The 113295-nt window shown below is 68.8% G+C and carries 98 protein-coding genes (1 of these 98 running past the window's edge); 45 read left to right on the top strand and 53 right to left on the bottom strand.

The window, feature by feature from the left end; genetic code table 11:
* The 5 genes from BLU08_RS12210 to BLU08_RS12195 form a co-directional block, all read left to right on the top strand.
* On the top strand, window positions 1–783 hold the 3' portion of the coding sequence (locus tag BLU08_RS12210; RefSeq protein ID WP_233995977.1) for an MFS transporter. It extends 516 nt beyond the left edge of the window; 783 of the gene's 1299 nt are visible here — the last part of the coding sequence; the start codon falls outside the window, past its left edge; the stop codon is at window positions 781–783.
* On the top strand, window positions 783–1505 hold the full coding sequence (locus BLU08_RS15520) for an FAD-binding oxidoreductase (protein WP_233995976.1): 723 nt from the start codon (window positions 783–785) through the stop codon (window positions 1503–1505). Before BLU08_RS12210 ends, BLU08_RS15520 begins: the two co-directional genes overlap by 1 nt.
* Window positions 1506–1568: 63 nt before the next feature.
* Window positions 1569–2345, top strand: coding sequence for an FAD-linked oxidase C-terminal domain-containing protein (locus BLU08_RS15515; protein WP_233995975.1), 777 nt, complete (start codon window positions 1569–1571; stop codon window positions 2343–2345).
* Between the two features lie 96 nt (window positions 2346–2441).
* On the top strand, window positions 2442–3503 hold the full coding sequence (locus BLU08_RS12200; protein ID WP_233995974.1) for a nitrilase-related carbon-nitrogen hydrolase: 1062 nt from the start codon (window positions 2442–2444) through the stop codon (window positions 3501–3503).
* Entirely contained in the window at window positions 3500–4225 is a 726-nt protein-coding gene (locus BLU08_RS12195; RefSeq protein ID WP_090199813.1) for a hypothetical protein, read from the top strand. Before BLU08_RS12200 ends, BLU08_RS12195 begins: the two co-directional genes overlap by 4 nt.
* On the opposite strand, the gene BLU08_RS12190 is transcribed toward BLU08_RS12195, so the two are convergent.
* From BLU08_RS12190 to BLU08_RS12150, 9 genes are read right to left on the bottom strand one after another with little or no spacing between them, the layout of a single operon-like run.
* Entirely contained in the window at window positions 4226–5263 is a 1038-nt protein-coding gene (locus BLU08_RS12190; RefSeq protein WP_090199812.1) for an NAD(P)-dependent alcohol dehydrogenase, read from the bottom strand.
* A 4-nt stretch (window positions 5264–5267) separates the two neighbouring features.
* Window positions 5268–5516 carry a hypothetical protein gene (locus BLU08_RS12185; protein WP_090199810.1) on the bottom strand — a complete coding sequence of 83 codons (249 nt, stop codon included), beginning with the start codon at window positions 5514–5516 and terminating at the stop codon, window positions 5268–5270.
* On the bottom strand, window positions 5513–6697 hold the full coding sequence (locus BLU08_RS12180; RefSeq protein ID WP_090199808.1) for a class I SAM-dependent methyltransferase: 1185 nt from the start codon (window positions 6695–6697) through the stop codon (window positions 5513–5515). The genes BLU08_RS12185 and BLU08_RS12180 overlap by 4 nt, the downstream gene beginning before the upstream one ends.
* The gene (locus BLU08_RS12175) at window positions 6694–7209 is read right to left on the bottom strand and encodes a DUF1330 domain-containing protein (protein WP_157674545.1); all 516 of its coding nucleotides are present in this window, start codon (window positions 7207–7209) and stop codon (window positions 6694–6696) included. The genes BLU08_RS12180 and BLU08_RS12175 overlap by 4 nt, the downstream gene beginning before the upstream one ends.
* Window positions 7206–7670, bottom strand: coding sequence for a hypothetical protein (locus tag BLU08_RS12170; RefSeq protein WP_233995973.1), 465 nt, complete (start codon window positions 7668–7670; stop codon window positions 7206–7208). The genes BLU08_RS12175 and BLU08_RS12170 overlap by 4 nt, the downstream gene beginning before the upstream one ends.
* Window positions 7667–9085: an aldehyde dehydrogenase family protein gene (locus BLU08_RS12165; RefSeq protein WP_090199804.1), complete on the bottom strand. Its 1419-nt coding sequence runs from the start codon at window positions 9083–9085 to the stop codon at window positions 7667–7669. Before BLU08_RS12165 ends, BLU08_RS12170 begins: the two co-directional genes overlap by 4 nt.
* On the bottom strand, window positions 9082–9996 hold the full coding sequence (locus tag BLU08_RS12160) for a polysaccharide deacetylase family protein (protein ID WP_090199803.1): 915 nt from the start codon (window positions 9994–9996) through the stop codon (window positions 9082–9084). The genes BLU08_RS12165 and BLU08_RS12160 overlap by 4 nt, the downstream gene beginning before the upstream one ends.
* Window positions 9993–10874: a polysaccharide deacetylase family protein gene (locus tag BLU08_RS12155; protein ID WP_090199801.1), complete on the bottom strand. Its 882-nt coding sequence runs from the start codon at window positions 10872–10874 to the stop codon at window positions 9993–9995. Before BLU08_RS12155 ends, BLU08_RS12160 begins: the two co-directional genes overlap by 4 nt.
* A complete protein-coding gene (locus BLU08_RS12150; RefSeq protein ID WP_090199800.1) occupies window positions 10874–11557 on the bottom strand; it encodes an isochorismatase family protein in 684 nt (227 codons plus the stop codon). Before BLU08_RS12150 ends, BLU08_RS12155 begins: the two co-directional genes overlap by 1 nt.
* 191 nt (window positions 11558–11748) lie before the next feature.
* On the opposite strand from BLU08_RS12150, the gene BLU08_RS12145 reads away from it, so the two are divergent.
* Genes BLU08_RS12145 through BLU08_RS12115 form a run of 7 tightly spaced genes read left to right on the top strand, consistent with a single transcriptional unit; the run spans window position 11749 to window position 18308 of the window.
* Complete coding sequence (locus BLU08_RS12145) at window positions 11749–13122, top strand: alpha/beta fold hydrolase (RefSeq protein ID WP_233995972.1); 1374 nt, start codon at window positions 11749–11751, stop codon at window positions 13120–13122.
* Window positions 13119–13625, top strand: a complete 507-nt coding sequence (locus tag BLU08_RS12140) for a DUF3598 domain-containing protein (protein ID WP_233995971.1) — start codon at window positions 13119–13121, stop codon at window positions 13623–13625. The genes BLU08_RS12145 and BLU08_RS12140 overlap by 4 nt, the downstream gene beginning before the upstream one ends.
* Before the next feature lie 7 nt (window positions 13626–13632).
* Window positions 13633–15012: a 3-isopropylmalate dehydratase large subunit gene (locus BLU08_RS12135; protein WP_090199798.1), complete on the top strand. Its 1380-nt coding sequence runs from the start codon at window positions 13633–13635 to the stop codon at window positions 15010–15012.
* Window positions 15009–15629: a 3-isopropylmalate dehydratase small subunit gene (leuD, locus tag BLU08_RS12130; RefSeq protein ID WP_090199796.1), complete on the top strand. Its 621-nt coding sequence runs from the start codon at window positions 15009–15011 to the stop codon at window positions 15627–15629. Before BLU08_RS12135 ends, leuD begins: the two co-directional genes overlap by 4 nt.
* Window positions 15626–16546, top strand: a complete 921-nt coding sequence (locus BLU08_RS12125; RefSeq protein WP_090199794.1) for a hydroxymethylglutaryl-CoA lyase — start codon at window positions 15626–15628, stop codon at window positions 16544–16546. Before leuD ends, BLU08_RS12125 begins: the two co-directional genes overlap by 4 nt.
* The gene (locus tag BLU08_RS12120; protein WP_090199792.1) at window positions 16543–17724 is read left to right on the top strand and encodes a CaiB/BaiF CoA-transferase family protein; all 1182 of its coding nucleotides are present in this window, start codon (window positions 16543–16545) and stop codon (window positions 17722–17724) included. The genes BLU08_RS12125 and BLU08_RS12120 overlap by 4 nt, the downstream gene beginning before the upstream one ends.
* Complete coding sequence (locus BLU08_RS12115) at window positions 17721–18308, top strand: VOC family protein (RefSeq protein WP_157674544.1); 588 nt, start codon at window positions 17721–17723, stop codon at window positions 18306–18308. Before BLU08_RS12120 ends, BLU08_RS12115 begins: the two co-directional genes overlap by 4 nt.
* Here BLU08_RS12115 and BLU08_RS12110 read toward each other — a convergent pair.
* From BLU08_RS12110 to BLU08_RS12095, 4 genes are read right to left on the bottom strand one after another with little or no spacing between them, the layout of a single operon-like run.
* Window positions 18289–18603 carry a DUF1330 domain-containing protein gene (locus tag BLU08_RS12110; RefSeq protein ID WP_090199788.1) on the bottom strand — a complete coding sequence of 105 codons (315 nt, stop codon included), beginning with the start codon at window positions 18601–18603 and terminating at the stop codon, window positions 18289–18291. The two genes, BLU08_RS12115 and BLU08_RS12110, sit on opposite strands and share 20 nt — an antisense overlap.
* A gap of 13 nt (window positions 18604–18616) precedes the next feature.
* The gene (locus BLU08_RS12105) at window positions 18617–19309 is read right to left on the bottom strand and encodes a hypothetical protein (protein ID WP_090199786.1); all 693 of its coding nucleotides are present in this window, start codon (window positions 19307–19309) and stop codon (window positions 18617–18619) included.
* Window positions 19310–19357: 48 nt separating this feature from the next.
* Window positions 19358–19729, bottom strand: coding sequence for a hypothetical protein (locus BLU08_RS12100; RefSeq protein ID WP_090199784.1), 372 nt, complete (start codon window positions 19727–19729; stop codon window positions 19358–19360).
* Window positions 19726–20940, bottom strand: a complete 1215-nt coding sequence (locus BLU08_RS12095) for a class I SAM-dependent methyltransferase (RefSeq protein WP_090199782.1) — start codon at window positions 20938–20940, stop codon at window positions 19726–19728. The genes BLU08_RS12100 and BLU08_RS12095 overlap by 4 nt, the downstream gene beginning before the upstream one ends.
* A gap of 254 nt (window positions 20941–21194) precedes the next feature.
* Between BLU08_RS12095 and putA the strand changes: the two genes are divergently transcribed.
* Together putA and BLU08_RS12085 are read left to right on the top strand one after the other, a co-directional pair.
* The gene (gene putA / locus BLU08_RS12090; RefSeq protein WP_090201373.1) at window positions 21195–24314 is read left to right on the top strand and encodes a bifunctional proline dehydrogenase/L-glutamate gamma-semialdehyde dehydrogenase PutA; all 3120 of its coding nucleotides are present in this window, start codon (window positions 21195–21197) and stop codon (window positions 24312–24314) included.
* 43 nt (window positions 24315–24357) lie between these two features.
* A complete protein-coding gene (locus BLU08_RS12085) occupies window positions 24358–24912 on the top strand; it encodes a hypothetical protein (protein ID WP_090201369.1) in 555 nt (184 codons plus the stop codon).
* A gap of 16 nt (window positions 24913–24928) precedes the next feature.
* On the opposite strand, the gene BLU08_RS12080 is transcribed toward BLU08_RS12085, so the two are convergent.
* The 4 genes from BLU08_RS12080 to BLU08_RS12065 all read right to left on the bottom strand — a co-directional run bounded on the left by BLU08_RS12080 (window position 24929) and on the right by BLU08_RS12065 (window position 33802).
* Window positions 24929–26365, bottom strand: coding sequence for a glutamate synthase subunit beta (locus BLU08_RS12080; RefSeq protein WP_090199780.1), 1437 nt, complete (start codon window positions 26363–26365; stop codon window positions 24929–24931).
* Between the two features lie 19 nt (window positions 26366–26384).
* The gene (gene gltB, locus BLU08_RS12075; RefSeq protein ID WP_090199778.1) at window positions 26385–31025 is read right to left on the bottom strand and encodes a glutamate synthase large subunit; all 4641 of its coding nucleotides are present in this window, start codon (window positions 31023–31025) and stop codon (window positions 26385–26387) included.
* Window positions 31026–31290: 265 nt separating this feature from the next.
* On the bottom strand, window positions 31291–32484 hold the full coding sequence (locus tag BLU08_RS12070; protein WP_090199777.1) for a hypothetical protein: 1194 nt from the start codon (window positions 32482–32484) through the stop codon (window positions 31291–31293).
* Between the two features lie 40 nt (window positions 32485–32524).
* On the bottom strand, window positions 32525–33802 hold the full coding sequence (locus tag BLU08_RS12065) for a TIGR04063 family PEP-CTERM/XrtA system glycosyltransferase (RefSeq protein ID WP_090199776.1): 1278 nt from the start codon (window positions 33800–33802) through the stop codon (window positions 32525–32527).
* A gap of 88 nt (window positions 33803–33890) precedes the next feature.
* On the opposite strand from BLU08_RS12065, the gene BLU08_RS12060 reads away from it, so the two are divergent.
* The 5 genes from BLU08_RS12060 (at window position 33891) to BLU08_RS12040 (ending at window position 37807) form a co-directional block, all read left to right on the top strand.
* Complete coding sequence (locus tag BLU08_RS12060) at window positions 33891–34106, top strand: hypothetical protein (protein WP_233995969.1); 216 nt, start codon at window positions 33891–33893, stop codon at window positions 34104–34106.
* Window positions 34103–35497, top strand: a complete 1395-nt coding sequence (locus tag BLU08_RS12055) for a DUF5935 domain-containing protein (RefSeq protein ID WP_090199772.1) — start codon at window positions 34103–34105, stop codon at window positions 35495–35497. Before BLU08_RS12060 ends, BLU08_RS12055 begins: the two co-directional genes overlap by 4 nt.
* 93 nt (window positions 35498–35590) lie before the next feature.
* Complete coding sequence (locus tag BLU08_RS12050) at window positions 35591–36040, top strand: MaoC family dehydratase (RefSeq protein ID WP_090199770.1); 450 nt, start codon at window positions 35591–35593, stop codon at window positions 36038–36040.
* A gap of 113 nt (window positions 36041–36153) precedes the next feature.
* Entirely contained in the window at window positions 36154–37335 is a 1182-nt protein-coding gene (locus BLU08_RS12045) for an acetyl-CoA C-acyltransferase (protein WP_090199768.1), read from the top strand.
* Window positions 37336–37348: 13 nt separating this feature from the next.
* Entirely contained in the window at window positions 37349–37807 is a 459-nt protein-coding gene (locus BLU08_RS12040) for a hypothetical protein (RefSeq protein ID WP_090199767.1), read from the top strand.
* Window positions 37808–37918: 111 nt separating this feature from the next.
* On the opposite strand, the gene BLU08_RS12035 is transcribed toward BLU08_RS12040, so the two are convergent.
* Complete coding sequence (locus BLU08_RS12035; RefSeq protein ID WP_090199765.1) at window positions 37919–39166, bottom strand: polyhydroxyalkanoate depolymerase; 1248 nt, start codon at window positions 39164–39166, stop codon at window positions 37919–37921.
* 224 nt (window positions 39167–39390) lie between these two features.
* On the opposite strand from BLU08_RS12035, the gene BLU08_RS12030 reads away from it, so the two are divergent.
* The 3 genes from BLU08_RS12030 to BLU08_RS12020 all read left to right on the top strand — a co-directional run bounded on the left by BLU08_RS12030 (window position 39391) and on the right by BLU08_RS12020 (window position 42916).
* Window positions 39391–41283, top strand: a complete 1893-nt coding sequence (locus tag BLU08_RS12030) for an ABC transporter transmembrane domain-containing protein (RefSeq protein ID WP_090201366.1) — start codon at window positions 39391–39393, stop codon at window positions 41281–41283.
* Between the two features lie 411 nt (window positions 41284–41694).
* The gene (locus BLU08_RS12025; protein WP_090199763.1) at window positions 41695–42540 is read left to right on the top strand and encodes an undecaprenyl-diphosphate phosphatase; all 846 of its coding nucleotides are present in this window, start codon (window positions 41695–41697) and stop codon (window positions 42538–42540) included.
* Between the two features lie 118 nt (window positions 42541–42658).
* On the top strand, window positions 42659–42916 hold the full coding sequence (locus BLU08_RS12020) for a hypothetical protein (RefSeq protein ID WP_090199762.1): 258 nt from the start codon (window positions 42659–42661) through the stop codon (window positions 42914–42916).
* Window positions 42917–42922: 6 nt separating this feature from the next.
* Here BLU08_RS12020 and phhA read toward each other — a convergent pair whose 3' ends face one another.
* Window positions 42923–43861 (bottom strand): phenylalanine 4-monooxygenase, encoded by a 939-nt coding sequence (phhA, locus tag BLU08_RS12015; protein WP_090199760.1) that lies wholly within the window; start codon window positions 43859–43861, stop codon window positions 42923–42925.
* 61 nt (window positions 43862–43922) lie between these two features.
* On the opposite strand from phhA, the gene ppk2 reads away from it, so the two are divergent.
* The gene (gene ppk2, locus BLU08_RS12010; RefSeq protein WP_369816791.1) at window positions 43923–44720 is read left to right on the top strand and encodes a polyphosphate kinase 2; all 798 of its coding nucleotides are present in this window, start codon (window positions 43923–43925) and stop codon (window positions 44718–44720) included.
* A 24-nt stretch (window positions 44721–44744) separates the two neighbouring features.
* Here the strand turns inward: ppk2 and BLU08_RS12005 are convergent, their stop codons facing one another.
* From BLU08_RS12005 to BLU08_RS11980, 6 genes are all read right to left on the bottom strand, one after another.
* Window positions 44745–45605, bottom strand: a complete 861-nt coding sequence (locus BLU08_RS12005) for a MaoC family dehydratase N-terminal domain-containing protein (RefSeq protein WP_090199756.1) — start codon at window positions 45603–45605, stop codon at window positions 44745–44747.
* A complete protein-coding gene (locus tag BLU08_RS12000; protein ID WP_090199754.1) occupies window positions 45602–46828 on the bottom strand; it encodes an acetyl-CoA C-acetyltransferase in 1227 nt (408 codons plus the stop codon). Before BLU08_RS12000 ends, BLU08_RS12005 begins: the two co-directional genes overlap by 4 nt.
* A 9-nt stretch (window positions 46829–46837) precedes the next feature.
* Window positions 46838–48094 (bottom strand): CoA transferase, encoded by a 1257-nt coding sequence (locus BLU08_RS11995; protein WP_090199752.1) that lies wholly within the window; start codon window positions 48092–48094, stop codon window positions 46838–46840.
* A gap of 93 nt (window positions 48095–48187) precedes the next feature.
* Window positions 48188–49393 (bottom strand): acyl-CoA dehydrogenase family protein, encoded by a 1206-nt coding sequence (locus BLU08_RS11990; RefSeq protein ID WP_233995968.1) that lies wholly within the window; start codon window positions 49391–49393, stop codon window positions 48188–48190.
* A gap of 43 nt (window positions 49394–49436) precedes the next feature.
* Window positions 49437–49724 (bottom strand): hypothetical protein, encoded by a 288-nt coding sequence (locus BLU08_RS11985; protein ID WP_090199750.1) that lies wholly within the window; start codon window positions 49722–49724, stop codon window positions 49437–49439.
* The gene (locus BLU08_RS11980; protein WP_090199748.1) at window positions 49675–50010 is read right to left on the bottom strand and encodes a hypothetical protein; all 336 of its coding nucleotides are present in this window, start codon (window positions 50008–50010) and stop codon (window positions 49675–49677) included. Before BLU08_RS11980 ends, BLU08_RS11985 begins: the two co-directional genes overlap by 50 nt.
* Before the next feature lie 167 nt (window positions 50011–50177).
* Here BLU08_RS11980 and BLU08_RS11975 point away from each other — a divergent pair, with 167 nt between their 5' ends.
* A complete protein-coding gene (locus BLU08_RS11975) occupies window positions 50178–51176 on the top strand; it encodes a right-handed parallel beta-helix repeat-containing protein (protein ID WP_090199747.1) in 999 nt (332 codons plus the stop codon).
* Window positions 51177–51270: 94 nt separating this feature from the next.
* Here BLU08_RS11975 and ribA read toward each other — a convergent pair whose 3' ends face one another.
* Together ribA and BLU08_RS11965 are read right to left on the bottom strand one after the other, a co-directional pair.
* Window positions 51271–52362: a GTP cyclohydrolase II gene (ribA, locus tag BLU08_RS11970; protein WP_233995967.1), complete on the bottom strand. Its 1092-nt coding sequence runs from the start codon at window positions 52360–52362 to the stop codon at window positions 51271–51273.
* On the bottom strand, window positions 52359–53147 hold the full coding sequence (locus BLU08_RS11965) for an exodeoxyribonuclease III (protein WP_090199743.1): 789 nt from the start codon (window positions 53145–53147) through the stop codon (window positions 52359–52361). Before BLU08_RS11965 ends, ribA begins: the two co-directional genes overlap by 4 nt.
* A gap of 138 nt (window positions 53148–53285) precedes the next feature.
* On the opposite strand from BLU08_RS11965, the gene BLU08_RS11960 reads away from it, so the two are divergent.
* Window positions 53286–54728, top strand: a complete 1443-nt coding sequence (locus BLU08_RS11960; RefSeq protein WP_090199741.1) for an alkaline phosphatase — start codon at window positions 53286–53288, stop codon at window positions 54726–54728.
* 259 nt (window positions 54729–54987) lie between these two features.
* Here the strand turns inward: BLU08_RS11960 and BLU08_RS11955 are convergent, their stop codons facing one another.
* The 5 genes from BLU08_RS11955 to pabB all read right to left on the bottom strand — a co-directional run bounded on the left by BLU08_RS11955 (window position 54988) and on the right by pabB (window position 58983).
* On the bottom strand, window positions 54988–55662 hold the full coding sequence (locus tag BLU08_RS11955) for an outer membrane lipoprotein carrier protein LolA (RefSeq protein ID WP_090201362.1): 675 nt from the start codon (window positions 55660–55662) through the stop codon (window positions 54988–54990).
* A gap of 71 nt (window positions 55663–55733) precedes the next feature.
* Complete coding sequence (gene rpmG / locus BLU08_RS11950) at window positions 55734–55901, bottom strand: 50S ribosomal protein L33 (protein WP_090199739.1); 168 nt, start codon at window positions 55899–55901, stop codon at window positions 55734–55736.
* A 160-nt stretch (window positions 55902–56061) separates the two neighbouring features.
* Entirely contained in the window at window positions 56062–56478 is a 417-nt protein-coding gene (gene arfB, locus BLU08_RS11945) for an alternative ribosome rescue aminoacyl-tRNA hydrolase ArfB (RefSeq protein ID WP_233995966.1), read from the bottom strand.
* Complete coding sequence (locus BLU08_RS11940) at window positions 56471–57130, bottom strand: RluA family pseudouridine synthase (protein ID WP_090199735.1); 660 nt, start codon at window positions 57128–57130, stop codon at window positions 56471–56473. Before BLU08_RS11940 ends, arfB begins: the two co-directional genes overlap by 8 nt.
* Window positions 57127–58983 carry an aminodeoxychorismate synthase component I gene (gene pabB, locus BLU08_RS11935; RefSeq protein WP_090199733.1) on the bottom strand — a complete coding sequence of 619 codons (1857 nt, stop codon included), beginning with the start codon at window positions 58981–58983 and terminating at the stop codon, window positions 57127–57129. Before pabB ends, BLU08_RS11940 begins: the two co-directional genes overlap by 4 nt.
* 160 nt (window positions 58984–59143) lie before the next feature.
* Between pabB and BLU08_RS11930 the strand changes: the two genes are divergently transcribed.
* Both BLU08_RS11930 and BLU08_RS11925 read left to right on the top strand, forming a co-directional pair.
* Window positions 59144–60718 (top strand): helicase HerA-like domain-containing protein, encoded by a 1575-nt coding sequence (locus tag BLU08_RS11930; RefSeq protein WP_090199732.1) that lies wholly within the window; start codon window positions 59144–59146, stop codon window positions 60716–60718.
* A gap of 5 nt (window positions 60719–60723) precedes the next feature.
* Entirely contained in the window at window positions 60724–61974 is a 1251-nt protein-coding gene (locus tag BLU08_RS11925; protein WP_233995965.1) for a serine hydrolase, read from the top strand.
* 7 nt (window positions 61975–61981) lie between these two features.
* Here the strand turns inward: BLU08_RS11925 and BLU08_RS11920 are convergent, their stop codons facing one another.
* The 6 genes from BLU08_RS11920 to BLU08_RS11895 form a co-directional block, all read right to left on the bottom strand.
* A complete protein-coding gene (locus tag BLU08_RS11920) occupies window positions 61982–63598 on the bottom strand; it encodes a hypothetical protein (RefSeq protein WP_090199729.1) in 1617 nt (538 codons plus the stop codon).
* Between the two features lie 42 nt (window positions 63599–63640).
* Window positions 63641–65143 carry a sensor histidine kinase gene (locus BLU08_RS11915; RefSeq protein ID WP_369816789.1) on the bottom strand — a complete coding sequence of 501 codons (1503 nt, stop codon included), beginning with the start codon at window positions 65141–65143 and terminating at the stop codon, window positions 63641–63643.
* Entirely contained in the window at window positions 65140–65886 is a 747-nt protein-coding gene (locus tag BLU08_RS11910; RefSeq protein WP_090199727.1) for a response regulator, read from the bottom strand. The genes BLU08_RS11915 and BLU08_RS11910 overlap by 4 nt, the downstream gene beginning before the upstream one ends.
* Window positions 65887–65948: 62 nt before the next feature.
* A complete protein-coding gene (locus tag BLU08_RS11905; RefSeq protein WP_090201353.1) occupies window positions 65949–66641 on the bottom strand; it encodes an EF-hand domain-containing protein in 693 nt (230 codons plus the stop codon).
* Between the two features lie 127 nt (window positions 66642–66768).
* Window positions 66769–67152 carry a VOC family protein gene (locus BLU08_RS11900; RefSeq protein ID WP_090199725.1) on the bottom strand — a complete coding sequence of 128 codons (384 nt, stop codon included), beginning with the start codon at window positions 67150–67152 and terminating at the stop codon, window positions 66769–66771.
* A gap of 83 nt (window positions 67153–67235) precedes the next feature.
* Window positions 67236–69047 (bottom strand): aminopeptidase P family protein, encoded by a 1812-nt coding sequence (locus BLU08_RS11895; RefSeq protein ID WP_090199723.1) that lies wholly within the window; start codon window positions 69045–69047, stop codon window positions 67236–67238.
* A 154-nt stretch (window positions 69048–69201) separates the two neighbouring features.
* Here BLU08_RS11895 and BLU08_RS11890 point away from each other — a divergent pair, with 154 nt between their 5' ends.
* Window positions 69202–71436 (top strand): S9 family peptidase, encoded by a 2235-nt coding sequence (locus tag BLU08_RS11890; RefSeq protein WP_090199721.1) that lies wholly within the window; start codon window positions 69202–69204, stop codon window positions 71434–71436.
* Window positions 71433–71843, top strand: a complete 411-nt coding sequence (locus BLU08_RS11885) for a thioesterase family protein (RefSeq protein WP_090199719.1) — start codon at window positions 71433–71435, stop codon at window positions 71841–71843. The genes BLU08_RS11890 and BLU08_RS11885 overlap by 4 nt, the downstream gene beginning before the upstream one ends.
* 63 nt (window positions 71844–71906) lie before the next feature.
* Here the strand turns inward: BLU08_RS11885 and BLU08_RS11880 are convergent, their stop codons facing one another.
* The gene (locus BLU08_RS11880) at window positions 71907–73706 is read right to left on the bottom strand and encodes a diguanylate cyclase (RefSeq protein WP_233995964.1); all 1800 of its coding nucleotides are present in this window, start codon (window positions 73704–73706) and stop codon (window positions 71907–71909) included.
* A 247-nt stretch (window positions 73707–73953) separates the two neighbouring features.
* On the opposite strand from BLU08_RS11880, the gene BLU08_RS11875 reads away from it, so the two are divergent.
* The 4 genes from BLU08_RS11875 to BLU08_RS11860 all read left to right on the top strand — a co-directional run bounded on the left by BLU08_RS11875 (window position 73954) and on the right by BLU08_RS11860 (window position 77972).
* Window positions 73954–75069 (top strand): substrate-binding domain-containing protein, encoded by a 1116-nt coding sequence (locus BLU08_RS11875; RefSeq protein WP_090199716.1) that lies wholly within the window; start codon window positions 73954–73956, stop codon window positions 75067–75069.
* Window positions 75070–75144: 75 nt separating this feature from the next.
* Window positions 75145–76191 carry a PstS family phosphate ABC transporter substrate-binding protein gene (locus BLU08_RS11870; RefSeq protein ID WP_090199714.1) on the top strand — a complete coding sequence of 349 codons (1047 nt, stop codon included), beginning with the start codon at window positions 75145–75147 and terminating at the stop codon, window positions 76189–76191.
* Window positions 76192–76230: 39 nt separating this feature from the next.
* The gene (locus tag BLU08_RS11865; RefSeq protein ID WP_090199713.1) at window positions 76231–77382 is read left to right on the top strand and encodes a DUF2157 domain-containing protein; all 1152 of its coding nucleotides are present in this window, start codon (window positions 76231–76233) and stop codon (window positions 77380–77382) included.
* The gene (locus tag BLU08_RS11860) at window positions 77379–77972 is read left to right on the top strand and encodes a GDYXXLXY domain-containing protein (RefSeq protein WP_157674543.1); all 594 of its coding nucleotides are present in this window, start codon (window positions 77379–77381) and stop codon (window positions 77970–77972) included. The genes BLU08_RS11865 and BLU08_RS11860 overlap by 4 nt, the downstream gene beginning before the upstream one ends.
* A gap of 54 nt (window positions 77973–78026) precedes the next feature.
* Here the strand turns inward: BLU08_RS11860 and BLU08_RS11855 are convergent, their stop codons facing one another.
* The 3 genes from BLU08_RS11855 to BLU08_RS11845 all read right to left on the bottom strand — a co-directional run bounded on the left by BLU08_RS11855 (window position 78027) and on the right by BLU08_RS11845 (window position 83655).
* A complete protein-coding gene (locus BLU08_RS11855; RefSeq protein WP_090199709.1) occupies window positions 78027–80429 on the bottom strand; it encodes a TonB-dependent receptor in 2403 nt (800 codons plus the stop codon).
* A 173-nt stretch (window positions 80430–80602) separates the two neighbouring features.
* On the bottom strand, window positions 80603–83002 hold the full coding sequence (locus tag BLU08_RS11850) for a DNA translocase FtsK 4TM domain-containing protein (protein WP_090201350.1): 2400 nt from the start codon (window positions 83000–83002) through the stop codon (window positions 80603–80605).
* A complete protein-coding gene (locus tag BLU08_RS11845; RefSeq protein ID WP_090199707.1) occupies window positions 82999–83655 on the bottom strand; it encodes a thiamine phosphate synthase in 657 nt (218 codons plus the stop codon). Before BLU08_RS11845 ends, BLU08_RS11850 begins: the two co-directional genes overlap by 4 nt.
* Here BLU08_RS11845 and BLU08_RS11840 point away from each other — a divergent pair.
* Entirely contained in the window at window positions 83654–84322 is a 669-nt protein-coding gene (locus BLU08_RS11840) for a YggS family pyridoxal phosphate-dependent enzyme (RefSeq protein ID WP_090199705.1), read from the top strand. The two genes, BLU08_RS11845 and BLU08_RS11840, sit on opposite strands and share 2 nt — an antisense overlap.
* A 104-nt stretch (window positions 84323–84426) precedes the next feature.
* On the opposite strand, the gene BLU08_RS11835 is transcribed toward BLU08_RS11840, so the two are convergent.
* The 3 genes from BLU08_RS11835 to BLU08_RS11825 form a co-directional block, all read right to left on the bottom strand.
* Window positions 84427–86778, bottom strand: coding sequence for a TonB-dependent receptor (locus BLU08_RS11835; protein ID WP_090199704.1), 2352 nt, complete (start codon window positions 86776–86778; stop codon window positions 84427–84429).
* A gap of 107 nt (window positions 86779–86885) precedes the next feature.
* A complete protein-coding gene (locus tag BLU08_RS11830) occupies window positions 86886–89651 on the bottom strand; it encodes a [protein-PII] uridylyltransferase (RefSeq protein WP_090199702.1) in 2766 nt (921 codons plus the stop codon).
* A gap of 50 nt (window positions 89652–89701) precedes the next feature.
* Window positions 89702–91423, bottom strand: a complete 1722-nt coding sequence (locus BLU08_RS11825) for a class I adenylate-forming enzyme family protein (RefSeq protein WP_090199700.1) — start codon at window positions 91421–91423, stop codon at window positions 89702–89704.
* Window positions 91424–91632: 209 nt separating this feature from the next.
* Here BLU08_RS11825 and lgt point away from each other — a divergent pair, with 209 nt between their 5' ends.
* The 3 genes from lgt to BLU08_RS11810 are packed head-to-tail and all read left to right on the top strand — an operon-like array spanning window position 91633 to window position 94794.
* Complete coding sequence (gene lgt / locus BLU08_RS11820; protein ID WP_172801033.1) at window positions 91633–92541, top strand: prolipoprotein diacylglyceryl transferase; 909 nt, start codon at window positions 91633–91635, stop codon at window positions 92539–92541.
* Window positions 92433–94319: a class I SAM-dependent methyltransferase gene (locus BLU08_RS15655; protein ID WP_369816788.1), complete on the top strand. Its 1887-nt coding sequence runs from the start codon at window positions 92433–92435 to the stop codon at window positions 94317–94319. The genes lgt and BLU08_RS15655 overlap by 109 nt, the downstream gene beginning before the upstream one ends.
* Before the next feature lie 28 nt (window positions 94320–94347).
* Window positions 94348–94794 (top strand): DUF2147 domain-containing protein, encoded by a 447-nt coding sequence (locus tag BLU08_RS11810; protein ID WP_090199696.1) that lies wholly within the window; start codon window positions 94348–94350, stop codon window positions 94792–94794.
* Here BLU08_RS11810 and BLU08_RS11805 read toward each other — a convergent pair.
* From BLU08_RS11805 to BLU08_RS11790, 4 genes are read right to left on the bottom strand one after another with little or no spacing between them, the layout of a single operon-like run.
* Window positions 94791–96329 carry an ABC transporter permease/substrate-binding protein gene (locus tag BLU08_RS11805; RefSeq protein ID WP_233995963.1) on the bottom strand — a complete coding sequence of 513 codons (1539 nt, stop codon included), beginning with the start codon at window positions 96327–96329 and terminating at the stop codon, window positions 94791–94793. The genes BLU08_RS11810 and BLU08_RS11805 overlap by 4 nt on opposite strands.
* Complete coding sequence (locus tag BLU08_RS11800) at window positions 96329–97120, bottom strand: ATP-binding cassette domain-containing protein (protein WP_233995962.1); 792 nt, start codon at window positions 97118–97120, stop codon at window positions 96329–96331. Before BLU08_RS11800 ends, BLU08_RS11805 begins: the two co-directional genes overlap by 1 nt.
* A gap of 10 nt (window positions 97121–97130) precedes the next feature.
* Complete coding sequence (locus tag BLU08_RS11795; RefSeq protein ID WP_090199694.1) at window positions 97131–97667, bottom strand: hypothetical protein; 537 nt, start codon at window positions 97665–97667, stop codon at window positions 97131–97133.
* A 50-nt stretch (window positions 97668–97717) separates the two neighbouring features.
* A complete protein-coding gene (locus tag BLU08_RS11790; protein WP_304456029.1) occupies window positions 97718–99154 on the bottom strand; it encodes a sensor histidine kinase in 1437 nt (478 codons plus the stop codon).
* 278 nt (window positions 99155–99432) lie between these two features.
* On the opposite strand from BLU08_RS11790, the gene BLU08_RS11785 reads away from it, so the two are divergent.
* The 7 genes from BLU08_RS11785 (at window position 99433) to BLU08_RS11755 (ending at window position 105572) form a co-directional block, all read left to right on the top strand.
* Window positions 99433–100599, top strand: coding sequence for an isovaleryl-CoA dehydrogenase (locus BLU08_RS11785; protein ID WP_090199690.1), 1167 nt, complete (start codon window positions 99433–99435; stop codon window positions 100597–100599).
* A complete protein-coding gene (locus BLU08_RS11780; protein WP_090199688.1) occupies window positions 100596–100883 on the top strand; it encodes a hypothetical protein in 288 nt (95 codons plus the stop codon). Before BLU08_RS11785 ends, BLU08_RS11780 begins: the two co-directional genes overlap by 4 nt.
* Before the next feature lie 49 nt (window positions 100884–100932).
* The gene (locus BLU08_RS11775; RefSeq protein ID WP_090199686.1) at window positions 100933–101664 is read left to right on the top strand and encodes a DUF4336 domain-containing protein; all 732 of its coding nucleotides are present in this window, start codon (window positions 100933–100935) and stop codon (window positions 101662–101664) included.
* 3 nt (window positions 101665–101667) lie between these two features.
* Window positions 101668–103275 (top strand): carboxyl transferase domain-containing protein, encoded by a 1608-nt coding sequence (locus tag BLU08_RS11770; protein WP_090199684.1) that lies wholly within the window; start codon window positions 101668–101670, stop codon window positions 103273–103275.
* Between the two features lie 91 nt (window positions 103276–103366).
* Window positions 103367–104014: a lysophospholipid acyltransferase family protein gene (locus tag BLU08_RS11765; protein ID WP_233995961.1), complete on the top strand. Its 648-nt coding sequence runs from the start codon at window positions 103367–103369 to the stop codon at window positions 104012–104014.
* Complete coding sequence (locus BLU08_RS11760) at window positions 104007–104825, top strand: DUF1295 domain-containing protein (RefSeq protein WP_090199682.1); 819 nt, start codon at window positions 104007–104009, stop codon at window positions 104823–104825. The genes BLU08_RS11765 and BLU08_RS11760 overlap by 8 nt, the downstream gene beginning before the upstream one ends.
* A 108-nt stretch (window positions 104826–104933) precedes the next feature.
* On the top strand, window positions 104934–105572 hold the full coding sequence (locus tag BLU08_RS11755; RefSeq protein ID WP_090199680.1) for a hypothetical protein: 639 nt from the start codon (window positions 104934–104936) through the stop codon (window positions 105570–105572).
* Between the two features lie 36 nt (window positions 105573–105608).
* On the opposite strand, the gene BLU08_RS11750 is transcribed toward BLU08_RS11755, so the two are convergent.
* The 4 genes from BLU08_RS11750 to BLU08_RS11735 form a co-directional block, all read right to left on the bottom strand.
* Entirely contained in the window at window positions 105609–106391 is a 783-nt protein-coding gene (locus BLU08_RS11750; protein WP_090199678.1) for a M50 family metallopeptidase, read from the bottom strand.
* 3 nt (window positions 106392–106394) lie between these two features.
* Window positions 106395–107561, bottom strand: a complete 1167-nt coding sequence (locus BLU08_RS11745; protein WP_233995960.1) for an AI-2E family transporter — start codon at window positions 107559–107561, stop codon at window positions 106395–106397.
* Between the two features lie 149 nt (window positions 107562–107710).
* Window positions 107711–110260, bottom strand: a complete 2550-nt coding sequence (gene gyrB / locus BLU08_RS11740; RefSeq protein WP_090199675.1) for a DNA topoisomerase (ATP-hydrolyzing) subunit B — start codon at window positions 110258–110260, stop codon at window positions 107711–107713.
* Window positions 110261–110341: 81 nt separating this feature from the next.
* Window positions 110342–111145, bottom strand: coding sequence for a PIG-L family deacetylase (locus BLU08_RS11735; protein WP_157674542.1), 804 nt, complete (start codon window positions 111143–111145; stop codon window positions 110342–110344).
* Window positions 111146–111275: 130 nt separating this feature from the next.
* Here BLU08_RS11735 and BLU08_RS11730 point away from each other — a divergent pair, with 130 nt between their 5' ends.
* Window positions 111276–112829: a class I adenylate-forming enzyme family protein gene (locus BLU08_RS11730; protein ID WP_090199673.1), complete on the top strand. Its 1554-nt coding sequence runs from the start codon at window positions 111276–111278 to the stop codon at window positions 112827–112829.
* The last annotated feature ends 466 nt before the right edge of the window (window positions 112830–113295 follow it).

Here is a 113295-nt window from a genome sequence, read left to right as displayed (position 1 = left end):
GTCTTCGCGATCGAGAATTACGGCTGGAGATCGATGTTCGCGGCGGTCGCGCTGTTTCCGGCGGCGGCCCTGGTGGTCGCCTTCTTCCTGTTCCGCGAACCGCGGCCCGAGGAACGGCCAAGGGCGATCGAGAGCGCGCGGGGGCGGCTGACCGGGGTCACGCTCGGATCGGCGCTCGCCAATTACCGCTTCTGGGTGATCTGGCTGTCGATCGCGCTGATCGCGGGCGCTTTCGGCGGGGCCTTCATCAACATGCCGACCATGCTGCGCCTGCGCGGAGTCGAGGCGCAGGCCGCCGCGACCGTCATGGGCATTCTCGGCATCGGCATCTTCGTCGGCAGGCTGGCGACGGGCGCGCTGCTCGACCGGTTCTGGCAGGGCTTCGTCGCCTTTCCGCTGCTGTGCCTGCCCGCGATTTCGGCATGGCTGCTGCTGGGCGACAGCCTCGCCTTCCCGGCCGCCGCGCTGGCGGGTTTCCTGCTCGGTTTCGCGGCGGGGGCGGAAAGCGATCTCATCGCCTACCTGACGGGGCGCTATTTCGGGATGGCGAATTACGGCAAGATCTACGGGATGCTCTACATGCCCTTCGGCCTGTTCAGCGCCGCCTCGCCGGTGATCTACGCGCAGGTCTATGACCGCACGGGAAGCTATGATCCGATCCTCGAACTCTCGATCTTCGCCTTCATCATGGGCGGCGCGCTGCTGCTGCTGCTCGGGCGGTACCCGGAAAGCTTCCCCGAAGCCGAAGAAGACACCCCCAAGGCAGAAATGGAGCCCGCCTGATGGCAACGCTCGCATCAGACCATCCCCTCGCCCCGGTCCGCCAGGCGGTCGGCGACGCGCCGCTGCTGACCGATGCCGACAGCCTCGCGCTCTACAGCCATGACGTGCTCGCGAAAGGCGCCGAGCCGCTCGCCGTGTTCCGCCCGGACAGCGTCGAGGCGCTGGCGGCGGGCATCGGCGCGGCGACCGGCGCAGGAATGGCGATCGTCCCGCGCGGGGGCGGCATGAGCTATACCGGCGGCTATCTCTATTCCGGCGGGCCGTTCCTGCTGGTCGACACCGCCGCGCTCGACCGCGTGATCGAGGTGAACGAGACCGACATGACCGTGACGGTCGAGGCCGGGATCAGCTGGGATGCGCTGCGCCGCGCGCTCGCGCCGAAAGGCCTGCGCGTCATGGCATGGGGCACGCTTTCGGGCATCCGCGCCAGCGTGGGCGGGGGGATGAGCCAGAACGGCGTGTTCTGGGGCGCGGCAAGAGGCACCGCGGCGGACAGCGCGATCAGTTTCGACGTGGTGCTGGCCGATGGCACGGTGATGTCCACCGGGTCCGATTTCTTCCGCCCCTACGGCCCAGACCTCACCGGCCTGTTCGCCGCCGATTGCGGGGCCTTCGGGGTCAAGGCGCGGGTGACCCTGAGGCTGGTGCGCGAGGCGAGCGCGTTCGCCTACGGCTCGTTCAGCTTCGGCAGCCACGCCGCGCTTCTGGGCGCGATGAGCTAGATCGCGCGGGCGGAACTCGCGAGCGAGAGCTTCGCCTTCGATCCCTTCCTTCAGGCGCAACGAATGAAGCGCGACACGCTGGTGAAGGATGCGAAACAGCTCGGCAACATGCTGAAGTCGCAGGCGAAGTCGGGCGGGGTGTTCAAGGCGCTGAAGGAAGGCGCGAAGGTCGCGATGGCAGGGCGCTCCTTCCTCGACGGCGTGCCCTTCAGCCTGCACTGCATCGCCGAAGGCCGCCACCAGGGTGCGGTCGATGCCGACATGAAGCGCATCGCCGAAATCGTCCGCGAACAGGGGGGCGAGTCGATCGAGAACTCGATCCCCAAGATCCTGCGCGCCAATCCCTTCCCCCCGCCCAATTCGATGCTCGGTCCCGAGGGCGAGCGCTGGGTCCCGGTCCACGGCTTCCTGCCCCATTCGAAGCTGGTGCCGGCGTGGGAGCGGCTGGAGGCGCTCTGGGCCGCGAACGCAGGCGAGATGGAGCGCCTGAAGGTCGAGACCGGCGCGCTGATCGCCGCGACGGGGCGGACCTCCTGCCTGATCGAGCCGGTGTTCTTCTGGCCGGGCGAACACAATCCGCTGCATCGCCACGCGGTCGAGGCGGACCACCTCGCCAAGCTCACCTCGCGCCCCGACAGCCCGGATGCGAACGCGCTGGTGGACAGGCTCAAGGGCGAGGTCATCGCGATCTTCCGCGAACTGGGCGCGATCCACCTGCAGGTCGCGCGCACCTATCCGCTCAGGCAAAGCCACGATCCGCAGGGCTGGGCGATGCTCGAGGCTCTCAAGCGGCAGGTGGACCCCAAGGGGCTGATGAATCCCGGCTCGCTCGGATTGTAGATGGCAACGGGTCTCGATCGCAGGCGGGCGATGGCCGCCGGCCTGTGCGCGGCGATCGCGGCGCACGCGCCGCTCGGGGCAGCAGAAGGAGGCGAAGTGACGCAGACCGGCACCTATTCGGCCATGGCGATGCAATTGACCGCGCGCTCGCTCGAACGGCTCGGCGCGGACGAGGCACGCGCGGCGATCCTCGATCACATCGCCGAGGTCGAGGGGCAGATCAGGACCAGCGCGATCTTCGTCGCGGGCTATGCCGGAAAGCCGGTGAAGCTGGTCGTGCTGCCCGAATACCTCTTCACCTCCTATCCCGGGCGCATCTCCATTCCCGATTTCGCGGCCAGGGTCGGCTTCGCGGCGGACGGCCCGGAATACGAGGCGCTGGGAGGCGTCGCAGAGCGGCTCGGCATCTTCCTCGCCGGCAACACCTACGAGACCGACGCGGCGTTTCCCGATTTCTATTTCCAGACCTGCTTCATCGTCGCGCCCAGCGGCGACGTGGTGCTGCGCTATCGCCGGCTGCTGTCGATGTTCGCGCCTTCGCCGCATGACGTGTGGGAAGCCTATCTCGACGCTTACGGCCTCGAAGGGGTCTTCCCCGTCGCCCGGACCGAGATCGGCAATCTCGCCGCGATCGCCTCGGAAGAAATCCTCTATCCCGAGATCGCCCGCGCCCTCGCCTTGCGCGGGGCGGAGGTTTTCTGCCACTCGTCGAGCGAGATCGGCTCCCCGCTGGCGACCAACAAGGACATCGCCAAACAGGCCCGCGCCTTCGAGAACCTTGCCTATGTCGTCAGCGCGAACACGGCCGGAATCTCGGGCACGGCGATGCCGCTGTCGAGCGCGGAGGGGAACAGCCAGGTGGTCGACTGGAAGGGCCGCGTCATCGCGCAGTCGGGCGACGGGGAAACCTTCACCGCCTTCGCCCCGCTCGACCTTGGCGGCCTGCGCGATGCCCGGCGCACGCCCGCGATGACGAACTATCTCGCCCGCCAGCGGCCCGCGCTTTTCGCCGAGGCCTATGCCGCGGCGGCCGAGCCCTTCCAGGGGCCGGACGGGATGATGAACGAGGGCAAGGCGGCGATCCCGCAGCGCGACCATTTCGCCCGGGCGCAGGAACGGGTGATCGAGCGGCTGATGAAGGCAGGAGTGATCGGATGAAGCACAGGAACGTCCGGGGGAAGATCAACTACACCTCGACCAAGCCCGAATGGCAGGGCAAGGAGCGCGGGCGCGAATGGTTCAACTTCTCGCACCACGCGGACGGGTCCATCATCATGAGCGCGCAGTGCGAAATCGAGGAACCCGACCCCACGGTCCTGCGCAACATCACCTATCACATCGGCCCCGGCATGGTGCCGCAGAACCTGCTGGTGCACCTGACGCTGGGGGACGAGTTCCTCGGCTCGGGCTGGATGCGGCATGATGCCGAGGCCGGCACGATCTCCTGCGAAAGCTACGGCCCCTCGATCGGGCGCAATTCGCAGCTGCGCGAGGACGTGGGCGAATTCGACGGTTTCGGCACGCATCCGGTGGTGGGCGACGGGTTCCTGACCAGGATCATGGATGTCGCCAAGGGTCCGCACAAGCGCCGCCTGCGCGTCTTCCTGCCCTCTCCCGACCATCGCGGGGCGACCCCGCCGCAGATCTCGGAAGTGTTCATCACCCTCGAATATGTCGGCGAGGAGGAGAAGACCGTCGCCGCCGGGACCTTCCAATGCCGCCATTTCCGCTTCGTCGACGACGCGCCCGAAGGCATGGGCGGCACGACCCACCCCGATTACGACATGTGGGTGACGGCGGACGAGGACAACGTGCTCGTCTACGGATCGATCGACGGCTACATGATGAACCGCTACGAACTGGTCGAGCTGGAGCGTTAGTCAAGCGACGCGCACCATGATCTTGCCCATGTGCGCGCCCGCTTCGAGGTGGCGATAGGCCGAGGGCGCATCGGCGAAGGCGAAGTCCGCATCGACGAGGGTTTCGACCCCACGCTCCGCCATCGCGGCAAGCGCGGCCTCGAACATCGCGCGATGGCCGCTGGTGATGCCCTTGATCGTGATGTTCTTGCCGAGCACGGGGCCTTGCGCGAAATCGGCCCTGTCCTGCGGCGAACCCGCCAGCGCGCCGACGGTCCCGATCCGGCCTTCGATCCCCGTCGCTTCCAGCGTCTGCGCGAATTCGCCGAAACCGAGCGTGTCGACCACGATATCCGCCCCCCGCCCGCCGCTCTGCTCGAGCAGCGCGGTGCCCCAGTCGGGCCGGGTGCGGTAATTGACGGTGTAATCAGCGCCCATTGCGCGCGCGCGGGCGAGCTTGTCGTCGCTCGACGAAGTGATCGCGAATTCGGCCCCCAGCGCCTTGGCCAGCTGCAACGCATGGACCGCGACCCCGCCCGTGCCCTGCGCGAGCACGAGCCTGCCCGAAAGATCGGCGGACCCGCCGTTCCCGAAGGCGATCATGGCGTGCCACACCGTCGCCGCGACCACGGCGAGCGTCGCGGCCGTGCGGTCGGACACGGCATCGGGCAGCGGGATCGCCGCCTTGGCGGGCAGGACGATCTTCTCGGCGAGCCAGCCGTCCATCGTCACGCCGATATCGCGTCCGAAGACGTGGAAGCCGAAGGGGCCTTGCGGGTCCCAGTCGACGAAATGGGCCGCCACCACGCGGTCGCCCGGGGCAAGATGCTCGACGCCCTCGCCCAGCGCCTCGACCACGCCGACCCCGTCGGTCAGGGGAATGCGCGTCTCGGGAAGGTCGGAGCCATAGTGCCCGCGCAGGATCATCAGGTCGCGGTAGTTGAGCCCCGCCCCGGTCACGCGCAACAGCACCTCGCCCGGCCCCGCGACCGGATCGTCGCGTTCCGCCAGGCGCAGGCTGTCGATGCCGCCTCTCGGGCCGATTTCCCAGGCCTTCATGGACCTACGCCCCGCGAATGGGCGCGAAGACGCGGTCGATGAATTCCTTCGCCTTCGCGTCCCGGTCGATCGCCTCGCCCGATTTCGCCTCTTCCAGCGCGAGCAGGCGTTCCTCCTGCACCCAGACCTCCTGCGCGAGGTTCATCACCACCGCGACGAAGCGGTCCATCGCGGGATCGGCGAAGAAGCGCGGATTGCCGTGCTCGTCGTAGAGGCTGGGCGGCGCATCCTCGGGGCGGAGTGGCCCGCTCATTTCCTGAACGCCCCGAAACCGTACCACATCACGCCTTCGGCAAGCCGCCCGGTGGTCTGCTGGCCGACGCCTTCGGCGCGGTCGCCCTTCGCTGCGTCTCTCACCGCCTGCTCGCCATAGATGCCGATGGAGGGCACGACGAATTCGAAGAAGTCCTCTTCGCCGAACCCGGCCCGGGCGCACAGGTCGCGCGGGATCTCGTCGCGGAAGCCCTTGTAGTAGGGCTCGTTGTTGTAATAGCTGTCCCAGTCGAGATAGAACCCCTCGAACGCGCCCATCTGCTCGTTCGGCGGCAGTTCCATGTGGACCATCAGCCCGCCGGGGCGAAGCACGCGATAGGCCTCCTCAAAGCATTTCGCGCGCTGCTTCTTCGAGAGTTCGTGGAGGAACATGCTCGACCACACGACGTCGAAGCTTTCATCCTCGAAGGCGAGATCGTCGGCGCACATCTGCCTGAAATGGACTTCCTGGCCCTGCATCTTCGCCCGCGCCGAAGCATAGGCGAGCGGTCCCGGCGCGGCGTCGATCGCGATGACCTCGGCATCGGGGTAGGCCTGTTTCCACGGCAGCGTGTTGTGGCCAACCGTGCAACCGGTATCGAGGATGCGCCGCGGCGCGAAATCGGGGAAGCGCTGCTTTACATATTGGCTCATCGAAAGGCCGATATCGTCGAGATTGGCCCCCATCAGCCCCATCGAGAACACGGCAAGGCCCCGGTCGTAGACCGCGCCCGCCTCGAGGCTGTCGGCACCGCGCACATAGCTGCCCGGCATCAGGTGGACGTCGATTGCGTGGACGTTCCTCGGCACGTCGAGCGCGGGATCGAGCGTCAGCGAGCCCGGCCCGTCGGCCTTCGCAGCCTCCTGCGCAAGCCGCTCCGCCTCGCGCTCGACGCTGTCGGAAACACTCGCCCAGACCATCTTCTGCGCCTGCACGCGCATGGCGGAATAGATGTTGAAGGCGGGGTCCCCGCGCAGCGCCTCGTGCGCCTCGCGGCTGGTTTCGGGGTCGCGCCCGTGCGCCTTGCGGAAGGCGGGGGCGGCGCGGTTCCGATAGGCTTCGCCCAGATCGGCGGCGAGGTCGTTGAGAATGAGGCTGCGTATCCCCGAGACGAAGCGCCCGCGCGCGCTTTCGTCAGGGGTCGATTGCGGCTTCATGGGGTGCTGGAGTTCGACGGTCATTCGCTGTCTCCTTTCCTGTCCGGCCCGGCCGCCGGCTCATCCACCTGCTCGACCTGCGGGTCCGCGAAATCGGCGGTGAAACGGTTGTCGCCCACCTTTCCTACCATATCCTCGCGCAAGGGCGCCTCGGCATAAATGGTAACGGTGTAATCGCCCGCCGGAGGATCCCGGCGCAGCGGGAGGATCTCCTCGCGATAGGTGCGGCTGTTCCAGAAGGCGCGCGCGTTTGCGATGCAGGGGAAACGCACGGTGAGGTTGACGTAGTCCGCCGGGACCTCGCCCTCGAACACTTCGAGCGGGCGCGGCACGGTGACGTAATAGCCGCCCAGTTCCTCGTAGAGCCTGCTTTCCGCGATCGCGCGGCCATAGGCGATCATCCGCTCGCGGTCGAAGGTGCGACCCTCGACCACCATGTAGACCGGCGCGTCGCAGGTCGACTGCGGCGGAGGCGGGGCGGCGCCTGCCTCGACGCCTGCCGATTGCAGGAAAACAAGGGCGGCGGCGGCGATCATGGGGCGGGGATCCTTTCCTCGTCGCACAAGGTGCGTTTCCATGGCCGCCCGTCCCGGAACCATTGCCAGGTCCGCGCGCGGCTGTTCGCATCGGGCGCGATGTTGATCATCTCGACGTAATAGGCGCCGGGCACGTCGAGCCGGTCGAGTTTCAGCAACAGCGTGTCCTCCGCCGTCTGCCAGCCATGGCCGGAAAAGCGATCGGTTTGCCAGAACAGCCGGTCGCCCCTGAGCGTGCCGCCGAATTCGTAAGCCGCGCTGCGGCCATCCTCCCATGTCAGCCAGTTGTGCTGCACGTAATGCCATTCGCCCGCATCGGGGAATTCGCAATGGGTCCTCACCCGGTGCGCGTCGACCAGCGTGCCGGCCGCATCGTAATGCCGATACCAACCGTCCCACCAGCCTTCGTGGAGGAGCATGGCGGGCATCGCCGCATGAAGTTCGGCGCGGTTGCCGGTCACGGCGCGCCCCGTTCGGCATAGGCGTCGATCGGCAGCGGATCGCCCGTCTGGCGGATCAGCGCCTTCTCCCGGAGGAAGCGCAGCATCCCCGAATCGCCCATGCGCGAAGGGCCGAGGCCGGAACAGCCGCGCGACTGGTTGGTGGCATCGCCGACAAAGCTCGTCATCGCCCCGTCCTGAAGCGAGATCGCCCCGGCATCGAGCCGCACGCCGATCGCCGTCGCCTCGTCGAGCGAGCCTGCCAGCACCGCCGCCGACAGCCCGTATTCGGTGTCGTTCGCCTGCGCGATCGCGTCCTCCAGGTCGTCGAAGACCGTGACCGGGATGACCGGGCCGAAGGTTTCCTCGCGCATGACCTTCATTTCAGGCGTGACGTCGGCAAGCAAGGTCGGGCGGAGGTATTTCCCGCCGCCCAGCGTCTCGACCTCGCCGCCGGTCAGGACGCGCGCGCCGTGGCTGCGGGCATCGTCGATATGGGCCTGCACCTTGTCGGCCTGCGCGGGGAAGATGAACGGGCCGAGATGGCCCTTGGCCGGGTCCGGCCAGGTCAGTTCGACCCGCTCGGCGGCGGCGACGAGCGCTGTCAGGAAAGCCTCGGCGATTTCGCGCGCGACATAGATCCGCTCGATCGACTGGCACGCCTGCCCGGTCGCCACCACGCTCGCGCGCAGGGCCACGCCCGCCGCCCAGTCGGGCTCGGCATTGGCGGTGACGATCATCGGGTCCTTGCCGCCCAGTTCGAGGTTCGCCGGTATGAGCGCGCGCGCGGCGGCCTCGGCCACCTTGCGGCCCGTCGCGGTCGAGCCGGTGAAGCAGACATAGTCCACCTCCTCGATCAAGGCCTGCCCGACCTCCGGCCCGCCCATGACATAGGCGAGCGGCAGTTCGGGAATGTCCGCGAGCACGGTGCGCATCGGCTCGACGAAGCGCGGCGTGACCTCGGACGGCTTCACCATCGCCGCGCAGCCCGCCATCAGGGCAGGAACGGCGTCGATATGGGACAGGATGACGGGAAAGTTCCACGGGGCGATCGCGCCGAACAGCGGGAAGGCTGAATAGGTCGTGACGATCTCGACCCCGGGTGTCGCGGAAGGATGCGCCCCGACATCGAGCCGGTCGAACAATTCGCGCCCGCGCTGCGCCCAGCGGCGGATGTTCGCCGCGCAGCCCTGCACCTCGATCATGGAAACCGTTCCGCGTCCGGTGTCGACCGACAGCGCCTCGACGATCATCGGCGCGTGGGCGTCGATCGCGTCCGCGAAGCGATGGAGGACCACCGCGCGTCCGGCGGGGCCGATATCCTCCCAGCTCGCCTGCGCCGCGCGCAGGGTCGCGGCGGTCGCGGCCACCTCCTCGCGCGAGCTTTCGAGGAAGTCGTAATCCTCCTCGCCGGTGCGGGGGTTGCGGGCCTTCATTGCTGCTGCTCCCAGACGGACACGATATCCTCCCCGCGGGCGAACCAGGCTTCCTCGCGCCGACCGAGCCCGGCGAGCAGCGCCTCGAGCGCGTGGATGCGATAGGGCAGGCCCATGATGTAGGGGGTAAGGTGGATCGGCAGCATCCGCCCGCCGCCCTTACCCTTGGCCTCCCGCGCCAGCCAGTCGAAGGCATCGGTCATGCTTTCGGCCCAGCTGTCGGCGCTTTTCTGCTGGACGGTGACGATCTGGCGGTCGGACAATTCGTGGTTCAAGGGCAGGTCGATCAGGCCATTCGAGAAACGATAGGGCAGTTCGTCGTTCACCCAGTCGCAGCAATAGGCGAGCCCCTCGTCCTTCAGGATGTCGAGCGTCGCAAAGCTCTGCTGGCGCGCGATGGAAAGCCAGCCCTTCGGCCGTTTGCCGGTCGCCTGTTCCAGCCGCGTCATCGCATCGCCGATCAGCGCGCGCTCCGCCGCTTCGCCGAGGCTCGCATCGATGGTACCGTTCATGTCGGTCGAATGGGCGATGATCTCGTGCCCGTCGGCCTCGATCGCCTCGACCAGTTCGGGATAGCGCTCCGCGATCGCGGCATTGGTCGCGAAACTCGCCCTGACCCCGGCCTTCCCGAACGCCTCGAGCATCCGCCACGCGCCCACGCGGTTGCCATAGTCGCGCGCGGTGTAGTGGCGATAATCGGGATAGGGCGTGACCATGTGGCCGGGCGCCTTGAACGGGCCGCCCGGGACGATCGGAAACCATTCGAGACTGACGCAAAGCCACACCGCGACCGATCCTTCCGGCCAGCGAACCGGCGCGCGTTGGTGGAGGTTCGACCACTGGTAGAGGTCGTGATCATAGCCTTTCCGGCGGCGGGGATATTGCGTGTAGCTGTCGGGAAGCGTGTTCATGATACCTGCTCCCGCCACGCATCGACGATCGCACCCGCCGTCGCCAGCCATGCGCGGCCGTCCTTAGCAATGTGTTCGAGCGCCTCCTCGAACGGGCCGATCCGGTGCGGCTGGCCGATCAGGTAGGCGTGCAGGGGTATGCACATCACCGTGCCCGACGCCTCGCCTTCCTCCGCCAGCCGTTCGTACTGCTTCACCAGCGTTTCGGCATATTCGCGCCCGCTCATGTTGTAGACGAAGAAGCCGTAATGGTCGTTCACCTCGAGGCTGTAGGGGATCGAGGCCAGGCGGCCCCTGGCCACCTTCACCTCCTGCACCTGGTCGTCGTGATAGAGGTCGCAGGTGTAGTCGAAGCCGTATTCGGCGAGCAGGTCCAAGGTGCGCGGCGTGTGCGTCAGCGCGGGCGCGAGCCAGCCGCGGATGCGCTGGCGGGTGGCCTCCTCGACCGTGACGATCGAGTCCTCGATGATCGCGCGTTCCTGTTCCTCGCTCATGTCGTAGGAATAGCGCGTGTTGTAGATGCCGTGGCTGAAGAACTCCCAGCCCCGCGCGGCCGCGTCCGCCACCACTTCGGGGTGGTGCTGGCACAGCGCGACCGACAGGCTGACCGATCCGGGAAAGCCGTGGCGGGTCATCACCTCGGCCATGCGCCAGTGGCTCACCCGGTTCGAATGGTCGCGGTGGGAATAGCCCACGACGCTCGGCGCCGGATGCGGCCAGGGATTGCGCTTGGGGTGGATCGGCGGGTCGATCTCGTAATATTCGAGATTGGGGGCGACCCAGACCGCGCAGGTCTTTCCGCCGGGCCACGCGATCTTCGGGCGACCCTTGTAGGGGTGGTAATCGTAGAGGCCCGGATCGGGCGCGCCCTCCTGCATCAGCGCGCCTCCAGCCAGTCGATCACCGCCTTGACCGGCTCGACATCGGCGTATTTCAGTTGCAGGTCGGTGAGATTGGCGAAGTGGTAGCTTTCGTGCTTGTCCGCGCAGGTCTCGATCGGAACGATCGTGCGGTATCCGTGGGAAAGCGCATCCACCGCCGTCGCCCGCACGCAGCCCGAGGTGGAGCCGCCCGTCACGACGACGGTGTCGACCTTGTGCCAGACGAGATAGCTCGCCAGCGGCGTTTCGAAGAAGGCGCTCGGCATACGTTTCGTATATTGCAGGTCGTTCTCGTCGATCTCGCAGCGCGGGTCGAAGGCGTGGCGCTCGCTTTCGTACTTGATGTTCTGGAGGGAATCCTCGGTGTCCGTGCGCGTGCCCCACACGCCCGCATCGCCCGCATCGTCCTTGTAGGCGACGCGGCTCCAGATCACCGGCATCCCCTTTTCGCGCGCCAGCTTGCTGATGGTGTTGATGTATTCGATCTGCCTCGGATCGGTCTCATAGGCGGTCCTGAACAGGTCGGTGCGGGTATAGGCCTGCTGCACGTCGACATTCACGACCGCGAGCTTCTCTCCGAAGCCGAATTTCCTGCGCGCCGGATTGGCCATCACCTCCTCGAAGATCGCCCGCGCCGTGCGCCCGTCCTCGACCATTTTCGTGCCCACGAGATCCGTCATCTGGTTCCCCTTTCCGGCCAGTGTCCGGGCGGCGCGACAGGCGCGTGCCCGGCCCGCGGACGAGGCACGCCCCGTGCGTGTCCGACTGGCGGTTTTTACGCTTTGACAGCGCACAATAAAGCCGCGTAAGGCCATGTCGAGTGAAATTTGTCCGGACAACTTGAGCCCGCGAGCCGCGAAAGGGATCAGTCTTGCCGAGCCAGCCCGACGTCATCACCCGCCACGTCCTCACCATTCCCGCGATGGAAGGCAAACCGGCGCGCAAGGTGCATTACCGCCGCTGCGGGACCGGCCCGGCGCTGCTGATGGTCCACCAGAGCCCGCGCTCCTCTGCCGAATACGCCGCGCTGATGCGCGAATGGGGCGCGCAGTTCACCTGCATCGCGCCCGACACGCCCGGTTTCGGCCAGTCCGATCCGCTTCCCGGCGAACCCGAGATCGACGACTTCGCCGACGCGATCCTCGCATTCGCCGACGCGCTCGGCATCACCCCTTGCGCTGCCTACGGCTTTCATTCTGGCGGCATCATCCTCGTCACGGCGATGAAGCGGCGGCCGGATGCGTTCCGCTGCCTCGCGGTCGGCGGCTATGCGATCTGGACCGAGGAGGAGCGGCGCATCTTCGGCGAGAGCTACCTGCCGGAATTCCGCCCGCAACCCTATGGTGAGCATTTCGCCTGGATCTGGAACCGCATTCTCGAACAGAGCTGGGTCTTCCCGTGGTTCGACACGCGCGAGGAAGCGCGCCTGCCCATTGCCCATGCCGATGTCGCGCACGTGGCGCAGACCGTTTCCGAAATGCTCGATGCGGGCGATGCCTACCGCGCGGGCTATGGCGCGGTGCTGCGCGCGCCGCGCGACATTCCGCCCGCGGATGCCGAAGTCCCGCCCTGCCTCATCAGCGCCTATGACGGCGACCCGCTGCAGGCGCATATCGACCGGCTGGGCGAAATGCCCGCCAACTGGAGCGCGCGGAAGGTCGCGACGCCCGGGGAACATCAGGCCGCAAGCCTCGCCTTCCTCATGGAGCACGCCGGCGCCGACCCCTGCGGCGACCTGCCCGAGGACGGGCAGGAAGGCTGGTTGCAGCTCGAAGGCGGCCTCGTCCACTGGCGGGGGACGCGCGGGGCGCGGCATCTCGTCCTCCACGCTCCTGCCGGCGAACTCGGGGAACCGGGCGAAGGCGAACTGGCGATCGACCTGCCCGGCCACGGCCAGTCGGACGATCCGGGCGACATTCGCGGGACGCTGCGACAGGTCATGGCCCATTTCGACCTTGCCGAAATGAAACTGCCCGCCCTTCCCGCGGGCGATGCCGACCGCCTGTATCCCGACATGGCGCCCGACCGTTTCGGCCTCTACCTCCACCGCGCCTGGCAGGTGGCCCGCGCCGAGGCCTATTTCGCACCGTGGTACGAGGCCGACGCGGCGCACGCGATCCCGCTCGCGCCCGGGCGAATCGCGACCGAAGCGGTCCACGCCCGCGCCCTCGCCCGGATCCGCGCCGGAGCCGCCGCGCGCCGGTGGCACGACACGCTCGCCGAAATCGAAGGAGAGACCGAATGATCGACATGGCCAAGGAAATGCCGCTGCTCGCCCGTCACGAAGGGGTGTGGGACGGGACCTACACCTATTTCAACGCCGACAACGAAAAGGTCGACGAACACGCCAGCCGCCTGCTCTGCCGGATCACGGGCGACGACGAGATTCCCTACCATCAGACGAATCACTACACCTGGCCCGACGGCAGGACCGAAGTGCGCGACTTTCCCGCGACCTTTCGCGACGGGCGCATCTGGTGGGACAACGAACTGATCCAGGGCTGGGCGGCCGAAGTCCCGCTCGACGACAGGAACCGCACGATGATGCTCTACTGGCAGCGCACGGGCGATCCCACGCTCTATCTCTACGAACAGATCCAGATTTCGGACGACGGCAAGAACCGCTGCCGCACCTGGCACTGGATCCGCGACGGCAAGCTGGAAACGCGCACCGCGATCCAGGAGGTCTTCGTGACGAAGGACTGGCGCAAGGTCGACGCGGAAATGAAGGCCCGGCACGGCGCCTGAGGAGCACATGGGACGCACGCTGTTCGAGCGTATCTGGGACGCGCACATGGTCGCCGAAACGGCGGGCGGCGCGGCCCTGGTCGCGATCGACCGGGTGTTCCTGCACGAACGCACCGGCGCCGCCGCCCTCGCGCGGATGGCCGAGATGGGCCGCCGCCTGCGCGATCCCGCGCGGGTCTTCGCCGTGATGGACCACATCGTCGACACGCGGCCGGGCCGGGGCGACGGGACCCTGATGCCGGGCGGAGAGGGCTTCATCACCGAAACCCGCGCCGCCTGCCGCAAGGCCGGGATCACCCTGTTCGACGTCAATGACAGCGCGCAGGGGATCGTCCACGTCATTTCCCCCGAACAGGGCATCGTCCTGCCCGGACTAACCCTCGTCGCGCCCGACAGCCACACCTGCACGCAAGGGGCCTTCGGCGCGCTCGCCTGGGGGATCGGTTCGTCCGAGGCCGAACACGCGATGGTGACGGGAACGCTGCGGCTCGACCGGCCGAAGACGATGCGCGTCACGTTCAAGGGCGCGCTTTCGCCCGGCGTGACGGCGAAGGACATGATCCTCACCCTCATCGCCCGCCACGGCGCGGGCGGGGGCGCGGGGCACGTGGTCGAATTCGCGGGCGAGGCGGTGCGCGCGCTCGACATGGAAGCGCGCATGACCCTGTGCAACATGGCAACCGAATTCAGCGCGATGACCGGCCTGATCGCGCCCGACGAGACGGTGTTCGACTATCTCGCAGGTCGGCCCTATGCGCCCGCGAGCTTCGATGACCCCTACTGGAACAGCCTCCGTTCGGACGAGGACGCCAGGTTCGACCGCGAGATCGTCATCGACGCCGCGGAAATCGCCCCGATGGTGAGCTGGGGGACGAGCCCCGAACACGCCGTTCCCGTCACCGCGGTGGTGCCGCAGGGTCCGGCGCGCGCGCATGACTATATCGGGCTCGATCCTGGCACGCCGCTTGCGGGAACGCCCGTCGATGCCGCCTTCATCGGCAGCTGCACCAATGCGCGCCTGTCCGACCTGCGCCGCGCCGCCGCGATCCTGAAAGGTCGCCGCATCGCGCCGTCGATCCGCAAGGCGCTGGTCGTCCCCGGCTCGCTCTCGGTCAAGCGCGCGGCCGAGGCCGAGGGGCTCGACGCGGTGTTCGCCGCCGCCGGGTTCGAATGGCGCATGAGCGGCTGCTCGCTGTGCTTCTACGCGGGCGGCGAGGGCTTTCCCGAAGGCTCGCGCGTCATATCCAGCACGAACCGCAATTTCGAAGGAAGGCAAGGCCCCGGCATCCGCACCCACATCGCCTCACCCGAAACCGTCGCGGCGAGCGCGATCGCGGGCCGAATCGCCGACCCGCGCGAATATGCGAGGCTGGAGGAGCCGGCATGAACTCCTTTCCCCAACCGCTCGCCGGGATCGCCGCGCCGCTCCATGTCAGCGGGCTCGCCGACAATGTCGATACCGACGCGATCATCCCGAGCCGCGAAATGCGCTCGACCGGACGCACGGGACTGGCCGAGGGCCTGTTCGCGCCGTGGCGCTACAGCGATGCCGATGCGCGCACGCCCGATCCCGATTTCGTCCTCAACCGCCCCGAATACTGCAACGCCGCGATCCTTGTCGCAGGGTCCAATTTCGGCTGCGGGTCGAGCCGCGAACACGCGGTCTGGGCGCTTGCCGAATACGGGTTCCGGGCGGTGCTGGCCGAAAGCTTCGCGCCGATCTTCCGCGGCAATTGCATCCGCAATTTTCTACTCCCCGTCGCCCTTCCGCGCGCGGTGCTGGAACGGATCGCGGGCGAAGCGGTCGAGATCGACCTTGCCGCGCAGGAGGTCCGCTGCCGGGGCGAGGTCCACGCTTTCGAGATCGATCCCGAGGCGAAGCGAATGCTGGCCGAGGGGCTGGACGCGATCGACCTCACGTTGACGCAGGCTGCGGCGATCGAGAAATGGACCGAAGCCGATCGCAGGACGCGGCCCTGGGTCTATCTGGAGACACACGCATGACCGACATCCTCGTATCCGAAGTCGGCCCGCGCGACGGGCTGCAATCGATCGACCGGGTGATGCCTCTCGACGCGAAGAAGCGCTGGATCGCGGCCGAAGCGGCCGCCGGCGTGAAGGAGATCGAGGTCGGCAGCTTCGTGCCGCCGAAACTCCTGCCCCAGATGGCCGACACGGCCGAACTGGTCGCCTTCGCGCGCGGGATCGAGGGGCTGACCGTGGTCGCGCTCGTGCCCAATGCGAAAGGCGCGGAGCGTGCCGCCGAGGCGGGCGTGCACGCCATGTCCATCCCCTTCTCGATGAGCGAGACCCATTCGATCAAGAACGTGCGCAAGGACCATCCCGCCATGATCGCGGAAATCGCGGCGGCCTCCGCCATCGCGCGCGAACACGGCATCCATTTCGCGGTCGGCCTGTCCACCGCCTTCGGCTGCACGATGGAAGGCGCGGTGCCCGAAGATCAGGTCGTGCGCCTTGCCGAAAAGGCGGTCGAGGCGGGGGCCGGGGAACTCTCGCTGTCCGACACGACCGGCTATGCCGACCCGGCGCAGGTCCGCAGGCTCACCCGCAAGGTCCGGGCGGCGGTGGGCGCGGACAAGCTGACGACGCTCCACCTCCACAACACGCGCGGGCTCGGCCTTGCCAATGTCGTCGCGGGGCTGGAGGAGGGGATCAAGACCTTCGATGCCTCGCTAGGCGGGCTGGGCGGCTGCCCCTTCGCACCCGGCGCGAGCGGGAACCTCGTGACCGAGGACCTCGTGCTGATGCTCAATGCGATGGGGCTGAAGACCGGGATCGACCTCGAAAAACTGCTCGAGGTGCGCGCCATCCTGGCCGAGGCACTGCCGGGCGAGCCGCTTTATGGTTTCACCCCCGATGCGGGGCCGATGCTGGATTACAGGCAGAGGGTCGCCGGATGAGCGCGCCCGCTCCGCTCGCCGGGATAAAGGTCGTCGAATTCACCCACATGGTGATGGGGCCGACCGTGGGCCATATCCTTGCCGGGCTCGGCGCGGAAGTCGTGCGGGTCGAGCCGATCGGCGGCGACCGCACGCGCCGGCTCAAGGGGTCGGGCGCGGGCTATTTCCCGATGTACAATCGCGGCAAGGCCTCGATCTGCCTCGATCTGAAAAGCGCCGACGGAATGGCGGTCGCGAGGGACCTGGTCGCGGGCGCGGACGTGCTGGTCGAGAATTTCCGGCCCGGCGCGCTCGACCGGCTCGGGCTCGATTACGAAAGCTGCGCCCGGGCGAACGAGCGGCTGATCTATTGCAGCGAAAAGGGCTTCCTTCCCGGCCCCTACGAACAGCGCACGGCATTGGACGAGGTCGCGCAGATGATGGGCGGGCTCGCCTACATGACCGGCCCTCCGGGAAAACCGCTGCGCGCAGGGGCAAGCGTGATCGACGTGACGGGCGGAATGTTCGGGGTGATCGGCATCCTTGCCGCGCTCGAGGAACGCCACCGCACCGGGCGCGGGCAGAAGGTGACGGCGAGCCTGTTCGAGACCACGATCTACCTCGTCGGGCAGCACATGGCGCAATATGCCGTCACCGGCACCCCTGCGGCGCCCATGCCCGCGCGGGTATCCGCCTGGGCGATCTACGACGTGTTCGAAACGAAGGACGAACCCGTCTTCATCGGCGTCGTCACCGATGCGCTGTGGGAGAAGTTCTGCAAGCTGTTCGGCCTGGACGAATTGTGGGCCGACGAATCCCTGCGCGAAAACAACGCGCGCGTGGAGGCGAGGGACCGCATCCTGCCCGTCATCCGCGAACTCGTCGCCACCATGACGCGCGCGGAGGTGATCGCGAAGCTCGACGGATCCGGCCTGCCCTTCGCGCCGATCGGCAGGCCGGAAGACATGTTCGACGATCCGCATCTGCAGCAGGGCGGGCTGGAGGACGTGACGCTCGACAACGGCACCGAAGTGCGACTGCCGACCATCCCGCTCGAGATGGGCGGCAAGCGGATCGGCGGCCTCCAGCACCTGCCGAAACCGGGCCGCGATGCCCGCGCAGTGCTGGCGGGCCTGGGTTATGACGAGGAGAGGATCGCCGCGCTGATCGCGGGCGGCGCGGTGGGAGAGAGCGCGTGAGGGTGACGGCACTGCTGGCCGCGCTGCTGGCCGGATGCAGCGGGACGATGGCGCAGGAGACCCCGCACGCCGCCTCCGGGCCCAAAGCGGCCGGAGTCGATGCTCCCGCCGAACGCCTGCCGACCGATGTGCGCCGCGCGACGATCATCGTGCGCGACATCGAGAACTCGCTTCGCCTGTATCGCGACGTGATCGGGCTTGCCGTGAACTACGACACCACCGTCGAGACGAGCGGCGTGGCCCTGCCCGCGGGCGAGCCGGGGGCGACCGCGCGGCTGGTCCTGCTCAACGCGAACGATCCGTGGGTGGGCTGGATCGGGCTGATGGAATGGATCGATCCGGCGATCCCGGCTGGCGACTATCCCCGGCGCATGGGGCCGGGCGATGTCGTGCTGGTGCTCAACACCGACGATGTCGAGGGCCGCTGCGCCAGGGCGAAGGAAATCCCCGGCGTCACCTTCACCGCCGAGCCGCGCCTGCAGGTCTATCCCGGCCGCGACGGGGGTGCGGACATTCGGGTGAAGGGGTGCAATTTCTTCGACCCCGACGGGATCCTGATCGAGCTCAACCAGATCCTGGACTGAGATCGGGCCCGTCGATCAGCAGCACCTGCACCTCGGCAAGGCCTTCGCGCAGTTTCTTCGCCTCGGCATATTCGGGGCTGTTCCAGAACCGCCGGGCGGCTTCCCGGTCGGGCCACCTGGAAATCACCATGCTCGCGCCGTCCCCGAAATCGCCCTCGAGGCATTCGGCGCCGGGCCCGCGCAGCAGGTATTCTCCGCCGAACTGCCCGATCAGCTCCGCCGCGCGCGCGCCGTAGCCCGAAACGAAGGCCTCGCGGTCGCGGATCGAGGCGATGACGATCATGTAGGCGGGCATGACAGGCTCCTTCTCAAAAGGGCTTCACCGCACCGAGGAAGCACACCGATGCGATCGTGATCCAGTAGACATAGGCCGACCACCGCGCGAGGCCGATTTCCTTCGCGAGCGCCGCCTCCTGCGCGGCGTCCGGTCCGTGCGCGAGGACGCGGAACCGTTCGGTCCATCGGCGCATGACGAGCCGCAGGAAAAGGCCGATGACGAGCGCGAAGGCATAGAGCGCCATCTTCGCGGGATACCAGTCATTGCCCTCGCCCGACCGGATCGGCCCGGTCCCGGCAAAGGCCATGGCGGCGAGCACGAAGAGCCCGGCGATCAGCGGATAGCGCAGCAATTCCTCGGCCCGGGTGACCTTGATGCCGAGATCGGTCTCGCGCTTGAGGAAGGCGGTCCAGGTCATCGCCAGCCACATCGCGAAGAACAGCCACATCACCCACACGCCCGCCCCCTCGAGCAGCGGCACGAAGCCGTAGATCTTGCCCATGTGCAGCCCCAGCGGAAGCAGCAGGACAATCCCCGTGCGCGCGAGAATGTCGATGCGATAGGCGGTTTCCATGTGCCGCCGCCGCTCCTCCAGCGAAAGCGCGGGATTGGTCACATGGTAGCTCGTCTGGAAGACGCCCCATTCCCCGCCGAGCCAGTAGACCATTGCGAGGATGTGGATCCACCGGAGGATGGACAATTCGTTCAGATACAGGAATTCCATGTCCCCCTCCCCAGGCGAACGATGAAGGTGCGGCAGGCGCGGGGGCGCCTATTCGCGTGAGAGCTTCTCCACGATGTCCATGATCGGAGGATCGGATGCCTCCATCGCCTCGACCTCCTGCTGGAAGCCGCGCATGATCCGCGCGACATAGGCGCGCGTGGCGAGCCCGCGCTCCTCGCCCGCGGCGCGGTCGGGCGCATAGTTTTCGATGTCCGCGCGGCTCAGCGTGCCCTTCTCGTCGAGCAGGCGTTCGACGGTGTCCTGCCGCTCGCGCAGGGCGGAAACCTCGGCGGCGAGCGCGAAGACGGTCGAATAGAGCCGGTCGAGCGCCGGATCGTCGAAATATTCCGGCCGCCTGCCCCTGGCCTTGCGCCCCGAGGCCGCGACCCAGTCGAACGGCTCCCCGCCCGAACCGCTCACGCGGCCGCTTCCCGTGCGAGCGGCTTCCAGGCGCCATAGGCGTTCCAGATCGCGGCGCGGCCGAAATCCTCCTCCCCGTCATCGGGCGCGGGCGGGAATATCTCCGGGTCGACCACCGCGCGCACCCCGGCGGTGAACTGCGCGTCGCGGGGGAAGCCGGCATCGGCCATGACCTGTTTCAGGTCGAGCCCGTGCATCGCCGACCAGAACGGCTCGTTGTTGTTGAACGCGTCCCAGTCGCGCATGAACTGTTCGAACAGCGGCATTTCGTCCGAATATTGCGGCTGCTCGACATGCAGGATCAGCCCGCCCGGCGCGAGCACGCGGTTGGCTTCCGACAGGATGCGCGGCATGGCCTGCGCCGAAAGCTCGTGCAGGAACATGGTCGTCTGCACCCAGTCGAAATGCCCGTCCGCCCAGCGCGACAGGTCCTCGCCCGAGGCCTGCACGAAACGGATGTTCCTCACCCCCAGCGCCGCCGCGCGCGCCGCACCGTAGCGCAGCGAAGCCGCCGCGGTGTCGATCGCGATCACTTCGGCATCCGGGAAGGCCTGCGCGATCGGCACCGCGTTGTGGCCGATCGTGCAGCCGATATCGAGGATGCGGCGCGGCTTCCAGTCGGGCCGTTCGGCCCTGATCCACTCGACCACGGCCTGCCCGCCGCCATCGTTCAACCCGCCCAGCGCGCCGCCGGTCGTGGCGAACAGGCCGACATCGTAATTGGCCCCCACGGTGACATCGTCCGCGCGTTCCCCGCCGTGATAGCCGCCGGGCTGGCAATGGATGTCGACGGCGGTCTGGTATTCGGGCTGCTCCACCGCCGGATCGAGTTCGAGCATCCCCGAATGTTCGTTGTACTGCCGCGCCATCGCGTCCAGTTCGTCGATCTGGCGCAGCACCACCTGCCGCCCGAAATGCTGGCGCATCTCCATCGAATTGCGCTTGAGCGCGGACCACATGCGGTGCCACTGGTCCTTGTTCATCGCGTCGCGGATCTCGTAGCGATGTTCGGGATCGCGCCCGTGTTCGGCGCGGAAGGCGGGAAGGACGCGCCTTTCATAGGCGAGCTTGTTCCCGGCCCCGACGGTCCCCGACAGGTAGCGGTTGAAATGGGTCAGGAAGTTGAACCGGGCCGCCTCGTCGTGAGTCGTGCGCGGCATCATCTCGTGCCGGGTGAGCGCAGTGTAGGGAGGAGGAAGATCGCTGGCCATGGTGTCACCTGTGAAGTTGTCCGGACAAATTTCGCCCGAAGCGACGTCTTTGTCAATGTCCCGCTGTTCAATGCCGCATCAGGATCGCCCGTTCCGGCGCCGGAAACCTTGATCCGGCTCAAACGCTTCCCATCCACAAGGCTTGATCGCGCCCCGGGCGCTGTGCGATTTTGCACCGGCCCCGCGCGACTCCGCGCCAACCACGAAAGCCAGACAGCTTGACCACCCCCGACATCCCGCACCCCGCGACCCACATGCTCGACCGTTCCGACCTGCGCCGCGCCTACCGCGCCGAGGAAGAGGCCTGCATTGCCGAGCGGCTCGAACAGGCCGCGCCGGCGCGGCGGGTCTCGGGCGAGGCGGCGGCGCTGGCGACCCGGCTGATCGAGGGCGCGCGCGCCAAGTCGGCGAGCGGGATCGACGCCTTCCTCCAGCAATACGGGCTCGACACGGAGGAGGGCATCGCGCTGATGTGCCTTGCCGAGGCGCTGCTGCGCGTGCCCGACAGCCGCACCGCCGATGCACTGATCCGCGACAAGATCGCCGAGATCGAATGGGGCGATCATCTCGGCGAAAGCTCGTCCACCTTCGTCAACGCGGCGACCTTCTCGCTGATGCTGACGGGCGAGGTGCTCGAGCGGCCCGAGGAACACCAGAAGGGCATGGGCCGCAAGCTCAAGAGCGCGCTGAACCGCCTGGGCGAACCCGTCATCCGCCGCGCGACCTTGCAGGCGATGCGGATACTCGGCGGGCAATTCGTCTTCGGCCGCACGATCGAGGAAGCGCTGAAGCGCGCCGCACCCGACCGCGCGAAGGGGATCACCCACAGCTTCGACATGCTCGGCGAAGCGGCGATGACCTATGCCGATGCCGAAAGATACCGCGTTGCCTACGAGAAGGCGATCCAGCGCCTCGCTCGGGAGGCATCGGGCCGGGTCGGCACTTCCCCCGGCATTTCGGTGAAGCTCTCCGCTCTCAGCCCCAAATACACGCATTTCCACAAGGAGCAGGCTCGCACCGAGATCACGCCGATCGTCAAGCAGCTCGCGATCCAGGCACGCGATGCGAACATCCATTTCACCGTCGACGCCGAGGAAGCCGAGCGGCTCGAAGTCTCGCTCGACATCATCGAGGCGCTGGTCGGCGACGACGATATTTTCGCCCGTGCGGACGGGAGCCGCTGGGAAGGCTTCGGCCTCGCCATCCAGGCCTACCAGAAGCGCGGCGTGCCGCTGTGCGACTGGATCGCCAAGCTCGCCCGGCGCCATGGCCGCAAGCTGTTCGTGAGGCTGGTCAAGGGCGCCTATTGGGACAGCGAGATCAAGATCAGCCAGGTCGGCGGCTACACCGATTATCCCGTCTTCACCCGCAAGATCGCGACCGACGTGTCCTATCTCGCCTGCGCCGCGCGCCTGTTCGAGCATGACGACGTGATCTACCCCGCCTTCGCCACCCACAACGCCTACACGGTCGCGGTGGTGAAGGAGCTGGCTGCGGGACGCAATTTCGAGTTCCAGCGCCTCCATGGCATGGGCGAGGAGGTGTTCGAGGCGCTTCACGAACTCGAAGGCAATGACAGGACGCCGGTCCGTATCTACGCGCCGGTCGGCGGGCACAAGGAACTGCTGGCCTATCTCGTGCGCCGCCTGCTCGAGAACGGGGCCAATACCAGCTTCGTCAACCGCATGGGCGATGCCCAGATCCCGGCCGAGGAACTGGTGAGCGATCCGGTCGCCGAACTCGCCGCGCTCTCGCTGCGCCGCAACCCGGCGATCCCGCTGCCGAGGGACATTTTCGGCGCCGATCGCGGCGGCAGGCTCAACAGTGCGGGCGTCGATCTTTCCGACCCGCTCGTGCTCGGCCCGTTGCAGGCCGAGCTCGACCGGCTGGCGGACCGGCAATGGTATGCCGGGCCGACCTTCCCCGGTGCCGAGCCGGGCGAGATCGCCCCGATCACCATGCCGCACGACCTCGCCAGCGTGGTCGGCAAGCGCCGCGACGCGACCGCGCAGGAGATCGAGGACGCCTTCGCCCGCGCCAGCGCGATCCAGCCCGGCTGGGACGCGCTCGGCGGCGAAAAGCGCGCGCTCCTGCTGGAAGAGGCCGCCGACCTGTTCGAGGCGCACACGGCCGAATTCCTCAGCCTCGCCACGCGCGAGGCGGGCAAGACCCTGCTCGACGGCGTGCTGGAGGTGCGTGAGGCGGTCGATTTCCTGCGCTACTACGCGTCCGAGGCGCGCCGCCAGTTCGCCGAGCCTGTCCGCCTGCCCGGTCCGACCGGCGAGGAGAACCGGCTTTCGCTCCACGGGCGGGGCGTCTTCGCGACGATCTCGCCGTGGAACTTCCCGCTCGCGATCTTCACCGGCATGGCCTCCGCCGCGCTTGCCGCGGGCAATGCGGTGATCGCCAAGCCGGCCGAACAGACCCCGCTGATCGCCGCCCTCGCGGTGAAGCTGTGCCACGAGGCGGGCATTCCGCCCGAGGCGTTCCAGCTCCTCCCCGGCGCGGGCGAGGTCGGCCAGCTCATCACCGCCGACCCGCGGCTCGCAGGGGTCGCCTTCACCGGCTCGACCGAAACCGCGCGCGCGATCAACCGCACTCTGGCGGGGCGCGAAGGCCCGATCGCAAGCTTCATCGCCGAAACCGGCGGGCAGAACGCGATGATCGTCGATTCCAGCGCGCTTCCCGAACAGGTCGTGCGCGATGTCGTCGCGTCCGCCTTCCAGAGCGCGGGCCAGCGCTGTTCGGCCCTGCGCGTGCTCTACCTGCAGGAAGACGTGGCGGATTCCATGCTCGAAATGATCCGCGGCGGGTTCGAGGCATTGAACGTGGGCGATCCCGCGCGGCTTTCGACCGATGTCGGGCCGGTCATCGATCCCGACGCCAAGGCCGCGCTCGAACGCCATGTCGCGCGCAGCGAGGCGAGCGGGCGCCGCGTCATGCGCTGCGCCATGCCGCAGGAAACCGCGAAGGGCTGCTTCGTCGCGCCGACCATCATCGAGGTCGATTCGATCCTCGACCTCACCCGCGAGAATTTCGGACCCGTGCTCCACGTCGCGCGCTTCAGGGCGCAGGACCTCGGGCAGGTGATCGCCGACATCAACGCGACGGGATACGGCCTCACCCTCGGCCTCCACAGCCGGATCGCGGCGACCCGGCGGTTCGTCGAGGCACGCGCGCGGGTCGGCAATTTCTACGTCAACCGCAACCAGATCGGCGCGGTCGTGGAAAGCCAGCCCTTCGGCGGCGAGGGACTGTCCGGCACCGGACCCAAGGCGGGCGGCCCGCATTACCTCGCCCGGTTCGCGGTCGAGCGCGCGGTCTGCATCGACACCACGGCGGCGGGCGGCAATGCGAGCCTGCTCCAGGCCTGAGGCGGCTTGCCTTCGGTGCGCGGGGGGCGGTATGCCCGGCACCATGCCGCGCATCGCCGCCGTTCGCCTGCCCCGCTTCCTCGCCCGGCTCCTCGCGCTCGTCCTGTTCGCGTGGAGCAGCGCGGCGCTGGCCGAGGTGCGGATCCACTTCCACAGCTTCGACGGATCGGTGCTGTGGGGCCGCTATCCGCACACCTTCATCGTGCTCGAAGGCACGCTCGACCGGACGGGCGAGCCGGTGAACGAGAATTACGGCTTTTCCGCGCGCAAGGTGACGCCCGCGATCCTCTCCGGTCCGGTCGAGCACATGGTGCTGGCCGAAAGCGAGAAGAACGTGAAGAACACCAACCGCCACTTCACCCTGGTCCTGACCGATCGCCAATATCGCCGGATCATCGCCGAGGTGAACGCGTGGCAGAACGCGCCGGGCAAGTATTACGACCTTGAAAAGCGCAACTGCATCCATTTCGTCGGGCGCATGGCGGAGATCCTCGGCCTGAAGGTCGATTACCCCGCGGACATGCTGCGGCGGCCGAAGAAATGGCTCAACCACGTCATGGCGATGAACCCGCAGCTTCAGGCGGAGCCGCTCGACTGAAGGGACCCCGCGCCGTTCAGCGCGGCAGCTGCGACGCGCCCATCAGCGCCTCGTCCACCGCGCGCGCGGCCTGGCGGCCTTCGCGGATCGCCCAGACGACGAGGCTCTGCCCGCGCCGCATGTCGCCGCAGGCCCACACGCCCGGCACGCTGGTGGCGTAGGTTTCGGTGTCGGCCTTGACGCTGCCGCGATCGGTCAGCTCGACCGCCGCCTGTTCGAGCAGGCCGGCCTTCTTCGGCCCCGTGAAGCCCATGGCGAGCAGGATGAGATCGGCGGGTATGGTGAATTCGCTGCCGACGATCTCGCGCATCTCGCCGTTCACCCATTCGACCCGCGCGCATTCGAGCCCGGTGACCTTCTCCCCGTCGCCGATCACGCGCTTGGTCAGCACGGCCCAGTCGCGGTTGGCGCCTTCCTCGTGGCTGGAGGAGGTCCGCAGCTTCAGCGGCCAGTCGGGCCAGGTCAGCGCCTTGTCCTCCTTTTCCGGCGGCCTCGGCATGATTTCGAGCTGCGTGACGCTCTTGGCGCCCTGCCGGTTGGAGGTGCCGACGCAATCCGATCCGGTGTCGCCGCCGCCGATCACGACCACGTCCTTGCCCGTGGCGAGCAGGCTCCCGCGCGGTGCGGCGCGGACCTCGTCGTCGCCCGCCACGCGCTTGTTCTGCTGGGTGAGGAATTCCATCGCGAGCCGCACGCCCGGCATTTCCGCGCCCGGTATCGCAAGCGCGCGCGCATCCTCGGCCCCGCCGGCGAGCACGATGGCGTCGAAGTTCTCGGACAGGGTCTTGAAGGAAATGTCGACGCCGACCTCCTTGTTGGTCCGGAACGTCACCCCTTCCGCCTCCATCTGCACGCAGCGGCGATTGATGAGGTGCTTTTCCATCTTGAAGTCGGGAATGCCGTAGCGCAGCAGCCCACCGACCCGGTCCGACTTCTCGAACACCGTGACGGAGTGCCCCGCGCGCGCAAGCTGCTGCGCGCAGGCGAGCCCGGCGGGGCCGGAACCGACGACGGCGACCGACTTGCCGGTCTTGCGCTCGGGCAGCTGCGGCGTGACCCAGCCTTCCTTCCAGCCGCGGTCGATGATGGCGCATTCGATCGACTTGATGGTGACCGGCTGGTCGACGAGGTTGAGTGTGCAGCTCGCCTCGCACGGGGCGGGGCAGATGCGGCCGGTGAATTCGGGAAAGTTGTTCGTGCTGTGCAGCAGGTCGAGCGCGTTCTTCCAGTCGGATTCGTAGACGAGGTGGTTCCAGTCCGGGATCAGGTTGTTCACCGGACAGCCGTTGTGACAATAGGGAATCCCGCAATCCATGCAGCGCGAAGCCTGCGCCGCGAGCGTCGCATCGTCCGGCGGGACCACGAATTCGCGGTAGTTCTTCACCCGCTCGGCGGGATCGAGATAGTCGCGGTCGCGCCGATCCAGTTCGAGAAATCCGGTTTCCTTGCCCATGTTCCTGCCCTTTTGAGCCTTATTCCGCCGCGACGCTCGCGGCTTCGATCCGCTCGATCTCGAGCGCTTCGAGCGCGCGGCGGTAGTCGCGCGGCATGACCTTGACGAAATTCGCCACCGCCTTGTCCCAGTCGGCGAGCAGTTCGCCCGCGACCGCGCTGCCGGTGTGCAGCTGGTGCCGTTCGACGAGGACGCGCAGCCGCTCCGCATCGTGGCGCAGCATGTCGCCCATGCCGTAATCGTGGACCGAGCGCGCCCGCTGCGACGGGCGCCCGGTGCCTTCCTCGCGGTCGGGTTCGGCGCTGACGGGCACGAGATCGACCTGCGCGTGGTTGACGAGCTTCGCGAACGTGCCTTCGGGGTCGTAGACATAGGCGAGCCCGCCGCTCATGCCGGCGGCGAAATTGCGCCCGGTTTCCCCAAGCACCACGACGACCCCGCCGGTCATGTATTCGCAGGCATGGTCGCCCGTGCCTTCCACGACGGCGATCGCGCCCGAATTCCTGACCGCGAAGCGTTCGCCCGCGACCCCGCCGAAATAGGCCTCGCCCGCGATCGCGCCATACAGCACGGTGTTGCCGACGATGATGTTCGACGAGGCGATGCGCGGCACGCCCTCGGGCTGGCGCACGACGATGCGGCCGCCCGACAGGCCCTTGCCGACATAGTCGTTCGCATCCCCCACGAGGTCCAGCGTCACGCCATGGGCCAGCCACGCGCCGAAGCTCTGCCCGGCGACGCCGGTGAAGTTGATCCGGATCGTGTCGGGCGCGAGGCCCTCGTGGCCGTGACGGCGCGCGATCTCGCCCGAAAGCATCGTGCCGACCGTGCGGTTGACGTTGCGGATCTCGTGGCGCAGTTCGACCGGCGCGCCCCTGGCGATCGCTTCGCGGCATTGCTCGATCAGGACCTTGTCCATCGCGGCGTCGAGCCCGTGGTCCTGCGTGGCGGTGTTGCGCAGGCTCGCATTGTCGGCGAGCGGGACGCGGTGGAGGATGCGGGAAAGATCGATCCCGCGCGCCTTCCAGTGGCCGTCCATCCGGGTGAAATCGAGCCGGTCGACCCGGCCGACCATCTCGTCGAGGGTGCGAAAGCCCATTTCGGCCATGATCTGGCGCAGTTCCTCGGCAACGAAGAACATGTAGTTCACGACGTGTTCGGGCTGGCCCATGAAGCGCGCGCGCAGCACCGGGTCCTGCGTCGCGACGCCGACCGGGCAGGTGTTGAGGTGGCACTTGCGCATCATGATGCAGCCCGCCGCGATGAGCGGCGCGGTGGCGAAGCCGAACTCGTCCGCGCCGAGCAGCGCGCCGATCGCGACGTCGCGGCCCGTGCGAAGGCCCCCGTCGACCTGCACCGCGATGCGGCTCCTGAGATCGTTGAGCAGCAGCGTCTGCTGCGTTTCGGCGAGGCCGATTTCCCACGGGGAACCCGCGTGGGTCAGGCTGGTGAGCGGGGAAGCGCCCGTGCCCCCGTCATAGCCCGAGATCGTGACATGGTCCGCGCGCGCCTTGGATACGCCCGCTGCGACCGTGCCGACGCCGACCTCGGACACGAGCTTGACCGAAATGCGCGCCTCGGGGTTCACGTTCTTCAGGTCGTGGATCAGCTGGGCGAGATCCTCGATCGAATAGATGTCGTGGTGCGGCGGCGGGGAGATGAGGCCCACGCCCGGGGTCGAATAGCGCACCGCGCCGATCCGCTTGTCGACCTTGTGCCCCGGCAGCTGCCCCCCCTCGCCGGGCTTCGCGCCCTGCGCCATCTTGATCTGGATGTCGTCCGAATTGACGAGGTATTCGGTCGTGACGCCGAAGCGGCCCGATGCGACCTGCTTGATCCGGCTGCGCATCGAATCGCCGTTGTCCATCGGCTTGAAGCGGAACGGCTCCTCCCCGCCCTCGCCCGTGTTCGAGCGCCCGCCGATGCGGTTCATCGCGATGGCGAGGGTCGAATGGGCCTCGTGGCTGATCGAGCCGAAGCTCATCGCGCCGGTCGAGAACCGCTTCACGATCTCGCTCGCCGGTTCGACCTCGTCGAGCGGCAGCGGCTCATCCGCCTTCCTGAATTGCAGCAGGCCGCGGATCGTCAGCAGGCGTTCGGACTGCTCGTTGATCGAGCGCGCGAATTCCTCGTAGTCGGCGTGCTTCTTCCCGCGCACCGCGTGCTGCAGCCTGGCGATGTTCTCCGGCGTCCAGGCGTGGCGTTCGCCCCGCAGGCGGAACTGGTAGATGCCGCCGACATCGAGCATCGACTTGTAGAGCGGGTTGTCGCCATAGGCCTGCGCGTGGCGGCGCAGCGCCTCCTCGGCGACTTCGGCAAGGCCGATGCCCTCGATCATGCTCGCCGTGCCGGTAAAATACTTCTCGACGAATTCGCTGCTCAGCCCGACCGCGTCGAAGATCTGCGCGCCGCAATAGGACTGGTAGGTCGATATGCCCATCTTGGACATGACCTTGCGAATGCCCTTGCCGACGCCCTTGATGTAGTTCCTCGCGACCTCCTCGGCGGAAAGCCCGGGGTGCTTCCTCGCGCGCAGGTCCTCCAGCGTCTCAAGCGCGACATAGGGGTTGATCGCCTCCGCCCCGTAGCCCGCGAGCACGCAGAAATGATGCACCTCGCGCGGCTCGCCGCTTTCGAGGACGAGGCCGGTCTGCATCCTGAGGCCCTGCCGCACGAGATGGTGGTGCACCGCCGCCGTGGCCAGCAGCGCGGGCATGGGCACGCGGTCCTCGCCCTGCGCGCGGTCGGACAGGACGAGGATGTTGTGATCCTGCAGCACCGCCTCGGTCGCGGCCCAGCACATTTCCTTGAGCGCCAGCTCGATCCCCTCGGCACCGGCGCTCGCGTCCCAGGTGATGTCGATCGTGGCGCAGCGGAACGCGCCGTCCAGCGCCTCTTCGACCGAACGGATCTTGGCGAGGTCCTCGTTCGTCAGGATCGGCTGGTCGACCTCCAATCGCTTGTGCGTGCCCGCGTCATGGCCGAGCAGGTTCGGGCGCGGGCCGATCATTGAGGTGAGGCTCATCACCAGTTCCTCGCGGATCGGGTCGATCGGCGGATTGGTGACCTGCGCGAAGTTCTGCTTGAAATAGTCGTAGAGCAGGCGCGAACGGTCCGACAGCACGGCCAGCGGGGTGTCGGTCCCCATCGAGCCCACCGGATCATCGCCCCTTGTCCCCATCGGCTCGAGGAAGCGCGCAAGGTCCTCCTGCGTGTAGCCGAAGGCCTGCTGGCGCTGGAGCAGGCTGGTCGGCCCATCCGGCACGGCGGCATGGTGCGGTTCGATATGGTCGATGTCGGCCAGCTTGAACTGCGCCTGCTTGAGCCACTGGGCGAACGGCTCCGCCCTGGCGAGGTCGGCCTTCAGCTCCTCGTCCTCGATGATGCGGCCCTGTTCGAGGTCGATCAGCAGCATCTTGCCCGGCTGGAGCCGCCACTTGCGCACGATTTCCTCCTCGGCGAACGGCAGCACGCCGCTTTCCGAGGCGAGGCAGACGAGGTCGTCCTTCGTCACGCAGTAGCGCGCGGGCCTGAGGCCGTTGCGGTCGAGGGTCGCGCCGATCTGGCGCCCGTCGGTGAAGCACACGGCGGCCGGGCCGTCCCACGGCTCCATCAGCGCGGCGTGGTATTCGTAGAACGCCCGGCGGTCGGGATCCATCAGCTCGTTGCCCGCCCACGCTTCGGGGATGAGCATCATCATCGCGTGCGGCAGCGAATATCCCCCCGCCAGCAGCAGTTCGAGCGCGTTGTCGAGGCAGGCCGTGTCCGATTGCCCGTGCGGGATGATCGGCCACATCTTGTCGAGATCGGGGCCGAGCAGCTCGCTTTCCATCGTCCGGCGGCGCGCGTTCATCCAGTTCACGTTGCCGCGCACCGTGTTGATCTCGCCGTTATGGGCCATGAACCGGTAGGGGTGAGCGAGCCGCCAGCTCGGGAAGGTGTTGGTCGAGAACCGCTGGTGGACCAGGCCCAGCGCCGAGACGCAATCGGGATCGCGCAGGTCGTCGTAGAAGCTGCCCACCTGCGTCGCCAGCAGCAGCCCCTTGTAGACGATGGTCCGGCTCGAGAAGCTCGGCAGGTAGGTTTCGGTGAGGCCGGGAAGCCCCTTCTTCACCTCGAGCTCGGCGAGCGGGTTCTGCACCTGCTTGCGGATCACGATGAGCTTGCGCTCGAACGCGTCCTGATCGGTGCAGCCTTCCCCGCGCGCGACCACCGCCTGACGAATCACCGGCATGGACGCGATCACGGCGTCGCCGAGCCCGTCGAGCGTCACCGGCACGTCGCGCCAGCCGACGAAGCGCTGGCCTTCCTTCTCGGTGAAGGTTTCGAACCTTTCCGCGACATAGTCGCGCGCCGCCGCGTCCTGCGGCATGAAGCACATCGCCACCGCGTAGTCGCCCGGCGGCGGCAGATCGTGGCCATTCTCCCCGGCCCAGCGGCGCAGGAGCGGGTCGGGAATCTGGATCAGCAGCCCCGCGCCGTCGCCCAGCAGCGGGTCGGCCCCCACCGCGCCGCGATGGTCGAGCTTCGCGAGGATCTCGAGCGCCTGTTCGATGATGCCATGGCTTTTCTCGCCCTTGATATGGGCGACCATGCCCACACCGCAGGCGTCATGTTCGTTTCGCGGGTCGTAAAGACCCTGGGAAGCTGGATATCCCATGGCTCAGGTCCACTCTGTCAGATGCCGGCTCGCAGGCCCTTTTCCGTGTCGGTCGGGGCCGGACGCGAGGGGTCTGCCGGCAGGCGTTTCGGCACGGAGGCAGGCGACATGGCCCGCCCCGTGCAGGTCAGCAACCTAATGGCGATGCAAAAGCGATTTTGCAACCGCGAAAGGCGAAGCAATATTTCGCCCGCCCCAAGATCGGCTATCCGTTCGTTTCCCGCGCCTGTTCGTAACCGCGCTTCGTTGCGCGCCATGCGCGATTTCAGGCAGCGCCTCGCATGTCGTGCAACTTGGCCAGGGCGGCGCGCAGTTCGCCGGTTCCGCCCCGCTCGGCCAGCCGGTCCGAATCGTCCCCGGCGCCGTCGGCACCGGCGCTTGCGGTGTCGCCCGCAAGCATCCCGAGCGCCTTCAGCGCCTCGGCCAGCGCGGCGTCGCGATCGCCCGGGCGGGCCGTGGGGGCATCCGGGAACGGATCGGCGCCATGATCGGCCGCCTGGCGTTCGTGCAGCGCCGCGGCGAGGCGTTCGACCATCTGGATCAGGCTGAGCTCCTCCGCCGGCATCTCGCGCAGGCGGAGGGTCGCGGCGGGTTGGTGCCGGATCGGGGCGGGCCGCGGGTCGGGGGCGGCGGGGGCGGGGGCGGGCCGCGCGAGTTCCTCCGGCAGCGCCCCCTCGACCCAGACCGCGTTGCGGCCGGGAAGCGCGCCGAACTGGGCAAGGTCGAGCGCGAGCGGTTCGGCTGCGGGGGAATCTGCGGCGATGCCGTCGGGCTCGGCGGGCACCGGCTCCTCTTCGGGTTCCGGCCGGGGTTCGGGTTCGGGCGCAGGCTCCGCTTGGGTCCCGCTCGGGCGGCGTGCGGCCTCGGCCTCGTCCAGCGCGCGCGAGAGACGGCGCCGGATCGCGGAACCGGGCGCGTCCGGCTGCTCCGCCGCGTCCGCCTTGCCCGCTGCGCCATCACCGGCCAGCCCATCGGCCGGCCCGTCCACCCAGTCTCCCGCCGCCATGCCCAGCGGCATCGTCTCGATCGGCGCGTCGAAGCTCTCGCTGCCGAGATCGCGCACCGGGTGGAGTGGGCGTATCCCGACCTCGGCGGCGATCGGGATCTCGCGCGAGCGGCGCGCCGTGTGCGACAGGGCGCGCGCGATGCCGACAGCGAGCGCGCCGCCGACCAGCGCGGCAAGCGCGGCGAGGATGAAATGCGCGGCGTGTTCGAAGGTGCTCAGGCCGGTCAGCATGGCGATGCGCGCGGTCGCCGCAAAGGGCAGGACGAACACCGCCAGCCCGGCAAGCGCGGCGCCCCACGCTCCCACCAGCGGGACGAAGGCGGGGTGCGCGGCAAGGCCGCGGGCGCCGCTGCGTCCGCCCTTGCGCCGCGGCGTGCCGCGCGGACGCGGCGGCGGCGCGGTCTCCCGCTCCGCTTCGGCCTGCGTTTGCGTCCCTGTCCTGCGAAACCTCATGGCGCCGATATCCTCACGCTCCGCCCGGCGACGACCCGGATCAGGCCCGCAGCCCCGCCCCGGACCCGTGCCCGCCGCGTGCACCGGCCGGGCGCGAATCCCGGGCTAGCAGCGCTTGGTAAACGGCGAGATAACGACGCGCATTGGCCTGCCAGTCGTGCCGGGTGCGGACGTGCTCGGCGGCGCGGCGGCGCATCGTCTCCCACTCCTCGCGCGTGTCCAGCAGCCCGGCGAGCGCGGCGGCGCAGGCGGCGGGATCGCCGGGCGCGAAGAGCGTGCCGGTCTCGCCGTCGCGGATGAGCTCGCGGTGGCCGCCGACATCGCTCGCGGCGACGAGGCGGCGCTGGGCCATCGCCTCGAGCGGTTTGAGCGGCGTGACGAGATCGGTCAGGCGCTGCTTCCTGCGCGGATAGGCGAGCACGTCGATGAGCGAATAATAGCGTTCCACCTCGCCATGCGGCACGCGCCCGGTGAAGATCACCGCGCCCGGTTCGGGCAGGCGGGCGGCGGCCGCGCGCCATTCGCGGTCCATCTCGCCCCCGCCGACCAGCAGCAGGCGTGCGCCGGGATGCCTCGACCGCAGCAGCGGCATGGCGGCGATGAGGTCGTCGACCCCCTCATAGGGGTAGAAGCTGCCGATATAGCCGATCACCGGCGCGCCCGCGGCGATCCCGAGTTCGGCGGCCAGCGCATCGTCGCGCGCGGGCGGTTCGCCGAACAGCGACAGGTCCACGCCGTTCGGCATGACGCCGATGCGGCTTTCGGGGATGCCGCGTGCGGCCATGTCGGCCCTCAGCCCCTCGCAGATGGTGAAAAGCGCATCGGCCCGTTTCGCCACCCGCGTCTCGAGCGCGCGGGTGAGGCGGTACTTGATCGAACCTTCGCTGCCCGAGCGGTTGCCGACCGCCGCGTCCTCCCAGAAGGCGCGGATCTCGTAGACCACCGGAATGCCGAGCGCGCGCCCCGCGACCAGCGCCGCGGCACCGCCGAGGGCGGGCGAATGGGCGTGGAGGATGGCGGGCCGCCAGTCCCGCGCGAGACGGCGGATCGCGTGCGCCAGAGCGCGGATCTCGCCCGCCACGCCGATCCCGGGCCGGCTCGAGGGGAAGCCCGGGGTGCGATGGAAGATGAGGCCGTCCGCGAATTCGGGGCTTTCCTCGCCCCCGCCCGCGCCCGGCTCGATATTGTGGCGCTGCCCGGTGATGCCGCGCACCTCGAGCCCGAGGCGTTCCTGCGCCTTCAGGATCGCGCGGGTGCGGAAGGTGTAGCCGCTGTGCAGCGGCAGCGAGTGGTCGAGGACGTGGAGCACGCGGGTCATGCCGCCGTCCCTAGCGCAGGCGTGCTTAACGCGCCGTCAACTGCCCGCCTGTAGGGCCGTGCGACACGCGGGAAGGCGAGCCCACGCCTTGTCGCAACCGGACCCGACGCTGATGATCGACCAGATCGCCCTTGCCCTAGGCCACGGCCTCCTCGCTCTCGCGCTGCTGCGGCTCGCGCTGAGGGGCGATGTCGATGCCGATCCGCTGGTGGAGGAATTGAAGGACGAGGCCGCGGACAAGCGCCGGGCGGCGAGCCCCGCGGGCCGCAAGGCAGCGCGGCGGGCGGAGCGGGAAGGCCGGTGATCGACCTCGTCTTCCTCGCGTTCATCGCCTATGTCCTGTTGCTCGGGATCAGGCGGCCTTTCGTGTGGGTGCTGCTCTACGTCTACATCGACATCATCGCCCCGCAGCGGATCGGCTATTCGCTGATCACGAGCCTGCCCGTATCGCTGATCGCCTTCGCCGCGGCGTTCGGCGGATGGATCGTGCTCGATCGCAAGGAGGGCGCGCGCCTCACCGTGCGGCAGGCGCTGCTGGTGATGCTGCTCGCCTATTGCTGGTGGACCACCGGCAATGCCGATTTCCCCGAGGAAGCCGCGACCAAATGGGACTGGGTGTGGAAGGCATTGCTGTTCGCGATCTTCCTGCCCTTCACCCTGACGACGCGCGCCCGGATCGAGGGGCTGGCGCTGACCCTCGTCCTGTCGGTCGCGACCATCGTGATCGGGACGGGGATGAAGACCGTGCTGGGCGGCGGGGGTTATGAAAACCTCAATTTCTTCGTCAACGACAACAGCGGGATCTACGAAAGCTCGACGCTGGCCACGGTCGCGATCGCGCTCACCCCGCTGATCTGGTGGTTCACCCGGTTCGGCACCGTGTTCCGCCCGCACTGGACGGTGACGACCTTCGCGGTGCTGCTGATCTTCGCCTGCCTCATGGTGCCGATCGGGACCGAGGCGCGCACCGGGCTCGTCTGCATCGCGGTGCTCGGCGTGCTGCTGCTGCGCTATGTCAAGCGGCGGGTGCTGTATGTCGCCGCCGCGGGGCTCGCCGGGCTGATGGCGCTGCCCTTCCTCCCGCAGAGCTATTACGAGCGCATGGCGACGATCACCGCACCTTCGGGGGACGAGAGCGCCTCGACCCGCGTGGCGGTGTGGGAATGGACCATCGACTACGCCGGGGAAAACCCCTTCGGCGGCGGGTTCGACGCCTATCGCGGCAACTCCTTCACCTACGTCATGCCGGTGCGCGAGGGCGAGGGGAACACCGTCTCGGTCACCTACAAGCAGGTCACCGACGAGGGCCGCGCCTACCATTCCGCGATCTTCGAACTGCTGGGCGAGCAAGGCTGGCCCGGGCTTGCGATCTGGCTCGCCCTGCAGGGGCTCGGCGTGTGGCAGATGGAGCGCATCATCCGGCGCTGGAAGGGCGCCGGGGACGAACGCGAGGCCTGGATCGCGCCGATGGCGGTGGCGCTGCAGCTCGCCAGCCTGGTCTATGTCGTCGGCGCGCTGTTCCAGGGAATCGGCTACCAGCCGGTCATGCTGATGATCATCGGCCTGCAGATCGGGCTCCACACCTATTGCAGGCGGCTCGATTCGGCGCGGGCCGGGCTGGAGCGCAGCGCGCGCGGCGGGGCGGGCCGTGCACGGCGCGCGGCGGCTTCCGGCGGCGCCGTAGCGGCAGGCTGATCCGTCCCGTTCGGGCGATTGCAACCGGCGGCCTCATGCGCCATGAAGCCCGCGCAATTCACCAGGACGTTTCGAGAGGACGAGGAGAGCCCCATGAACCCCGCAGAACTGGCCGCGAAGGTCGGCGAGAACATCGGCACCAGCGAATGGGTCGAAATGACGCAGGAAAAGGTCAACCTGTTCGCGGATGCGACGGGCGACCACCAGTTCATCCATGTCGACGAGGAAAAGGCCAAACTGACGCCGTTCGGCGGCACGATCGTGCACGGCTTCATGACCTTGTCGATGATCCCCTATCTTGGCGCCAACAGCGACATGCCCAGGATCGACAACGTGAAAATGGGCGTGAACTACGGCGGCAACAAGACGCGCTTCATCGCGCCCGTGCGCGTCGGCAAGCGCATTCGCGGCCACTGGAAACTGCTCGAAATGATCGAGAAGCGCCCCGGCCAGTGGCAGCAGACCGCCGAGATCACGATCGAGATCGAGGGCGAGGAAAAGCCCGCGCTGATCTGCGAATGGATCACGCAGTATTTCGTTTGACGCGATGTGACGCATGAGTCCCTGCGAAGGCAGGGACCTCAGGCCCTGAAGCGCACCACCTCACGAGGTCCCCTCCTGCGCGGGGACTCGCACCTGAACAAAGGACCCCTCCCATGACCCGTGAAGCCGTCATCGTCTCCACCGCCCGCACTCCCATCGGCCGCGCCTACAAGGGCGGTTTCAACGCCACCCCCGGCGCCACGCTCGGCGCCTATTCGTTCAAGCCCGCGGTCGAACGCGCCGGCATCGACCCGGCGGAAATCGACGATGTCGTGTGGGGATGCGTGCTCACCCAGGGCACCCAGTCGGGCAATATCGGCCGCCAGGTCGCGCTGCGCGGCGGCGCGCCGGTTACGGTCGCGGCCCAGACGATCGACCGCCAGTGCTCTTCCGGCCTGATGGCGATCGCCACCGCGGCGAAGCAGATCACGGTCGACAACATGGATGTGGTCGTCGGCGGCGGTCAGGATTCGATCTCGATGGTCCAGACGCCGGAAATGCGCGTCGCGCCCGATCCCTCGCTGATCGCGATGCACAAGGACATCTACATGCCGATGCTCGGCACGGCGGAAACGGTCGCCGCGCGCTACGGCATCAGCCGCGAAGCGCAGGACGAATACGCGCTCCAGTCGCAGATGCGCACCGCCGCCGCACAGGAAGCGGGCCGGTTCGACGACGAGATCGTTCCGGTCACCACCACGATGATGGTCAAGGACAAGGAAACCGGCGAAGTCTCCAGCCAGGAAGTCACCATCGCCAAGGACGAGGGCAACCGCCCCTCGACCACGCTCGAAGGCCTCCAGTCGCTCAACCCCGTGATGGGCCCGGACAAGTTCATCACCGCGGGCAACGCCTCGCAGCTTTCGGACGGGTCCTCGGCTGCCGTGCTGATGGAAGCCAAGCTCGCCGAGAAGAAGGGCCTCGAACCGCTCGGCCGCTATGTCGGCATGGCGGTCGCCGGGACGGAGCCCGACGAGATGGGCATCGGCCCGGTCTTCGCGATTCCCAAGCTCCTGAAGGCGACCGGCCTCAAGATGGACGACATCGGGCTGTGGGAACTGAACGAGGCCTTCGCGGTGCAGGTGCTCTACTGCCGCGACCAGCTCGGCATCGACAACGACATCCTCAACGTCAACGGCGGCTCGATCTCGATCGGCCACCCCTACGGCATGACCGGCGCGCGCTGCACCGGCCATGCGCTGATCGAAGGCAAGCGTCGCGGCGCCAAGTATGTCGTCGTGACCATGTGCGTGGGCGGCGGCATGGGCGCTGCCGGGCTGTTCGAGGTCTTCTGAGGCGCGCACGGCGATGACCAGCGAAGCCGGAACCGGTGAGACGCGCGCGAGGGTCTCCCTTCTCGCCTCGCACTGGTTCTGGCTGTTCGCGCTGGTCGCGGTGTCGGCCGCGTTCGATTACTGGGGCGATGTGAGCCGCGAGGGATCGGCGTTTGCCGCGGCGCCGCTTGCATGGCTGGGTTACACGCTGGCGAGCACGGCGACGCTGTGCGCGCTTGCATGGGGCCTTGCATGGCTGCTGGGCAGGCTCCCGATCCCGCAGCTCGCCGCCGACACGGCGGGCGTCGCGCTCGCCATCGCGGCGCACCTGCTGCTGACCGGCCCGCTGTGGGCGAGCCTGCTGTGGGACGAGGCCATGACCTTCGATGCGCCGGGGCTGCCCGTCCTCGCGGGGGCGCTCACCTACCTGTTCTATCGCGGGCTGTTCCTGTTCGCCCGCCAGCTGTTCCGGCCCCCGCCGAGCCGGGCCTGACCGGCGCCGTTCGCGCAAGGGGCGCAGCATCCGGCCTCAAGCAGCGGAGCGATAGGCCAACAAGGGCCTTGCGCGTCTAGCGAGGAGTGCGCCCGGACGGGCGCACACAAATCAGGAATGCGCCGCGACGAATTCCTCGACCACCGGCGCGATCTTCCTGCGCCACCTGCTGCCGTTGAAGATGCCGTAATGCCCGGCACCCTCGGCCATGTAGTAGCGCTTCATGTCGTCGGGCAGTTTCGGGGTCAGTTTCAGGGCCGCCCTGGTCTGGCCGAGGCCCGAGATGTCGTCGCGCTCGCCCTCGATCGCCAGCAGCGCGGTGTCGGTGATCTCGGCGATGTCGACAATCTCGCCCTTGTGTTCGAAGGTGCGATTGGGGATCGAATGCTTCTGGAACACCTCCTCGACCGTCTGGAGGTAGAATTCCGCCGTCATGTCGCAGACGCTGCGATATTCGTCGTAGAAATCCTTGGTCGCCTGCGCGCTTTCCTCGTCGCCCGCGGTCAGGTGTTTGAACATCTCGTAATGGCTCATCATGTGGCTCTGCAGGTTCATGCTCATGAACGCGGAAAGCTGCATGAAACCGGGATAGACCCGGCGGCCCGCGCCGCGATAGTTCATCGGGACCGTGGCGATGACGGTCTGGCGGAACCATTCGATCGGGCGCTTCATCGCGTGGTCATTGACCGAAGTCGGGCTTTCCCGCGTGTCGATCGGCCCGCCCATCATGGTCAGCGTTTTCGGAGTGGCGGGCGACTTGTGGAGGTTCATCAGCGCGGTCGCGGCGAAGGCGGGCACCGATGGCTGGCACACCGCCATCATGTGCGGGCGCTGGCCCGGATTGACCTGCTCGATGTATTCGAGGAACTCGATCAGGTAGTCGATGTAGTCGTCGAGATCGAAGCTGCCTTCGTGCAGCGGGACCATTTTCGCGTCGGCCCAGTCGGTGATGTAGACCTCGTAGCTTTCGAGCATCCGCCGGACCGTGCCGCGCAGCAGCGTCGCGAAATGCCCGCTCATCGGCGCGACGATGAGGAGCTTCTGGCGCGGCTTGCCCTCGGCTTCCTCGATCCCGTCGAGGCGGAACCGCTTGAGATCGCCGAACGGCTTGTTCATGACCGTGGCCTCGATCACCGGCCAGGCCTTGCCGCCGCTTTCGACCTCGGTGATGCCGAAGGCGGGCTTGCCATAGGTCGCGGTCGCGTGGGCGAACACGTCGAGCGCATTGGCGGCGATCCCGGCAAAGGGCGTGTAGCCCACCGGATTGGCGGGGTTGGTCAGCGCCTCCATGCTGATGGTCGCCCACAGGCTCGCGCCGTTGAGCCAGCTGCGCTGGAGTTCGTAGGCCTGGTAAAGCATGTTGTTCCCGTCGCTTGAGATGCCGCGCGGTTCCCCTTCGCGCGGCGCGTGAATCGAATGGGGCGGGACCCCGGCGCCTGCTAATTGCCCCCTCCCCGACCATTGTGCAACGCACAATCCTCGCGAAATGGTCCCGAAAACCTCCGCATCACCCGCGCCCGTGCACTTTTTACACGTGAAATCGCGCGGCTGTGCCATTAGATCGCCCCATTATGCACGGGGACATGACAGCACGGAGCGCGCCCCCGCAGCTCCACGGCGAAGACAGCGCCGGGTCCGACGCGGAAGCCGAGGAAGCGCGCGAGATCGGCGAGGAGGCCGAACTCGACCCGGCGAAGAAGCCGCGCTCGCTCGCCCCGCTGCGGATGGTCTATCGCGAGGCGGCGAAATATCCGCGCCAGGTGCTGCTCGCCCTCGCCGCGCTCACCATCACCGCAGCGGGCACGCTGGCGATACCGGCGGCGCTGCAGCTGATCGTCGATCGCGGCTTCGGCGGCGCCGGTCTGGAAGGAGCGGGCACGCAGGGCGCGGGCGATATCGGGCGCTGGTTCCGCTATCTCATGGTCATCGTCGTCGTCATCGCGCTCGGCACGGCGGCGCGGTTCTATTACGTGAGCTGGATCGGGGAACGGGTCGTCGCCGACATCCGCCGCAAGGTCCACGCGAACCTGATGCGCCTGTCGCCCAGCTTCTACGAGGCGAACAGCCCCAAGGAAATCTCGAGCCGGATGACATCCGACACCGCGATCATCGAAACCGTGGTGGGCACCACGGTGTCGGTCGCGCTGCGCAACATCTTCCTCGGCATCGGCGGGACGGTCTACCTGTTCTGGCTGCTGCCCGAACTCACCATCTGGCTGGCGGTCGGCATCCCGGCGATCATCCTGCCGATCGTCCTGTTCGCCCGGCGCATCCGCTCGATCTCGCGCGACAGCCAGGACCGGGTGGCCGATGTCGGCGCCATGGTGACCGAGGTGCTCGGCGCGATGAAGATCGTGCAGAGCTTCAACCAGCAGGCGCGCGAGGCGGATCGCTTCGGCGCGGCGGCGGAGCGCACCTTCGACACGGCGCGGCGGCGGATCGTGCTGCGCGCGGCGATGACGGCGCTCATCATCCTTGCGATCTTCGGCTCGATCGTGCTGCTGCTGTGGCGCGGGGCGGAAGGCGTCGCCGCGGGAGACATCACCGGCGGCACGATCCTCTCCTTCATCGTCGGTGCGACCATCGTCGCGGGCGCCTTCGGGGCCTTGACCGAGGTCTATGGCGATCTCCTGCGCGGGGCCGGCGCGGCAAGCCGGCTGGCCGAACTGCTCGACGCGAAGCCCGCCATCGCCGCGCCCGAAAAGCCCGAGCAGCTGCCCGAACCGCCGCGCGGCAGTCTTTCGTTCCGCAACGTCACCTTCCGCTATCCCGCCCGGCCCGAGGTCGCGGCGCTCAAGGACTTCACGCTCGAGATCGAGCCGGGCGAAACGGTCGCGATCGTCGGGCCTTCGGGGGCGGGCAAGTCGACGATCTTCCAGCTGGTCGAACGGTTCTACGATCCGCAGGCCGGCACGATCCGGATCGACGGGGTTGCCCTGACCAGGGCCGATCCGGCGGCGATCCGCGACCGGCTGGCGCTGGTGCCGCAGGACGGGGTGCTGTTCAGCGCCGATGCGCGCGACAACCTGCGCTACGGCAAGTGGGACGCGAGCGACGAGGAAATCTGGGAAGCGGCCCGCGCGGCCAATGCCGAAACCTTCCTGCGCGAACTGCCGCACGGGCTCGACACCTATCTCGGCGAAGGCGGCACGCAATTGTCGGGCGGCCAGCAGCAGCGCGTCGCCATCGCCCGCGCGCTGCTGCGCGATGCGCCGATCCTCCTGCTCGACGAGGCGACGAGCGCCCTCGATGCCGAGAGCGAGCGGCTGGTCCAGGACGCGCTCGAGAAGCTGATGGCGGACCGCACGACGCTCGTGATCGCGCACCGGCTGGCAACGGTCCGCGCCGCCGACCGGATCGTGGTGCTCGACAAGGGCGAGGTGGTCGAGCAGGGCAGCCACGTGCAGCTCGCCAGTGCGGGCGGGCTCTACGCAAGGCTCGCCAGCCTGCAATTCGCCGACATCGAAGCCGCCTGAACGCGTCCTTTCCGGCGAATGGCGGTCGCGGCCGGACGAGCGGGCGCGGCTTCACCTGCGGGCGGCCTATCGGGACCGCACATCGCACCGCAAGGCCGGGCAGGCCAGGGTGCGGGCCAGCACGCAAAACGGGGCTTCGCACCATGATCCGCCGCACCGCCCTTGCCGGGGCCAGCGCCCGCGCGCTCGCCCTTTCCCTCGCCCTGCCCGCTTGGGCCCGCGCACTTGCCATCGGAAGGGGCGCCCGCGGGGATGCTCGGCGAACTCATCGGCGCATCCTATGTCAGCCGCTACTTCCCGCCGGAGGACAAGGCGGCGATGGAGGAGCCGGTCGCGAACCTTCGCCCCGCGAGGAGGAGGGGCCAGCATAGCGCTTGACAGGCAGGCGGGGCCCGCCAAAGGCGCTCGTCCATGACCTTCTTCCAGATGCTCCTGATCGCGGTCGTGCAGGGGATCACCGAGTTCCTGCCGATCTCCTCGTCGGGGCACCTCATCCTCATCCCCTTCCTGACGGATTTCCCCGATCAGGGGCCGATGATCGACATCGCGGTCCATGTCGGCTCGCTGCTTGCGATCATCGTCTATTTCTTCAGGGACGTGGCCGGCCTCGCGCGGGGCGGGTTCGCCAGCGTGGGGATCGGGCAGGCGCCGGAGCAGCGGCGATTGTTCTGGTGGATCGTGCTCGGCACCATCCCGGCCGTCCTGTTCGGGCTCGCGATCAAGCTCGGGTTCCTGAACGACGTCGTGAGCGCGACCTTCGGCATCCGCATCATCGAGGAAGACCTGCTCGCCTCGATCCGCTTCACCGATCTCATCGCGACCAACCTCATCCTCTACGGCGTGCTGCTCGGCCTTGCCGACCGGTTCGGGCGGCAGGAAAAGACCTTCGAGCAGATGACCTGGCGCGACGGGCTGATCGTCGGCTGCGCGCAGGCTCTCGCGCTCATTCCCGGCACGAGCCGGTCGGGCGTCACCATGACGGCGGCACGCCTGCTCGGCTATGGCCGGTTCGAGGCGGCGCGGTTCTCCTTCCTGCTCTCGATCCCGGCGGTCGCGGGCGCGGGCGTGCTGATCGTGCCCGACCTGCTCGAGGCCGACGGGGCATTGCTGATGGACGCGATCGTCACCGGCACGCTGACCTTTGTCGCGGCCTTCGCGACAATGGCCTTCCTGATGAATTTCCTGAAGCGCGCCTCGATGATGGTCTTCGTCTTCTACCGTGTCCTTATGGGCACAGCCCTGTTCTATTTCTTCTGACTTGCACGGCTTTTCGCCCGTCGCAGGGGAACCGAAGCCGCTCCGTGGGGGTTTCGCAACCAATACTCCGGTCGGCGGCGTGCCGACGGAACAGGACGAAAGAGGCAAATCTCATCTCATGGCTTTACTGGTGCTGATCGTATTGGGGACGACGCTGGGCTGGCTGTCCTCGATCATCGCCCGCACCGAAGAGCCGGGCGAGATCCTGCGCCAGGTGATGGCCGGCCTGCTGGTCGCGCTGGTTGCCGGGGTGCTGGTGAACGGCGGGGTCGTGCTCGGCGGGCTGTCGCTGGTCGCGCTCGGCGCGGCGCTGGCCGCGACCGTGGGCGTGCTGGTCCTCTACCACGCGGTCGTCCGCAGGCAGATCGAGCTCTAGCGCCCGTCAGACGGGCACCGCGCCGCTCCCGCGTCCGCCGCGCAGGTGGTATTCGAGCGTGCCCCGGTGCACCACGTTGTCGACGTCGATCACCGCCGAATTCGCATAGGTGAAACCCGGCGCGAGATTGCGGTAGAGCCGGTCGAAATCGCGCTCGACCGTCTGGCGGTAGAGATCCTCGAAGCTCTCGATCACGAAATAGGTCGGCTGCAGGTCGCTGATGACGTAATCGGTCCGCATCACCCGGTCGACGTTGAGCATGATGCGGTTGGGGCTTTCCGCCTCGACCGCGAATCGCGCCTCCGCCGGGCCGGAGAGGATGCCCGCGCCATAGGCGCGGATGCCCGCCTCCTCCTCGATCAGGCCGAATTCGACCGTGTACCAGTAGAGCGCGCCGAGCGCCTTCAGCCGGTTGTAGCGCATCGCCTTCCACCCGGCGCGGCCATATTCCTGCATGTAGTCGGCATAGACCGGATCGGTCAGCATCGGGACATGGCCGAACACGTCGTGGAAGACGTCGGGCTCCTCGATGTAGTCGAAGGTTTCGCGCGTGCGGATGAAATTGCCCGCCGGGAAGCGGCGATTGGCGAGGTGCCAGAAGAAGACGTGATCGGGAATAAGCATCGGCACCGGCACCACGCTCCATCCCGTGAGCGCGCCCAGTTCCTGCGACAGGCGGCCGAATTCGGGCACGCCGCCGCGGCCGAGGTCGAGCTTGTCGAGCCCTCCCATGAAGGCGCTGCACGCTCGGCCGGGCAGGATTTCCATCTGGCGCGCGAACAGGTCGTTCCAGACCGCGTTGTCCTCGCTCGTGTAGTCGGTCTGCCGCTTCTCCAGCCAGTCCTCGCCGACATGGGGCGGCCGGGCGAGCGGCGCGGTGAAGACATCGCGCGGCAGTTCGGGCAGCGTGGTGAAATCGGGCTTGGTGTCTGCGAGCGTGGCCATATGGTTGCACCTGATACCAAATCGGGGCTCGTGCAAGGACAATAGGACGAAAGGGGTGCATGTGGCGGACAGGCTGAAGGGAAAGCACTATCGCAAGGCATTGGCGCCGCTGACCGCGGAACTGGTCTGCATGGCGCGCTGGGCGAAGGCGACGGGCGCGCGGATCGTGGTCCTGTTCGAAGGCCGCGACACGGCCGGAAAGGGCGGCGCGATCCGCGCCGTGCGCGACCGGCTCGACCCGCGCCAGTGCCGCACCGTGGCGCTTTCGAAACCGAGCGAGGACGAGCTCACCCAGTGGTATTTCCAGCGCTACGTCCCCCACCTGCCGGGCGCGGGCGAGATCGTGCTGTTCGACCGCAGCTGGTACAACCGCGCCGGGGTGGAGCGGGTGATGGGCTATGCGAGCGAGGAGCAGGTCGCCCATTTCCTGCGCCAGGTCCCCGAGTTCGAGAAGCTGCTGGTCGATGACGGGATATTGCTGTTCAAGTACTGGCTCGCCACCGATCAGGCGCGGCAGGAGGAGCGCCTGAAGGAGCGGCTCGAGGATCCCCTGAAACGCTGGAAGCTGTCGCCCGTCGACCTTGCCGCGCGCGAGCAATACGACGCCTATACCGACGCGCGCGAGGAAATGCTGCGCGCCACCCACACCCGCCATGCGCCCTGGACGCTGGTCGATTTCAACGACCAGAAGCGCGGAAGGCTGACGCTGATCCGCGACCTGCTCGACCGCCTGCCCGACACCAATGTCGCACCCGCCCCGATCGCCTTTCCCGACCTCGACCGCGAACCGAAGGTCGAAAGCTACGCCGTGCTCGCCCCGATCGCGCCCTACGATCCCGACGGACAGTCGAGCGATTGACGCGGTCCGCGGGGCAGGTTGACGTCAGGCCTTCGCCGACGCGCTCATCACCTGCCGCCCGTCCGCCGCGAAGGCGCCGAGTTCGCAACCCTCCTCGCCCTCGCGCATCGCAAGGTGCAGGAGATCGCCCGCGATCGCCGGAGAGAGCCCGCGAAAGGCGAACATCCGCAGCCGGTTCTCGCCCAGTTCGCGCGCGGCCAGGCGGAGCAGCAGGCTCGCGGTGAGCGGCCCGTGGACGACGAGGCCGCGATAGCGTTCGACCCCGCGGGCATAGGGCGCGTCGTAATGGATGCGGTGCGTGTTGAAGGTGAGCGCCGAATAGCGGAACAGCAGGCGCGGGTCCGGCGTCAGCGCCCTGTGCGCGTCCCATGCCGACCTGTCGAAGCGGGCCTCGCCCGGTTCGGGCGGCGTCAGCGGCGCATCGGGCGCAGCCGCCTCGCGATAGACCAGCGTCTGCGTCTCGATCACCGACAGCGTGCCATTGGCGCGGGTTTCGTGCGCGACATCGACGAAGGCAAGCGGCCCGCTCGATCCTTCCTTCTGCCTGATCGAGACGATCCGGCTGATCCGCTCCACCGCCGCGCCGATCGTGAGCGGGACGCGGAACTCGATGGTGCTGGAGGCCCACATCCGCCGCTCCATGGGCAGGGGCGGGAGGAAGCTCGCCGGGCCGTCCTCTCCCCTGCCGCCGCGCGCCGGGTGCCCGTCCGGGCCGAGCATGGCGGTCGGGGCCTCGGGCGTGCACAGGCAGAAATGGATCCCCTGCGGCATGAGCCTGCTGGCGGGCGGATCGAGGTCGAAGGTCGCGAAGAACCGGGCGGCGAGCGCCGGGGTCAGCGTGTCCCTGCTGCGCGTCTCGCGCCCGATCCACGCATCGAAGTTCATTTCGCCAGCTCGAACACCGCGGCGATGCCCTGCCCGCCGCCGATGCACATCGTCTCGAGCCCGTAGCGCACGTCGCGCCGATGCATCTCGTGCGCCATGTCGGCGAGGATGCGCCCCCCGGTGGCGCCGATCGGATGGCCGAGGCTGATGCCGGACCCGTTGACGTTGAGGATGGCGCGGCGCGAATCGTCCTGCGACCAGCCCCAGCCCTTGAGCACGGCGAGCACCTGCGGCGCGAAGGCCTCGTTGAGTTCGACGAGGCCGATGTCGTCCCACGAAAACCCGCGCCGTTCGAACAGGCGCTCGACCGCCGGGACCGGACCGATCCCCATGCGCGAGGGATCGCACCCCGCCGCCGCCCAGCCGCCGAACCACAGCATCGGTTCGAGACCGAGTTCGGCGAGCTTGTCCTCCGCCACGACGAGGCAGGCGGCGGCCGCGTCGTTCTGCTGGCTGGCATTGCCCGCCGTGACGATGGCGTCGGGATCGCGGCGAGCGTCGATGGGGCGCAGCGCGCCGAGCGTTTCCATCGAGGCGTCGGGGCGGAAACCCTCGTCCTTCGCGAAGGTGACGGGGTCGCCCTTGCGCTGCGGGACCTCGACCGGGACGAGCTGCGCGTCGAACCGGCCCTCGTCCCACGCCTTGGCCGCGTTGAGATGCGAGCGCACGGCGTATGCGTCGGCCTCCTCGCGGGTGATGCCGTAATCCTTGGCGAGGTTTTCCGCCGTTTCGATCATCCCGGTGATGACGCCGAAACGCTCGATCGGCTGGCTGCGGACGCGGCCGCGCGAAAGGCGGTCATGCAGGGTGATGTCGCCCATCCGCTGCCCCCCGCGCCCGGCCAGCGTGTAATGCTCGACGTTCGACATGCTTTCCACGCCGCCCGCGACGACCATGTCGGCCATGCCGGTCTCGACCATCATCGCCGCGGTCGCGACCGCCTGCACGCCCGACCCGCAGCGCCGATCGAGCTGGAAGCCCGGCACCTCCAGCGGGAGGCCCGCGGCGAGCCACGACCAGTGCCCGATCGCGGGCGCCTCGCCATTGCCGTAGCCCTGGCTGAAAACCACGTCGTCCACCCGCGCCGGGTCGATACCCGAACGCTCGACCAGCGCCTTGAGGATGACGGCGCCCAATTGCCCCGCGTCGAGGCCGGAGAGTCCCCCCAAGAACTTGCCGACAGGGGTGCGAAGCGGGGTGCAGATGGCGGCTCTTCTGGTCATTTCCTGTCCCTATTTCGAATTTGCGTCCGAAAGCGCGACGGTCCCCGCATCGACGAGCTTGCCGATTGCGCCGGACGACAGCCCCAGCCGCTCGGCGAGCACTTCTTCCGAATGCTGGCCGAGATAGGGGGCCGGCGCGGGGTCGCCCGGCTGCCTGCCGGGCAGGTTGGCGAAGCTGCGGGTGGCGGGATATGCGAAGCCCGAAGGGTTGGCGGGCGACGGGCCGAACAGCGGGTTGTCGGCGACGAGGACGGGATCGTTCGCCGCCTCGTGCGCGGTGCGGTAGCGTTCGAAGGTGCAGCCGTGGGCGGCCATGCGCGCTTCGAGCGCCTTGTAATCGTGGCTGCCCGCAACCCGCTGGAACAGGTCGAACAGGCGGTGGCGGTGCTCGAAACGGGGGCGGTCGCCATCGGCGAATTTCACCCCGACTTCCGCTTCCAGTTGCGCGATCGGCGTTTCGAGCCCGAAGGCTTCGACAAGGCCGTTCCACTGTTTCGGCGTAAGCGCGGCGACCATGAAACGCACGGCGTCCTTCGAGCGGAAATCGCGCCCGAACGCGCCCCAGATCGCATTGCCCAGCCGTTCGCGATCGGCCCCGCGATAGAGCATTTCCGCCATCGTTCCCGAATTGGCGAGCGTGCCGATCGCGACATCGCCCAGCGGCACGCGCACCTCGCTTCCCTCGCCGCTCGCGTCGCGGTGGCGCAGCGCGGCCAGCAGCGCGAAGGCGGAATAGGCCCCGGTGATGAAATCCCACGCAGGCAGCACCTGGTTGACCGGGGGGGCGGTTTCCATCTCCCAATCCTCCGGCCCGCACATCAGCGGATAGCCCGAGGCGGCGTTGACGGTGAAATCCATCGCCTGGCGCCCGTCGTGCCAGCCCATGATCCGCACCGAGACGAGATCGGGCGCTTCGGCGGAATCCATGGCTGCCTGCTTCGCCTTCACCGCATCGTGGCCGAGAAAGCTCTTCTCCGGCAGGTTGGTGATGAGCTGCCCCGTCTTCGCCGCGAGTTCGACGCACAGTTCGCGCCCCTCGCCCGAACGCAGGTCGAGCGCGACCGATTTCTTTGCCCGGTTGAGGTTCTCCCAGCTGAGCGAGCGGCCTTCCTTCGTGAGCATGTAGCGGTCGTAATCGAGCCCGCCGGCCTTGTGATCGACCCGGATCACCTCCGCGCCCAGCTGCGCGCAATAAAGCCCCGCGGTGGGGCTGGCGACGAAGCTCGAGACTTCGATGATCGAGAGGTCGGACAGGAGGTTATACAATCGTCGTCATCCCCGCACGGGCGGGGACCCAGGGCCGCCCGCCGGACTTTCGGAATCCGCGTTCCCGCGTTCGCGGGACTGACACGGGCGAGATCAGCCGTGAACCTTCTCCCATTCGCGCAGCATGTGCTTGGCGATCTGGAGCTGGAGGATCTGCGTCGTGCCTTCGTAGATGCGGTAGATGCGCGCATCGCGATAGAACCGTTCGGCGTCGTATTCGGCAAGGTAGCCCGCCCCGCCGTAAATCTGGACCACACGGTCGACCACGCGGCCGCACATTTCGGAGGCAAAGACCTTGAAGGCGGCGGCCTTGGCGATGGTGTTCTCGCCCCTGTCCACCCGCTCGGTCACGTCCTTCATCATGCATTCGGCGGCGTAGATCTCGGTCTCGCTGTCGGCGAGCATCGCCTGGATCAGCTGGAAGCGCGCGATCGGTTCGCCGAAGGCCTTGCGTTCATTGGCATAGCGCAGCGCCGAATCGAGCGCGCGGCGGGCATAGGCGGTCGCCGCCGCGCCCACGGAAATGCGCCCGTTGTCGAGGCTCTGCATGGCGAAACGGAAGCCCTGGCCGGTCTCCCCGCCGAGCAGCGCGTCGCCCGGCACCTTCACGTCGTCGAGCATGATGTCCGAGATGTGGCTGCCCGCCTGCCCCATCTTCCTGTCCGGGCTGCCGGTCGAAATGCCGCGCGTGTCCATCGGCACGATGAAGGCGGAGACGTGCGCGTTCTTGGGCAGCGCCTCCTTCTCGGTCCGCGCCATGATCAGCGCGACATCGGCGTGGGGGGCGTTGGTGATGTAGCGTTTCGAGCCGTTCAATATCCAGCCGTTGCCGTCCGGATCGGGCACGGCGGTGGTCTGCATCGCCGCGCTGTCGCTGCCCGAACCCGGCTCGGTCAGGCCGAAGCAGGCGATCTTGCCTTCGATCAGCTTGGGATACCACTCCTGCCGCTGCGCCTCGGTCCCGCCATTCTTCAGCGCGCTCGCGAACATGCCGATGTTGATGGAGAAGATCGAACGGAAGGCGGGCGCGGCGTAGCTCATGATGTTGACGACGCGCGCATATTGCCGGGTGTTGAGCCCGGCCCCGCCATATTCCTCGGGCACCGAAATCCCGAACAGGCCCATCTCGCGCATTTCGTTCAGGATGTCGTCGGGGACGCGGTCGTTTTCGATCACGTCCCTTTCCGCCGGGATCAGCCGCTCGCGCACATAGCGCTGAAGCTGCTCGGCGAATTGTTCGAAGCTTTCCTCGTCCATGCCGGGATTGGTGCGGGCGGGATTGGAGATGGGGGCATTCATGGTTCGGTCTCGATTGTCTTTCGGGTTCGGTTTCGCATCAGGGCTACGCGGCGGGATCGGGCGCGGTTTCGGAGCCGCTTTCGCCCGGCGGGGGCGCGGTTTCGGGAAGGACGCCCTCGGGCAGGCGCTCCGCCTCGAGCATCTCGGCCGCGTCCTCGAGCGCCTGCGCCTCGCCCTCGCTGACGCCGGCGGGAGGCTCGCCCGCCTCGCCGTCGCACCCGGCAAGCGCGGGGCAGGCGACGAGCGCGGGCAGCAGGGAAAGGGCGCGAAAGATGGCGGGCCTACTCGTTCTCGAGGTCGTCGCGGGCGGCAGCGGCGGCCGCTTCGACATCGCCCAGCATCGCTTCGGCCGCCTCGATTTCCGCAGCGACATCGGCGGCGTTGTCACCGGCCTCGTTGGCGGTCTGCTCGTTCACGGGGTCGGAGGTTTCCTCCGCGACCGGTTCCTCGATGGCGGGATCGGCGACCGGCTCCTCGGTCACGTCCGAAAGCGCTTCCTCGGCCGGGCCTTCGACGGTTTCGGCAGTCGCGTCCTCCGCCGCGTTGTCGGTGCCGCCGCAGGCCGCCAGCGCGAGCGCAAGAAAGGCGGCCGCCATGGGCGCCACGAATTTCCTCATTGCGTCATTCTCCTCCAGATGACTGTCCCGCCGCTCCGCAGCGGGCGCGGGAGGGTGTAGCCAAGCCCGCCCGGAAACGCCAAGCGCGAATTGACCTTCCGGCGCCGCGCAGGCGCCGGGCCGCGGGGTTAGACGGCGATTAACCTCTCGCCGCTAGATCGTGGACGATGACAATCGGACCCGCCATCGCGCCGCCCGCCCGGCCCTCCGCCCTCGCCATCGCCATCGCCATCGCGCTGACCGCGGCGCTGGCGGTGCTGGCCATTCCCTTCCCCGCGCTCCTGGCGCAGGCGCCGCGCGGGCCGTTCACGGTAGAGGAAACCGGGCGTTCCTATGCTACGCTGCAACGGGCCGTGGACGCGATCGGCAATGCCCGCGGCACGGTCACGATCGCGCCCGGACGCTATGACCAGTGCGCCGTGCAGGAAGCGGGCGTCGTCACCTATGTCGCGCGCGAATACGGCACGGCGGTGCTCGAAGGGCGCGCCTGCGAAGGCAAGGCGGCGCTGGTCCTGCGCGGGACGGGCGCGGAGGTGCGGGGCCTCGTGCTGCGGGACATCAATGTCGGCGACGGCAACGGGGCCGGGATCCGGCTCGAGAACGGCGCGCTCAACGTCGCCTTCACCACCTTTGCCGACAGCCAGCAGGGGCTGCTGACCGGCGTCGTCCCGAACGCGCGGATCTACATCACCCGCTCGACCTTCACCCGGCTCGGCACCTGCGAGAATTCGGCCGGGTGCGCGCATTCGATCTATGTCGGCGACGTGCCCGAACTCACGGTGCGCGAAAGCCGCTTCGAGAAGGGCACGGGCGGGCATTACCTCAAATCGCGCGCGGCGGTAAACGTGATCGAGGGCAACTCCTTCGACGATTCCGCCGGCAGCGGCACGAATTACATGATCGACCTTCCCGCCGGCACGCGCGGGCGAATCGCGGGCAACTGGTTCGTGCAGGGCCGCGACAAGGAGAATTATTCCGCCTTCATCGCGCTGGGCGCGGAGGATCGGCTGCATCCCTCATCGGGCCTCGAGATCGCGGGGAACGAGGCGCGCTTCGTGCCCGGGCTGAGGCGGTCGAGCGCCTTCCTCGCCGACTGGACGGGGGAAGAGGTGACGCTGGCGGGCAATCGCCTTGGCGAAGGGATCAGGGGCTACGAGCGACGCTAGCCGCCGCTCGATTCTCCGCCGGATCGCAGGCGCGCGCCGCCCTCTCGCGCAGCCGGGACAGGCGGGCCGGATGGCGGGCCGGATGGCGGGATCGTCAGGTCAGCAGGTGCCCCGAACGGTCGCGCTTGGTCGCGAGGTAGCGGGCGTTGTGCGGGTTTTCGGGGAGCTGGTGCGCGACCCTTTCGGCGACGGTGATCCCCGCCGCCGCGAGCGCATCGACCTTCGCCGGATTGTTGGTCAGCAGCCGGATCGCCCCCGCGCCGAGCAGGTCGAGCATCCGCGCCGCGGTCGGGAAATCGCGCGCCTCGTCGGGCAGGCCGAGCCGCTGGTTCGCCTCGACCGTGTCGAAGCCCTGGTCCTGCAACCGGTAGGCGCGCAGCTTGTTGACGAGGCCGATCCCGCGCCCCTCCTGCCTCAGATAGAGCAAGATGCCCCAGCCGCCGCGCTCCGCCTCCTGCGCCATGGCGTGGAGCGCGGCGTCGAGCTGCGGCCCGCAATCGCATTTCAGGCTGCCGAGGATGTCGCCAGTCAGGCATTCCGAATGGAGCCGCACCAGCGGCGCGCGCTCGCCCGATTGCCGCCCGATGACCAGCGCGACGTGCTCGCGCGTGTCGGCGGGAGAGCGGAAGGCGACGATTTCGCAGGTCTCGCTCGCCGCAATCGGCAGGCGCGCGCGGGTGACGATGCGCAGCCGCGCCGCCTCGCCATATGCGGCGAGGTCGCCCGCCTCGACCGGGTGCGCCTCCCCCGCATCGGCCGGATCGACCATGAAGGCGGGCAGGATCCCGGCGATCCGGGCAAGCTCCATCGCGGCGCGGGCAGTGGCCTCCCACGCGAGCGGTTCGGCGCGAAAGGGGCCTTTCAGGGGATTGGCAAGGTCGAGTGCGGGATCCGCGATCGGGGTCGCATCGGCCAGTGTGAACGGCTCGCCCCCGCGGATCAGGACCGGCGCGTGGGGCACCGCCGCCTCGCGCTGGTTGGCGAGCTTGAGGGTCGCGGCGCGCGCGGCGGAAATGAGGAGGCGCGCGGACGTGGCCCCGCTCGCGATTGCCGTCTCGACCGGGAGCAGCGTCAGCGCCCCGGCCGTCCCTGCCCCGAAGACGATCGGCCAGCCGTGCCGCAGCGCATCGACCGCCTGCGCGGCGCGCCGCTCTGCCGACGGCCGGGGCGGCGGGGGTTCGTTCACACGTCGAACTCGGTGACGAGCGGGACGTGGTCCGAAGGCTTCTCCCACTCCCGCGCCTCTTCCAGCACGCGGTGCGCCCTCGCCTGCGCGGCGAGCGGGGGGGAAGCCCACATGTGATCGAGCCGGCGCCCCTTGTCGTTCGTCTTCCAGTTGGGATTGCGATAGCTCCACCAGCTGTAATAGCGTTCCGGGTGCGGCACGTGTTCGCGCCCGATGTCGATCCAGCCGTGGGCGTCGCGGAACCGGTCCAGCGCCTCCACTTCGATCGGGGTGTGGCTGACGACCTTCAGCAGCTGCTTGTGGCTCCACACGTCGCTTTCGAGCGGGGCGATGTTGAAATCGCCGACGATCAGGGTGGGCTTGTCCACCGCATCCGCCCAGCGCGCCATGCGCTCGAGGAAATCGAGCTTCTGGCCGAATTTCGCGTTCACCTCACGGTCGGGCACGTCGCCGCCGGCGGGGACATAGACGTTTTCGAGGAACAGGTCGCGCCCGACCACCTCGACCCCGACATGGCGCGCCTCGCCATTGTCCTGCCAGTCGCGGCGGGAAATCTCCCGGATCGGGACGCGGCTGACCGTGGCGACGCCGTGATAGCCCTTCTGCCCGCTGATCGCCTGGTATTCGTAACCCATTTCGGCAAGCGCCTTGGCCGGGAACTGGTCCTCCTGGCACTTGATCTCCTGCAGGCAGAGGATGTCGGGGGCGTGTTCGGCAAGGTAGCGCCCGACCAGCGGCAGGCGGAGGCGGACCGAATTGATGTTCCAGGTGGCGACGGACAGCATGGAGCGAGGACTTAGGGACGCGCGCCGGCAAAATCCAGCGGCGAAGCGTGCGCGGGGGAGGACGGGGCACTTTGCACGCCGCGTCCCTTTACCGTCACATTCGTGGAGGATAGCGCACGCACAAAAGGAGATACGCCGATGCCCCTGACCCGCCCGTTCGCCGTTCTGCTCGCCGCTGCCGCGGCCCTGCCGATCGCGGCCTGCACGACCACCGATTCCGCCGCCCGCTCCGCGACCGGCACCATGGCCGCCGGGGGCGATGAAGCGGCGCTGCGCGGCGGGAAGGCGAAGAACGTCATCCTCTTCATCGGCGACGGCATGGGCATTTCGACCATCACCGCCGCGCGGATCTACGACGGGCAGAAGCGCGGGGAGACGGGCGAGGAGAACACGCTCTCCTTCGAAACCTTCCCCAATGTCGCCCTGGTCAAGACCTACAACACCAATGCCCAGGTCCCCGACAGCGCCGGCACCGCGACCGCGATGCATTCGGGCAGCAAGACCCGGATCGGCGTGATCGGCATCGGGCCGGAGGCGGCGCGCGGTTCGTGCCGGGACGCGCTCGCCCACCCGCTCCCGCTGCTGGGCGAGGAAGCGAAGGAGAAAGGCCTCGCGCTCGGCATCGTCTCGACCACGCGGCTCACCCATGCCACTCCGGCCAGTGTCTATGCACGCAGCGCCGACCGCGACTGGGAGGCGAGCGTGCCCGAGGCCGAAGCGCAGCACGGTTGCAAGGACATCGCGACCCAGATGGTCGAGGCCGAATGGGACGTTGCGCTGGGCGGGGGTCTTGGCTCCTTTGTCGGTGCGCAGCTCGGCGGGCGGCGACCCGGGGACAGCGCCGCCGACCTTCCCGCGCAATGGGCCGAGCGCACCGGGGGGACATTCGTGCGCGACGCGGCCGGGCTGACCGCTGCGCCGCTGGACAAGCCGGTGCTCGGCCTCTTCGCGCCGAGCCACCTGACCTTTGTCGCCGACCGCGGCGAGGATTCGAAGGAACCGACGCTCACCGGCATGACCGCGCAGGCGATCGAACGGCTCGAGCGCGATCCCGACGGCTATTACCTGATGGTCGAAGGCGGCCGGATCGACCACGCCCACCATGCGGGCAAGGCCGGCTATGCGCTGGAGGAAACGGTCGAATTCGCCCGCGCGATCCGTTACGCGGTCGAGAACACCGATCCGGCCGAGACGCTGATCCTCGTGACGGCCGATCACAGCCACGTCCTGACCATCGCGGGCTATCCCCGGCGCGGGAACGACATTCTCGGGCTGGTCGTGCCGCCCGGGGACGAAACCGATAGCGAGGAAGAGCCGATCATCGCGGGCGACGGCAGGCCCTACACCACGCTGGGCTATGCCAACGGCCCGGGCGCGATCGCGGGGATGGCCGAACGGCCGATGCCCGAAACCGGTGTCGGGGCGCGGCAGCAGGCGACGGTCCCGCTCGGCGGCGAGACCCATGCGGGCGAGGACGTCGCGCTCTACGCCACCGGGCCGGGCGCCGATCGTGCGCGCGGGGTGATCGAGCAGAACGTGATCTACGACATCATCCGCAAGGCGCTCGGCTGGAGCCGGTGACCGGCCCGGCGCATCCGCGCCGCGCGAAACAGGCACGACAGCCAACAAAAAACCCCTGACCCGGGGGCGATGGGTCAGGGGTCCGTTGTGAGCGTTCGTCACGCTTGTGCAAGACGGCCTTCTCGAAGGGAAGGGCAACAGGGGGGAAACCCGCCTTCAGCCGCCTTGTCGAGAAGTGGGATACGCGAGAATGGCTTTCCGGTAAATGAACGGCGGCCTAGGTTTGTCGCATTTCTACAACTGCGCGCGGACCAGCCGTTCAGCGCGGGCGACGGGATGCCGGCCGCGGATCGTCGAAATCGAAGGTGCTTTCGGCGACCGACAGGCCGTAGCGATGATTCGACAGGCGCACCGTCGTGCGGTGGTCCTGCGCGTCGAGCGCGACCCAGCTGTTGAGCTCCCAGCCGCCCGGGGCGCGGGCGTTCTTCACGAAGATCATGGTGATGACGCCGAATTCCGGCCGCGAAGGATCGCGCACCTCGACGCTCAGCACGTCTTCGCGCGCGGTCGGCACGAGCTTGCCGTATTTGGCGACATCGCGCGAGGGATCGAGCAGCGCGCCGAGCGGCGAGCGCCTGATCGGGTAGCGTTCGACCTGCTTGACCTCGTAGTCGACGACATAGAGCGACTTGCCGTTCGAGACGACGAGGAAATCCGAATCCCTGCCATAGTCGAAGCGGATCTTGCCCGGGCGTTTCAGCGTCATCGTGCCCGAGACGCGGCGGCCGTCGCGGTCGATCTGGGTGAAATCGGCGCGCATGGTCGAAATGCCGCGCAGCGCCGCGACAGCGGCGTCGATGCCCGGCCCGGCCTGCTGGGCATGGGCCGCAGGGGCAAGCGGCGCGGCGAGGGGAAAGGCCCCCGCAAGGCCGAGCGCGAGCGCCGCGGCGACCGAACGCGGGCGGAACCGGAAACCGGAAAAGAAAAATGTCATCATGCCTCGCGGGTTAGGAGCAAGGCATTGAACCGGGCGTGAACTGCACGAGAGCGCGGACGCCGGGCGCCTTACTTGATCTTCGCTTCCTTGAACTCGACGTGCTTGCGCACGACCGGGTCATACTTGCGGAAGGTCATCTTCTCGGTGATGTTGCGCGGGTTCTTCTTCGTAACGTAGAAAAAGCCGGTGCCTTCGGTCGACACGAGCCGGATCTTGACGGTTGCGGGCTTCGCCATGGCGGGTTCCTGAGTTCCAGAATGGGGCCGGTCGGCCCTCCGGGAACAAAGGGCCCACCAAAAACAAAGGGCGACGCGTCCCGCGCCGCCTGTCAGCGCGCGCCACTGCGCGAATCGCGGGCAAAAGTCAAGCGATCGGCGACGGGCGAGCCCCTGCGCCTCACCAGTCCGACCGGTCGATCTTCCCGCGCTTCGCCTTGACCTGCCCCCGTGCCTTTTTCGCCTTGAGCCGCTGCACCTTGCCGATCCGGTTGACCCGCGTGTGCGCGCGCCGCGGCGGGCGGCGATGCGCCTGTTCGAGCAGTTCGCCCAGCTTCTCGCGCGCCTCGGCCCGATTCGCCTCCTGCGTGCGGTGACGGCGTGCCGTGACAAGAAGGTCGCCCGAGGCGGTCAGCTTCGAGCCGGCGAGTTCGCGCAGCCGGGCGAAGACCGGCGGCGGCAGGCGCAGGGCATGGACGTTGACGCGCAGCTGCACGGCGGTGGCGACCTTGTTCGCGTTCTGCCCTCCCGGCCCCGATCCCGCGAGGAAGCTTTCCTCGGCGAGCGCGTGAGCGCGGTCGAGCAGGCCGCTATCCACCGCTCGCCCCGAGCGCGAGGAAATCGGCCGGGAGCGGCGCGCGGGCCTCGACCGGCGGCTTGCCCTCGCGCGGGACGGTGATGCCGGCAGCGTGGAGCATGGTCCGCGCAGCGCCCGGCACCGCACCCGCCCCATAGACCGGATCGCCCAGCAGCGGCGCGCCGAGGCCCTTGAGCGCATGGACGCGCAACTGGTGGGTGCGCCCCGTCTCGGGACGGAAACGGACCAGGCTGTGCTCGCCCAGAAGCTCGACCAGTTCCCAGTGCGAGATCGCCGACTTGCCCTTCTTCGCCGCGATCATGCGCCAGCCCTTCTCGGCCGAGCTGACCTTGGCGAGCGAGAGTTCGACCGTGCCCGTCTCGCCCGGGGGATGACCCGCCAGCACCGCGAGATAGGTCTTCGCCACCAGCCGCGCCTCGAACGCGCGGTTGAAGCGCTTGAGCGCCTTGGGATTGCGCGCGAGCAGCAGGCAGCCGCTTGTATCCGTGTCGAGCCGGTGAACCGGGACGGGCGGGCGCTGGAAGCCGAGCTTCAGTTCGTCCAGCCGGTCCCCGAGGCACGGCCCGCCGCGCTTGGGGCGGTCGACCGGGAGCCCGGCGGGCTTGTCGATCACCAGCGCCTCGGCGTCCTCGTAGAGGATCGGGATAGTCATGCGAGACGCGCCGGGAACAGCCCGCGCACCGCATTGCCGAGGAGGAAACCGTCCGCGAGATCGTCCAGCGTCAGCTCCGCCTCGCGCGCGCGGCCTTCCTCGATCAGCGCCTCGCGCAGGACGCCCGGCAGCAGGCCGAGCCGCGCCGGGGGCGTGAGCAGTTCGCCCCCGCGTTCCGCGAAGACGGTGGTGAAGCAGCCCTCGGTCACGAGGCCGTCCTCGCGCACGAACAGGCATTCGCCCGCCCCCATGGCGCGCGCCGCCTCGAGCCCATCCTCGTAGAAGCCGCGGTCGGAGGTCTTGTGGCGCAGCCGCCAGTCCGACGGATCGACCGGCAGCGGCAGGGCGATCGCCGCCATCGGCTCTCCCCGGGGCTGCGGCAGGCCCGCGCTCTCGAGCGCGATCGCCCCCCCGCGCGAGGCGAGCAGGCGCAGCTTCGCCGGTTCCTCGAGCTCGAAACACAGCGCCTGGATCTGGTTGCGCGCCGCGTGCCGGTCGAAGGAAAAGCCGAGTTCTGCCGCGCTGCGCTTCATCCGGGCGAGATGCCTTTCGAGCAGGGCAATGCCGCTCTCCGGCTCGAAGCGCATGGTCTCGATCAGGTCGCAGGCCGGCGCCGCGAGATCGGGCGCGGCCCGGCGCACGAAACCCGCCTTGACCTCGCATTCGCGCCGTTCGGCCAGCCCTTCGCTGTCCGCGACGATCGCCGAGCCGACGCCGAGCACGGCCTCGCCCTGCCCGTTCTCGACCGGGGTCAGGCGCAGCGTGCGGATCGCGACGCTGAACGCGGCGGAGGATCGCCCTTCGGCATCCGGCGCATCGATCCGCCCGATCGCCCCGCAATAGGGCCCGCGCGAATCGCGCTCGACCTCGCCCAGCAATTCCATCGCCCGGATCTTGGGCGCGCCGGTGATCGACCCGCAGGGGAACAGCGCGCGCACGAGATCGAGCGCGCCGCGGCCTTCGGCGAGTTCGGCGCGCACCCCGGAAACCATCTGGTGGACGGTCGGATAGGTCTCGACCGCGAAGCGCGTCTCGACCCGGACGCTCCCCGGCACGGCGACGCGCGAAAGGTCGTTCCGCATCAGATCGACGATCATCAGGTTCTCGGCCCGGTCCTTGACCGAAGCGGCGAGATCCTCGGCAAGCGCGGCGTCCTCGGCCGGGTCTGCGGAGCGCGGACGGGTCCCCTTCATCGGCCGCACCCGCGCTTCGCGGCCGTCGAGCGCGAAGAAGAGTTCGGGCGAGAAGCTCAGCAGCCAGTGCGACCCGTCGAACACCAGCGCGCCGTGCCCCGCACCCGCCGCCGGGCGCAGCGCGGCATAGAGCGCGACCGGATCGCCGCGATAGGACCCGGCCTGGCTGTAGGTGAGGTTCGCCTGGTAGATGTCGCCCGCCGCGATCCTTTCCCGCAGCGCCGCAAAGGCCGCTTCGTGGCCGCCGGGCGAGAGTTGCGGTTCGAGCGGGCCGATCCGCGCCTCGTTTCCCGATCCGCCGCCGGCTTCGCGCCGCGCCTCGAGCCAGCCGGGAACCTCGCCCGCGGCGATCCTTTCGGGCGGATCGAACAGGCCGAGCCAGACGAGCGGCCCTGCTGCCCCGGAACGGCGCGCGGCGAGGTCCGCCAGCCGCCCTTCCAGCGCAAGGCCCGCCTCATAGGCGACGTAGCCGGCCAGCGTCCCGCCGCCCTCGCGCAGCGCGCGATCGGCGGCTTCGAGCGCGCCTGCGACCTCGCCCGGCCGGACCGCGCGGAACACGGCGCGCGGGGCCTCGAAGAACAGCGCGTCCGCCGGATCGCTGCCGGCTGCGCGCGCATCGTCGAGCAGCACGAATGGCGTGGGAGGCTTCTGGTCGGCCATTGCAGGTGATGCCTTACCCGATACGCGCGCCAAGTCGAGAGGCAGCAGGCGGTCGGGCGCCGGGCCGGTGCCGGGAAGGTTCTGGCCGCTTGACCCCCGCGCGGCGGGCTTCCAAACACCGCAGCAGGCGAAACAGGACAGGCGGGCAAGGGGCGGCGCGATGGGCGGGATCTTTCTGGGACTGGGCGGCAATGGCGAGATGCAGCATCTCGCGCTGTCGCGCGCCAACCGCCACGGCCTGATCGCGGGCGCCACGGGCACGGGCAAGACGGTGACGCTGCAAGGCCTTGCCGAGAGTTTCTCCGCGCGGGGCGTGCCGGTCTTCGTCGCCGACGTGAAGGGCGACCTGTCGGGCATCGCCATGCCGGGATCGCCGACCTTCAAGCACGCCGACAAGCTGGAAGGCCGCGCGAAGGAACTGGGCATGGAGGACTATGCCTATTCCGACAACCCGGTGATCTTCTGGGACCTTTACGGCGAACAGGGCCATCCCGTCCGCACGACGATCTCGGAAATGGGGCCGCTGCTGCTCGCCCGGCTGCTCGACCTCAACGAGACGCAGGAGGGCGTGCTCCAGATCGTGTTCCGCCACGCCGACGAGAACGGGCTGCTGCTGCTCGATTTCGGGGACCTGACCGCGCTTTTGCAATGGGCGAACGAGAACGCGGGCGAACTGTCGGGCAAGTACGGCAATGTCTCGCGCGCCTCGGTCGGGGCGATCCAGCGCCAGCTCCTCAGTTTCGAGGCGCAGGGGGCGGACCATTTCTTCGGCGAGCCCGCGCTGGAGATCGACGATTTCCTCAAGCTGGACGAACAGGGCCGCGGCTTCGTCAACGTGCTCGCCGCCGACCGGCTGATGCGAAGCCCCAAGCTTTACGCGACCTTCCTGCTGTGGCTGCTCGCCGAACTGTTCGAAAGCCTGCCCGAGGTCGGCGATCCCGACAAGCCGCGGCTGGTCTTCTTCTTCGACGAGGCGCACCTGCTCTTCGATGACGCGCCCGATGCCCTCCAGGACAAGATCGAGCAGGTCGTCCGCCTGATCCGTTCCAAGGGTGTGGGCGTGTTCTTCGTGACGCAGAACCCGATCGACATTCCCGAACGGGTCGCGGGGCAGCTCGGCAACCGCGTGCTCCACGCCCTGCGCGCCTTCACCAAGCGCGACCAGCGGGCGATCCGGGCGGCGGCGGAAACGTTTCGCATCAACGAGTCGCTCGACACCGAACAGGTCATCACCGAACTGAGGGTCGGCGAGGCGCTCGTCTCGACCCTGGATGAAGAGGGCGCGCCTTCGGTGGTGCAGCGCACGCTGATCAAGCCGCCGCGCTCGCGGCTCGGCCCGGTCAATGCCAAGGAACGCGCGATCATCCAGTCGGTCAGCCCGCTCGCGGGGAAATACGACGAGGCGGTGGACCGCGAGAGCGCCGAGGAAGTCCTCCTCGCCAAGGCCGAGGACGCCGCCGCCACCGCCGCGGAAGTCGAGGCGCAGGGCGAGGAGGAGGTGAGGAAACGCCCGCGCAAGTCCCCCTCGATCTGGGAAAAGGCGCTTTCGCGCGGGACCCGGGTCGCCGCCGGCAGCCTCGCGGGGGCGGCAGCAGCCAGGGTGATCGGCAGGCGCAGCCGCGCGAACCCGCTCGCCTCGGGATTGAGTTCGGCAGCGGGCCTGATCGCGACCGATCTCGCCGGGCCGGTCGCGGGGCGATTCGTGCGCAATCTCATCGGCGGGCTGATGCGATGACAGGCGTGCGGCTTGCCTTGCTGCGCCCGCTGGCGGGGCTGGCGCTGGCCGTGGCCGGACCGGCCGCAGCCTCTGCGCCCGAAGGCGCCCCCGAACCGGCCCCCGAACAGGCCCCCGAACAGGCCCCCGCACCGGCGCGCGTGGTCGTCGCCTTCGATCGAGAGCGGATCGAGCCGCTGATCGTCGAAGGCGTGGCCGAACGCGCCAGCGGGCGCGCCGTTGCCGCCAACGACCCGGTGCGGATCGCGAGCATCTCCAAACTGGTGATGGCGCTCGCGGCGCTACGGCTTGCCGAGGAAGGCGTGGTCGATCTGAACGCCGACGTGTCGGACCATCTCGGCTGGAAACTGCGCGCGCCCGGGTTTCCCGACGCGCCGGTCACGCTGGCGCAGGTCCTCTCGCACCGCGCGGGGCTGCGCGATGCGGGCGGCTACATCATTCCGCTCGGCGACAGCCTGCGCCAACGGCTTGCCGACCCGCGCAGCTGGTATCGCGATGCCCCGCCGGGCGAGGCGCCGTTCGAATACGCCAATCTCGGCTCGCCGCTGGTTGCCAGCGTGCTCGAGGCGGCAAGCGGCGAACGCTACGACGATCTGGTCGAACGGCTGGTCTTCGCCCCGCTCGGGATCGAGGCCTGCGTCAACTGGACCCGCTGTTCGCCCGGCCGCATCGCCCGCGCGGTGGCGCTTTACCGCGACACGGGCGAACCCGCGCGCGATTTTCCCGGCGACCTGCCGCCAGCCTGCGCGATCCCCGTGGCCGAGGGCGCGGCCTGCGACCTTTCCGGCTACGTGCCGGGCAGCAATGCCTCGGTGTTCAGCCCGCAGGGCGGGGTGCGGATCGGCATGGTCGATCTCGCCCGGCTCGGCCAGGCGCTGGTGCGCGGCGGCGAAGGGGTGGTGAGCGGCGAAAGCCTCGCCGCGATGCTCGCCTCGGCCCGGCCCCGGGTCGAGGGCCAGGCGTTCTTCTGCGGCTACGGGCTCGGGGTGCAGGCGATCGAAATGCCCGGGCGCCCCTGCATCGACCCGCTTTTCGCCGACGGCATTCCCCGATTCGGCCACGCGGGCGAGGCCTATGGCCTGCGGTCCGGCTTGTGGTTCGATCCGGAGAGCGGCAAGGGGCTCGCCTATTTCGTCACCGCGGTCCCGCCCCGCATCGGCGCCGAGGGGGCGAGCGGCTTCGATCCGCGCGAGATCGCACTGGTCGGCAGGGCGCAGGGCCTGCTCGAAGCGCGCGGGAACGCCGCCGGGCGCTAGACCCCGACTAGACCCCGAACAGCTTGAGGACAGCGTCGAACGCGCCTTCGAACCCGCGCCTCAGGCCCGAGCGCCCGGCGAGCGGGGCCTCCTCCACCAGCAGCACGCCGCGACCTTGCTCGATCCGGTCCTTGAGCAGCGGTTCGCGCCCGAGGAAATAGGGCCAGAACGTCTCGGTCCGGATCACCGAATAGGCGCAGTCGGTCGAAAAACCGATCAGCTGGCCCTGCCCGACGATGCGCCCGCGCTGCGCGGGTTCGATCCGCACGCCGCGCCCGCCCTTCAGCACCAGCCGCACAGGCCCGTGAAAGACGAAATAGCGCAGCTGCAAGGTGAGCCAGGCGGGCAGCGAGAACAGCCGCCAGCGGGTCGTGATCCGCACCGGCTCGCCCGTCCGGCGGACGAGCCCGGCGAGCGCGCTCGGCCGCACGACCGCGGCGCCGCCGCGCGGGATTTCGAGCACGGCGAGTTCGGCGAGCGGGTCCTTGACCGGCGAAACCAGCACGTCCTCGCCCGTCCCGCGCACGGCCGTGAGAAAGCGCATCCCGCTCGCGAAACTGGCGACGGGATGGCTCCAGTCGAGCAGCCAGTGCGTGCGCTTGGCGCTGCTGAGCGAGGAGGACTGGAGGTAGTCCTGCCGGACCAGCGCCTCCTCGCCCTCGCCCAGCGTGATCGCCAGCGAGACGCGGCTTTCCCCGGCCGGCGGGAAGGCGGGCGCGTCCGCGTTGCCGCCGCGCTCCCCGCCGAACCGCATCGGCGGCCATTTCGCGGCGAGCGGGGCGAGCACGTGATAGAGCAGCACCCGGATCGCCGGCGGGACGAGGAGCAGCGCAAGGAGGGCGTAAAGCGCCTTGAGGAGGATGTCGCGCAGCAGCGTGCGGGGGATGCCCTGCGCGACATCCGGCAGGTCGCGGGGCCTCAGCGCTTCGAGCGCGCCGCGCGCCCGGCCGGCCTCGACCCCCGCGGCCAGCGCGCGTTCGCGGCGCCGGGCGAGGGTTTCGGCAAGCCGGCAGCTCGCCCGGACCGCCGCGACGAGTTCGCTGCGCTCCGAAAGCAGCATCTCGCGTGCCTCCCGGTCGATCCGCCAGCGCCGGTCGAACGCGGCAAGCCCCTGCCGGTCGCGCGTGCAGCGGCTCCGGGCGGCAGCGATCGCGTCTTTCGTGGGCATGGTCGGGTTGCGCTCGAGCCAGGCGCTCGCCCGGTCGAGTTCGCGCCGGGGTTCGCGCGCGGCGCGGAGCAGTTCGAGTTCGCTTTCGACGAGGGCCAGTTCCAGCTCGGCCCGCTTGCGCGCGAGCACGCGCGAGGGACGATAGGCCGACAGGAAGCCGCCCTCGAGCCGGTCGATCTCGCGCCCGATCCGCTCCCGCCGCGCGGCGAGGGCGGCGATCCGCTCCTCCAGCGCCGCGAGCGGGAGCGCGGCGACCTCTCCGGCCCGGCGTTCGAGCCGCTCCTGCGCGGCGGCGCGCTCTTCGGCAATCTCGGCGCGGACCTCCTCGAAGCTCGCCGTCTCGCGCGCGAGGTACCCGGCAAGGTCGGCGGGCAGGGTCAGCGCCAGCCCGATCGCCAGCGCCAGCAGGACATAGAGCAGGGCGGTCCGCGCCAGCCAGGACAACAGCGCCTTCATGGGTCGATGACTTAGCAAGCGCCCCGCGCCCGGCAAGCGGGTTCAGCCGAACGGGAAGCGCAGCTCCGCCCGCAATCCGCCCCCGGCCCGGTTCGCAAGGCGCAGGCTGCCGCCCTCCGCTTCGGCGATCGCGCGGGCGAGCGTCAGGCCGAGCCCTGCCCCTCCGGTCGCCCGGTTGCGCGAGGCCTCGCCGCGGGCGAAGGGCTGCATCATCGCCTCGATCCGGTCCGCAGGGATGCCCGGCCCCTCGTCCTCGACCGCCAGCACCGCCTCGCCGTCCTCGCGCAGCAGGACCACCCGCGCCCCGCCGCCATAGCGCACCGCATTGGCGACGAGGTTGCGGAGCGCCCGCTTCGCCCAGGTTTCGCGCACCCTCGCGACGATTCGCGGTCCGTCCTGCGCGACCCATTCGACCGGCGCGCCGAGGTCCTCGAACTCCTCCGCCACCGCCCCCGCGAGCGCGGCGAGATCGACCGCTTCGGCCGACCCGCCCGCGTGGCCGACCCGGGCGAGCGCGAGGATGTCGTCGAGCGTCGCGGTGATGTCGGCGATGCCCGCCGCCATGCGTTCGCGCTGCCGCTCGTCGGCGACGCTTTCGATCCGCACGCGCAGCGCGGCGAGCGGGGTCTTGAGGTCGTGCCCGATCGCGCCCAGCATCACGTCCTTTTCGTCGAGCAGGGCGGCGATCCGCGCGGCCATGCGGTTGTAGGCCGCGATCAGCCGCCGCGTGTCGGCCGGGCCGCTTTCGGCGAGGACCAGCGCCTTGCCCGGCGCGCGCGAGAAATCGGCCAGCCGCGCGGTCAGCGCGGCGAGCGGGCGGGTGATGCGCCTGAGCACGAAATAGAGCAGCAGCACGACGACGACGAAGATGACCGCGGTCTGCAGCAGGATCGTGGCGAGCCCGCCGCGCGGCCGCTCCTGCACGGGCAGGCGCACGGTCAGCCATTCGCCGCTCCCCGGCCGCTCGATCGCGGCGATGACGATGCTGCGCTCCTCCCATCCCGGCGCGGTGCGGCGCGGGCGGCGTTCGACCAGCGCGCGCAGGAAGGGATCCTCGCCCGCGCGCCGCTCGGCGACGAGGATGCGGCCGGCGGCGATGTCCTGCGCGGCGAGCACCCTGGCGAGCGCGTCTTCGTAGGCGCTGCTGCGCGCATCGCCTGCAAGCGGGGGCGGGGCGTTGGTGCGTTCGGCGGGGATGCGGGCCGGTCCGGCGAAAGGCGGGCGCCCGGGCAGGCGGCGGCGCTCGCCCGCGTCCGGCTCCGCCCGGCGGGCTTCCCGCGCGGCCCGGCGCCCGGCGCTGCGTTCGGCCCGGCGTTCGGTGCGGCGTTCGGCGCGGCGGGCAAGCTCTTCGGGCGAGCGCCCGGCCTCGGCGATCAGGCGGTAGGCGAGCGAGCTGACGATCGCGGCCTCCCGCCGTTCCTCCGAGGCGCGGTAGAGCAGCACGGCGGAGATCGCCTGCGCGATCAGCAGGCCAAGGGCGAACACGGCCATGACCTGGCCCAGGAGGCTTCGCGGCGGCAGGCCCTGCGCAAGGAGGCGCTTCAAGGGGCGCTGTCCGGCGGCACGCGACGCACCTCTGCGGCGAGGCGGTAGCCGCCGCCGCGCACGGTCTGGATGAGCAGGGGGTTGCGGCTGTCGGCCTCGACCTTGCGGCGCAGCCGGCTGATCTGGTTGTCGACCGCGCGGTCGAACAGGTGCGCGGTGCGGCCCTGCACCATGTCGAGCAGGCGGTCGCGGTCGAGCACGGCGCGCGGATGGTCGAGCAGGGCGCGCAGCAGGCGGAATTCGGCGGTCGAAAGGGGGACGCAGACGCCTTCGGGATCGGTCAGCTTGCGCTTGAGCGGGTCGAGCCGCCAGCCTTCGAAGAGGTAATGCCAGTCCTCGGCCCGTTCCTGCGGCGAAGCCCCGCGCAGGACCCGGCGCAGCACGGTGCGGATGCGGGCGACGAGCTCGCGCGGCTCGAACGGCTTGACCACGTAATCGTCCGCGCCCAGTTCGAGCCCGACGATGCGATCGGTCGCCTCGCTCCGCGCGGTCAGGAAGATGACCGGCAGGCGGCGCGTCTCGACGAGATGGCGGCACAGCGAGAGGCCGTCCTCGCCCGGCATCATGATGTCGAGCAGGACGAGATCGGGCGTGCTTTCGGCGATCCGCGCGCGCGCGGCCGCGGCGCTTTCGGCCTCGGTCACGGCGAAGCCCTGCCCGGCGAGATATTCCGCGAGCGGTTCGCGCAGGTCCGGCTCGTCGTCGACGAGGAGGATGCGGGGTCTGTCGGACGCCGGGGTCATCGCCTCTGGTTCATGCGGGGCAGCGGCCCGCCGCGCAAGGGCGCGGCAGGCCGCAGGAAATCTCATTCGGCGGGCGGGGCGGCGCGGCGTTCCATCATCCGGGCCTTGCTCTGCGCGCGGGCGGCTTCGCGTTCCCCGGCGCTGATCGTGCCCGAGGCGTCGGTGTCGAGCGCGGCGAAGCGGGCCTCGACCATCGCATCGAACTCAGGCCGGCTGACCGCCCCGTCGCCATCGGTGTCGGCGCGGGCCAGCATCTTCATGCCGTGCATCCCGCCGCCGCGGCGGGCGTGGCCCATCCCGCGGCCGCGGCCTTCGCCGAGCATTTCGACACGCGCTTCGCGCATGGCGGCGAGTTCCGCCTCGGACAGGCCGCCGCTCCCGTCGCTGTCGAAGCGTTCCATCATCCGGGCCAGCCGGGCTTCGCGGCGTTCGGCGCGGCGCGCCTCACGCGCCTCGCGCATCGCGGCGATCTCGGCGGCGGTGATTTCCCCGTCGCCGTCGGCATCGGCCCTGGCGAAACGCCCGGCCTGCCGCGCGGCGCGGTCTTCGGCGTCGATCACGCCGTCGCCGTTGGCGTCCATCCGCTCGAACCGCTCGGCCGCGCGGGCCTTTGCTTCCGCAAGCGTGACCAGCCCGTCGCCGTCGCTGTCGGCACCGCCCGGGCGCGGCCCGTCCTGCGCGGCAAGGGCGATGCCGCCGACGCCGAGGGCGAGCGCGAGCGCGGCGCTCGAAAAGGTGAGGGCAAGCTTGTTCATCGTCATTCTCCGAAAGGGTTTCGACGGGACCTTTCTAGAGCGCGGATGTCGCAGGATTTTGCCGGGCGAAGGCGAATGTGTCGCGGCTTGTATCGCGCACGCGGCCGCGTTCACCCGGGCGAAAGCCTCAGGCCGACTCGGTCATGCAGAAGACGTTGAGCTTGTTCCCGTCCGGGTCGCGGAAATAGCCCGCGTAGAAACCGTCATCCCCGCGCGGGCCGGGCGCGCCCTCGTCGGTCCCGCCGTGAGCGAGCGCGGTGTCGTAGACCGCGTGGACCTTTTCCGGACTGTCCACCATCAGCGCGACCATCGTGCCGTTGCCGACGCTCGCCGCGTTGCCGTCGAACGGCCTGGTCGCCGCGATCGCGGCCTGCGGCGATTCCATGTCGCCCCAGGCGATGAACTGGTCGAATTCCATCATCCGCCCAACGCCCCAGTGCCGCGCGAGCGCATCGTAGAATCGCGCCGCGCGTTCGAGGTCGTTGGTGCCGAGCGTTACGTAGCCGATCATGTCCGTGTCCTCCGATCGACGAGCGCCCCTTGCGGGCGACTCGTTCCACGTGGAACATTACGCGAACACGAAGGCTGCGGCAATCACCCGAGCAGCGGCCCGGTCTCGCGTTCGAGCCAGGCAAGATCCTCGCCCGACAGGCGCGGGGCGACGATTTCGCGCACCCTTGCGTGATAGGTGTCGAGCCAGTCGATCTCGATCTCGGTGAGCAGCGCGGGTTCGATCAGGCGGCGGTCGATCGGCACGAAGGTGAGCGTTTCGAAGCCGAGCCATTCGCCTTCCGCGCCCTCGATGTGCTTGTCCACGATCAGCACGAGGTTCTCGATCCGGATCCCGAAGGCGTCGGCCTTGTAATAGCCCGGTTCGTTCGAGCAGATCATGCCCGCGAACAGCTCCTGCCCGGTCCCGGCCTGCCCGCCCGAATGCTTGGCGATGCGCTGCGGGCCTTCGTGCACGCCGAGGAAGCTGCCGACCCCGTGGCCGGTGCCGTGGGCGTAATCCACCCCCGCTTCCCAGAGATATTGCCGCGCGAAGCTATCGAGCTGGCCGCCGCTGGTCCCCTGCGGGAAGATCGCGCGGTCGATCTGGATGTGCCCCTTCAGGACGCGGGTGAAGCGGTCCTTCATCTCCGCCGTGGGTTCGCCCGGCCCCACCCACACCGTGCGGGTGATGTCGGTCGTGCCGGCGGGATACTGCCCGCCCGAGTCGACGAGGTAGATCGAGCCCGGCGGGATGGCGATGTTGCTGTCCTCGTCCACCCGGTAATGCGGCAGCGCGGCGTGGCCCGCGGCGGCCGAGATCGTGTCGAAGCTCGTATCGCGCAGGTCGCCATGCTCGCGGCGGAAGGCTTCGAGCCGCGCGGCGGCGGAGAGTTCGTCGACCTCGCCCCCCGGCGCGTTCTCCTCGATCCAGCGCAGGAAGCGCGACACCGCCGCCCCGTCGGCGGCCTGCGCGTCGCGGTGGCCCTGCTGTTCGACCGGGTTCTTGATCGCCTTGGCAAGGATCGTCGGGTCCTGCCGGAAGGCGACGCTCGCCCCTCCCGCGCGCAGGGCCTGGGCGATGCCGGCGACGCCGAAATCGGGATCGACGCTGACCCGCTTGCCCTTCATCGTGGCGAGCGCGCCTTCGAATTCGGCGCGGTCCCTGATCGTCACCGCGTTGCCGAGATGCTTGACGAGTTCGCCCGTGACCTTGCCCGGCGCGATGAAGAGTTCCGCGTGGCCGTCGGCATGGGCGATGACATAGGCGTGGGAGACGGGCGTGTGCGCCACGTCGGACCCGCGGATGTTGAGCAGCCAGGCGACCGAATCGAGCGCCGGGACGACGACCGCGTCGAAGCCCTCCCGCGCCAGCCAGTCGGCGACCTCGCCGCGCTTTTCCGCCGAGGAGCGGCCCGCGAGCGTTTCGTCGTGGACGATCGCCTGCGCCGGGGAAGGCTGGGGCCGGTCGGCCCATACCGCGTCGATCGGGTTCCCGTCCGCCGCGACCAGTTCGATCCCGCTGCCCTCGAGCGCGCGCTCCAGCCTGTCCACCGAGCCCTGCGTGTGCAGCCAGGGATCATAGGCCACCCGCTCGCCCTTTTCGGCGGCACCCCTGAGCCAGTCGGCAAGGCTGTCCTTCGGGATGCCCCGATATTCGAACAGCGCGCCATCGACCTGCCCCTGCACCTGCACGGTGTAGCGCCCGTCGACGAAGATCGCGGCCCTGGCCAGCGTCACCGCGGCAAAGCCCGCCGAGCCGCCGAAGCCGGTCAGCCAGTGCAGCCGCTGGGCATAGTCGCCGACATATTCGCTCATGTGCTCGTCGGAAATGGGCACGATGAAGCCCCCCAGGTCGCGGCGCTTGAGTTCCTCGCGCAGCGCCTTGAGGCGCGCTTCGTGGGTTTGCATGAGCATTGGCGAATTCCTGTCCTTTCCGCGGGCGCGATCACTTGCTGCGCGCCCTTGCCGCGCGGGCGTGTTCGTCTAGATACCGACATAGCCCGCGAGATCGCGGCTTTCCACCCGTGCCCCGGTCCCGGGGCCGGTTTCCAGCACAGGATGGCCTGCCATGACGATTTCCCGCCTCGCCCTGATCGCCGCCGCCGCCGCCGCCGCCGCCGCGATGTCCCTCGCGCCCGCCAGTGCGCGCGAGGCCGCCCAAGCCAGCAAGGAAGAGACCCAAGTGACCGCACACAAGAGCGCGCCCACCTCCCCCCCGATCGCCGAGAAGCGCGAACACAGCTACACCCGGCACGGGATCACGATTTCCGACCCCTATGACTGGCTCTACGACAAGTCCTATCCGCAGGTCGACGACAAGGACGTGCTCGCCTACCTCGAAGCCGAGAACGCCTGGTTCGAGGCCAACATGGCGGCCCGCAAGGACTTCACCGAAGCGCTGTTCACCGAAATGCGCGCGCGGATCAAGGAGGACGACAGCACCGTTCCGCAGAAGGACGGCGACTTTCTCTACTGGTCCGAATTCGAGGAAGGCGCCCAGTATCGCAAGCACTACCGCAAGCCCGTCGCCGGGGGCGAAGCGCAGCTGATCCTCGACGAGAACGCGCTGGCCGAAGGGTTCGAATATTTCCGCCTCGGCGCGTTCTCGATCAGCAGGAACGGGCGCTATCTCGCCTATGCCACCGACACCAACGGGTCGGAACGCTATGTCGGGCGGATCAAGGACCTCGAGACCGGCGAACTCCTGCCGGACGAAATTCCGAACCTTCGCAGCGGGCTCACCTGGGTGATGAACGACAGCGCGCTCGTCTACGGCCCCTCGACCGAGGAATGGCGCACGCTCGAGGCGAAGCTGCATGTCATCGGCACGCCGGTCGAGGACGACGTCACGCTCTACGAGGAGAAGGACGAAAGCTTCGGCGTCGGCGCAGGCCTTTCGGCGCAGGAGGACTGGCTGATCATCGCAACCGGCGACAACGAGACGAGCGAGGTGCGCCTCGTCCCCGCCGACGATCCGACCGCCGAGCCGATCCTCGTCAAACCCCGGGCGAAGGGCGTCGAATACGAGGTCGACGTGCGCGACGGGGAGCTTTTCATCCTCACCAACGACGAACACGTCAATTTCCGCCTCGCCCGGGCGAGGCTCGACAATCCGGGCGAATGGGAGACGGTGATCGCGGGATCCTCCGACTTCTACCTCACCGATTTCGAGCTGTTCAGGGACTTCCTCGTCACCGAGGGGCGCCTCGACGGTCTCGACCAGATCCAGCTGCGCTCCTACGATGCGATCGGGGAAGCGCAGCCCATTGCCTTCGGCGAGGCGAGCTATGTCGCGGGCCTTTCGAACAATCCCGAATACGACCAGTCGAAACTGCGCCTGTCCTACGAAAGCATGGTCACGCCCGCGACGGTCTATGACTACGACGTCGCGAGCGGCAGCCTCGAACTGCTCAAGCAGCAGGAAATCCCGTCGGGCTACGACGCTGCGCGATACGTCACCGAGCGCCTGACGATCGAGGCGCGCGACGGGACCATGGTGCCGGTGAGCGTGGTGATGCGCAAGGACCGCGCGGAGATCCTGAAGGAACAGGGCATCGAGGGACCGGGGCCGCTTCACCTCTATGCCTATGGCGCCTACGGCTATGCCGTCCCGCCGGGCTTTTCGACCACGCGCCTCAGCCTCGTCGATCGCGGCTTCGCCTATGCCATCGCCCATATCCGCGGCGGCGACGATCTCGGGCGGCGCTGGTACCTGCAGGGCAAGCTGTTCGAGCGCACCAACACCTTCAACGACTTCGTCGATGCGGGGCGCGGCCTGATCGCCAAGGGTTACACCGCCGAGGGCATGGTCACGGCGAGCGGCGGTTCGGCCGGCGGCGAGCTGATGGGCGCGATCGTCAACCAGGACCCCGGGCAATATGGCGCGATCGTCGCGCACGTGCCGTTCGTCGACGTGCTGAACACCATGCTCAACAAGGACCTGCCGCTGACGCCGGGCGAATGGCAGGAATGGGGCAATCCGATCGAGGACAAGCAGGCCTTTGCCTATATCCTGTCCTATTCGCCCTATGACCAGGTCAAGGCGCAGGATTATCCGCCGATGCTGGTGACGGCGGGGCTCAACGATCCGCGCGTGACATACTGGGAGCCGGCCAAGTGGGTGGCCAGGCTGCGGGACACCAAGACGGACGACAACGTGCTCCTGCTCAAGACCAACATGGGCGCGGGCCATGGCGGCAAGTCGGGGCGGTGGAATTCGCTCTACGAGACCGCCGAGGAATTCGCCTTCATCCTGTGGCAGATGGGCATGGCGCCCAAGACGGGCGAGAAGCAGGGCGGATGACCGCCGCGCCCGTCTTCCGTCGCACCTTCGTGGCCGGGCCGCAGCACATCGACGAGCTCGGCCACGTCAACAACACCGTCTGGGTCCAGTGGATCCAGGACCTCGCCACGGCGCACTGGGAGGCGGCGGCGCGGCCCGAACACGTCGCCGCCTTCTTCTGGGTCGTGATCCGGCACGAGATCGACTACCGCGGCAACATCGCCGAAGGAGAGGTCGCGCATGGCGCAACCTGGATCGGGGGCGAACCCAAAGGCGCGAAATCGGTCCGCCACGTCGAATTCACCGATGACGCGGGCAAGAAGATCGTGAGCGCGGCGACGACCTGGGCCATGCTCGACCGGGAGAGCGGGCGGCTCGCCCGCGTGCGGGACGAGATCATCGCGCCGTTCCGCGCACCGGGCGGCTAGAATTCCCTGGCCTGCCGCGATTTCCCGGGGTCTCGCGGTCATTCCGCCGCGCCGGAAATCGCCCTAGGCCGCCCGGGCGCCCGTCGTCCGCGGCTCCCCGGCCGGTGTCCGTTCCGCCCCGAGCCCGGTCCCGGTTTCAGCCATGGCCTCCGCCCGGCTGAGCGGTGCGCTGTCGAACATGGTGAGCTTCTCGTAGCTCATTCGGTTGCGGCCCGAAGCCTTGGCCTCGTACATCAGCGTGTCGGCGCGCGAATAGAAATCCTCGAAGGTCAGCGCATGGGCCGAAGCGCGCGGCAGTTCGATCACCCCCATGCTCGCCGTGACCGGCTGGTCGAGGCCGGGCACTTCCGAGGCGATCCGCAAGGGGATCGCGCGGCGCAGGTTCTCCGCCCGTTCGAGCGCGCGCTTGCCCCGCAGCAGGACGACGAATTCCTCCCCGCCAAGCCGCGCCGCGACCGCATCGCGTTCGTCGTTCCCGCTCAGTGCGGCCGCGCAGGCGATCAGCGCGCCGTCGCCAGCCTGGTGGCCATAACGGTCGTTGACGTACTTGAACCGGTCGAGATCGACCAGCGCGAAGGTGTCGAAACCCTGCGCCAGCAATTCGCCGAAGCGCGATTCCAGCGCGCGGCGGTTCATCAGCCCGGTCAGCGCATCGCGCGACGACAATTGCTCGAGCATCCGCGCCTCGGTCAGCGCGGCGTCGCGTTCGCGCCGGAGCGCAAGGAAGCGGTCGGCGATGGCGAGGCTCATCACGATCACCTCGATCCCGGTCGCGACATAGAGCATCTGGTCGAGGCTGGAGGGGCCGACATAGAGGCCCAGCCCGCGCAGCGACCGCTCGATCGAGGCGGCGATCAGCGGAAACCAGCCGAGCGCGAGATAGCGCGCCGAACGGCTGCCGCGCCACATCGCGCGCAGGATCGCGAAGCTGGTGAAGAAGGCGGCAACCAGCATGGCGAGGAAATAGCCGCGATCATCGATCGCCTGGGTCGCGTGCCATTGCAGCGAGAAGAACCCGGGCACGAGGATCGTCCAGACGCCGACCGCGACCATCAGCCGGCGCATGGCCGGCGATTGCGCGTCGCGTTCGAGGAATTCGGCGAGGAACAGCGCCGACAGCCCGCATCCCATCGCGTAGGACAGCGGCCCGATCACCGCGCCGACCGCCACCGGCAGGGTCCAGAACACGCTGATCAGCCCGCCCGCGAACAGCACGTAGGTCATCATCGAGAGCACCATCCCCGCGTGCAGCGCGACGAATTTCTCGCGCAGCACGACAAAGAAGCTGAGGTCGAAGAACAGCGGCAGGATCAGCATCCCGATGACCATGGCGAGCAGCATCATCGCGTGTTCGGACCATCCCGCGTCCTCGACGTCGTAGATCAGTCGCGCCTCGCTCAGCAGCGGGACCGAATGCGGCCGCTCGACCCTGACGATCAGCGCGCGCGTCTCCTCGCGGATCTCGGGCAGGGGCAGGGCGAAGATCGGCCCGGCGGGAAGCGGGCGGGCCTCGGCCTCGGTGAAGGACCGGGTCCGCAGCGTCCCGTCGGCGTCGAGCGCGGCGAAGGCGATCGCCTGGTGACGCGCGGTTCGGGTGAAGAAATGCCGCGGTCGCTCCTCTCCGGCCCAGCTTTCCGCATCGAAGCGCAGCCACGCGACCGGCAGGTCCGCGCGCGGGGTCCGATCGTCGCACACCCATGCGCCGTTCCGCGCCATCGCCCGGATGCTCGTCCCTTCGCCCGATGCGGCATGGCAGGTCGGGGCAAAGCCGGGATGGTCGGAAACCATAGCCTTGACTCCCGCGGCGGCGCCATCTTCCGCGGCAGCATGGATCGGCCCGGCGAGCAGCACCGACAGCGCCACGAAAATCGCGGCCAGCTTCCACCGAAAGGATACCATTCCCATGGCCCGCGAATAGGGGCGAACGCCTTACGATGCTCTTAAGCCGGGCGGCGTTCGCAAGCGGCCCTTTCCGCCCGCAGGACAGCCGTTTACCCGAGGGTCACGAGCGGCTATGCGCCGGCCGCGCCCGCTCACGTCACGGGCGTGTCACAACCCGCTCCTAGCGCCGCTCTGGACTGCCCGAAACGAACCAGGCTACGAAAAAACCATGCCCCTCGATCCCGCTCCCCATCGCCCGCTTCGCGCCGCCCGCGCGCTTCTCGCCCCCGCGCTCGTCGGCGCGCTGCTCGCCCTTGCCGGCTGCGAAGGCGGCGGCGGTTCGGGCGCACGCGATTCGATCCGCGCGGTCGGCTCGTCGACCGTCTATCCCTTCGCCAAGCTCGTCTCCGAAAGCTTCGCCCGCTCCTATCCCGACTTCAAGTCGCCGCTGATCGAATCGACCGGGACCGGCGGCGGAATCCAGCTGTTCTGTTCGGGCGTCGGCGCGGACACGCCCGACATCGCGAACGCTTCGCGCCGGATGAAGCTCAGCGAATTCGAGAAGTGCCAGGCCAACGGGGTGGAGGACATCGTCGAAGTGCAGGTCGGCCTCGACGGAATCGCCTTCGCCTCCAAGAAGGGCGGGATCGACCTCGACCTGTCGCCCAGGATCGTCTACGAGGCGCTCGCCGCCAGTCCCTACGGCCGCGAACAGACGGCCGAGACATGGGCCGATGTCGATCCCTCGCTGCCCGACGTGCCGATCCTCGTCTACGGCCCGCCCAGCACCTCCGGCACGCGCGACGCGCTCAAGGAACTGGTGCTCGAAGCCGGCTGCGACAGCGATCCGGCGATGGAGGCGCTCAAGCAAAGCGATCCCGACCGTCACCAGCAGGTCTGCACCGAGGTCCGCTCCGACGGGGCCTATTCCGACCAGGGCGAACAGGACAACCTCATCGTCCAGAAGATCGAGGCCAATCCGCGCTCGGTCGGGGTGTTCGGCTATTCCTACCTCGAGGAGAACCTCGACAAGGTGCAGGGCCTCCCGATGAACGGGCTCCAGCCGACCTACGACAACATCGCGAGCTTCGACTATCCCGGCGCGCGGCCGCTCTACCTCTACGTCAAGAAGGCGCACATGCGGGCGATCCCGGGCCTCAGCGAATATCTCCAGGAATGGGTCCGCAACTGGGACAAGGGCGGCCTGCTCGCGCGGGGCGGCCTCGTCGCCTCGCCGCCCGAAGAGCGCGAACGCAACGCCCGCAAGGTCGACGAACTCTTCACCCTGACGCGCGAAGACCTCGCCGGGGAAAACGCACCCGCCGAGGATGCGTCCGCCGAGTGACCGGACGGCCCGCACGCAAAGCGGGCGCGTAATCATCCCATCTCGCCACATCTTTCGGAGACAGCCGTGACCACCATGCCTTTCCGCACCCGGACCCTGCTCGCCGCCGCCTCGCTCGCCCTGCTCGCCGCCTGCGGAGGCGAGGAGGAGGACACCGGGCCGGAGGCGATCGAGATCGTCGGTTCGTCCACCGTCTATCCCTTCGCCCAGAAGGTCGCGGAAGATTACGTCGCCGCGCACGAAGGCGCCGCCGAACCGCTGATCGAATCGACCGGCACGAGCGACGGGATCGAGGCGTTCTGTTCCGGGACCGGCCCCGACACGCCCGACATCGTCAACGCCTCGCGCCGGATGCACCTCGACGAATTCAACCGCTGCCAGACCAACGGGATCGACGAGATCGTCGAGATCAAGATCGGCCGCGACGGGATCGTCTTCGTCTCGGCGGTGGACGAGGGGGTCGAACTGGAACTGACGCCGGAGATCGTCTACCGCGCGCTCGCCGCCAATCCCTTCGGCGAGGAGCAGACGGCGGAGAACTGGTCGGACGTCGATCCCTCGCTCCCCGATACGCCGATCATCGTCTATGGCCCGCCGGCGACTTCGGGCACGCGCGAGGCGCTGCAGGAGCTGGTGATGGAGCGCGGCTGCATCTCCAACCCCGAAATGGCCGCGCTCGAGGAAAGCGACGAGGCCGCCTTCATCCGCAATTGCGACGCGCTGCGCGGGGACCAGGCCTATAGCGACCAGGGCGAGAAGGACGACCTCATCGTCCGCAAGGTCGCCAACAACCCGCGCGCCGTCGGCATCTTCGGCTATTCCTACCTCGAGGATAACCAGGACCTCGTGAAGGCGGTGTCGATGGGCGGGGTCATGCCCACGGCCGAGACCATCGCAGACGAATCCTATCCCGCCTCGCGCCCGCTCTACATCTACGTCAAGAAGGCGCATGTCGGCGTGACCCCGGGGCTCGAGGAATTCCTGGCGCAGTGGGCGCAAAGCTGGGGCGAGGACGGGCCGCTCGCGGAGATCGGCCTGGTTCCCGCGACCGGGGAAACCCGCGAGGAGAGCGCCGCGGCGGTGGAAAATCTCACCGTGTTGACCGCCGGGGATCTCGAATAGCTCTCGCCTCGGATCCTTCCCGGGCGTAACTCCGCAAGGATGGTCACGGGAAGGATCGCGCGCTGGCACGAAGCCGGGCTGATCGACGCGGAAACGCGCGACCGGCTCCTCGCCCACGAGGCGGAGCACGCCCGCCCGGTCGCCTTGTGGGCGGTGTTCGGCATCGGTGCGCTCGCGATCGGGCTCGGGATCGTCTCGCTGGTCGCGGCGAACTGGGAAGCGGTGCCCGGCCGGGTCCGGCTTGCGCTCCATCTGGCGCTTGTCGCGGGCGCGCTCGGGGCGATCTGGCTGCGCGAGCAGCGCATCGCCGCGGCCTCGCCCTGGGCGGTGGAGGCGCTGGTCTTCGTCACCGCCGCGCTCGGCCTCACCTTCTTCGGCCATCTCGGCCAAGTCTACCAGACGAGCGCGCCGCTGTGGCAGCCGCTGGCGACGTGGCTGGTCCTGTTCGGGCCGCTGATGCTGCTGTCGGGGCGCGGCTGGCCGGTCGCGGCGGCGCTGGTGGGCGGGGCGATCTATGCCGCGTGGGAGTACAATTTCGCGCTCGGCGAACTCGTTCGGCGCCAGGGGGGCGAGGAGGCGCCCTGGACGACGCTCGCCCTCGTTACCGCGCTCCCGCTCCTGTTCGCGCCGCTCGGGGCCTTCCTGCGCGCCCGCAGCTCCCGCCCGGCGTTCTGGCGCCGGCTCGAACAATGCGCGCTCGCCTATGGCGTGGCGGGGACTTCGATCCTGGCCGCGCTGGCGGGCGTCGGGGCGTTCGAGGGCGGACCGGGTCCGCTCGATTTGGCGAACCAGCTGGTCCGCGCGGCGGTGGGCCTCGTCGCCGGGGCGCTCGTCGCGGTCCTGCGTCCGGGCGTATCGGGCCGGATGGCGGGTGCGATCATCGCGCTTGCCGGCCTGATCGTCGCGGGCGTGTCCGGGGCCAACGGCATCGCCGTCCTCGCAGCCGCGCTGTTCATGGCGTTGTGGGTAGGGATCGCGGCGGCCGCGCTGGTCGCCGGGTGGCGCGGCGTATTCCAGCTCGCGGTCGCGGTGATCGCGCTGCGGCTGATCGCGCTCAGTTTCGAACTGGCGAGCGACCTGCTGCTGAGCGGTTTCGGCCTGATCCTTGCCGGCGTCCTCGTGCTTTCCATCGCATGGGCCGCGTGGCGAGTGAGCCGCAGCTTCGCGCCCCGGCGGGAAGAGGCAGCGTGAATTTCGTCCGCCTCGCCTCGGCGATCCTGCCGCTTGCCGGACTTGCCGCGGCCTGGGCGTGGAGCGAGCAGCGCGCGCGCGAAAGCACCGAATGGGAAGTCCCGGTCGAGGGCTACGACCCGCGCGACCTGCTGCGCGGGCACTATGTCGAATTCACCTATGACTGGCCGCTGCCCGAACCGAGCCCGGGAAAGGGCGCGCGCGATGTCCGCCCGCCCCCGCAGGCGCTGTGCCTGTCCGGCATTCCCCCCGCGATCGCCGCGGCCGTGCCCTTCGATCCGCTCGACCAGGCCGCCCTGGACGCCTGCGCCCACCCGGTCATCGCCGATCCGGGCGCCGTCTATGGCCGGGCGGGGCTGCGCACCGGGCGGCTCTATGTCGGGCAGGACCGCGCGCGGCAGATCGAGCGCCAGTTCTTCGACAGGGACATGCGCGCGATCGTGCGGTTGCGTCAGCGCCCCGACGGCGGCTTCGCCCCGGTCGACATCCGCTTTCGCCCGCCGGGCGATGCGGAACGGGGCGAAGGCGCGGAGGAACGGATCGAACCCACCGCCCCGCCGATCATGCGCGATCCCGGGACCGGCGAATAGGGCGGGCGCCGCTCCGCGCGGCCCCCGCCCCTCCGTATGCCGGTGCCCGGCGCGTCAGTTGCCGAAGCGCGCGATCAGCTGGATACCGTAGAACTGCGGTTCGGCCGGGATGAAGGTCGGGATGCCGAACGCTCCGCCGGTGTTGCCCGCGTCGAGCAGGTATTCCTCGTCGAAGGCGTTGCGGATGAAGCCCGCGACCTCGAACCGCTCGTCGGCGAAGGAGAGCCCGGCGCGGGCGTTAACCAGCGTCACCGGCCCCTGCGAGATCAGCGGGTTGTTGGGCACTTCGAAGAAGATGCGGCTGCGATGGGTCACGCTGGGCGTGGCGAAGAACCGCACGCCGCCCGCGAAATCGTAATCCACCGTGAAGCCGCCCGAGGCCTGCCATTCCGGCTGGAGACGGAAGCGCGCGCCCGAGAAGGCGGGCGAGAAGGCGCCGTCCTCGTCGATGCCGCCATCGATGAAGCCGAAATTGCCGAAGGCCTGCAGCCAGTCCGCGACCTCGATCGCGAGCTCGCCCTCGACACCGAGGTTCTTGGCGCTGCCCGCGCTCGCGGTGATGAAGGTACCGGTCGGGTTGCCCTGCTCGTCGGTCTGCGCGATCGAGACCTGGAAGTCGTCATAGACCTGGTAATAGACCCCGAGCGAACCGGAGAGCGGGCCGGTCGCGAACTTCACGCCGCCCTCGTAGTTCCACACGACTTCCTCGGGGATGGTCGTGGCGCCTGCCGCATCGACCTGCACCACCGGCGAACGGCGGCCCTTGGAGACGGTGGCGAAGACGTTGACGCCGTCGGTGACCCGATAGAGCGCGTTGAAACGCGGCAGCACCGCCTGAAACCGCCCTTCGCCGGTGAGGGTCTGTCCGTTCGTGTCCGCCTGTCCCGGGATCAGCGGCCCGCCGGCCAGCAGGCCGTCGGGAACGTCGGCGCGGAAGCCCGACTGGCGATATTCCTGGAGGAAGCGCACGCCCGCGGTCAGTTCGAGGCTGTCGGTCGGGATCCAGGTCGCGTCGGCAAAGACCGAATAGGCTTCGTTGCGGCCCTGGTTCTCGAACACGGACGCATAGGGAAGAGCCTCCAGGCCGGGAGGCAGAACGCCGAGCGAGGACAGCAGCCCCGTCACCGCCGTCGCGGGAACGCTGCCGTCGGGCGCGATGCAGTCGAGGTCGGGAATGAGCTGCGGAATGCCGAAGGCCTCGCCGACCGGAGTGAAGGAGGCGCACTGCAGGAAAAGCCCTTCCTCGCTGGCGAAGGGGACGTTCTGGAGGCCGTCCTCGATGAACAGGTTCCAGCCCAGGCTCGCGCGCAGTTCGCTGCCCGTGTAGGTGAACCGGCCTTCGTGGCTGACCTGCCAGCCTTCGGCGATCTCGGAGAATTCGAGGAAGGGCGCAGCCGTACCGTCCGCATCGAACACTTCGCGGCTGTCGAATTCGCGGTAGCCGTTGACGGTGGTGAAGGTCCAGTCGTCGGAGAAGGCGTATTCGGCGGTGAGGTTGAGGTCATAGACCTCGCGGTCGAGGCCGAGCTGGTCGTCGCCCAGCACCGCCGCGCCCGCCGGGTTGCCGCCGAGATTGGCATCCTCGAACGCATTGGCCGGGCCGCCCGGCGCACCGGCGAAGGCGGGGAAGAAGCCCGAGATGAAGGGCGTGCCGCCGTTCCTCTGCTGGTCGTAGGTGGCGATGAGGTCCACCGTCACGTCCGCGTTCGGGGTGTAGCGCAGCGAGCCGCGCACGCCGAGCTGGTCCTGCGCGTAGAGGTCCTCTTCCTGATTCGGGCTGAGGTTTTCGACATAGCCGTCGCGGGTGCGCCATTCGAACGCGATGCGGCCCGCCAGCACGTCGGAGCCCGCGTTGATGTGCCCGCCGAGCAGGGTCTGGTTGAAATTGCCGTAGCCGCCGCGGATCTCGCCCGAGAAACCTTCGCGCGGCTTTGCCGAGACGAGGCTGATCGCGCCGACCGCGCTGGCCGTGCCGAACAGGGTCGCCTGCGGGCCCTTGATCACCTCGACCCGCTCGAGGTCGTAGATCGCCTGGTAGGAGCCGCGCGAACGCGAGATGTCGACGCCGTTGTAATAGAGCGTGACGCGCGGGCCCTGCTGGGCCGAGCCCGAGTCCGAGGTGATCCCGCGGATCACGATGCCGGGGTTGTTGGCGCTCTGTTCCTGGATGTTGAGGCCGGGGACGTAGTTCGAAAGCTCGTCGAGATCGGTGACGCCGAGTTCCTCGATCCGTTCGCCGCTGGTCGCGGAAATGGTGATCGGCACGTCGAGCGCGCGCTGCTCCACCTTCTGCGCGGTGACGATGATCTGGTTGCCCCGGTTGCCGTCCTCGGCGGTTTCGGCGTCCGGGGCGTCCTGGGCGATGGCCGCCTGGGGCAGCGCGGTCAGCGACGCGGCGAGTGCGAGGAGCGAGACGGAACGTGCCGGGGCGGCGTGCCGGAAAGTCGTGCGGAGCATGGAGAAGCATCCTTGCAGTTAAAGGGGAACCGGGGTCCCCGTGGCACTGCACAATGACGATGCTGCGACTGCGAAGTGTCGGCTCGATGACGTCCGGCTTACAATTGCGTGACGTGGCATTTGTGCATCGCCCGCGCGCTGCCGGAGCCGCAAGGCGGCGGCGGGGGGCGAAGCTAGAGCGGGTTGCCGTCCTGGTCGCGGAAGATCTCGCGCCGACCGACATGGTTGGCAGGACCCACGAGGCCTTCGCTCTCCATCCGTTCGATCCACTTCGCCGCGGTGTTGTAGCCCACGCCCATCTGGCGCTGGAGCCACGAGCCGCTCGCCTTCTGGTTCTCGATCACGATCTGGCAGGCCTGGCGGTACTTGCGCTCTTCGGGGTTGTCGGACGCGGTCAGTTCGTCCTCGAAGCCGAGGCCGAAACCGTCCTCGGGCTCTTCCGTGACGGCATCGACATATTGCGGGCTTCCCTGCGCGCGCCAGAAATCGGCCACGCGCTCGACCTCCTCGTCGCTGACGAACGGCCCGTGGACGCGCACCATCGCGCCGGTGTTCGGCTTGTAGAGCATGTCGCCCTTGCCCAGCAGCTGCTCCGCGCCCTGTTCGCCGAGGATGGTGCGGCTGTCGATGCGGCTCGTCACCTTGAAGCTGATGCGGGTCGGCAGGTTCGCCTTGATGACGCCGGTGATGACGTCGACCGAGGGTCGCTGCGTCGCCATGATGAGGTGGATGCCCGCCGCGCGGCTTTTCTGGCTGAGCCGCTGGATCAGGACCTCGATCTCCTTGCCCACGGTCACCATGAGGTCGGCGAGTTCGTCGACGATCAGGACGATCTGCGGCAGGGGTTCGTAATCGAGCTGTTCCTCCTCGTAGATCTCGTCGCCGGTCTCGGGGTCGAAGCCCGCCTGCACGCGGCGGCCCAGTGGCTTGCCCTTGGCGATCGCGGCGCGGACCTTTTCGTTGAAGGAATTGATGTTGCGCGAATTGATCGAGCTCATCATGCGGTAGCGCCGCTCCATCTCCTCGACCGCCCACTTGAGCGCGCGCACCGACTTGTGCGGCTCGGTCACGACGGGGGAGAGCAGGTGCGGGATGTCGTCGTAGCTCTTCAGTTCCAGCACCTTGGGATCGATCAGGATCAGCCGGCACTCGGCCGGGGTGAAGGTGTAGAGCAGCGAGAGCAGGATGCAGTTCAGCCCGACCGACTTGCCCGATCCGGTCGTCCCGGCGACCAGCAGGTGGGGCATGGCGGCAAGGTCGGCGATGACCGGTTCGCCCGCGATGTCCTTGCCGAGGATGATGGGCAGGTTGCCCTTGGCCTCGACGAAGGCGGCGCAGGCGGCAAGTTCCTTCAAGGACACCATCTGCCGTTCCGCATTGGGCAGTTCGATCCCCATCACCGTGCGCCCGGGAATCGCCGAGACGCGCGCGGAAACCGCGCTCATGTTGCGGGCGATGTCCTCGGCGAGGCCGACCACGCGGCTCGCCTTGATGCCCGGGGCGGGTTCGAGTTCGTACATGGTCACCACCGGCCCGGTGCGGACCGCGGTGATCTCGCCCTTGACGTTGAAATCGTCGAGCACGTTCTCGAGCAGGCGGGCGTTGCGTTCGAGCGCGAGCTTGTCGAGCCTGGGCGCGGCGCTTTCGGGCGCATCCTCGAGCAGGTCGAGCCCGGGCAGTTCGAAGGCGGCGAACATGTCGCGCTGGCTCGCTCGGGTGGCGGCGGCAGCGGCGCGCCTCGGCGGGGCGGAGGGATCGACGATCTCGGGCGCGCGGCGCGGCGGGGCCTCGGGCTGCGGGCGCGCTTCGGGGGCGGGCGCCTGTCGCCGGGCGCGCGGGGCGGGTGCGGGCTCGCCGTCGCCGTCCCCGTCATCCCATTCCGTCCGCTTCGCGTCCCGCCGCAGGAAGCCCGGCAGGCGCGCCGCGATGAGCGGCCCGAGCGAAGCCCCGCCGAGGAAGTTCGGCAGCGACAGCAGCATCCGCCAGTCGATCGCGAAGACGCGCGTAAGCAGCGCCGCCGCCCCGAGGAAGCAGGCGGCGGCAAGGCCGAGCGTGACCCAGCCCGCCATGTCCTCGCCGAACCGGGCCGCGACCGCCCGGATCGCCGCCGCGCCGAGCAGGCCCGAGACGCCCCCCGCCTGCGCGGGCAACGTGCCGGTCGGCCGGTCGAACAGCAGCGCGAGCAGCGCGCCCAGAAGCACCATGGCGGCGAGCAGCAGGCCCGCCGGCAGCCACCAGCGGGTCCGTTTCTCGGCCTCGTCGTCGATCTCGACATCGCGCCACAGCCGCCGGGCGGAGACGTAGAGCAGGGGGAGCAGCAGCACGCCCGGCAGGCCGAACAGGAACAGCACCCGGTCCGCGACCAAGGCGCCGGCTGCGCCCATCCAGTTGGCGACATCGTCGCTCGCCGCGGCGGTAGAGGGGCTCGGATCGGTCTGGGTGTAGCTCGCCAGCGCGAGGCCGAGGAAGACGAAGCCCGCGAAAAGCACGGCGGCGCCGGTCATCTGCGCGGCACGGCGCAGGCTGCGGCGCAGGCCTTCGCGCCATTCGGCATCGGATTTGCGGGTCGTCATCGCGCGGCTGGCCACGGGTTCGCCTCCTGATGGGAACGGACCATGAATCCTCGGCGACTCCCGGTCAAGCCGCGTGCGGCGGGTCGAGGCGCTCTGGTGAGCCCGTCGATCGCCGCCCAGCGCGGCCATTCGAGCCTTTGCGCGCCCCTTTCGTCCATCCCGCCGAGCGCGATGACGGGCACCCTGGAGCGGGCCGCGAGCAGGCGGAAGCGGACCGGGCCGAGGGTTTTGGCGCCCGGGTGCGAGCGGGTCGGATAGACCGGCGAGAGCAGCACCGCGTCCGCGCCGAGGCGATTCGCGAGGCCGATCTCGCCGAGGTCGTGCGCGGTCGCGAGGTGGAGCAGCCCTGCGCGCCGGGGCCAGAGCGCGCGCGGCGCCGCGTAGATGCCGTCGGCGCCCCACTCGGCCCCGGTGAGCGCGCTGTCGGCGAGGATCACGACATGCCCGCGTGCCCGCGCGATGCGGCGCAGGGCGAGGAACTGCGCCAGCCGCTCCGGCCCGGGGAGATGGTAGTGGCGGTAGATGAACCCGCTCCCGCGCGGCAATCGTTCGAGCGCGGCCTCGAGCCTCGCGTCGTTGCGGGCATCGGAGACGAGCCAGATTGCGGGAAGGACCGTTGAACCGCGCACCGTCGCGCTATAGCGCAGGGCCATGGACAATGCATCTTCCCGTCTCGCCGAAATCGAAGCCAACATCGCGCGCATCTGCAAGCCTGCCCGGCGCGATCCGTCGCAGGTCACCCTGATCGCGGTTTCCAAGACCCACCCGGCGGAGCGCATCGTGCCCCTGCTCGAAGCCGGGCAGCGAATCTTCGGGGAGAACCGGGTGCAGGAGGCCGCGGCCAAGTGGCCCGCTCTGCGCGAGGATTGGCCCGACGCCGAACTCCACCTGATCGGGCAATTGCAGTCGAACAAGGCCGAGGACGCGGTCGCGCTGTTCGACTGCATCCACTCGCTCGACCGGCCGAGCCTCCTAAGGGCGCTGGCGAAGGCGATGGACAAGGCGGGCAGGCGCGTGCCGTGCTTCGTGCAGGTCAATATCGGCGACGAGGACCAGAAGGGCGGCTGCCCGATCGCGGATGTGCCCGCCTTCCTCAACGAGGTGCGCGCGGCCGATATCCCGCTCGCCGGACTGATGTGCATCCCGCCCGCCGACAGGGAGCCCGCGCCCTTCTTCGCCCTGCTGGCGAAGCTCGCGGGCGACAATGGCCTTTCCGGCCTTTCGATGGGCATGAGCGGCGATTACGAGACCGCGGTGCAGCTGGGCGCGACCCATGTCCGGGTCGGCACCGCCCTGTTCGGCGTGCGCGGCCAGCCCTGACACGCGAAAGGGGCGCCCTGGCGGGGCGCCCCTTTGATCCCGATGCCTTGCTGCGCGTCCGGCGGGGACAATCGCCCGGATGGACGATCGCCCCGCGAGACTCGTCAGAACTCGAACATCGCCTCGATGCCGATGTTGCGCCCGCGCTGCAGCGGCGAAAGCGTGCCGGCGGTCGGGTTGTTGCCGAAGGGCTGACGCACGCCGGTGCTGAGCGGCCCGCCGAAGGGCAGCTGCGTGTCGCCGCCCGCCTGCACCTGGTCTAACAGGTTGCGCCCGTAGACCGACAGCGAGAGGCCGTCGAGCGGGGTCACCCAGGTCACGTTCGCCTCGAGGCTCGAGATGTCCTGGATCCAGCCGAGGTTGTCGTCGGTGAAGGCGAATTCGTCGCGGTACTGGTAGTTCACCCGCGTCACGATCTCGCTGTCGCCGAGGAACAGCTCGTGGATCACCCCTATGCCCCAGGTCACCGCCGGGATGCGCGGGATCCGCAGGTCGAAATCGGCCTGGTCGATCATCCCGTCGCCCGAAATGTCGAACAGGATCTCGTCGTACTGATCGTCGATGATGCCGACATTGGCGTTGAAGACGAGCGAGTCGGACAGGCGGATCGTGCTTTCGGCCTCGAAGCCGCTGATCGTCGCATCCGCGGTGTTGAGGATGTTCTGCACCACGCCCGCGCCCGGATCGGCGACGTTGACCTCGCGCTGCATGTCCTTGATCTTGGTGACGTAGCCCGCGACGTTGAGGGTGAAGACCCCGTCATAGGTCTGGAACTTGCCGCCGATCTCGAAGGTGTCGACCTGCTCCTCGTCGAAGAACAGCGTGTCGGTCAGCGCGAAGGCCGCGTTGAAGCCGGGGACGCTGGTCACGCGGAAGTTATAGCCGCCCGAACGGAAGCCGCGGCTCCACGAACCGTAGATCTGGCTGTTGGCGAATTCGTACTGCAGGCCGACGCGGGGCGAGAGGTTGCGGAACCGCACGCTGTCGGTGAAGCCGTCGGTCTCGGTCGCCGGGTCGAACGGCTGGGTGCCGGTCGGGCAGGTCCCGGCCACGACCGAACAGGGCGCGCGCGGCAGGATGTAGGTCACCGCCCCGTCCTTCGTCTCCTGGTTCCAGCGGACGCCGGCAAGCAGCGAGAGATCGTCGATGAATTCCCATTCCGCATTGGCGAAGACGCCGATCACTTCGTGGTCCTGGCGCCCGCCGCCGAAGAACTCCGCGGACGTGACCGCCGGCAGTTCGCGGCCTTCGTCATAGGCGAGCGTCTGGTCGAACCAGAACCCGCCCACGGTGACGTCGAGCCGGTCGGTCGAGACGGCATAGCGCAGTTCGTTCGAATACTGTTCCTGGTCGCTCAGCGTGTTCGAGTGGAACAGGAACACCGGCGACGCGTCGATGTCGCCGCGGGTCCGCGCGGAATAGTCGCGATAGCCGAAAATGTTGGTCAGCGTGCCCGGGCCGAGGTCCCAGTCGACCGTGAGCGAGCCGGTCCAGATCTCGGTGTCGTAGAAGCCCGGTTCGTCGATCGAGAAATCGAAGGTGTCGCGTTCGAAAAGCCCGCGGTTCTGGCCCGAGGGGCCGTCGCCTTCGCTGTCGAAATAGTCGGCCTTGGCGCGGATCGTCAGGTCGCCGAAACGCCCTTCGAGCGCGCCGCGCAGGATGTAGGTTTCCGCCTGGCCGTGGTTCGACCCGTCGAACAGGTTGGTGAAGTAGCCTTCGTCGTTGTTGTAGTAGGCGCCGACCTTGAACAGCAGCTTGTCCTCGATGATCGGGCCGGAAAGAACCGCGCTGGTCGTGTAGTTCGCGCCGCCGCGCCCGCCATCGACCAGCGGACCGTCGACCGCCGCGCGGAACTTGCCCTGGAAATCCTCGGTCGGGTTGCCGGTGTTGATGACGACCGCGCCGCCGGTCACGTTGCGGCCGAACAGCACGCCCTGCGGCCCGCGCAGGATTTCCACGCTGTCGAGGTCGAACAGGTCGAACACGACGCCGCCGTTGATGCCGAGATAGACGCCGTCGACGAACACGCCCACCGTCGGGTCGATCGAGGGGATCGAGGAATTGATGCCGAGCCCGCGGATCGAGAAGTTCGCGGTGCCGCGGCTGGTCCCGATCTGGTCGAGACTGACGTTCGGCGCCTGGAACTGCAGGCCCTGGATGTCGCGGATCTTGTAGGCCTCGAGGGTGTTCTCGTTGAAGGCGGTGACGGCGAGCGGCACCTCCTGCACGTTCTCGACGTTCTGGGTCTTGGTGCCGGTGACGACGATCGCGTTCAGCCCTTCGAGCGTGCCCTGGCGGCGAGGGGCTTCCTCATCGGCTTCCTCATCGGCCTGCGCGGCGGTTTCGGCCGCCTCGAATTCGGGATCGGTATCCTGCGCCTGGGCGGCGAAGGGGGTCAGCGCGCACGAGCAGAGGAGCAGCGCGATCGAGCGCCGCGAGAGGGTACGGAACGTCATCAACAACTCTCCCAGTTGAAACGGCCGTCCGCATTACTCCCGCGTCTCCGAATTGCAACCTGGGTGAGGTTTGATTTTTTTGCATTTCCGGCTGGCAGCCGCTGCAATCAGGCGCCCGACTGTTCCAGCTCGCGCTGGCGCCTGTCGCTGCCCGCCTCGAGCAGTTTCGCCTCGATCTCGGCGAGCCTTTCCGGGGCGGTGACCTTGCCGCCGGTGAGATCGGTCACGTAGAACGTGTCCGCCGCGCTCTCGCCATAGGCGGTGATGTGCGCGGACTGCACGATCAGGTTCGCTTCGTAGAGCGCATGGGCGAGCCGATTGAGCAGGGCCGGCCGGTCGCGCGCGGTGACCTCGATCACGGTGAAGCGGTTGCTCGCCGAATTGTCGAAATCGACCCGCGGGGCGACGTGGAAGGCCTTGGCCCGCGAATGGGCGAGCGGGCGCGCGGCGAGCCTGGGCACGAGGCTGCCGGTCCCGGCGAGCGCGTCGCGAATGCCCTTCTTCAGACGTTCGATCTGCGCGTCCTCGCGGAACGGGCCGCCGTGCTGGTCCTGGACGAGGAAATTGTCGATCGCATAGCCCGAAGCCGTGGTGTGGATGCGCGCATCGATGATGTTCGCGCCCGCAAGGTGGATGCCGCCCGCCATGCGGTAGAACAGGCCGGGGTGGTCCGGGGCGATCACGCTGACGAGGGTCGCGCCGCGGTCCTCGTCCACCTCGCAATGGATCGAAAGGCGGTCCTCGATCGCCCTCGCCTCGGCGTACTGCACGAGGTTGCGCATCGCGATGTCGTCGGGCTCTGCGATCCAGTAGGCATCGCCCAGCTTGGACCCGACCTCGTCGACCAGGCCGGCGCGCAGGCCCAGCAGCGCGCGGACCGCGTCCTTCTTCGCCGCGACCCGTTGCGCGCGGCCCTTTTCCTTGTGGCCGAGCCGGAGGCGTTCGGCGGTGGCATCGTAGAGTTCGCCCAGCAGCTGCCCCTTCCAGCTGTTCCACACGCCCGGGCCGACCGCGCGGATGTCGACCGCGGTCAGGATCGCGAGATTGCGCAGGCGGTCGAGGGTTCGCACCTCGCCCGCGAAATCCTCGATCGTCTTGGGATCGGTGAGATCGCGCTTCTGCGCCACCCGGCTCATCAACAGATGGTTCAGCACCAGCCAGGCGACGAGCTCGGTCTCCTTCCCGTCCAGACCCAGGCGCGGGCAGAGCCGGTGCGCGACCTCCGCGCCGAGCACCGAATGGTCGCCGCCGCGCCCCTTGGCGATGTCGTGCAGCAGCACCGCCACGAACAGCGCCCGGCGCGAGGAAACCTTGCCGATCTCGCGCGTGGCGCGCGGATGGTCTTTCTCGAGCAGGCCGCGCTCGATCTCGCTGAGCAGGCCGATCGCGCGGATCGTGTGCTCGTCGACCGTGTAGTGGTGGTACATGTCGAACTGCATCTGCGCGTTGACCCGCCCGAAATCGGGCACGAACCGGCCGAACACCCCCGCCTCGTTCATCCACCTGAGCGCGGTTTCGGGATCCCGGCGCCCGGCGAGCAGGTCGAGGAACAGCGAGTTGGCCTGGCGGTTCTCGCGCACGCCCGCGTCGATCCGCTTCGCGTCGCGGTCGATCTGGCGCAGGGTCTGCGGGTGGATCTCGAGCCCCTCGGCCTCGGCCAGCTGGAAGATCTCGACCAGCCGCACCGGGTCCTGCGCGAACCAGTCCTCCCCCGGCGCGCGGATGCGGCCGGCCTCGACCGTGTAGCCCTTCAGCTTGCGCGGGCGCTGGGTCCAGCCGGCGAAAAAGCCGCTGCGCGTCGCCTTGCGCGCGAATTCGTCGTCAATATGGGCGAGGAAGATGCCCGTGAGCGTTCCCACGCGCTTCATCTGCATGAAATAGTACTGCATGAACCGCTCGACCGCGCTCTTGCCCGGGCGCTCGGCGAAATTCATCGCCGCCGCGACCTCGCGCTGCAGGTCGAAGGTGAGCCGGTCCTCCGCCCGCCCCGTGATGACGTGCATGTGGCACCGCACGGCGAGCAGGAAGCGCTCGGCCCGGCGGAAGCTGCGATATTCGGAGGCGCTGAAAAGGCCGACGTCGACCAGTTGCGAGGCGGTTTCCACGCGGTGCATGTACTTGCCGATCCAGTAGAGCGTCTGGAGGTCGCGCAGACCGCCCTTGCCGTCCTTCACGTTGGGTTCGACGACATAGCGCGAATCGCCCATCCGCTTGTGCCGCTGGCTGCGTTCGGCGAGCTTGCGGGTCAGGAAATCGCGTTCGGTCCCGCGCGCGACGTCCTGCCAGAACCGCTGGCGCAGTTCCTCGTAAAGCCCGCCGTCGCCCCACACCAGCCGCCCTTCGAGCAGGGCGGTGCGGATGGTGAGGTCCTCGCGCGCCTGCCGGACCGTGTCGGGGATGGTGCGCGAGGAATGGCCGACCTTGAGGCCGAGGTCCCACAGGATGTAGAGCATCGCCTCGATCACCTGCTCGCACCACGGCGCGCGGCGCATGGGGGTGATGAAGGCGATGTCGACGTCGGAATGCGGCGCCATCTCGGCCCGCCCGTACCCCCCGACCGCGAGGATCGCGAGCCGTTCGCCCGAGGTCGCGTTGGGGACGGGATAGACATGGGCGATCACGTAATCGTGGATCACCCGCAGCAGCTGGTCGATCAGGAAGGCATGGCCCGCGGTGCATTCATGCCCGGCCGAAGGCTTTTCCGCGAGCCGCCGGGCGAGCTCGGCACGGCCCCTGTCGAGCGCGCCGCGCAGGGCTTCGACCACCTCCGGCCGCGCCCGGGCGCCGTGCTCATCGGCGAGCGCCGCGATCCGCTCGGCAAGCTCGCGGCGGTCGATGATGGCGCGCTGGCCGGGGACGCGCGGTGCGGTCACGGCGTCCCCGGCTGCGTCGGGTTGGGATCGGGTCGGGCCACGCCCCCGATCTAGGCAGCGACCCGCTGGGTTGCAAACATCGCGCGGACGGTGCGCTTGTCGATTTTCTGCGTGCCGAGCCGCGGGAGGCTCTCGGTCGCGATCCAGATGTGCTCCTCGAGCGGGACCTTGAACGGCGCGATTCGGCCGAGCAGGAATTCGCGCAGGGCCGCCGGGCTCAGCGGCTCGCGCCCTTCCTTGACGTTGAAGACCGCCGCCGGGACTTCGCCGAAACGCTCGTCGGGGATGCCGAAGACCGAACATTCGGCGATGTCGTCATGGGCGTAGATCGCGTCCTCGACCTCGATGCAGGCGATGTTCTCGCCGCCGCGGATGATGATGTCCTTCTTGCGGTCGACGATGAAGACATAGCCGTCCTCGTCGAGATAGCCGAGATCGCCGGTGCGGAAGAACAGGTCGTCGGTGAAGGCGGCCTTCGTCGCTTCCTCGTTCTTCCAGTAGCCCCGGAAATTGGCGGTGGAGCGGATGCAGATCTCGCCCACCTCGCCCTGCGGCAGTTCCTCGCCCGCATCGTCGAGGATCCGCAGGTCCACCATCGGCACGCTCGGGCGGCCGGTCGAACCGGGCTTGGCGAGGTAGTTCTCGTTGAAATTGCCGCAGCCCACGCCGTTGGTCTCGGTCAGGCCGTAGCCGAGCAGCGGGAAACCTTCGGGGAAGGCCTCCTTGATCCGGGTGACGTGTTCGACCGGACGCGGCGCGCCGCCCGCGGCGAAGCTCTTGCACGCCGACAGGTCGTAGTTCGCGCGGTCGGGGTGGTTGGCGATCTCGTAGCTCATCAGCGGCACGCCGACGAAATAGGTCACCTTTTCCTCCGCCATGAGGCGCAGTGCCTCGCCCGCATCCCATTTCGGCATGAGCACGAGCTTGCGCGCGATGGCGTAGGACTGGAGGAAGAGCGGCACTTCGCCGGTGACATGGAACAGCGGCACGGCGACGAGCGCGCAGGGCTGGTCGGTCAGTTCCTGGCCCTGGCCTTCGAGCAGGATCTTGGCCATCGCCGACTGGCTGACATAGCTCATCGTGCCGTGGACGACGCCGCGATGGTCGGACCAGGCGCCCTTCGACTGGCCGGTCGAGCCCGAGGTGTAGAGGATCGTCGCAAGATCGTCCGGGCCGAGCTGGCCGAGCATCGCCATCGCCACCGGGGTCTCGCCTTCGGCCGGGGCCTTCCAGACCTTGCCCAGCCCTTCGGACGGCGCGTTGCCGTGGTCGAACAGGACGATCCGCGCCGGATGGTCCGTCCCTTCGAGCCGAGCAGCGCGCGGCTCGTCGGCGAGGACCAGGGTGCATTCGGCGAGGCGGATGCCGTAGGCGAGCTCATCGCCCGACCAGAAGCCGTTGAGCAGCGTCGCGCAGCCGCCCGCCATGATCGTGCCCATGTAGGCGATGATCCAGTTGGCCGAATTGCGCGCGGCGATGCCGACCCGGTCGCCGTTTGCAATGCCGTGATCGCGCACCAGGCTTTCCGCGACGCAGGTCGCCGCCGCCCAGCTCTGGCCGAAGGTCAGCCGCACGTCGCCGTCGACGAGGAAGGGCACGTCCTTGTGTTCGTTGCAGAAATGGGCGAAATAATGCGCCAGGCTCGGCGGGGCGCCGGCGAAGGCGGGCATGGTGATCCCGTCGCGTTCGAACGGCACGGTGGCGAAGGGCTGACCGTCCTTGGTCAGTTCGCCGATGATTGCCTCGAGCGCATTGTCCAGCTGTGTGGGCATGTGCGAAAACCTCTCCTCTCGATCCCAAATTCGCGTCGGCTGCCGTGGGGGGGGGGGGGGCGACTGCCGGCTCATTCCGTAAGACGGCCCGCGTCCGCTCTCCCGAAACGGCCCGGACGGCCCCTTCCCTGCGAACACGCGCTGTGCCAAAGAGCCGCGCAAGGCGCCGGGCGCCGACACGGCATAACATCTTTTAAGAGGTTCCCCTGGTGCTGTCGACACTTGCTTCAAGCGGCGCTGCCGATCCGATCTACTGGTCGGATCTCGGGCTCTTTCCCGGCATCCCGATCGGCCCTTTCACCTTGCGCTTCTATTCGCTCGCCTACCTGATCGGGGTGATCTTCGCCTACTGGCACACCTCGAAGATGATCCGCCAGCCCGGCGCGCCGATGGCGCAGCGCCATGTCGACGACCTGTTCTTCTACTGCACGCTGGGCGTCATCATCGGCGGACGGCTCGGCTATGCGGCGTTCTACACCGGCGGCGACACCGGCATCCCCTCGGCCTTCACCGATTTCTCGGGCGACGGCTTCGTCAGCTGGAAACTGCTCCGCCTGTGGGACGGGGGCATGGCCTTCCACGGCGGGCTGGTCGGGGTGATGGTCGCGATGGCCTTCGTGGCGTGGCGCGGCGGGCTCGATTTCCTGCGCGTGAGCGACTATGTCGCGGTCAGCGTGCCGATGGGGCTCTTGCTGGGAAGGCTCGCCAATTTCGTCAACGGCGAACTCTGGGGCCGGCCGAGCGACGTGCCCTGGGCGATGGTTTTTCCCGGCGCCGGCGAAATCCCGCGCCATCCCAGCCAGCTCTACCAGGCCGGGCTCGAAGGGCTGGTCCTGCTGCTGGTGCTGATGGCGCTGTTCTGGAAGACCCGCGCGCGCTATCGTCCCGGCCTGCTCGTCGGCGTGTTCACACTGGGCATCGGGGCGGCCCGTTTCATTAACGAATTCTTCCGCGAACCCGACCCACAACTTGCTGAATTCGCGGCTAGAACCGGACTTTCGATGGGGCAATGGCTGACCATACCGCTGATCGTGATTGGATTGATTGTCACGCTTTACGCCGTGACGCGGAAGCCGGTCGGGACCGGCGCGGCGAAGGACGCCAAGCGCACGGCCTGAACGACAACGAATGGCGCCCGCGCGCGCTGCTGCTGATCGAACCGGACGGCAGCGAATCGCTCGTCGGCGGGGAGCCGCGCGAGGATCGCCGCGCGGCCGCTGAGGAGGCGCGGCGCGAGGCGGAGGAAGCCGCGCGCCTGAAGGCCGCAGCCGAGGCCGAGGCGAAGCGCAGGGCGCAGGACGAGGCCCGCCGGCAGGCCGAGGAGAAGGCTCGCACCGAGGCCGAGGCGAAGGCCCGCGAGGAAGCCGAAAGGCGCGCCCGGGAAGAAGCGGCGGCGAAGGCGAAGGCCGAGGCCGAGGAAAAGGCTCGCCGCGAGGCCGAGGAACGCGCGCGCCGCGAGGCCGAAGAGAGGGCGCGCCGCGAGGCCGAGGACAAGGCGCGGCGCGAGGCCGAAGAGAAGGCCCGCCGCGAAGCGGAGGAAAAGGCACGCCGCGAAGCGGAGGAGAAGGCACGGCGCGAAGCGGAGGAGAAGGCCCGCAGGGAGGCCGAGGCGCGGGCGAAGGCCGAAGCGGAAAGGAAGGCGCGCGAGGAAGCGAAGCGGCGCGCCCGCAAGCAGGCCGAGGAAAAGGCACGCCGCGAAGCCGAGGAGAAGGCCCGCGCCGAAGCCGAAGCAAGGCGCCTTGCCGAGGAGAAGGCTCGCCGCGAAGCGGAGGAAAAAGCCCGCAGGGAAGCGCAGGCCAGAGCCCGCGCCGAGGCCGAGGAAAAGGCCCGCCTGCTCGCCGACCGGAAAGCCGCGCGCGAACTCGGCAAGACCTTCCGCCGGCTCATCCGCGAAACCGGCCCGATCAGCCTCGCGCAGTACATGGGCGAAAGCAACGCGCGCTATTATGCCAGCCGCGACCCGCTGGGCGAGGAGGCGGATTTCATCACCGCGCCCGAAGTCAGCCAGATGTTCGGCGAACTCGTCGGCCTGTGGCTCGCCGATCTCTGGGTCAAGATGGGGACCCGGCGGCAACCTCTTTATGTCGAGCTCGGCCCGGGGCGCGGCACGCTGGCGAGCGATGCGCTGCGTGCCGCCGGGCGCTACGGGCTCGAACCGGCGGTCCATTTCGTCGAAGGTTCGCGCGCCCTGCGGAAGATCCAGCGCGAAGCCTTCCCCGACTGCCACCATCACGACGATCTTTCGACCCTGCCCGACGATTGCCCGCTGCTGTTCGTGGCCAACGAGTTCTTCGACGCGCTGCCGATCCACCAGCTCGTCCGTTCGGCGCAGGGCTGGCACGAACGCATGGTCGGGCTCGACGGAGACGAGCTCGTCTTCGTCGCCGGGGACAAGCCGATGGACGCGGCCGTCCCGCCGAGCTGGACCACCGCCGCGCAGGGCACGATGATCGAGACGAGCCCCGCCGCGGTCGCGCTGATGGGGGAGATCGCGACCCGGCTGAAGGACCAGGGCGGCGCGGCGCTCGTCATCGATTACGGCGCGGAGGAACTGCGCGCGGGATCGACCCTGCAGGCGATCCGCGCGCACGAGAAGGTCGACGTGTTGGCACATCCGGGCGAGGCGGACCTCACCGCCCATGTCGATTTCGAACTGCTGCAACTGGTCGCGGGCAAGCACGGGGCCGAGGTGATGGGCCTCCAGACCCAGGGCGAATGGCTCCGCCAGCTCGGCATCGACACGCGGCTGGAGGCGCTGCAGCGCAGGAACCCGGACCAGGCCGAGGTGCTGGCGCGCCAGCACGCGCGGCTGACCGGGGACGACCAGATGGGGCTGCTGTTCAAGGTGCTCGGCATTTGCGGCCGGCGCTGGCCGCTGGGCGCGGGTTTCGACTGACGCACCGGATGCGTGCTATGGCGTGCCCATGCCCCTTCGCGCCCCCGTCCCCGCCCTGCTTCCCGCCCTGCTCCCCTTCCTGCTCCCCTTCCTGCTCCTCGCCGCCCCGGCGAACGCCGCCGATCCCATCGCCGGGCGCTGGGTGACCGAGGAGCGCGATGCGGTGATCGACGTGGGCGCTTGCGGCAGGTCGACCTGCGGGCGGATCGCGCGCTTCCTCGTGCCGCCGCCCGACGGGGCGGACCAGCGCGACGTCAACAACCCCGACCCCGAACTGCGCCGCCGCAGGCTCCTCGGCCTCCCCGTGCTCTCCGGCTTTTCGGAGGAGGAGGACCTCTGGCGCGGGCGGATCTACGATCCCAAGAGCGGCAGGAGCTATCGCTCGGTCATCCGCCGCAAGGGGCGCGACCGGCTGGAGGTCAAGGGCTGCATCGCCTTCCTCTGCCAAACGCAGGTCTGGACCCGCGCCCGCTAAGGCCCGATCTCGCCTGCCAGCCAGCGGGCGGCCTGGGCGGGGCTCGCCTTGTCCTCGTCCTTGCGGTCGACCATGAAGTTCGCCCGGCGCATCGCCTCGACGTCGATCGCGCCGACCAGCGGTTCGAGCGCGGCCTTCAGCCGCTCGTCCCCGGCGACGCGCGGGCTCAGCATCAGCATCGCGTCGTAGGACGGCAGCGCCTCCTTCGGGTCCCCGATCACGACGAGGTCATAGGCCGCGATGCGCCCGTCGGAGGTGTAGGCGCTGATCACGTCGGCCTCGCCCGAAACCAGCGCGTTGTACATGAAGGTGGGCGAGAAATTGCGCGTCTCGGCAAAGCGCATTCCGTAGGCTTCGCGCACCGCGATCCATTCGGGCCGCTCGAAGAATTCCGGATCGCCGCCGACGGTCAGGCGCGGGGCGGCCCGCGCCAGGTCGGCGAGGGTTTCGACGCCCAGCGCCTCCGCCCGGTCGCGCCGCATGGCGAAGGCGTAGGCGTTCTCGAACCCGAGCCGGCCGAGCACCAGCACGCCGTTCGTTTCCATGTCCCATTGCCTGATCCGTTCGAACATTTCGTCGCGCGGGACGCTGCCGGTGCGCTTCATCTCGTTGGTCCAGATCGTGCCGGTGTAGTCGATCGAGATGTCCACGTCCGAACTCGCCACCGCACTGTGGACCACGGCCGAGCCGAGCCCGTCGCGATATTCGACACCGTAGCCCGCCTGTTCGAGCCGCGATCCGACCAGCTGGGCGAGGATGTACTGCTCGGAAAACTGCTTGGCGGCGATCACGACGGTGTCCTCGTCCTCGCCCGCGTTCTGCCATGCGAGCGCGGCGAACACGCCCAGCGCGACCGCGACGAGCCCTGCCCCCCACATCCAGCGACGGCGCTTCGCAAGGCCCGTCTCGATCAGCCCGAGCAGGCTGTCCGCGACCAGCGCCAGCCCCGCGCTCGCGACGCAGCCGGCGAGCACCAGCGCCCAGTTCTGGGTCTGGAGCCCGGCGAAGATCGGGTCGCCGAGGCTCGGCTGGCCGATCGTGGTCGAGAGCGTGGCCGCGCCGATGGTCCACACGCTCGCGGTGCGGATGCCGGCCATGACGAACGGCGCGGACAGCGGTGCCTCGACCAGGGCAAGCTTCTGCCACGGCGTCATGCCGACGCCGTCCGCCGCCTCGAGCACGCCGGGATCGAGATTGGCCTGCGCGGTGACGGCGTTCCTGAGGATCGGCAGCAGGGCGTAGAGCGCGAGCGCGAGCAGGGCGGGGAGGAAGCCGAGGGTCGGCAGGTCCTCGCCCAGCACCGCGCGCAGCGACAGCAGGATCGGGAAGAACAGCGCGAGCAGGGCGAGCGCCGGGATCGTCTGGACGAGGCTCGCGAAGCCGAGCGCGATGCGCGCGACCGGGCGCGACCGGCTGGCCCAGACCGCGAGCGGGAGCGCGACCGCCATGCCGAGCAGGATCGCGCTCGCGGCGAGCACGACATGGGCGGCGAGCTTGTCGCCGAGGCCGAGCAGGATGCCCGCGAAACCCTCCACTACCCCCGCTCCATCCGGGCGAGCTTTTCCGCCTGGTCGCGCGGCACCGCGACGAGGCCCTGCGCGACCGCGCCCCCTTCCCCGGCGAGCAGGGCCTGCGGCGTTTCGTCGGCGACCACGCGCCCTTCGTCCATCACCAGCACGCGGTCCGACAGCAGCAGGGCCTCGGCCATGTCATGCGTGACCATGACGGTGGTGAGGCCCAGCCGGTCGTGCAGGGCCCGCACCGTCTCGCCCAGCGCATCGCGCGTGATCGGGTCCAGTGCGCCGAAAGGTTCGTCCATCAGCAGCAGTTCGGGATCGCCGGCGAGCGCGCGGGCCACCCCGACGCGCTGGCGCTGGCCGCCCGACAGCTCGTCGGGCATCCGCTGCGCCATCCCGGGATCGAGTTCGACGAGGCCGAGGAGGTCCGCGATGCGGTCTTCGGGCAGGGTCTCGCCGGCAAGGCGCGGGCCGATCGCGATGTTCTCGCCCACCCGCATGTGCGGGAACAGGCCGATCCCCTGGAAGACATAGCCGATCCGCCGGCGCAGGGCGGCGGGCCTCGCCCCGGCGACATCCTCGCCCGCGAACAGGACCCGGCCCGCGGTGGGTTCGACCAGCGTGTTGACCATCTTGAGCAGGGTCGACTTGCCCGAGCCCGAGGCACCGACCAGCGCGACGAAGCTGCCCGCGGCGACCTCGAGGCTGACGCCGCCGACCGCGACGATCTCGCCCGCATCGCCATAGCGCCGCTCGACACGCTCGAAGGTCAGCAGCGCGCCGCCGCGCCGGGATGGCATATCGTCCATGCGGATGGGCCTAGCCTGCGGTCTCTTCGTCGGGCGCGTCGCCGTTCCCGCCGTTCCCGCCGTCCTCGTCGTCCGCGCCCGTCTCGCCGGCCTGCGGCGGGCGATAACTCACCCGGCGCAGTTCGATCGCCCGCCCGTCGGGGTCGAGCGCGGGCATCGTCCCGTCCTCTGCGAGCCCCTGCGTTTCCCAACAGGCCCCCTGCCGGTCGCGCTTCGCGGGCGAGAAGCACAGCAGCCCGTCCTCGCGCCGCCGCCAGGTGCCGGACTGCAGGAATTCGCCGTTGCGGTAGTCGCGATAGGTCCCGTCGCCGTCGAACTGGGTGGTGTAGACCGCCCCGTCCCGGCCGATCACCAGCCAGGCGGTTTCCGCCATGGCGATGCGCTCGACCGGCCGCCTTTCGCGGCGGGTTTCCTCCCCGGTTTCCTCGCTCCGCTCACGGTCGCCCCCGCCGCCCCGCGCCGTCTCGGCCGGGGAGATCACCTCCGCTCCTTCGCAGGCGACGAGGAGGAGCGGGGCGACAAGCAGGAGGGGGCTGGACCGGGTCACGACCGGGCAAGCCTAGAACCGAAGCGCGGCCGCGCCAAGTGCGCGCGGGCCTAGCGCAGGATCCGCTCGAGCGGGACGGCAATCCGCACGGCGAGCCCTTCGGGCCGCCATTCCTGCTCGATCGTCCCGCCGAGCTGGCGTTCGATCGCCCTCTTCATCAGCCGCGAGCCGAACCCCTCGTCCGCGGGCGGGCGGGTTTCCGGGCCGCCGCGTTCGGTCCATTCGATGACGACCCGGCCCGCTTCCTCGGCAAGGTGGATCGCCACCTGCCCCCCTTCGCTGCCGAGCGCGCCGTATTTCGCCGAATTTGTCGCCAGTTCGTGAAAGGCGAGCGCGAGCGGGGTCGCCGCCCGCCGGCCGGGCTCGATCGTTTCGCCCGAGATCACCACCGCATCGGCGCCGGGCGCGCCATAGGGCGCCATCAGCACGCGCAGGAGATCGGCCAGGTCGCTCGAGCGATGCTCGCCCAGTTGCAGCGCGTAGTCGTGCGCCCGCGACAGCGCCCTGACATGGGCGGTCAGCACCTCGGCGAATTCGCGGTGCGTCGCCGCGCCCCGCGCGTGAAGCGAGATCAGCCCGACGATGACCGAGAAGATGTTCTTGATTCGGTGCGCGAGTTCGCCCGCGAGCAGTTCGCGTTCCTCCGATATGCGATGCGCGTCGTCGATGTCGGTGATCGTCCCGAACCAGCGCGCGGTCGCGGGATCGCTCGAGGAGGGGACCGCGCGGCTCAGCACCCAGCGATAGCTCCCGTCGGCGACGCGCAGCCGCCATTCGTCCTCGAACAGGGTCGCGCTCGTCATCGCCTCGGAGAGCTTGGCGAGGCTGGTCTCGTAATCCTCGGGGTGGATCACCGCGCGCCAGTCCTCGACCGTGCGCGGAGCGGGTTGGCCCGTGACTTCGGCATAGCGCGCGTTGAAGTAATCGAACTGTACCCCGGGCGAGGCGGACCAGGCGATGTCGGGGACCGAATCGAGCATGAATTGCAGCCTGTCGGCGCTCGCCCGGATGGTGGCGACGCTCTCGCGCGCCTGGCGATGGGTCTCGATCCGGCGCTTGACCGCTTCGGCCAGCACGGTGAGCCCTTCGCGCTGCAGGTCGGTGAGGCCGCCCGGCCGGGCCGCGCGGTCGGTGACGCAGAGCGCGCCGAGCGGGGCGCCCTCGGCCGAGATCAGCGGCGCCCCGGCGTAGAACCGGATCTGCCGCTTGCCCGCGACCGCCTCGAACCCGGCGAAGCGATCATCCGCGCTCGCATCGGGGACTTCGAAGATCGCCCCGCCGGTCATCGCGTGGGCGCAGATGCTGGTCGAACGCGGCGTCGCGTCGACGTCCCAGCCCGTGCGGGCGACGAAATACTGCCGCTCGGCCTCGACGATGCTCACCGCCGCCTGTTCCGTCCCGCACAGGTGCGCCGCGAAGCGGGCGAGCCGCGCGAGTTCGGGATCGCCGTCGATCGCGTCGAGTTCGAAACTGGCGAGGACGCACAAGCGTCTGTCTTCGCTGCAATAATCGCTGGCGGGCGGGGTGCCGGCGGGCCAAGGAAAGGGCTCAGGATGGGTCAGACGTCTATCCTTCGCGCCGGTTCACCTGGACCGAGCATACAACAAGCCCGCCCGCCGTCAAAACACCGGCGCCGCATCCGGCGAAAGCGGGCGCGCGCCGCCTCGCCTCGGCGCGGTTTGCCTTTGCCCACCGCGTTGCTATGCGCCGTGGGAGAGCGAATGGGCAGCGTAAGCGCCCATCGAGAGAGACCCCGAGGATTTCCATGCGAGCCACCCCCGATTTCGACTTCCAGCTCGGCGACAATGCCGAGATGATCCGCGACACCACCGCCCGCTTTGCCGACGAACGGATCGCCCCGCTTGCCGAGCGGACCGACCGCGAGGACCGTTTCCCGCGCGAATTGTGGGAGCCGATGGGCGAGCTCGGCCTGCACGGCATCACGGTGGAAGAGGAATGGGGCGGATTGGGGCTCGGCTATCTCGAACACGTCATCGCCGTCGAAGAGGTGAGCCGGGCGAGCGCCAGCGTGGGGCTTTCCTACGGCGCGCATTCGAACCTCTGCCTCAACCAGATCCGCCGCTGGGGCGATGACGAGCAGAAGGCGAAATATCTTCCGAAACTCATCAGCGGCGAACACGTCGGCAGCCTCGCCATGTCCGAAGCGGGCGCGGGGTCGGACGTGGTCTCGATGAAGCTGAAGGCGGAGGCGGTTCAGGGGGGCTATGTCCTCAACGGGACCAAGTTCTGGATCACCAACGCGCCCGAGGCCGACACGCTGGTGGTCTATGCCAAGACCGACAGCGAGGCGGGCAGCCGCGGCATCACCGCCTTCCTGATCGAGAAGGGCGACGAGGGCTTTTCGATCGGCCAGAAGATCGACAAGGTCGGCATGAAAGGTTCGCCCACCGCCGAACTGGTGTTCGAGGACTGCCACGTGCCCGAGGATCGCGTGATGGGCCCGGTCAATGGCGGGGTCGGCGTGCTGATGAGCGGGCTCGACTACGAGCGGGTCGTGCTCGCCGGATTGCAGCTCGGCATCATGCAGGCCTGCCTCGATACGGTCATTCCCTACCTTCGCGAGCGCAAGCAGTTCGGGAAACCCATCGGGAGCTTCCAGATCATGCAGGCCAAGGTCGCCGACATGTATGTCGCGCTGCAATCGGCGCGGGCCTACACCTATGCCGTGGCGAAGGCCTGCGACAAGGGCCGCACCACCCGCTTCGATGCGGCGGGGGCGATCCTGCTCGCCTCCGAAAACGCCTTCCGCGTGGCGGCGGAAAGCGTCCAGGCGCTGGGCGGGGCGGGCTACACCACCGACTGGCCGGTGGAGCGGTATATGCGCGACGCGAAGCTGCTCGACATCGGCGCGGGCACGAACGAGATCCGCCGGATGCTGATCGGGCGCGAGCTGATCGGGGCGGCACATTGAGCGAAACCCTCCTTGCCGTCCTGCAATATTACGGGTCCGGCGCGGGGCTCGTCGCCGCCTTCATCGTCTCGCTCAATCTCGGCACGCGGCCGACCGGCTGGGGCTTCGTGATCTTCGTCACCTCCTCGATCGCGCTGATCGCGTGGGGGTTCATGAACGACGAGGGGCAGGGGATCGGCTTGCAGAACATCGGGCTCCTCGCGATCAACCTCGTCGGGGTCTATCGCTATCTTATCGCGGGGCGCGGTGATGGCGGTGCGGAAACGGAGGGAGATGCGGCGTGAAGGTCCTGCTGACGGGGTCCCCGGGCCGGCTCGGCGGAATCGAGGCGGCATGAGCGTGCTCGTCCCCTACGCGCCGCTCGACACGCTCAAGCCGGTGGCGGACGACATCTGGATCGCGGACGGCGGCGAAGTGCGGATGCCGTTCGGCCCGCTCGCGGTTCCCTTCACGACGCGCATGACCATCGTCCGGCTCTCGCAGGGCCGCCTCTGGCTCCATTCGCCGATCGCCTGGCACGACGGGCTCGCCGCCGGGATCGCCCGGCTCGGCGCAGTCGCGTTCATCGTCGCGCCGAACGACCTCCATCACCTGTTCGTGAAGCCCTGGCACGAGGCCTTTCCGCAGGCCCGCGTCTTCATGGCGCAGGGCCTTGCGAAAAAGGGTGTCGCGGGAAGCGTGCTCGGCGACGCGGCTCCCGACGGCTGGGCGGGCGAGATCGACCAGCGCGTCGCACGCGGAGCGGTGATCGACGAAGCGGTCTTCTTCCACCGCGCCTCGCGCACGCTGATCCTGACGGACCTGATCGAGAATTTCGAGCCCCGCCGGGTGAGGTCGCGTTTCTGGCGCACCCTGTCGCGTCTTGCCGGCAACCGCGATCCCGACGGCAAGGCTCCGCTCGACCTGCGACTGAGTTTCGCCGGTCGCCGCCGCGACCTGCGCGCGGTCGCGCGGCAGATGATCGCCTGGCAACCCGAACGCGTGATTCTGGCGCATGGTCGCTGGTATGATCGGGACGGCACGCAGGAATTGCGCCGCGCCTTCCGCTGGATTCTTCAGGATTAGAACATGACCGCACCTGTCCTCACCTCGAAACTCGACCGCGAGGATCCGCCGGCGAAGGCCCGCTTCGCGCACAACAAGGCGCTCGCCGAGGAATTGCGCGCCAAGGTCGCCGAGGCCGCCCTGGGCGGGCCGGAGCGTTCGCGCGAACGCCATGTCGCGCGCGGCAAGCTGCTGCCGCGGGAGCGCGTCGAGCGGCTGCTCGATCCCGGCTCGCCCTTCCTCGAGATCGGGCAGCTCGCCGCGAACGGAATGTACGAAGGCGACGTCAACGCCGCCTCGATCATCTGCGGGATCGGGCGTGTGTCGGGCCGGCAGTGCATGATCGTGTGCAACGACGCGACCGTGAAGGGCGGCACCTATTACCCGATGACGGTCAAGAAGCACCTGCGCGCGCAGGAGATCGCGCAGGAGAACCGCCTGCCATGCATCTACCTCGTCGACAGTGGCGGGGCGAACCTGCCGCATCAGGCCGAGGTGTTTCCGGACCGCGACCATTTCGGGCGGATCTTCTTCAACCAGGCCAACATGTCGGCACTCGGCATCCCCCAGATCGCCTGCGTCATGGGCTCCTGCACGGCGGGCGGCGCCTATGTCCCCGCCATGTCCGACGAGACGGTGATCGTCCGCAACCAGGGCACGATCTTCCTCGCCGGCCCGCCGCTGGTGAAGGCCGCGACGGGCGAGGAGATCAGCGCCGAGGATTTGGGCGGCGGCGACCTCCACGCGAAGAGATCGGGCGTGGTCGATCACCTCGCCGAGAACGACGAGCACGCGCTCACCATCGTGCGCGATATCGTTTCGCATCTCGGCGCGAACACCGGCGCGGCGGCGGATGTGGAGCTGAAGGACCCGCGCCCGCCGAAGTTCGACGCCGAAGACCTCTACGCCCTCATCCCCGAGGATGTGCGCGCGCCCTATGACGTGCACGAAGTGATCGCGCGGCTGGTCGATGCATCCGAGTTCCACGAGTTCAAGCAGCACTACGGCTCCACCCTCGTCTGCGGCTTTGCCCATATCTGGGGGATGCCTGTCGCGATCCTCGCCAACAACGGCGTGCTGTTCTCCGAAAGCGCGCAGAAGGGCGCGCATTTCATCGAGCTCGCCTGCCAGCGCCGCATTCCGCTCCTGTTCCTGCAGAACATCTCCGGCTTCATGGTCGGCGGGAAATACGAGGCGGAAGGCATCGCCAAGCACGGCGCGAAGCTCGTCACCGCGGTCGCCACCGCGACCGTGCCCAAGGTCACGGTGGTGATCGGCGGCAGTTTCGGCGCGGGCAATTACGGGATGTGCGGGCGCGCCTATTCCCCGCGCTTCCTGTTCACCTGGCCCAATGCGCGCATCTCGGTGATGGGCGGGGAGCAGGCGGCATCCGTCCTCGCCACCGTCCACCGCGACGCCGACAAGTGGGACGAACGCGAGGCCGAGGCATTCAAGGCCCCGATCCGCCGAAAATACGAGGACGAGGGCAATCCCTACTACGCCACCGCGCGGCTGTGGGACGACGGGGTGGTGGACCCGGTGCAGACCCGCGACGTGCTCGGCCTCGCCCTTTCCGCCTGCCTCGAAGCGCCGATTCCCGAACGGCCCCGCTTCGGCGTGTTCCGGATGTAACCGGCGGTACGCTGCCGGGTCTGAAACCCTGCCGCTTTCCCTTGCGTAACTTACAAAGGTTAGGCCAAAAGGGCGGCTCTGGGAGGGACACTTGCTGCATCAACCGGTCGAGGCGGCGCATGTGCCGCGCAAGCCCACGCTGCTTTCGCGCGTCGTGCGGCGGATCATCCTGTGGGTCTATGCCTGGAAGGGCTGGAGGATCGAAGGCTCGCTGCCCAGGCACCTCAGGAAATACGTCATCGCGGGGGCACCGCACACGTCGAACTGGGATTTCGTCTTCTTCGCCGGCGCGACGCACCGGGAAAACATCCGCCCCAACTTCATGGGCAAGCACACCCTGTTCACGGGGGCGATGCGGAACTTCATGCTCGACATGGGCGGCATCCCGGTCGACCGCACGAAGAAGGCCAACGCGACCCAGCAGGTGGCCGAGGAATTCGCCCGCCGCGACGAACTCGCGCTGGTCATCGCCTGCGAGGGCACGCGCAAAAGCGACGGGCGCTGGAAATCGGGCTTCTACCATATCGCCCAGGCCGCCGGCGTGCCGATCGTGCCCGCCTATGCCGACAACGAGCGCATGATCATCGGCTTCGGCGAACCGCTGGTGCCGAGCGGGAATTACGGCGAGGACCTGCTCAAGCTCGCCGAGTGGTTCCGCTCGAAACTGCCCGATTACGAGCGGTTCAAGGTCATGGAGGCGCAGGCCCGGGCGATCATCGAGGGCCGCAACGATGTTTGAGGCGCTGCTGGTCAATGCGGGCGTGCTGCTGGCGCTGGTGCTGGGGCAATGGGCGATCTCGGTGCGGATCGGCGATGTCAGCTTCGTGGATGCCTTCTGGGGCGCGGGGATGGGCGTGCTCGCGGTGCTGAGTTGGTGGCAACTGGCCGAGCCCGGCCCGCTTGCGACGCTGCTGATGGTGATGACCGCGGCGTGGGGCTTCCGCCTCGGCGGATACCTCTTCCTGCGCTGGCGGCGCGAGGGCGAGGACAAGCGCTACCGGCAGATCCTCAGGAAGGACCGCGAGAAGGGCAATTTCGCCCTCGCCGCGCTGGTCAAGGTGTGGCTCATGCAGGCCGTGCTGCTGTTCATGGTGTCGAGCCCGGCGCAGGTCGGCATCCTCGCCGCCGGATCGTCCGCCTCGCCGACCTGGCTCACCTGGCTCGGGGTCGCGCTCTACGGCGTCGGCATATTCTTCGAATGGGTCGGCGACTGGCAGCTCGCCCGGTTCAAGGCGGATCCGGCGAACAAGGGACATGTGCTCGACAGCGGGTTGTGGCGTTACACCCGCCATCCCAACTATTTCGGCGATTTCGCAGCGTGGTGGGGCATCTGGCTCGTCTGTGCCAGCGTCGGCTGGGGGTTCGCCGCGGCAACGGTCATCGGCCCGCTTTTCCTTTCGTTCACTCTCACGAAATGGTCGGGCGTGACCCTGCTCGAAAAGGGCATGGACCGTTCGAAGGGGGACAAGTACGCCGATTACAAGCGCCGCACCTCGGCCTTCCTTCCGCTCCCGCCCAAGGCCCCCCGCGAAGACCGCACCGCGGGCTGAGGCGCGCCTCGCGGGATTGCTGCGTCGCACAAATTTTGCGCGCCTGCCTTTAAGCTGCCGCCTCATGGCCCTATGTCCGAACGGGCTCCACCAAGGCGCGAGGCGACCATGGCACTCACACCGCAGCACCGCGAGGCGGAACGGCACAGGATCGCGCGCATGGTGCTCGACCTCGTCAAGCAGCGCGGAACCGAGATTCCCTACCACACCGCCGTCGCCGAAAGCGGGCTTACCCGTGCCCGTTTCGAGCAGTTGTTCGTGGATTACGACGACCTTTTCGATGCCATCGCGCAGATCTGGCTGCGCCGCCACATCGAGGTGATGGAGGAAGTGCTCGACGCCGACCTGCCGCCGCCGCGCAAGATGTACGAATTCTTCCGCCGCCGCTTCACCATCTCGCGCGAGCGGTTTCGCGAGGACCCGGAATATTTCACCATCGTGTGCGAAATGGGCGCCGCCAACTTCGAGAGGGTGCGCTCCTATGTCGACCTTGCCGACCATTATCTTTGCGAACTGATCGTGCAGGCGCAGGCGGACGGCTATTTCGCAGGGCTTTCGATCGACGAGGCGCTGTCGCTGATCAGCCAGATGGTCTCGCCCTACACCATGCCCGAATCGCTGATCTATCTCGGCGACAAGCTGACCGAGGAAAAGCTCGCGCGGATCGTCGACACGATGTTCATCGGCCTTTCGGCCGAGACCGGCGGGGGCGCGCGCGGGGTCAACACGCTCCGGGTCGCTTCCTGAGCCGGTTTCCCGCGTCCCCGCGTTTTGTCCGGGCAATCAGCGCCGGGGCCGGCGGAACCGCACGACATTGGGCGGCAGGCGCTTCGGCACGGCGCGCAGGCGCTTTTCGGCAAGGGCATAGCGCAGGCTCGCCCCGATCATCAGCGCGGAGACCCCGAGGATAAGCCCCGCCCACACCCAGTGCGGCAGGCCGAGGGCGGCTTCGATCTGGCCGGTGTCCGACAGCATCGCCTGCCCGGCGATCACCGTGCGTTCGGTGAAGAGGTAGTCGAAATCGCGCAACATGCTCATCGCCCCCAGGACCCCGAGGAATTGCAGCGAGAAGCGCACGAACCCGGCCGGCGCGCGCGCGGCGATGAGCGCGATGAGCGCGGCGACCAGAGGCAGGACGATCACCCCCACCATCGACCGGACATAGACCAGCACCGACAGCGCGATCGCGCCCGCCATCGCCCACAGCGCCGGACGCCAGGCGCGCGGATGGGCGCTCGCAAGGATCAGCACGGCTCCGACAAGGCTCGGCGCGAGCGGGCCGCCCGCCGCGATCGCCGCGCGGGTGAGGCGCGAGGCGTCCCCCGCGATGAAGCTTTCGGCGACCCCCGAACCACTGGGATAAATCACCAGCCGCTCGAAATGGTGGCCGAGCAGCAGCGCGGTGAGGCCGTGGCCCATTTCGTGGAACCAGGTGGTGAGGATCATGAAGGGATAGATGAGGTAATTGCCGAAGGGCAGCGCCGGCAGCGCGACCACCACGATCACCGCGAGGAAGAGGCGGCCGACCATCTCGGCCTGGCTGCCCGGCTGGACGAGCGAGCGCATCCCTCAGATCCCGATCGGTGTCGTGTCTTCGGCCTCGGCCCTCGCCGCCTCCGCCGTTTTCGGGCGTTTCCGCCGCGGGGCGCGGCCGTCCGGGCCGACGCGCGGGCCATAGCGCGCCTTGGCCTCGGCGGTCAGGGCGCGCTGTTCCTGCAGGATCGACCAGGTCGCGAGGAACAGCCCGGCCACGAGCGGGCCGAGCACGATGCCGGAAAAGCCAGCCAGGCTGATGCCGCCCAGCGTCGTGATCAGCACGATCCAGTCGGGAATGCCGGTGTCCCGCCCGACGAGGATCGGGCGCAGCACGTTGTCGGCCGAACTGACGATGACGAAGCCCGAGAAGAGCACGAACACCCCCTGCCACACGAAGCCGTCGAACAGCAGCCACACCCCGACCGGACCCCACACCACCACCGTGCCGACCACCGGGATGAGCGAGAAGATCGCGGTGATCACGGCCAGCAGCAGCGCGGAGGGCACGCCCGCGATGACGTAGGTGATCCCCGCGAGCGCCCCCTGGACGATGCCGACCACCACCGATCCCTTGATCGTGGCGCGCACGATGCCGAGGAAACGGTCCGCCAGACGGTCGGCGATGTCGCGCTTCAGCGGGACGGAATGGAGGATCGTCTCGCCGATCCGCTCGCCGTCGCGCAGCAGGAAGAAGATCACGTAGAGCGCAAGGGTGAAGCTCAGCACGAAGTTGAGCGCCCCGCCCCCGATCGAAACCGCCTGCTGGGCGATGTAACCCGCGCTTTCGCCGAGCAGGGCCTGCAGGCGGTCCTGCACCACGGCGAGGTTCGACCAGCCGCGCTCGTCCACCGCTTCGCGCAGGGGCCTGGGCAGCGCGCCATAGACCCAGTCGAAGGTCGCCGCGAGATCGATCGGCTGCGCCTGCAGCAGCGTGATGAGGCCAAGCGCCTGTTCGACGACCATCGACCCGATCCACAGCGCGGGCAGGAGCACGGCGAAAAAGATGATGATGAGCGAGAGCGAGGCGGCCATGTTGCGCCCGCCGCGCGTGATCCTGAGCGACCAGCGGTAGAGCGGCTGGAACATGATCGCGGCGAGCGCGGCCCACAGCAGCGGGGTGGCGAACGGCCAGGCGATCACCGCCAGCATGATCGTCACGCCCGCGAGGATCAGCAGGAAACTGGCCTGTTCGAGATCCATGTGAGGGCGCGGTTCGCTCTGCATTCGCGTCCTCTCGCCCGTTATCGTCCGCAGATCAAGCGCCGTGCGACGCCCCGGCGCGCCCGCCGTTCGGGCATCGCGATCGGCGCCCTCGGGCGCCGCCGCGCGGGGTCCGATGGCCGACGCGCTCAGACATCGAGGTTCGCCACGTTCAGGGCGTTGTCCTGGATGAATTCGCGCCGCGGCTCGACGATGTCGCCCATCAGGCGGGTGAAGATCTCGTCCGTGACGTCGGCGTCCTCGACCTTGACCTGAAGCAGGGCGCGGTTTTCGGGATCGAGCGTCGTCTCCCAGAGCTGTTCGGCGTTCATTTCGCCGAGGCCCTTGTAGCGCTGCACCGACAGCCCCTTGCGCCCGGCGGCGAGGATCGCGTCGAGCAGCTGCGTCGGCCGGTTGATCGCGTCGTCGGCGTCGCGGGCCAGTTCCTCGACCTCGGCGTCGTCGCCCGCGGCCCCCTCCTCGCTCTCGACCGGGGCATCGCCCGCCTTCACCAGCCGCATCGGCGCCGAATAGGTCTCGGCCTGGGCCATGGCGAGACCGTGGAGCTTGAGCGCCTCGGTCGAGCTGAGGAAGCGGCCGTCGATCTCGTGCACGTCGGTCACGCCGCGCCACAGCCGCGAGAACCGGACCTTGCCGTCCTCGAGCACGCGCGCGGTCCATTCGGTGTCGGGATCGCTTGCCTGCAGCCGCTGCGCGGTCGCCTGCAGCTTGTCCTCGCGCGCTTCATCCGACAGCGACGGGTCGAGCGCGCCCGACAGGGCCATCTGCTCGACCAGCGCCGGATCGTAGCGGCGCGGCACGAAGGCCATCAGGTTCCTGAACCGCAGCGCGTGTTCGACGAGGCTTCGCAGGTCTTCGCCCGAGCGCGCCCCGGCGACGGTTTCGAGCATCCGGCCCTGCAGCCCGGCATCGACGAGGTAGCGGTCGAGCGCGCCCTGGTCCTTGAGATAGACCTCGCTCCGGCCCTTGGCGACCTTGTAGAGCGGCGGCTGGGCGATGAAGAGGTGCCCGGCCTTGACGATCTCGGGCATCTGGCGATGGAAGAAGGTCAGCAGCAGCGTGCGGATGTGCGCGCCGTCCACGTCGGCGTCGGTCATGATGACGATCTTGTGGTAGCGCAGCTTCTCGAGATCGAATTCATCGCGGATGCCGGTGCCCATTGCCTGGATCAGCGTGCCGACCTCCTTGGACGAGATGATCCGGTCGAACCGGGCGCGTTCCACGTTGAGGATCTTGCCCTTGAGCGGGAGGATCGCCTGCGTCTTGCGGTCGCGGCCCTGTTTCGCCGAGCCGCCCGCCGAATCGCCCTCGACCAGGAAAAGCTCGGCCTTGGTCGCGTCGCGTTCCTGGCAGTCGGCGAGCTTGCCCGGAAGGCTCGCGACGCTCATCGCGCCCTTGCGGCTCATTTCGCGCGCGCGCCGCGCGGCCTCGCGCGCGGCGGCGGCGTCGATGATCTTCTGGATGATCGCCTTGGCGTCGGCGGGATTTTCCTCCAGCCATTCGGTCATCTTCTCGCTCATCAGGCTTTCGAGCGGCTGGCGGACCTCCGAGGAGACGAGCTTGTCCTTGGTCTGGCTGCCGAACTTGGGGTCGGGCAGCTTCACGCTGACGATCGCGGTCAGGCCTTCGCGCATGTCCTCGCCCGACAGGCTGACCTTCTCCTTCTTGAGGAAGCCCTCACGGTCGGCGTAGTTGTTGATCGTGCGGGTCAGCGCCGCGCGGAAGGCGGCAAGGTGCGTGCCCCCGTCGCGCTGCGGGATGTTGTTCGTGAAGCACAGCACGTTCTCGTAATAGCTGTCGTTCCACTGCAACGCGACGTCGATCCCGATCCCGTCCTTGTCGGCGGCGACCGCGATCGGTTCGGGAACGAGCGGCTGCTTGTTGCGGTCGAGCCACTTGACGAAGGCGGCGATCCCGCCCTCGTAATAGAGATCGTGCTCGGCGACGTCCTCGTGCCGGCGATCGCGCAGCAGGATGCGGACGCCCGAATTGAGGAAGGCGAGTTCGCGGTAGCGATGCTCGAGCTTGTCGAAATCGAATTCGGTGACGTTCTTGAACGTTTCCTCCGACGCCTTGAAGGTGACGCGGGTGCCCTTCTTGAGCCCGTTCTCGTCGCCGTTGCCGGCCACCGGCGGCGCGTCCCCGCGCACTTCGAGCGGGGCGACGGCGTTGCCGTGCTCGAAACGCATCCAGTGCTCCTTGCCGTCGCGCCAGATGACCAGTTCGAGCCATTCGGACAGGGCGTTGACCACCGACACGCCGACCCCGTGGAGCCCGCCGGAAACCTTGTAGGCGTTGTCTTCCGAGGTGTTCTCGAACTTTCCGCCCGCATGGAGCTGGGTCATGATGACCTCGGCCGCCGAAACGCCCTCTTCCTTGTGCATGTCGACGGGGATGCCGCGGCCATTGTCCTCGACGCTCACCGAGCCGTCCGGGTTGAGCTCGATCAGGACGAGGTCGCAATGGCCCGCCAGCGCCTCGTCGATGGCGTTGTCGGAAACCTCGAACACCATGTGGTGGAGGCCCGAACCGTCATCGGTGTCGCCGATATACATGCCGGGCCGCTTGCGCACGGCGTCGAGGCCTTTCAGGACCTTGATCGAATCCGCCCCGTATTCGCCGTTCTGGCGGGGCTTTTCGGGCGATGCGGGGGGTGTTGCAGGCGTGTTTTCGTCCATGTCGATTATATAGGCGCTGCCGGGGAGAAACCCAAACTCCGGCGCCGTTTCGGCGAAGTCTTTTCCACCGGAAGGGCGCCTTCAGAACGCGTTGCGAAAGCTCACCTCCCCTTTCCACACGGCAGCGTGGAAACCGGGCGCGATCATGGCCCGCGTCGCCTCGTCGAACTGGGTCGCGTGGCACCGCGCGGCGGCATCGGCGGCGGCGAGGTCGGCCTCGTCATAGGCGACGCGGACCGAGGCGAGGTCGGACGCGGCGGGGGACCAGCCCTGTTCGATCAAGGGCGCGGGCAGCGGCGCGTTGACGATGATCGGGTAGAGCAACGCCGGGCGATCACCCGCCGGCAAGGTCTGCAGGGCCTCGGTCACGAGCGCGCTCACCATCCGGTGGTCGCCGTGGCCATAGCCTCCCTCCGGCCCCCAGGTGATGACCGTGTCGGGCACGGTTTCGAGGAAGGCGGAGGTGAACAGGTCCATGAAACGCCTTGCCGGACTGCCTTCGGCGCGCGGCCTTTCGGTGAGGGTCCCGTCTGCGATCCCGCCGAGAAAGCGGATTTCGGCGCCCAGCGCATCGCCCGCGCATCGCGCCTCCTGGCGGCGCACCCGGCCGAGCGCCTCGCCGGGTTCGAATTCGCTCACGCCGGGTCCCGCATCGCCGCTGGTGGCATAGAGGATCCGCACCCGGACGCCCTCGCGCACCGCCGCGGCGAGCGCCGGGGCGACCACCAGCTCGTCATCGGGATGGGCCAGCACGACGAGAATGCTTCGCGCCTCCAGGGGATCGCGCGGCCCCGGCCGGGGGCGATCCTCCTGCGCTCCGGCCGTTCCCGTCCAGACCGCCATCCCGGCCAGCAGCGTCGCCGCCGCACCCCATGCCTTGCCCATCGCGTCCTTCTCCTGCGCCCTTTCGCCCTTTCGGCCGCGCCGGGCGTTCCCACATCCTCCCGCCCGGGTAAAACCGCCCGGGCGCGGCGAGGTCTTGCGGCGCCGCGCGGGGCGGTTATTGCTTGTGGCCATGGAGAGAGAGATCATCGCGGCCCGCCTCGCCGAGGAGTTCGGGTCCTTCACCGACATCCTGATCGACTGGGCGCGCGCGCAGCCCGACGCGACCGCGCTCGTCGACGACCGGCGCGACATTGCCTGGGCGGAGCTCGTCGGCCTCGTCGAGCGGCTCGCCGCCCGGCTGGTCGAAACCGGGCTCGAACGCGGGCAGTCGGTCGCGATCCTCGGCACGTCGAGCGTGGAATACGCGCTCGTCTTCCTTGCCGCGGTGCGGGCGGGGGGAGTCGCCGCGCCGCTCACCACCAGCGCCTCGCGCGACCAGCTCGAAGGCATGGCAAGAGATTCGGGCGCACGGCACCTTTTCATCGACGCGGGCAAGGCGGCGGAGCTCGGCCCCGATTTCATGGCGGAAATGCAGCGCGTCCCGCTCGAGGAGATCGAGCGCTGGATGGCGCCCCCGGGCGCGCGCGCGCCCGCGATCGATCCCGCGCCGGGCGATCCCTTCAACATCATCTATTCGTCGGGCACGACGGGCATTCCCAAGGGGATCGTCCATTCGCACCGGATGCGCTGGCGCCAGTTCGCCGCGACCGCGCTGTCCTATCTCGGCGCCGGGATCGAGGTCCGCTCGCTCGCCTCGACGCCGCTCTATTCGAACACCACGATGGTCGCCTTCCTCCCCGTGCTGCTTGCCGGGGGGACGGTGCGGATCATGGGCAAGTTCGATCCCGCGCGCTGGCTCGATCATGCCGCGGCCGACCGGACCACGGTGACGATGCTGGTGCCGGTGCAATACCAGCGGCTGATGGATTTCGAGCGCCTGGATGAATTCGACCTTTCCGCCCTGGCGCTCAAATACTGCACCTCCGCGCCCTTCTCGCCCGAGCTCAAGCGCGAGGTCCTGCGGCGGATGCCGGGCGGGCTGATCGAGATCTATTCGATGACCGAGGGCGGCGTCGTGTGCCTCCTGCCCGCGCACGAATTCCCCGACAAGCTGCACACGGTCGGCCGGCCTGCCCCGGGGAGCGAGCTGAAGGTGCTCGACGACGAGGACCGCGAGGTGCCTCCCGGCACGCCGGGGCACCTGGTGGGGCGCTCGCAGACGATGATGCTCGGCTACAGGAACCGCCCCGACAAGACCCTCGAGGCGCAGTGGACCGATCCCGCGACCGGCGAGGTCTGGATGCGGATGGGCGATATCGGGCGGGTCGATGCGGACGGCTTCGTCGAACTCGTCGGGCGGGCCAAGGACATGATCATCTCCGGCGGGTTCAACATCTATCCCAGCGATCTCGAGGCCGAGCTGATGAAGGAACCGGAAGTGGTCGAAGCCGCGGTCGTCGGCGCGGCCTCGCGGCGCTGGGGGGAAAGCCCGGTCGGCTTCGTGCGGCTGGCGGCGGGGGCGCGCGAGCCGGGGGCGATCCTCGAAGCGGTCAACCGGCGGCTCGGCAAGACCCAGCGCCTCGCCGCGCTGCACCGGGTGGAGGAGATGCCCCGCAGCCATATCGGCAAGCTCCTGAAAAGCGAACTGCGCGAGACGGCCGAGCGGCTCGGCGGCGTCGCATAGGCCCCGGAAACACGAAAGCGCGCGCCGCAGGTCGCGGCGCGCGCTTTCGCACGGTTCGATCCGTGGCCGGTCCGCTCAGACGAGAATCGTGTTGAGCGTGGTACCGGTGATCGCGAGCGCGAGGACGAACGCGACCATCTTTTCGCTGATGGCACCCATGGCATTGCTCCTTCAAGAAAGGCCGGCGGCGCGCCGCGGCGGATGCCGTTGCGAGCGCCGTCCGGCGCAAGGGGGAAATAGCATTGCGGAGTTATTTAGTTACTCCTTTTGGCACGAAAGTTACCGCTTACCGCAATCGAAAAATCCGATGCCGGCCGCCATCGGAGGGGCCGACCGGACGCTTGCGGATCAGCGGTGGGAGACGCGGCCGCCTTTCGGGTTGGGGGAGGAATGGGGCGGCCGCGTCTCGCTCGCTGATGGCCCGGGCGGCGGTGCGAAGGCGGGCGGATGGCCGCGGGGAGACGCT

This window comes from Erythrobacter sp. HL-111 (assembly GCF_900105095.1).
Classification (GTDB): domain Bacteria; phylum Pseudomonadota; class Alphaproteobacteria; order Sphingomonadales; family Sphingomonadaceae; genus Erythrobacter.
Note: the sequence above shows the minus strand (reverse complement) of the source record. Positions and strands in the feature narration are given on the sequence as shown.

Excerpts from the sequence above, each read along its gene's own strand:
- BLU08_RS15520 (WP_233995976.1), top strand. The coding sequence starts at position 783 with ATGGCAACGCTCGCATCAGACCATCCCCTCGCCCCGGTCCGCCAGGCG.
- BLU08_RS15515 (WP_233995975.1), top strand. The coding sequence starts at position 1,569 with ATGAAGCGCGACACGCTGGTGAAGGATGCGAAACAGCTCGGCAACATG.
- BLU08_RS12195 (WP_090199813.1), top strand. The coding sequence starts at position 3,500 with ATGAAGCACAGGAACGTCCGGGGGAAGATCAACTACACCTCGACCAAG.
- BLU08_RS12190 (WP_090199812.1), bottom strand. The coding sequence starts at position 5,263 with ATGAAGGCCTGGGAAATCGGCCCGAGAGGCGGCATCGACAGCCTGCGC.
- BLU08_RS12185 (WP_090199810.1), bottom strand. The coding sequence starts at position 5,516 with ATGAGCGGGCCACTCCGCCCCGAGGATGCGCCGCCCAGCCTCTACGAC.
- BLU08_RS12180 (WP_090199808.1), bottom strand. The coding sequence starts at position 6,697 with ATGACCGTCGAACTCCAGCACCCCATGAAGCCGCAATCGACCCCTGAC.
- BLU08_RS12175 (WP_157674545.1), bottom strand. The coding sequence starts at position 7,209 with ATGATCGCCGCCGCCGCCCTTGTTTTCCTGCAATCGGCAGGCGTCGAG.
- BLU08_RS12165 (WP_090199804.1), bottom strand. The coding sequence starts at position 9,085 with ATGAAGGCCCGCAACCCCCGCACCGGCGAGGAGGATTACGACTTCCTC.
- BLU08_RS12160 (WP_090199803.1), bottom strand. The coding sequence starts at position 9,996 with ATGAACACGCTTCCCGACAGCTACACGCAATATCCCCGCCGCCGGAAA.
- BLU08_RS12155 (WP_090199801.1), bottom strand. The coding sequence starts at position 10,874 with ATGCAGGAGGGCGCGCCCGATCCGGGCCTCTACGATTACCACCCCTAC.
- BLU08_RS12150 (WP_090199800.1), bottom strand. The coding sequence starts at position 11,557 with ATGACGGATCTCGTGGGCACGAAAATGGTCGAGGACGGGCGCACGGCG.
- BLU08_RS12140 (WP_233995971.1), top strand. The coding sequence starts at position 13,119 with ATGATCGACATGGCCAAGGAAATGCCGCTGCTCGCCCGTCACGAAGGG.
- BLU08_RS12135 (WP_090199798.1), top strand. The coding sequence starts at position 13,633 with ATGGGACGCACGCTGTTCGAGCGTATCTGGGACGCGCACATGGTCGCC.
- leuD (WP_090199796.1), top strand. The coding sequence starts at position 15,009 with ATGAACTCCTTTCCCCAACCGCTCGCCGGGATCGCCGCGCCGCTCCAT.
- BLU08_RS12125 (WP_090199794.1), top strand. The coding sequence starts at position 15,626 with ATGACCGACATCCTCGTATCCGAAGTCGGCCCGCGCGACGGGCTGCAA.
- BLU08_RS12120 (WP_090199792.1), top strand. The coding sequence starts at position 16,543 with ATGAGCGCGCCCGCTCCGCTCGCCGGGATAAAGGTCGTCGAATTCACC.
- BLU08_RS12110 (WP_090199788.1), bottom strand. The coding sequence starts at position 18,603 with ATGCCCGCCTACATGATCGTCATCGCCTCGATCCGCGACCGCGAGGCC.
- BLU08_RS12105 (WP_090199786.1), bottom strand. The coding sequence starts at position 19,309 with ATGGAATTCCTGTATCTGAACGAATTGTCCATCCTCCGGTGGATCCAC.
- BLU08_RS12095 (WP_090199782.1), bottom strand. The coding sequence starts at position 20,940 with ATGGCCAGCGATCTTCCTCCTCCCTACACTGCGCTCACCCGGCACGAG.
- putA (WP_090201373.1), top strand. The coding sequence starts at position 21,195 with ATGCTCGACCGTTCCGACCTGCGCCGCGCCTACCGCGCCGAGGAAGAG.
- BLU08_RS12085 (WP_090201369.1), top strand. The coding sequence starts at position 24,358 with ATGCCGCGCATCGCCGCCGTTCGCCTGCCCCGCTTCCTCGCCCGGCTC.
- BLU08_RS12080 (WP_090199780.1), bottom strand. The coding sequence starts at position 26,365 with ATGGGCAAGGAAACCGGATTTCTCGAACTGGATCGGCGCGACCGCGAC.
- gltB (WP_090199778.1), bottom strand. The coding sequence starts at position 31,025 with ATGGGATATCCAGCTTCCCAGGGTCTTTACGACCCGCGAAACGAACAT.
- BLU08_RS12070 (WP_090199777.1), bottom strand. The coding sequence starts at position 32,484 with ATGAGGTTTCGCAGGACAGGGACGCAAACGCAGGCCGAAGCGGAGCGG.
- BLU08_RS12065 (WP_090199776.1), bottom strand. The coding sequence starts at position 33,802 with ATGACCCGCGTGCTCCACGTCCTCGACCACTCGCTGCCGCTGCACAGC.
- BLU08_RS12050 (WP_090199770.1), top strand. The coding sequence starts at position 35,591 with ATGAACCCCGCAGAACTGGCCGCGAAGGTCGGCGAGAACATCGGCACC.
- BLU08_RS12045 (WP_090199768.1), top strand. The coding sequence starts at position 36,154 with ATGACCCGTGAAGCCGTCATCGTCTCCACCGCCCGCACTCCCATCGGC.
- BLU08_RS12040 (WP_090199767.1), top strand. The coding sequence starts at position 37,349 with ATGACCAGCGAAGCCGGAACCGGTGAGACGCGCGCGAGGGTCTCCCTT.
- BLU08_RS12035 (WP_090199765.1), bottom strand. The coding sequence starts at position 39,166 with ATGCTTTACCAGGCCTACGAACTCCAGCGCAGCTGGCTCAACGGCGCG.
- BLU08_RS12030 (WP_090201366.1), top strand. The coding sequence starts at position 39,391 with ATGACAGCACGGAGCGCGCCCCCGCAGCTCCACGGCGAAGACAGCGCC.
- BLU08_RS12025 (WP_090199763.1), top strand. The coding sequence starts at position 41,695 with ATGACCTTCTTCCAGATGCTCCTGATCGCGGTCGTGCAGGGGATCACC.
- BLU08_RS12020 (WP_090199762.1), top strand. The coding sequence starts at position 42,659 with ATGGCTTTACTGGTGCTGATCGTATTGGGGACGACGCTGGGCTGGCTG.
- phhA (WP_090199760.1), bottom strand. The coding sequence starts at position 43,861 with ATGGCCACGCTCGCAGACACCAAGCCCGATTTCACCACGCTGCCCGAA.
- BLU08_RS12005 (WP_090199756.1), bottom strand. The coding sequence starts at position 45,605 with ATGAACTTCGATGCGTGGATCGGGCGCGAGACGCGCAGCAGGGACACG.
- BLU08_RS12000 (WP_090199754.1), bottom strand. The coding sequence starts at position 46,828 with ATGACCAGAAGAGCCGCCATCTGCACCCCGCTTCGCACCCCTGTCGGC.
- BLU08_RS11990 (WP_233995968.1), bottom strand. The coding sequence starts at position 49,393 with ATGAATGCCCCCATCTCCAATCCCGCCCGCACCAATCCCGGCATGGAC.
- BLU08_RS11985 (WP_090199750.1), bottom strand. The coding sequence starts at position 49,724 with ATGTCGAAGCGGCCGCCGCTGCCGCCCGCGACGACCTCGAGAACGAGT.
- BLU08_RS11980 (WP_090199748.1), bottom strand. The coding sequence starts at position 50,010 with ATGAGGAAATTCGTGGCGCCCATGGCGGCCGCCTTTCTTGCGCTCGCG.
- BLU08_RS11975 (WP_090199747.1), top strand. The coding sequence starts at position 50,178 with ATGACAATCGGACCCGCCATCGCGCCGCCCGCCCGGCCCTCCGCCCTC.
- BLU08_RS11965 (WP_090199743.1), bottom strand. The coding sequence starts at position 53,147 with ATGCTGTCCGTCGCCACCTGGAACATCAATTCGGTCCGCCTCCGCCTG.
- BLU08_RS11960 (WP_090199741.1), top strand. The coding sequence starts at position 53,286 with ATGCCCCTGACCCGCCCGTTCGCCGTTCTGCTCGCCGCTGCCGCGGCC.
- BLU08_RS11955 (WP_090201362.1), bottom strand. The coding sequence starts at position 55,662 with ATGACATTTTTCTTTTCCGGTTTCCGGTTCCGCCCGCGTTCGGTCGCC.
- rpmG (WP_090199739.1), bottom strand. The coding sequence starts at position 55,901 with ATGGCGAAGCCCGCAACCGTCAAGATCCGGCTCGTGTCGACCGAAGGC.
- BLU08_RS11940 (WP_090199735.1), bottom strand. The coding sequence starts at position 57,130 with ATGACTATCCCGATCCTCTACGAGGACGCCGAGGCGCTGGTGATCGAC.
- pabB (WP_090199733.1), bottom strand. The coding sequence starts at position 58,983 with ATGGCCGACCAGAAGCCTCCCACGCCATTCGTGCTGCTCGACGATGCG.
- BLU08_RS11930 (WP_090199732.1), top strand. The coding sequence starts at position 59,144 with ATGGGCGGGATCTTTCTGGGACTGGGCGGCAATGGCGAGATGCAGCAT.
- BLU08_RS11920 (WP_090199729.1), bottom strand. The coding sequence starts at position 63,598 with ATGAAGGCGCTGTTGTCCTGGCTGGCGCGGACCGCCCTGCTCTATGTC.
- BLU08_RS11910 (WP_090199727.1), bottom strand. The coding sequence starts at position 65,886 with ATGACCCCGGCGTCCGACAGACCCCGCATCCTCCTCGTCGACGACGAG.
- BLU08_RS11905 (WP_090201353.1), bottom strand. The coding sequence starts at position 66,641 with ATGAACAAGCTTGCCCTCACCTTTTCGAGCGCCGCGCTCGCGCTCGCC.
- BLU08_RS11900 (WP_090199725.1), bottom strand. The coding sequence starts at position 67,152 with ATGATCGGCTACGTAACGCTCGGCACCAACGACCTCGAACGCGCGGCG.
- BLU08_RS11895 (WP_090199723.1), bottom strand. The coding sequence starts at position 69,047 with ATGCTCATGCAAACCCACGAAGCGCGCCTCAAGGCGCTGCGCGAGGAA.
- BLU08_RS11890 (WP_090199721.1), top strand. The coding sequence starts at position 69,202 with ATGACGATTTCCCGCCTCGCCCTGATCGCCGCCGCCGCCGCCGCCGCC.
- BLU08_RS11885 (WP_090199719.1), top strand. The coding sequence starts at position 71,433 with ATGACCGCCGCGCCCGTCTTCCGTCGCACCTTCGTGGCCGGGCCGCAG.
- BLU08_RS11875 (WP_090199716.1), top strand. The coding sequence starts at position 73,954 with ATGCCCCTCGATCCCGCTCCCCATCGCCCGCTTCGCGCCGCCCGCGCG.
- BLU08_RS11870 (WP_090199714.1), top strand. The coding sequence starts at position 75,145 with ATGCCTTTCCGCACCCGGACCCTGCTCGCCGCCGCCTCGCTCGCCCTG.
- BLU08_RS11865 (WP_090199713.1), top strand. The coding sequence starts at position 76,231 with ATGGTCACGGGAAGGATCGCGCGCTGGCACGAAGCCGGGCTGATCGAC.
- BLU08_RS11855 (WP_090199709.1), bottom strand. The coding sequence starts at position 80,429 with ATGCTCCGCACGACTTTCCGGCACGCCGCCCCGGCACGTTCCGTCTCG.
- BLU08_RS11850 (WP_090201350.1), bottom strand. The coding sequence starts at position 83,002 with ATGACGACCCGCAAATCCGATGCCGAATGGCGCGAAGGCCTGCGCCGC.
- BLU08_RS11840 (WP_090199705.1), top strand. The coding sequence starts at position 83,654 with ATGGACAATGCATCTTCCCGTCTCGCCGAAATCGAAGCCAACATCGCG.
- BLU08_RS11845 (WP_090199707.1), bottom strand. The coding sequence starts at position 83,655 with ATGGCCCTGCGCTATAGCGCGACGGTGCGCGGTTCAACGGTCCTTCCC.
- BLU08_RS11835 (WP_090199704.1), bottom strand. The coding sequence starts at position 86,778 with ATGACGTTCCGTACCCTCTCGCGGCGCTCGATCGCGCTGCTCCTCTGC.
- BLU08_RS11825 (WP_090199700.1), bottom strand. The coding sequence starts at position 91,423 with ATGCCCACACAGCTGGACAATGCGCTCGAGGCAATCATCGGCGAACTG.
- BLU08_RS15655 (WP_369816788.1), top strand. The coding sequence starts at position 92,433 with ATGGCTGACCATACCGCTGATCGTGATTGGATTGATTGTCACGCTTTA.
- BLU08_RS11810 (WP_090199696.1), top strand. The coding sequence starts at position 94,348 with ATGCCCCTTCGCGCCCCCGTCCCCGCCCTGCTTCCCGCCCTGCTCCCC.
- BLU08_RS11800 (WP_233995962.1), bottom strand. The coding sequence starts at position 97,120 with ATGGACGATATGCCATCCCGGCGCGGCGGCGCGCTGCTGACCTTCGAG.
- BLU08_RS11785 (WP_090199690.1), top strand. The coding sequence starts at position 99,433 with ATGCGAGCCACCCCCGATTTCGACTTCCAGCTCGGCGACAATGCCGAG.
- BLU08_RS11775 (WP_090199686.1), top strand. The coding sequence starts at position 100,933 with ATGAGCGTGCTCGTCCCCTACGCGCCGCTCGACACGCTCAAGCCGGTG.
- BLU08_RS11770 (WP_090199684.1), top strand. The coding sequence starts at position 101,668 with ATGACCGCACCTGTCCTCACCTCGAAACTCGACCGCGAGGATCCGCCG.
- BLU08_RS11760 (WP_090199682.1), top strand. The coding sequence starts at position 104,007 with ATGTTTGAGGCGCTGCTGGTCAATGCGGGCGTGCTGCTGGCGCTGGTG.
- BLU08_RS11755 (WP_090199680.1), top strand. The coding sequence starts at position 104,934 with ATGGCACTCACACCGCAGCACCGCGAGGCGGAACGGCACAGGATCGCG.
- BLU08_RS11750 (WP_090199678.1), bottom strand. The coding sequence starts at position 106,391 with ATGCGCTCGCTCGTCCAGCCGGGCAGCCAGGCCGAGATGGTCGGCCGC.
- BLU08_RS11745 (WP_233995960.1), bottom strand. The coding sequence starts at position 107,561 with ATGGATCTCGAACAGGCCAGTTTCCTGCTGATCCTCGCGGGCGTGACG.
- gyrB (WP_090199675.1), bottom strand. The coding sequence starts at position 110,260 with ATGGACGAAAACACGCCTGCAACACCCCCCGCATCGCCCGAAAAGCCC.
- BLU08_RS11735 (WP_157674542.1), bottom strand. The coding sequence starts at position 111,145 with ATGGGCAAGGCATGGGGTGCGGCGGCGACGCTGCTGGCCGGGATGGCG.
- BLU08_RS11730 (WP_090199673.1), top strand. The coding sequence starts at position 111,276 with ATGGAGAGAGAGATCATCGCGGCCCGCCTCGCCGAGGAGTTCGGGTCC.